This window comes from Rickettsia sp. Oklahoma-10 (assembly GCF_039954865.1).
GTDB lineage: Bacteria > Pseudomonadota > Alphaproteobacteria > Rickettsiales > Rickettsiaceae > Rickettsia > Rickettsia oklahomensis.
Genome location: NZ_CP157197.1, coordinates 882,573 through 997,915 on the forward strand (window position 1 = coordinate 882,573; position 115,343 = coordinate 997,915).

The window sequence follows — 115,343 nt, forward strand, 5'->3', positions numbered from 1 at the left end:
TTTAAAATATCACAACCTGATTCAATATAAAGACGTTTTACTTTTTGTCCTTTAGGTCCTGTTTGATGTGTTACTAAATTAATACCAAACATGTTATGGGCAATTTTCTTGGCTTCTTCTTTACTCTTAACAACCTTAACACCACCTGCTTTACCTCTACCGCCGGCATGTATTTGTGCCTTAATTACATATATTGCCGTATTTAACTTATCTATGGTTTCATTAATCATTTCGGTTTTTGTAACGACTAGTCCGTTGGAAGTAGGTACACCGTATTTTCTTAAAATCTCTTTTGCTTGATATTCATGAATGTTCATTTTAAATAATTTATTTAAATAATTAAAGCACAGTATAATAACTAATCTTTAAACTGTAAAGAAGAGAGTTATTGTTAATGAATAAGGGCATACCACGCCTTGAATACAGTATCTTGTGTCTCAGACTGTACCCTAAGATACTGCTACAAGTTCGCGGGATGACAATAAAAAATTGAACCATGTAATAAAGATTAATTACCAACTGCTGCATCTATAATCTTTTCTGCCTCTTCACCAGTAATTTTTTCTTTATCATTCAGAATGAGATTAGCATTCTTTAAGTCCTCTCCTATGCTTTCCGCTTTTCCTTTTAAAATCTTAGCCAGAAACTGCTCGGCAAGAGCATAATAAGATATTCTATTGCCAGGTTTTGCAAAGCCATGTCCTTCATCGTTATAAAGTGCATAAACTACCGGTATATGTTTCGTTTTCATGCTATTTACAATCTGATCGGACTCTGTTTGTTTTACACGAGGATCGTTAGCTCCTTGAGCAATAAAAAGTGGTTTTTTAATATTATCAACAAATGTTAAAGGAGAGCGTTCATTTAAAAATTCTATATCTTTTTCGTGGTCCCAAGATCCAATTCTTTTTTTAAATTCATTTAAGGTCGGTTCCCAATAGGGCGGTACACTTTTAATTAAGGTTAATAAATTTGAAGGACCTACAACATCAACACCGCAAGCAAATATGTCAGGTGTCATAGTAAGACCAACTAAAGTTGCATAACCACCGTAACTACCACCCATAATACAAACTTTATCAGGGTCAGTTATATTATTCTTAACTGCCCAGTTGACTCCATCAAGTAAATCATAATGCATCTTTCTGCCCCATTCGAGATTACTAGCATTAACAAAATCCTTACCAAAGCCTGTAGAACCACGGTAATTAATACTTAACACTGCATAGCCACGATTAGCAAGCCATTGATGCTCAGGATTATATCCCCAGCTATCACGTACCCACGGACCACCATGAACATTAATTATTAGCGGTACTTTTTTATCGGGGATATTATTTTCATCAAGTTTTATATCATTTGGAAAAGTGATATAGCTAACTAAATTAAGCCCGTCACGTGACTTGATAATTATCGGTATCATCTTAGCAAGATTATATTGCTCAAGTTCTTTACGGTTAGTAAATAAAAATTCAGCTTTTTTATTTTTCCTATCATATTTATAATATTTCAACGGTGCATTATCACTATCATAAGCGACAAGCCAAGTTTTATCATCTAACGTTCTACTATTGATAATTAAATCACCACGATCAAGTGCCTGCAAATATTTAATATCGCCTTCAATATCCTTATCTAATATCTTGTATGATACTCTATCATAGTTTACAGATACTACTTGTGGAGTTTGTGTGATAGGATGAACTGTAAATACACCAATATCAGCTTTTGAATCTTCAGCTAATATTTCATATTTACCGGTAGCTAAGTTTAAAGCTTTAAGTGCCGCAGTATTGCGATTACGCCCATCAACCATATAGAGAATTTTATCACTAGCATCAAAGCCTAAAATAGAAGTATTAGCAGAATCTTCCATTGATATTTTAGTAAATAATTCCCATTTATCATTTTTTAGCTCATAATACTCTGTTCCTCCGTCCTTATCAGGTGCAGCAGCATATTTTATGTGTAAATTATTATCTACTATGAAACCTGTAAATTTTTCGTTTTTTAGTACTAGCTCTTTTTCTAAAGTATCTAGATTTAATTTATAAACATCAAAATATTTAGGGTTACGCTCATTTAAATCTATTAATATTTCATTAGGATTTTTATAGCTTGCTGCAACTATACCTGCTCTAACATCACGTTCAGGAGTAAGTAATTTTGTTTCTTTTGTGTCTATATTATAACTATATAGTCTAAAATTCTCATCGCCCTTATGGTCCTTAGAATATATAATATTCTTATTATTATAAACTACCATATAGCCTCTTATCCCACGATCTTTATCATGAGTTATGGCTTCAGCTTTACTAATATTATCTGCAGGTGCTAGCCAAATATTTAAGACACCGTCTTTTGGTGCGATATATAGAATATACTTACCGTCGTGAGTTAAAGAAACTTTTGCTTTATCAGGATTACCGAATAAAACCTTTCTTGGGATTATCTGATTATTATTATTTGTTAACATGGTTTGATTTTGAAACATAAAAAGCACTCCTATTGTTAATATAGTAGTGATAATATAGAGAAATTTTGTCATTACTAATAGTTTATTATTTAATTTTGTGGTTCTTTTGATTTCATGCCCGTGAAAGCTAGAACCTCAGTTGTGAAAAAGTCGCTAGATTTTAAAATTAAAAGCTTGAGTTAGATCACTTTTTTAGATTTCCACTTTCGCGGGCATGACATTCAAGCCACAAATATAACAGCTACACTTTTTCAATATTGCTTAAGAACCAATCAACTTCTTTGGTATTAGCATTACGTGTAAATGTCCATTCTTCTTTTAAATCTTCAATTTTGTCAACGACATTTTTACCTTGGAATAATAATTTAATAAATATGTTGTTACCGAACAGATAAATTTCCAAATATTTTGCACTTAAAGCCGATGAATCAAAAAAATCACCATAAGATGGTATTATTTTTTCAAATTCTTCTAAGTATCTTTTATCTATCAGCTCAGATAATTCTTGAGTGTCTTTTTTATAAGCAGCTTCTATAATCATTTGAAAGGCAGTTTTAGCATTATTTATAAATTTAACCGGATCAAATGAATAAAGGCGTTTATGGATTTGTTCCATTCCATCTACGACTGCAGTTATATTTTGTTCCACTATTATATCTTTAAAAGCTTTAATATCTTGGGCTGTTGGAAAAATTTTTTCTTCTTTATGAGATTTAACTGCGCTATGGGTTACATCTTTAATAACAGGTTCGCCAAAATAAGATTTTTGCTTTGTTTGCTCCTCTTCTGAAGTAGCACCAAGAGTCGTAATTAATTTGTTGATAATAAAAAAGGTAATAACGGCAAAAATTAATAACTCTATTATTTGAGGAGACATTTTCTATTTATTTTTATTAAAAGATGATTCTTATATCTTAATATAAAAAAATAATCTTTTAAAGTGATTTAATAAAAATAAGAATTTATTTTTATCTGCATTAAACTTAAAGTTTAAAAAATAACTAAAATATCTTGATTTTTTAATTAATACGATATATTATTTATTTTGTAAATATTGTTTAAACGCTATCATTGCAAAACATTTATAGTATTTAGTCCGTTTATGTTAGGTGATTGTTATACTAAAGCTTAATTTTTAAGCATTTTAGTATAACAGATAATTGTTGTTTTCAATTATTGACTTTAGTTACTAGCACTTTTTTATTTATTCACTTATCTCGCCTTTTAGACTGATATTTTTTAATAGTTTTTCCACTTTTATAGCATTATCAAATCCATGATCGTAATGAAATCTTACATCAGGCGAGAATTTCATTTTTATTTTATTAGTAATCAAATTTCTGATAGCATTGTTAGAATTATTTAATGCATCCATAATTTCATCAACTGTTAGTTTAGTATTAAAAGGCAAGAAATAACAATTAGTGATTTTTAAGTCGGCAGTAACTATAACTTTCGTAATAGTGAGAGGACAGTCAAAAAGCCTGCTATCCAGCATTTTACCACGCCTTAGAATTGCTATTAATGCTTCATTTATAACACTTGCTAATTTTTGTTGTCTATAAGAATTGGTTTTAGTTAATTTTTTCATAAATTATATAATATAATGTTAGGGCATAATAACATATTTTAGCCACGCTACAAATACTTAAAAACTTTAAAAATTTGGTTTTTAAAAAACCAGAGGATAAAGAAATCAAGCTTCCCCAAAAAGGAAACACCATTAAGCAAAGTATAAATATCTCATATGTGTAATATAGTGTTGCTAAATTTTTATACCTTAAAATATTTTTTTCATTTTTAGAAGCATAAAAAATATTTAAAACTATTATTCCAAAAATATAATTGACTGCATTACTGCTAAGAGAAGCACTAGTAGCTACTAGTAGCATTATTAAACTATTATAACTCCCAAACATTTCCATAGAATGAAATATTAATTCATTCTGAAAACAAATCACAAGATTTGAGACAAAACTATCAATAAATAATAAACTATATGCTTCAAATTGTTCCATAAATATTATATAGTAAATTTTAATTAGTGGTGTTGTATTTTTCATTCCCGCGTAAGGCTGTAGGCCACGGAATCCAGAAAATCACCTTAAATATTTAGGGTATATAATATAAACATATAAAAACTTGTTTTTATATTGTTTTACTAGATCCTCATTTTCCGGGAATGATATTGAATGCTTTTTAAAAGTCATACAACAAAGCCATTCCAATTATATCACAAAAACTACAATAAAGTAACCGGCAATGAAAAAGCAAATTATTTATCCTGATTTTATAGCACGAATTTTTTCTACGGCACTTGATTTATCCTTATTTGCCTTTATAGCAATCCCAATATCACAATTCTGCTCTTTTAATTTATTATGGTTGTTCTTTAATGATTATTTTCTTAGCACTAACATTAGTCTTCATAATCCTGATGAAATGTTTAGTTCTATTATGAGTCAGGAATTTTATGAATATCTTAAAGCAGGAAATTTTAATAAGTATATTATGTTTAATATTTCAATTTTTTCTACTAATATATTAGTAATAGGCTCATATTTCATAACGCTTTGGTATTATAAAGGTGCAACACTTAGTAAGATGTTGTTACGTATGAAAATAGTAGATGCCGTAACATTAAATAGTCCGACTTTAAAGCAGTTAATAAAAAGATTTTTAGGGTATATGACTTTTCCTATTGGTATTTTTTTCATACTTTTTTCTTCTAAAAAACAAGCATTACATGATAAAATAGCCGGAACAGTCGTGATCAAGGCTTAAGTATTCCAATGACTGAAACAAATGATATAGATCAACTAATTTATCTTTTTTCAAAATTACCTGGTCTTGGTAGTAGGTCGGCAAGACGTATAGTACTATACCTACTACAAGACAAAGACGTAAGATTACAAAGTCTTATTAACAATCTGATAGATATAGACAAAAAAATAGTAAAATGTGAAATTTGCGGTAATATGGATACGCAAAATATTTGTCGTATTTGTTCTTCCGAATATAGAGACAAGTCAGTTATTGCTATTGTTGAAACTGTAGCTGAATTATGGGCAATGGAGCGTAGCGGTAATTTTAAAGGTTTGTATCACGTACTTGGTCATAATTTATCAGCAACTAGTAGACAAAATCCTAGCATACTTAGATTACCCGAACTACTTACAAGATGTTTTGCAGCAAATATTAAAGAGGTTATTATTGCTACGAATTCTACTTTAGAAGGGCAGACTACCGCTTATTTTATCGCCGAATATTTAAAAGAGCATCCTGCTAAAATTTCTCGCTTAGCTAGTGGCATACCTATCGGAGGTGAACTTGACTATTTAGACGAGGGTACATTATCTGCCGCTATTAACCTACGTCAACCTTTTGAATAAAGTATTAACAATTTTATTAAAATTATAGCAAATCTTGATTAAATTCTATATGATGTTCACTGGCAAATTTTATTATACTGTCTGTCATATTGATTCCCTTGATAATCAAACTTTATCAGTAATGTACCATCATGTTTGTTTAAATGTAATAATATATGTATGAATAAACGCTGGTCATCGTTAATTTTAATTTCAATTACTTTTTTACCGATAAATTTAATGTTGTTATTACCTCTATATTATGTATAGCTTTCTTTAAGGTGTACACAAATTTATCACATTAATAGCTATACACAGAAAAAATAGCAATTACTGCTGCCAACATGCTAAATAATAGGGTATTCTCTTCTGGTATGATCACAACAGTAAATTCCTGTACTGCAAACAAATGGTATTGGGAAAGATTTCATAAAACTATGAAGAATGTGTTTTTTTTGACATGGGCACGAGACAGAAGATCTATTCTTCTCTTGAATTGCTATAAAAAGATCTAAATGAGTGATTATTTAATTATAATTATATGAGACTACATTCTGGAAATATAGTAAGACTCATATGCAAACTTTTGAGAACAGTAAAAAGCTGGCTCTTGAAAAGAAATAATGAGATACTATCTTTTAAGTATTATGTTTAACAGTAACACTTAACTGACAAATATTCTAATAATTTATAGTGTATGTAAGATTAAATCTTGATTAGTTAAACTTATGCAGATTTATTTTAAACCATACTATAGCATCAGTAGCAAATTATAAAAGTAATTTGTGACTCACTGATTATCTAAGCTATACGCTATGTTATACTAAATCCTTAGCAATTTCTTGGGGAAACATATACTGTGCATAGAATAGTGCTTTAATGTGATCTCAAAGGAGAATATAGAGTTGCAATTATTTGTCAATCTCTAAAAAATATTACAAATTTGAAAATAACATGTGGATATGATGAGCATATAGTCAGTTTAAATTCATGATCAATTTTTATCTGTATATAGTTAGGATAAATCATCATTTTTTAAAGTATAATCCTATTTAACATAAGATTTGTTTTTCTGAGTAAAGCATATTACAGTTTAATTATATATTAATTAAGCTGTGGCATGAAATTAAAGCTCCACAGGCAAAACGAGATGTATATAAAGATACCAAAGAAAAAGGATTATTGCTAATTATATCATATGGTGGTAGTAAAATATTTTACTTGGGTACAGTACTGAGTAAAAAGTATCATAGAATCAAAATAGGTGTATTCCCTGATTTATCAATTCATGATGCTAGAGTAAAAGCATCTGAATTAAAAGGTGAGATCGCCAAAGGATATAATCCTGTAGAAGAAAAAGCTAGATTATCCAAAGAACTGACCTTTAAGGAGCTTTATGATAAATACCTTAATGAATATAGTAAAATTAATAATAAAAGATGGAAAGATTATGCCGCTTCTGTAGATAGATATGCAAAACATTTATATCCTAGAAAAATATCTACTATTCAAAAAACAGATATTCAAGAGTTATTCAATAACTTAACTCAAACTGGTAAATATGGAGCTAATAGATTTCTTGAAGTTTTAAGTCCTGTATTTAGTAAAGCAATAGAATGGGAATTGCTTACAATAAATCCAGTTATTGGCATAAAGAAGCACAAGGAACAATCCAGAGACAGGTATTTAACTAGGGAAGAAATACCACGATTTTTTACAGCAATAGCAGAAGAGAAAAATCAAGTAATGAAAGATTTTTTCTTAATAGCTTTGTATACATCAGTTCGTAAGGATAATTTACTTACTATGCATTGGGAACAGGTAAGTTTTGCTGATAAACAATTATATCTTTACCTTTATTAGATCAGGCAGTAGAAATATTAAAAGCCAGGAAAGAGCAATCTGATAGCATTTGGGTATTTCCAAGTGAGACAAGCAGTAGTGGTCATTTGCAAGAACCAAAGAAAGCATGGAAGAGGATTTGTAAAAAGGCAGGAATAGAAAATTTAAGAATCCATGATTTAAGAAGAACAATACCAAGCTGGATGGCAATGACTGAAGCAAATCAATATGTAATAGGACAGCTTCTAAATCATAGAGATCCAAGATCAACGGTAGGTTTATACTAGACTTGCCACTGATACTGCTCGAGAATATATGCAAAAAGCCATTAATGAAATGATCTCTACAGTTCAACAGTAATAAACATAGTAAAACTTATATAGCTAGGAGGGTACATATATGCCATATAAAACAATGATTGATAACTTAAAAGATAATCAAAGTTTATCTCTTAGTAATATAGGAGAAGGCGATGTTAAATCTCTAGCTCAAGCTCTAAAAGGTACTCAAATTACTAGACTTGATCTTAGTAATAATAACATAGGATGTAATGGTCTTAAGTATTTAACTCAAATTTTGAGAGACACTCAAATTACCACACTTAATCTTAAAAATAATAATATAATGGATGAAGGTGTAAAATATCTTACTGAATCTCTAAAAGAAACACAAATTACTGAACTTGATTTGAGTGAAAATAAAATTGGAAGCGATGCAGCACAATACTTAAATAAGATGCTGAGTAATACTAAAATGAGGTCTCTTTATCTTGATATCCATTACACAGAAGATGGTGATGTTAATAAGTATATATCTCAAAGATCATATTGTGATATTAAGAATATTCATATTACTATCCATAATAATAAAATAGGCATTAAGGGTGCTCAATATCTAAATAAAACCTTTCAAAATATTGCAATTGCTGAGCTTACACTTGATAGTCAAAACTTAGAAGCCGATGATGCTCAATATCTGGCCCAAGCTTTCAAAGATACTAAAATTAGTGAGCTTAAAATGTCTTACGATCATATTATGCAACTTAATGGTATTCAATATTTAGTTCAAGCATTTAAAGATAGTCAAATTGCCAAATTAAATGTACATGCAGAAAAAATAAGAACTACAGGTGCTCAATATTTAGCTGAATTTTTAAGAGAGGTTAAAGTTTTAGATCTTGATCTTCGTCTAAATTACATGGGAGATGAAGGTATGAAATATTTAGTACCAGTACTTAAAAATAGTGATATTATGTATATTGATCTTGCATGGAATGATATAGAAGCTGAAGGAGCTAGATATTTATCTGAAATCTTACAAAATTCTAAGATTCTTTTTATAGATTTGTGCAATAATAGTATAGGAACTGATGGTGCTAGGTATCTAGCAGATGGTTTGCCATATAGCCAAGTCACTGGTATTCATCTTCATGGAAATATGATTGAATATGCAGGATATCAATATCTTATTGATGTTGTTGATAATACTAATATATCTTGGGTTAATTTACATGGCAATAATATAGAAGCAGGATTAGAAGCAGGAACCAAACTATGGCCTTATAGCATACCAAGAAATACTACTCCTGTTGAATGTAAAATACGTCATGTATTTAAAGAATTAGTATCACTAAATCCTATGAGTAATGAGTTTGAATTTATTGTACCTAGAAAAAATACATACCCTCCTGTTGATATTGATCAATATGCTTTTTTGGTTAGAACTTTAAATGATAATCCAAATTCTAAGGTACATATTTTCGATATGATGTGTAAAAAGGATCATGGTAATGATTATGATTTTAATATAATGAACAATATTAATGAATTTATAGCAATAATGCCGAACAAATTTAATACATTTATTGATAGTAAATTACCGGACTTAGTAGAATCATTTGGCAGTTATAACTACGTAAATCTTGTAAAGCAATTTGAAGATATGAAACTGTATGATATTGTTCAAAATCTATTATTACATAGGGTATTATATTATGTAGATGAAAACCAGGAAATTTTACATCCATATATTTACAAGATGTTAGATAAATATAGTATGCCTTTATATAATGAACAGCTTGAACCGAATAAAAAAGAAGAAATAATTGCTTATTATCAAAGTCATCAAGAAATTGATGGTGTACAGGAAATTATAGATTTGTTAGGATCAGAATCTTTTAAGTAAAATTAATAATAAACCTAATTTAAACTTACTTTATTGATAGAAAATTGAATTGGTACATTTTCATTATTTTCTATAAGGAAACGATAATATTGTTTTGCAATATCCACAGCATCATAACTACAGCAAGACTGGATAGCAAGTTTTAAACATTCTAGTTTTAACTCTACATCATTTCTAAACATACACAACTCACCAATAATTTATTTCGTTAATATTAGCAAAATTACTGCTAGTTATCAACAAATTCATGGATAGAGCTATAGATTCTATCTCCAGATATCCACAGTTTTATATGGATTACAGTTTTTTTATGGCTTAAAACTCCACTGGCAATGTAAAAATTAGGATGTTAATGTCATGACTAGCAAAACTTGTCTATTAACGCCTCTATTAATGGAAATATCACTTAATTAATATGGATAATAATTGTGCTAATCAAAGATTATATTGGTCACTATCTACTTCCTTAAAATATATGGGACTGAGCTTAGATGAGTGGTTAGTTATCTTATTTGGTATAGTACCTGGGATAGTATTACTGAATAGTGGACATGCTAAGCTTGGAATAATATGCATTATAGCTGGTATTGTACTTTGTTATGCATTTAAAAAGTTTAAGAAACTATCAGAATATTTTGTACTTAAGAGTTATTTAGTCGCTAAGAAATGGCTATATGCTCCTACTTCTTACCTTACGAGTCTTCTTGGGATGATTAAAACAATATTAGATAAGTTTTTTAAAGAACATTTAGATTTTGTTAAGGGCTCTGGAATTTGCTCAGTATTTTTTCCTAAAAAAATAAAAGTCATTGCGGATGGAGTATTAATTAATGGAACATTTCGTTATTGGTTTGGAGAGAGTAAGCATATAGCAGCTGATAAAACTTATTTGTTAACCTACAAGCGAGGAGCAAATCATTTATTATTACTTACAGGTATTAAGGAAGAAGAGGCAAATAAGCAATGAAAAGTTTACAGTCAGAGTTACAGATATTAGTAGTTTTTGTTGGCATAATGCTTGCAAGCTTTAGTAGTAATACTTACGCTATAGGTTACATGCTGATTCTTTGTTAGAGCTGCAAATAGCTAAAGACGATCCTACTAGAATTAATATCGAAGGAGAAAAGATTAACGATATTTTTATTCATCCGGAGGAGGCTGCAGAAGTAGTAGTACATGATTCGGGCTGTTTATTTATTTTACCGCAGCAAGATAAAGTCAAGCTTTACTTAACTCTAATTGGGGAAAATGGCACGATCCAAGATTTAATGCTGAATTTTACTAAAAGCAAACCAGCACCGATTAGACTCATTAAGTTTGATTTAGAACAAGAAGTAACAAAGTTAACTAATAATAAGGAAGAGAAGCATCATGAATGTAAAAAACAAAGATGTAATAGAAAAAGAAAATAATAAACAGTATTTAAGGATAATATATCCTTTATTGCCAGTATTATTAATTTTTTGTGTAAATGTAACACTATCTGAAGTTGCTTTAGGAGAAACATTAGAAGGACAGTTAGATCGCATTGGTGGACTCTCTACTGGTAAACTTAAAACTATCGGGATATCAGGAGCAACGATTTTATCATCAATCTGGGCAGTGGTCAGGGGTAATTTAAGACTTGCCGGAGCAATTGTAGCTATTGGTATTATTTTAGGGTTTTATTTAGAGTGGGTCTCTAGTGGGATGAAAATCAGTTAGATAATTAAGATATTGATTAAAAGCAATGGATCAAGCTTTCAATAAGCAGGAAGAATTACAAACTACTACTGATTATTCGCAAAATAGCACAAATTATAGTAATTATCAAAATTATTCTGGGAATAAAGTGACAAGTTTTACTAGGCAAAAACTAAATTGCAAGAACGTTTTACTCCAGATAATGGGACTTATGAAATGACAGATATTGATTTGCAGTCAGAACAACAATATCCGGGTAATTTTTAATGATTGTAAGTTGATGCCATAGTACAGTAGAGGATTATAAATTACCATCTGCATTTAGTAAAAGATTATTAGGGCTTATAGAGATAATTAAAAACAGACCATTAGTAACTCTAACTTGCCTAGGAGTAATAATGGTTTTGGTATTTTATGGATTGTCGGAAAATGAGGTAAAAACTTCCCGAGGTTTACAAGAAGATAGACAATCAAGGGAAATATCTGGAATAGAGCGGGCAATAGATCCAAGGGCTAAATGGACTGCAGAAATATTAAATGAAGTTAAAAACATGCAGAACCATTTAGAGAAGTTAATCGAGAATAAATATTTAGAAACTAAAACTAAAATTGATGATTTTAGTCAAAAGTTAGAATCATTAGAGAATCCTCTTAAAGAAACTATATTATATGCTGGCAATGATTTTAACAATAATCAAAAAATAGAAGATTTACTAGATAATAACCTTGAGCAAAACATTGCTGCTGCTCCTACTGCTCCAGTAAAAAGATTACTTGGTTATGTAAAAAGAGCTGACTTAAGGATTAAAAAAGACTTTAAAGATTATATTACTACCGGCAGCTTTGCAAGAGGGGTGCTGCTTACTGGAGTAGTGGTTGGAACTGGCACTAATAATGCAGCTTCACCTGAGCCTATAATGGTAAGGCTTGTTGATACAGCTATTTTTTCTAAAGGGTATAAAACGGAGCAAATCAAAGAAGCAATTTTAATTGGTTCATGCACTGGGGATATTTCATCAGAGCGGGCTAAATGCCGGTTAGAGACGGTATCTTTACTAAATAGTAATGGAGAGATAATTGAAAAACCAGTAGAAGGGTGGTTAATAGGAGAAGATGGTAGGCCTGGAATTAAAGGGATAGTTGTTGATAGATCATCAGATGTTGCAAGAATGGCGGTACTTAACGGCGTACTTGGCGGGATAGCACAATTTTTCCAGAACCAGGCAAGCAATAGCATATTTCCGGTGTCACCGATTACCGGTCAGCAAAATGCCTTAAAAGCTCAGGATTCTCTAAAAGCCGGTGTTTATGCCGGCACTGGTAATGCTTTAGAAAAGCTTGCTGATTTTGCAATTAAACGGGCAGAAAGTATGAGTCCAGTGATTGTTGTCGCTTCAGGTAGAGTAATAGATGTAGTATTTAGAAAAGGTTTTGATTTAAGAGATAATAAAGAATCAGGTAAAGTAGATAGATTACTACCACCAATAGAAGCAATTTTGATTGCCCGCTGCCCCAAGGACTAAAATGTAAATCTTTATATGAAGTAAATAAAATGGCTGATCAGAATATGTTTAATCCAAATAATAATAATGATAAGCCTAATTTTAAATCGAGATGCTCTGGAAGGTATAATAATGACATCAGAAATTGATAAAGATTTTGCTCGGGAAAGACTAGCTAAACATTTTGTTTATGAATCATATGATGAGGAGAATAGCTTGTTTTTTAATAGAGCTTCAGTAGGATTTGTCCTGCTTGGCTGGCCACTGGTTGGGACAAGCTTGCAAGCTCAAGGAGAGATAGCTGAATTTTTAAAAAGTGATGAGAATTTACCGGTAGGCAGTAGTTTTGAAATATTGATGATTGGCTCTGATCATATAAGAGAATATCTAAATAACTGGCAATTACATAGAAAAGGTACAATTTTTACTGAGCTTAGTAGTAGAAGAGTAAAGTTTCTAGAGCAAAAAGCAAAGGAAAAGGGAAATATCAAAGATGTAGTTTTATTAATTTCAGTAACTATTCCGACGCTGACGATTGATATTAATGAGATGATACGAAGAAGAGAAATATTGCAAGATACATTTAAATCAATTGGCCTTACTACTTACAATGTTGAGGCAACATTGCTATTAAAATTTGTGCGTTTAATATTTGGCTGGAGGGAAGAAGAACATCCTGAACTTAACCCTTATGAAATATTATCTGAGCAGATTTTACCTAGTAATTTTTCTTTATATGAGAAGGAAGATTATGTAAGTCTTAATGACAATCAAATATTTATTGCTCTAGAGGCAGGAAAAAGACCTTCTGAGTGGCGATTATCAGCGATGGATTTATTCTTAGGCAATGAACTAAGACGTGATGAATATATTAGAGCAAATTTTTTAATTCATTTTGGTTTGCAGATTATACCAAATCAATTAGTTGCAAAAACAGCAGCAATTACCAAAAGAGAAGTTTGATCCAAAATGTGATAAGATACTTAATCCTTTGCAAGAGAATACTTCAGCATGGCTACCGTGGAATGATTGTCATGAAATTTGGGATTATTTTGTTAGGATCTTTAAAAACAGTGCAGTAGCCGGTATAATTAGTAGTAGTGCACCTGAGACTTCTTCAGGTATTCAAGCAACTATTAGTAAAAATATTGAAGTGTTGCAACATTTAAAGCCTAAAGGTAGTTTTAGTATTAGAAAGTGGTTTACTACGGATTTTAAATGGCTTTCTATTTTACCACTATACTGGACTTTACAAGCTTAAAAATTGTATCCAACATTGATCTGTTCAAGAAAAAATTTGCAGAATTTCTTAGCACTTATCATTATGCAGTTGACTTCCATAATTTATTGATGATTCATGATGATTATAACAATCAAAAATGCAAATTATCTATATGGATAATGTCATAAAACGTAGATTAAAATTAGAACAAAAAAAAGCTAAAATTATTACTGAAGAAGCAAGACTTAAAATTCAAGAACGAAAAGCTCGTACTTGTCGTTTAATTGAAATCGGTGGCTTAGTTGTTAAAGCTAAACTTGATGATTTACCCACTAACAGTTTACTAGGTGCTTTTGTTTCTTTAAAAGAAAAATTAATACAACATCCGAGTATCCAAGATCACTGGACTAAAATCGGCAAAAATATTTTTGATAATCACGAATTAAGATAATTTAATATTAATATCATATATAAAATTTTAAATATTTAAATTAAGGAGTAGATAAATTGTATATTATCTGATACCATTATATGGTATTTAAAACAGTCAAGTAATGATAGAATATATTAAACATAATGAAGGAACATTTACTTCATTAACAACAGAACAAAAGAAAGCTGTAGGATTATTATCAATTGGAACATTTTTAGAATATTTTGATTTGATGCTCTATGTTCACATGACAGTTTTACTTAATGAGTTATTTTTTCCTAAAGCAGACCCTCATACTCAAGCTATTTACTCTGCCTTTGCATTCTGTTCTACTTATGTGATGAGACCTGTTGGAGCCATAATTTTTGGCTTAGTTGGTGATATGATGGGTCGTAAAGCAACTATAATTATTACTACATTCTTAATGTCGTCTTCATGTCTTGCAATGGCTCTTGTCCCAACTTATGCTGAGAAAGGATTCATTGCTACTATAATAGTGATAACATGTCGTATTATTCAAGGTCTATCTTCTATGGGTGAAATAGTTGGAGCACAACTATACTTACTAGAAATCACAAAACCTCCTATACAATATCCTATTGTTTTAATGACATCAGTATTTGCTAACTTAGGAGGTATGATAGCCTTAGCTGTTGCATCTTTGGTTACCTCATTTGGATTTAACTGGCGTATAGCGTTTTTGATTGGAACTATAATAGCAATTGTTGGAGCAGTTGCTAGAACTGCTTTACGGGAAACTCCCGAATTTGCTGATGCGAAACGCCGTGTTAAGAAAAATATTACTTTAATACAAAAAACTACAGATAATCCATTAAAAGATAATCTTATTTACAATGAAAGTGTCAATCTAAAAACAGTCTTCTTTTTATTATTAATATCATGTGGTTGGCCAATATGTTTTTATTTTACTTATATTTATTGTGGTGAAATTTTAAAAAATTCTTTTAATTTTACAGCAGAAGCAGTTATTCATCATAATTTCATTGTCGCAATAGTAAATTTTTGTGCTTACTTAATATTAACTTATTTAAGTTATATTATATACCCATTAAAAATTCTTAAGGTTAAATTAGTAATATTTTTTATTTTTGCTCTAATTTGCCCTTATTTACTAAATAATATTACTACTTCTGTTCATTTGTTTTTAATTCAATCATTTGTAATGTTATTTTTTCTTAGTGCCAATCCAGCTATGCCAATTTTTCTAAAGCATTTTCCAGTTTTTAAACGATTTAGAACAGCAAGTATTATTTTTGCTTTATCGACTGTTTCTATGAATATTATTATATCTTTTGGTCTTGTATATTTAACAAAATATTTTGGCCATTGGGGAATACAAATGATACTATTTCCAATAATAATAGGATTTACACTTGGATTAAATTATTTCAATAATTTAGAAAAAAATAAAATATCATGTTTATTTTAGAAACAAAAATAGAAGAATTTATTTTAAATAATTCAGATCTAAAAGATGTTCATGCTGCGACCATATTTGCTTTTGATGATAAAAAATTAATAACATCATTTTTTGGTAAAACACGATCTGAATCAGGTAAGTCAGAAGAAAATAATAGCATTTGGATCAGTTTAGGATTTAAAAGTAATAATCATTATCAATGGACTACTCCAGAAAGAATCGTTTCACCGCAATATTTCTGTGATCATCATATCTCTCTAAAGCAAGATAATGGAATAATCAGTTGTGGAAATCCAGTAATTACTTTCTTTAATAATCAGTTACTCATTTTTAGTAAGATTGGACCTTATCCAAGAACATGGAGTGGAATATTATCTCGTTCTTATGATCAGGGATTAACATGGCAAAAACCAGAACTATTACATGGTATTTTAGGACCAGCACGTAATAAGCCACTAATTTATGAAAATAATATTTTATCTCCATGTTCTCGAGAAAGTTGTATTGATGATTTTTCATATATAGAATATTCATCAGATTTACATACATGGAATTTAAGTAATCCTATATTACCATCCAACCCTCAAATTTTTCAAAAAGGTTACAGAGGTCTTATACAGCCAACTTTAGTTAGTAGTAATTTACCAAATAAAATCATAATGTTAGTAAGACCTAGAAAAACTGATTCCTTAATGTCTACTTACATACACAGATCAATATCTATAAATAAAGGAATATATTGGAGTAATTTAGAACCAGTAAACTTATTAAACCCTGATAGTGCCATTGATGCCATTAATTTAGGTGATGATACATTACTACTCGCATATAATCGAGTAATCAATCATCACAAATCACGAAATATATTAAGCTTAGCTTTATCCAATGATGAAGGCTTTAATTGGCACCCTATTACTATTAGAAATTCTATCTATCCTGAAGGGGATATAGAATATAATAACATCCTGTCTGCAGAATATTCATATCCTGCTATTATTATGAGTCCTGATAACAATGAAATTCATGTAATATATACATTTAATAGAATTAACCTAAAGCATAAAGTATTTCAATTACTACCAAAATAATCTATTCTATAAATAATCAAGTAGTATGCTAAATTATATTTATAGCTTCAGTGTTGTGTTTAAAATAACTCCCAAACTTTCTAAGATTATTAGTGAGCAATGTATTTTCCTTTAATCTATTTTGATGTGTAGCATTGAAACATAATCGATAAAAGTGTTTTTCTAATGATGAAATTCCAAGGTAAGGCATCAAAACAATAAAATTTATTAAAGTTTCATTTATAATTTTTTTAGCTTTTTCAGGAGATTTAGCACCTATTGTCTGTATATTATGCAGTCTATCAAATAACTTTATCAGAAGTACATCATGTTTCTTCTCTTTGTATAACATCTCTACCATTTCAGCAGAACTAATCTTTATACCATTTTCCTTAATCCTCGTCAAATCCATTACTTGATTGGTTATATTCTCTCCAAATTCCTGTAATATTTTCTCTTTGGTAAGTTCTGTATCCTCTATAGTATCATGCAATATACTAGTTACTAGTATATCTGTTCTAAATAAGTAATCTGATATCATATATGCTACTTCTATCGGATGTGAATAAAATGGTTCTCCTGATTGACGCATCTGACTACCATGATATTTCTTAGCATAGTATATAGCTTTCTTTACCTCCAATACACCCACTGGTGGTACTTTTACTACACTATTTAAATATATTACTTTATCTAATAACTTCTTAGCATAAATACATATCTCAAAATTTGTTTGATAACCTTCTATCTTTTTCATTAATGCTTATTAATTATTTTTAATACTTTTTACCTAAATTTTCCAAATAATCCTATATCTTTTATTCTCTTATTCAGCTCTGATGGATCTACTAATAAGGTTATTATAGGAAGCATTTGAGTAATGTTTGTGTTTATAGTAGTTGATAAAAATTCCTTTTGACCATATTGTTCCAAAACAACTTTATTGTTTATGGTAGCCAATAATGTATTGTATGTTGTGTTAATTATATCTGTTTTTGGTGAGGGTGGCTTAAATATTGATCTGATATTGGAATCTTCATGTCTCTTTGTATAAGTTATAGTTGCCGGAAAAGCACATTCAGCTAATATTGATTTGTAAGTGATGTTAATAAAAACACTATTATGTTCGAATAATAGATTACTTGCCGGAATCTGTACTACTGCTAAAGGTACTAATTTATATTCTAAAATATTACGCAAATTGAGATTTATATTTAGAGAAAAGTTGTAAGGTATAGTATTATTGTCTTTTACCAGATAAATTATTATTATACGTTATATATTCTGGGATGGTGAGTCTACAACACAATCTAGTTTTGAATTAGCTGCAAGTAGATTAGGTTTTACAGGTTATAAAAAAGCAGATCAAAATATAAGTGCAGCAGAGCACCAAGAGGCTTTACTAAGGCAACTCCAAATTGCAGGTTATTTCCAACCGGAAAAGTTATGGGAAAGTATTAATCGTCTAGGGATAAAGAATCCTATAACAACTTTTAAACAAATATATCCTACCATAAGGAAATCCAAAGCAGATCAAAGTGATCCTAACAAATTTAATGCTAAGATACTACGCAAAAACCTAGGAAAAGGAACAGAATTAGATGAACAAGATGTCATGGATTTACTTTTTTATATTTCTCAAAGTGCTTTTGGTCGCAAACCTGGCCAGGAACGTAATGAACTATCTTCCCAAGACTGGATGAATAAATATGAGAAAGAATATTTAACAAATGCAAAAGTGCTACGTCTTATTGATCGTGAGATTCCAGAACATCAATACTATGACAGTGCTTGGATAGCTGGGGCATCTCGAATAGGTGTAATGGCTCGTATCATAGATTACTATAATACACTATCAACATATAATATTAAAGTAAGTGATGAAACATCAATATTAGCAGGAGAGCGGGAATTATGGGCTAATATTGATGGCATTACACCTATGGTACGTGACAAGTTGATTGAAGCTTATAAAACAAAAACTGACTTAGATAAACTGGATATTTCTCTACCAGTAGGAGAGGATCAAGCTCGTGTAGCAGAAGGTAAAGAATACATAGAAGGTTTAGCTGCACGGTATAATATCAGATTGAATAAATCATCACCATTTATTCAATACAAGACAAAAGAGGAATGTCCTCCAGGATATTTTCCTGCTAGAGTATATCCTAATTATTTAGAAGGAGAAAATCGTAAACTAACAGAAAGTTTAATGTCCCAAGATTTACTTACTACTTATCACTTAAATAATAGTAAGACTATTACTGTAATTAACACGTTAACAGAGCAACACCAGAGGCCTAATACTACTAGTACAGCTCGTGACGCTGCAAAAAAATTAGTGGAGTGTATTATTAACGGTGCGTATGAGGGTAAGAAAGAATTTGTCATCCTATTTGAAACAAACAATCCATATATTGAGCGTCAAACTATTGTCACCCAACGAGAAGTAAATAAAGCATTACAAGAGCATAAATTAAGCGACAATGGATATATTATAAAAGTCGAAGGTGTCGGCTTTAAGTGCAAACAAGATATTGCTACAATACATTCTGAGTTCGCCGCATTAATATCAGAAAAATGGAAAAATGCGATTGAATACCAAAAAGCAGATGGTATATCACCAAAACGGTCTATTGAAGATTTACAATTTCAAACTCGTGATAGTTCTGGAATTATCTCTTCTCAACCCGATATTTCTAAAGTCGATCTATCAGGACACTGGTTACAAGATCTGTTTGACGAGTACTTACCATAGAATATTAGTGTCCTACATTATATTGGTTCTAAGATTCCAGCTTAGAGTTGGTATCTTGTTCATTATTTGACATAGAATTTACAAGTTTGATTTTTCATATAATACTTCAGCTCTCCTAATTTTTACTATTTTATCATATTGCTCTGTTTGAATTTTAATTTGTTGATTTTTACTTGTAAATATTTCTTAGCTTCTACAAAATCAAAAATTTTTTCTCTTTGTAATAAGGTAAATAAGTCTTCCCTTTATTAAAATCGTACTATATACCAGCTTTACTGCCATCTATCTTCATCGCTATCTTACCATCTTTTTTCCAGCGTAGTACTTGACTATTTGATAAATGCTTATTTGAACTGCCTAGCAAATTTCTTCCTATAGCTTCTGCTTTAAATGATAATCTTTGCTTCAATTCCAGTGCTTCTTGTTTCTTAATAGAATTAATAATCTATTTTATTTTTTGCCATAACCTCCTCTTGTAACCTAACACTTATTGTTATATCTTGTTGATTACAACTTTTGAGGTTGTAAGAAGAGCGAAAACACTCTTCTTGACTTTTATGGTTTGTGACAAAATTTGTGCTAGTGCTTCTTAGGATTCCTGATACTTTAGCAGGTGGCTCTGACTTTACTCTTAAGCGATAGTAATTATCATTACTGTGTAATCTATTATCAATATCTTCTATTACTCCTTCCCGCTATCTGTTTTAGTAACAAACTAATCGTTACTTACTAAAGTTATCATTGAAAATTCACCATTTTCTATTTGTAAATCTTTGATTAATGCCATTTACTTCAGCATTACACATGGTTCTGATGCAACCTATAATATTTTGCCCATAATTGGTGGCAATTTTATAAGCCTCAGCAAGTACTTGAGAGTTTTGTTTTATCTTACCAGTTACTAGAGGATAGATTACTCAAGAAGGATAAAATTACCAACAAAATTATAGAAGATGATTGAATTTTGATCACCATGATCATGTGTTACACAATCATTAGTAAAATCCGAGCAGCATATAGTGTACATAAGCCCTCAACTTAAACATCAGTAAGAGGTATTTCAAGGCAGTTATAGTACTAATTTTTAAAACGTGATGAGCATATAAGCAGCATACGGGGCAGGGAGCTAAAAGTAGTAAATTATGAAAGGCTTGATTGGATGCTGGTGGGTGATGAGGGAATCGAACCCCCGACCTTTACGATGTCAATGTAACGGTTCGTTTTACCTTACTTTTTGCCTTTTTCTTATAAACCAATTTATACCTCACAACTCTTTATATGTTAAGGGTTTTTTCTTACTACCAATACTATGCTTTAACTTTAGTAGAGTTGCAATAATTTGTCAATCTTTAAAAAATATTAGAAATTTTAAAATAGGATATGGATATAATGAGCATATAGCGAGTCAAATTTTATGATCAATTTTTACCTTGCAATTTACTTGGACCTTTTGAATTTATGAATCAATAATTACAATTATTAGTTGTTTATATTGTAAAAGTAATAATCAAGTTCATTGTAATTATATTTGATATAGAATTTGCTATTACAATTAAAACATACTACAGTTTTAAATATATATTTCGGTTAAGCTATGGTAGGTAATATTATGCCAGTTAAATCATTACTTTTTACTAAAGAAATGCTTCAAGAAATAAAAGCTCCAGAAGCAAAGCGAGATATATATAAAGATACCAAAGAAAAAGGATTATTGCTAATCGTCTCATACGGTAGTAGTAAAATATTTTATTTAGGAGTGGTACTTAGTAAAAAGTATCATAGAATCAAAATAGGAGTATTTCCCTATCTATCTATTATTGATGCAAGACTCAAAGCATCTGAGTTAAAAGGGAAAATTGCTCAAGGATATAATCCTATAGAAGAAAAAGCTAGATTATCTAAAGAGCCTACCTTTAAAGAGTTTTATGATAGATACCTTGATGAATACAGTAAAATTAATAATAAAAGATGGAAAGATTATGCTGCTTCTGTAGATAGATATGCAAAACATTTATATAATAGAAAAATATCAACCATTCAAAAAGCAGATATTCAAGAATTATTTAATAAATTGACGAAAACTGGTAAATATGGAGCTAATAGATTTCTTGAAGTTTTAAGTCCTGTATTTAGTAAAGCAATAGAATGGGAATTATTAACAGTAAATCCAGTTATTGGCATAAAGAAGCACAAGGAACAATCTAGAGATCGATATTTAACTAGGGAAGAAATACCACGATTTTTTACAGCAATATCAGAAGAGCAAAACCAGGTAATGAAGGACTTTTTCTTAATAGCTTTGTATACATCAGTTCGTAAGGATAATGTACTTACTATGCGTTGGGAACAGATTAGTTTTGCTGATAAACAGTTATATCTTCCAGATACTAAGAATGGTGATCCTCACCGTTTACCTTTATTAGATCAGGCAGTAGAAATATTAAAAGCCAGGAAAGAGCAATCTGATAGCATTTGGGTATTTCCAAGTGAGACAAGCAGTAGTGGTCATTTGCAAGAACCAAAGAAAGCATGGAAGAGGATTTGTAAAAAGGCAGGAATAGAAAATTTAAGAATCCATGATTTAAGAAGAACAATACCAAGCTGGATGGCAATGACCGGAGCAAATCAATATGTAATAGGACAGCTTCTAAATCATAGAGATCCAAGATCAACGGCAGTTTATACTAGACTTGCCACTGATACTGCTCGAGAATATATGCAAAAAGCCATTAATGAAATGATCTCTACAGTTCAACAGTAATAAATATAGTAAAACTTATATAGCTAGGAGGGTACATATATGCCATATAAAACAATGATTGATAACTTAAAAGATAATCACAGTTTATCTCTTAGTAATATAGGAGAAGGCGATGTTAAATCTCTAGCTCAAGCTCTAAAAGGTACTCAAATTACTAGACTTGATCTTAGTAATAATAACATAGGATGTAATGGTCTTAAGTATTTAACTCAAATTTTGAGAGACACTCAAATTACCACACTTAATCTTAAAAATAATAATATAATGGATGAAGGTGTAAAATATCTTACTGAATCTCTAAAAGAAATACAAATTACTGAACTTGATTTGAGTGAAAATAAAATTGGAAGCGATGCAGCACAATACTTAAATAAGATGCTGAGTAATACTAAAATGAGGTCTCTTTATCTTGATATCCATTACACAGAAGATGGTGATGTTAATAAGTATATATCTCAAAGATCATATTGTGATATTAAGAATATTCATATTACTATCCATAATAATAAAATAGGCATTAAGGGTGCTCAATATCTAAATAAAACCTTTCAAAATATTGCAATTGCTGAGCTTACACTTGATAGTCAAAACTTAGAAGCCGATGATGCTCAATATCTGGCTCAAGCTTTCAAAGATACTAAAATTAGTGAGCTTAAAATGTCTTACAATCATATTATGCAACTTAATGGTATTCAATATTTAGTTCAAGCATTTAAAGATAGTCAAATTGCCAAGTTAAATGTACATGCAGAAAAAATAAGAACTACAGGTGTTAAGTATTTAGCTGAATTTTTAAAAGAGGTTAAAGTTTTAGATCTTGATCTTCGTCTAAATTACATAGGAGATGAAGGTATGAAATATTTAGCACCAGCACTTAAAAATAGTGACATTATGTATATTGATCTTGCTTGGGATGATATAGAAGCTGAAGGAGCTAGATATTTAGCTGAAATCTTACAAAATTCTAAAATTCTTTTTATAGATTTGTGCAATAATAGTATAGGAGCTGATGGTGCTAGATATCTAGCAGATGGTTTGCCATATAGCCAAGTCACTGGTATTCATCTTCATGGCAATATGATTGAATATGCAGGATATCAATATCTTATTGATGTTGTTGATAATACCAATATATCTTGGGTTAATTTACATTGCAATAATATAGAGACAGGATTAGAAGAAGGAACCAAACTATGGCCTTATAGCATACCAAGAAATACTACTTCTATTGCATATGAAATACGTAATGTATTTAAAGAATTAGTATCACTAGATCCTATGAGTAATGAGTTTGAATTTATTGTACCTAGAAAGAATACATACCCTCATGTTGATATTGATCAATATGCTTTTTTGGTTAGAATTTTAAATGATAATCCAAATTCTAAGGTACATATTTTCGATATGATGTGTAAAAAGGATCATGGTAATGATTATGATTTTAATATAATGAACAAGATTAATGAGTTTATAGCAATAATGCCGAACAAATTTAATACATTTATTGATAGTAAATTACCGGATTTAGTAGAATTATTTGACAATTATAACTATGTAAATCTTGTAAAGCAATTTGAAGATATGAAACTGTATGATATTGTTCAAAATCTATTATTACATAGGGTATTATATTATGTAGATGAAAACCAGGAAATTTTACATCCATATATTTACAAGATGTTAGATAAATATAGTATGCCTTTATATAATGAACAGCTTGAACCGAATAAAAAAGAAGAAATAATTGCTTATTATCAAAGTCATCAAGAAATTGATGGTGTACAGGAAATTATAGATTTGTTAGGATCAGAATCTTTTAAGTAAAATTAATAATAAACCTAATTTAAACTTACTTTATTGATAGAAAATTGAATTGGTACATTTTCATTATTTTCTATAAGGAAACGATAATATTGTTTTGCAATATCCACAGCATCATAACTACAGCAAGACTGGATAGCAAGTTTTAAACATTCTAGTTTTAACTCTACATCATTTCTAAACATACACAACTCACCAATAATTTATTTCGTTAATATTAGCAAAATTACTGCTAGTTATCAACAAATTCATGGATAGAGCTATAGATTCTATCTCCAGATATCCACAGTTTTATATGAATTACAGTTTTTTTTATTATGGCTTAAAACTCCACTGGCAATGTAAAAATTAGGATGTTAATGTCATGACTAGCAAAACTTATCTATTAATGGAAATATCACTTAATTAATATGAATAATAATTGTGCTAATCAAAGATTATATTGGTCACTCTCTACTCCCCTAAAATATATGGCCTTAAGCTTAGATGAGTGGTTAGTTATCTTACTTGGTATAGTACCTGGGATAGTGTTACTGAATAGCGGACATGCTAAGCTTGGGATGATATGCATTATAGCTGGAGTTGTACTTTGTTATGCATTTAAGAAGTTTAAAAAATTATCGGAATATTTTGTACTTAAGAGTTATTTAGTCGCTAAGAAATGGCTATATGCTCCTACTTCTTATCCTAATTTACTTGGTAAAAAGGTAGGTAAGTAATGGATCATTTATTTAAGCAAAGCGGGGTTCAGCAGCTAGTTAAATATAATAAGAGATTATTGCTTATTACATTGCTGCTTGCAGTTACGAGTCTTCTTGGGATGATTAAAACAATTAGCACGGAAGAAAAATGGTTATTAATTCCAGCAATAGAGCCAGATCGTCGGATGATAGTATCATCCAAAAGCTATCATGAGACTTATCTTAAAGAATGGGCAGTGTTTGTAATGAAGGAATTATTTACTACTTCGCCTGAGGAAGTAGAGAGGCAAATAGCAGATATGAAGGTGGTGTCTAGTAATACAGAGCAGCTGGATAAATTTTTTAAGGAACATTTAGATTTTGTTAAGGGCTCTGGAATTTGCTCAGTATTTTTTCCTAAAAAGGTAAAAGTCATTGAGGATGGAGTATTAATTAATGGAACATTTCGTTATTGGTTTTCTGAGAATAAGCATATAGCAACTGATAAAACTTATTTGTTAACCTATAAGCGAGGAGCAAATCATTTATTATTACTTACAGGAATTAAAGAAGAAGAGGTAAATAAGTAATGAAAAGTTTGAAGTCAGAGTTACAAATCTTAGTAGTGTTTATTGGAATAATGCTTGCAAGCTTTAGTAGTAATGCTTATGGGATAAGCTATATGTTACATGCTGATTCTTTGTTAGAGCTGCAAATAGCTAAAGATGCTCCAACTAGAATTAACATAGAAGGAGAAAAGATCAATGATATTTTTATTCATCCTCAAATCGCCGCAGAAGTAGCAGTGCATAATTCAGGTTGTTTATTTATTTTGCCACAGCAAGATAGCAGTAAACTGTATCTCACTCTAATTGGAGAAAATGGTACGGTCCAAGATTTAATGTTGAATTTTACTAAAATCAAACCAACACCAATTAGACTTATTAAGTTTGGTTTAGAACAAGAAGTAATAAAGTTAACTAATAACAAAGAAGAGAAGCATCATGAATGTAAAAAACAAAGATGTAATAGAAAAAGAAAATAAAAAACAGTGTTTAAGAATAATATATCCTTTATTGCCGGTATTATTAATTTTTTGTGTAAATGTGATACTATCTGAAGTAGCTTTAGGAGAAACATTAGAAGGACAGTTAGACCGCATTGGTGGACTCTCTACCGGTAAACTGAAAACTATCGGGATATCAGGAGCAACGATTTTGTCATCAATCTGGGCAGTGGTCAGGGGTAATTTAAGGCTTGCTGGAGCAATCGTTGCTATTGGTATTATTTTAGGGTTTTATTTAGAGTGGGTCTCTAGTGGTATGAAAATCAGTTAGATAATTAGGATATTGATTAAAAGCAATGGATCAAGAGTTCAATAAGCAGGAAGAATTACAAAGTACAGTAGAGGATCATAAATTACCATCTACATTTAGTAAAAGATTATCAGAACTCATAGAGATAATTAAAAACAGACCATTAGTAACTTTAGCTTGCATAGGCGTGATAATGGTTTTGGTATTTTATGAATTTGCCGAAAATGAGGTCAAAACTTCCCGAGGTTTACAAGAAGATAGACAATCAAGGGAAATATCAGGGATAGAGCAGGCAATAGATCCAAGGGCTAAATGGACTGCAGAAATATTAAATGAAGTCAAAAACATGCAGAATCATTTGGAAAAGCTAATAGAGAATAAATATTTAGAAACTAAAACTAAAATTGATGATTTTAGTCAAAAGTTAGAATCATTAGAGAAGCCTCTTAAAGAAACTATATTATATGATGGCAATGATTTTAATAATGATCAAAAGATAGAAGATTTATTAGATAATAACTTTGAGCAAAGCATTGCTGCTGCTCCTACTGCTCCAGTAAAAAGATTACTTGGTTACGTAAAAAGAGCTGATGTGGAACTCAAAAAAGATTTTAAAGATTATATTACTACTGGTAGCTTTGCACGGGGGGTGCTGCTTACTGGTGTGGTGGTTGGAACTGGCACTAATAATGCAGCTTCGCCTGAGCCCATAATGATAAGGCTTGTTGATACAGCTATTTTTTCTAAAGGCTATAAAACGGAGCAAATCAAAGAAGCAATTTTAATTGGTTCTTGCAGCGGGGATATATCATCGGAGCGGGCTAAATGCCGGTTAGAGACGGTATCTTTACTAAATAGTAATGGAGAGATCATTGAAAAACCGGTAGAAGGATGGTTAATAGGAGAAGATGGTAGACCTGGAATTAAAGGGATAGTTGTTGATAGATCATCAGATGTAGCAAGGATGGCGGTGCTTAACGGCGTACTTGGCGGGATAGCACAATTTTTTCAGAACCAGGCAAGCAATGGCATATTTCCGGTGTCACCGATTACCGGTCAGCAAAATGCCTTAAAAGCTGCTGACTCTCTTAAAGCCGGTGTTTATTCCGGTACCGGTAATGCTTTAGAAAAGCTTGCTGATTTTGCAATTAAACGAGCAGAAAGTATGAGTCCGGTAATTGTTGTCACTTCAGGTAGAGTAATAGATGTTGTATTTAGAAAAGGTTTTAATTTAAGAGAGAATAAAGAAGCTGCTAAAGTAGATAGAGTACTACCACCAACTACTACTGATTATTCGCAAAAGGAAGCAAATTATAGTAATTATCAAAATTATGCCGGGAATAAAGTGACAAGTTTTACTATTTTACTCGGGATAATGATGATTATGAGATGACGGATATTGATTTGCAGTCAGAACAACAACATCCGGGTAATTTTTAATGAATAATAAAATAATTAATCTGCTTTTGTTATCGATGTTAAGCTTTAGCGTTGCTAATTGTAAGTTGATGCCATATAGAAGCGATTTTGATTGCCCGCTGCCCCAAGGACTAAAATGTAAAGCTTTATATGAAGTAAATAAAATGGCTGATCAGAATATGTTTAATCCAAATAATAATAATGACAAGCCTAATTTTAAATCGATATGCTCTACTAGATGCTTTGGAAGGTATAATAATGATATCAGGAATTGATAAAGATTTTGCTCGGGAAAGACTAGCTAAACATTTTGTTTATGAATCATATGATGAGGAGAGTAGCTTGTTTTTTAATAGAGCTTCAGTAGGATTTGTCCTGCTTGGCTGGCTACTGGTTGGGACAAGCTTGCAAGCTCAAGGAGAGATAGCTGAATTTTTAAAAAGTGATGAGAATTTACCGGCAGGAAGTAGTTTTCAAATATTGATGATTGGCTCTGATCATATAAGAGAATATCTAGATAACTGGCAATTACATAGAAAAGGGACATATTAATGAGATGATACGAAGAAGAGAAGTATTGCAAGATACATTTAAATCAATTGGGCTTGCTACTTACAATGTTGAGGCAACATTGCTATTAAAATTTGTCCGTTTAATATTTGGTTGGAGGGAAGAAGAACATCCTGAACTTAATCCTTATGAAATATTATCTGAGCAGATTTTACCTGGTAATTTTTCTTTATATGAAAAGGAAGATTATGTAAGTCTTAATGATAATCAAATATTTATAAGCTTAGAGGCAGGAAAAAGACCGGCAGAGTGGCTTTTATCAGCCATGGATTTGTTTTTAGGTAATGAGCTAAGACGAGATGAATATATTAGATCAAATTTTCTGATTCATTTTGGTTTGCAAATAGTGCCTAATCAAGTGATAGCAAAAACAGCAGCAATTACTAAAAGAGAAGCTTTAGAGAGAAATATTAATGCTGGGATGGGTAAATTCTTTCCTAACTTAGCTAGTGAAGCACAAGATTTAGCAGGAGCAGTAGCGTGCTTGCAAAGTGGCGATAGAGTAGTAAATATCCACTTAAATGTCATTATGTGGGATAAGAAGAACAAAGCCAAAGGGGCAGCATCACAGTTTTGCTCACAGCTTCGTCGAAGTGGTTGGTATTTTGTCCCTTGTAAATATGATCATTTAGCGGTGGTACTTGCTAGTTTACCGATGCAGTTAGTTGAAGCAGCACCTAATTCTTTAGTGGGTAAATTTAATAGATTCAATAACATATTTAATAAAAAGACTCGGGGAGTTGGCATAGCATTATCAAATCTTGGTAGAGGCATAAAAACTATTGCTTCAGAAAGTAAGGTGTTACTTCCTATTATTGGTGAATGGAAAGGGGATTTAAGCTCTCCTGGAATGCTGCTTACTGGTAGAAGAGGACAGATAATGTATTGGTCTCCCTTTGGCTCAGCATTAATTGGCTCAAATTTATATAGCACAGCTGCAACTCCAAATGAAAATTTTAATCTTTGTATAGCAGGAGTGCCAGGCTCTGGTAAGTCAGTGTTTATGCAAGAACTAATGCTATCGGTCTTAGGCACTGGCGGCAAAGTGTTTGTTCTTGATTATGGTAGATCATTTAAAAGAACCTGTTTGCTACTGGGCGGTAATTATATTGAATTTGATGTAAAAAATCCTATTTCTATTAATCCATTTTCAGAAATTCCAGCAGACGGCAGCGAAGGCTCAATTGAAGCACAGGCAGATTTTTTAGCAAGTTTTCCATCGATTCTAGCTACTATGGCAGCTCCGCAATATGGAACTAATGATTTGCAACAACCAATGCTGCAAAAGGCGTTAATAGCTGTGTGGCAAGAAAAAGGCAATAAAGTTGAGATAACTGACATAGCAGATTGGTTGCTTAAAAGAGAAGAATCTTACGCACAGGAACTTGGTAATATGTTATTTCCGTTCACCAGAGATGGACAATATGGCAAGTTTTTTAGTGGTAAGGCAAAATTATCCTTAAACGCAGATATAGTAGTAATTGAAACTGATCATCTTCGTAGTAGCCCGGCACTACTTGCAGTAATTGTACAAATCATGATTGTTCATATTAACCAGAGCATGGTTAAAGGTGATAGGAAGCGTCCTTTTCTAATCATGATTGATGAAGCATGGAAATTACTATCTGGCAAAAGATCTGGAGAATTTATTGAAGAAGCAGGAAGAATTGCAAGAAAATATAACGGCTCAATTACTCTTGCTACTCAGCAATTAACTGATTACTTTAGAGAGGAAGGATCAGCAGCTGAAAAAGCTTTTGAGAACTCATCACATAAAGTTATTTTAAAGCAAAATCCTGAGAGCTTTAAAGCAATGAGAGCAAGCCCTAAGCTTGCAGGTTTTGTCGATGAGGACTGGAAGCTAAATTTACTACAATCAATTCATTCAAACCCGCCGCATTATAGTGAAGCAGCGATTTATGGACCAAGTGTTAACGGAGTTGTAGCAAGGTTAATGTTAGACCCATTTACTCTGATGCTAACATCTACTAATGCTAGGGATTACCAAGCCATAGAAGATAGAATGATCGCAGGAATGAGCGTTACAGATGCCATCAATAATATACTGGATGAGAGAGTTTTTTTTGTCAATACCGGCTGAAAAATGATACAGATTTCTAATATTACAATGGTTGAAAATTAATACAGCACACACTATGCTATGTTGAATAATTAATTGCTTAATATTGAGATATTATTACAGTTATTCCTTATCAAAATATACTTTTATAGGGGTTAAAATCATCTTGGAGCAACATAGCATAAATTTTGAATGATAATACTGTATCAATTTTTATCCGTTGTTCTGTATCATTTTACTTCCGTTGCTAACAGCTTAAAAACGTGGCAAAATATGACAGGGTATTTAGATCTAAAAATTATTATTATAAGTTCCTTTGTTTTATTTGTTATTATGTTGAAGGTAAGTTATGTAAATGCACACAATAATAATTTGGCTATAAGCATAGATAATAATTCTAAAATAGAAATTAGAGATTATGAAGTCCAAGGTCATGTATTTCCAATTATTGGAGAGTCATTACTAGAAGTCATTATGGCTAAACTTCAAATAGCAAAACAAAATGGCGTTTTAGAGAAAATGCAGGAAGAATTTAAAAATAAGGTACAGCAAAAAATATCAAGACCAACTCCGGTATTGGCTCTAGCAAAAGCAAGCATAAACCGAAATTGGCACTATGATCCGAGCTTTATACAAAAGACAGATGTAAAAGATCAAGCAGGAAACATCATAGTAAAAGTTGGCACAAATGTAAATCCTTTGGAGAAAATAAGCTGGGGAGAAGCTTTAATATTTATTGATGGTGATGATGAGCAGCAAGTTAAGTGGGCTAAATCAAAAATAGGAAAATTAGTACTCACGAGTGGCAATCCTATTAAGCTAGCACAAAAGTTAAATAAGCCAGTGTTTTTTGATCAAGGTGGCGTGCTTACTACTCGTTTTAAAATAAAAGCAGTACCGGCTATTGCCCGGCAGGAAGGTAAATTACTTAAAATTAGCGAAATCAAGATTAATTAAAATGTTATAGTATTTAAGTAAAAATTAAGGTGTGAATAAAAACTGATAAAATCCGGAGGTAATCTATGAAGAAGTGGCAATTATCAGAAGCAAAGCAAAATTTAGAAAAGATAATAGATCATGTATTACAAGGTAAGGTGCATGCAATAGTAAAATCTAGTGGAGAAGTAGTATATCTAATCGCAGGTGAGAAAAATAATATGATAGCAGAGCAAGCAAAGGTAGGTTGTCAAGCAAATACAGATTTAATAACTTCTGAAATATACAAGTAATAATGAAGTTAATAATGTTTATTATAATTATTTTGCTTGGTAATTATAGTTATGCATCGATTGGCTGCGTAGGAAGATTTGTAAATCCAATAACTGATATTTGCTGGAAATGTTTATTTCCAATTACTATCGGAGGAGTAAAAGTAGTGCCAAGCCCTATGGCTGATACTAATAACCCAAGGCAAATAATTTGTTTTTGCCCTAAAGCCGGCATTCCTATGCCAATTCCTGGTATTCCAATTGGATTCTGGGAACCGGTAAGACTTGTTGATGTAACGAAATCTCCTATGTGTATGGTAAGCCTTGGTGGTATTAACCTTGGTACTAGCATGCAAAAAGGAGTTAAGGATGATATAGAGGGAAGTAGCTTTTATCATGTACATTGGTATATATATCCGGTTATTTACTGGCTTGAGATATTACTTGATTTTGCTTGTTTAGAGATGTCACAAGTTGACGTAGCATATTTAACTGAATTTGATCTGTTATGGGGAGATGATGCTAAATCTGCAATATTAAATCCTGAGAGTTTATTATTTGGCAATATTGCAGCTCAAAGTGCATGTATAGCTGATTGCATGAGCTCTAGTTCTGGTAGTCTTTCTAATGATGGGATGTTTTGGTGTTCAGGCTGTCAAGGTTCTCTTTATCCCTTTACCGGTACAACTAGCTCTTATAATGGCGGAGTTGGAACTTCTGCATTAATAGTAGCTAAATTTATGGCTAAGTTACATAGAGAATTATTACTCTGGGGCTATATGGGAAGAGAAGGATTATGTGGTAAATATCCAATGCCAATAATCAAAAAGTGCCAATATAGACTGCAGATGACTTATCCTATAACGGAAATTCATTCTTGTAAAAAGATTGGTGAGACTGAAACTACCTGGCAGGGTGCACGCGAATTCCCAGTTAAAGGTGAGGATTTTGGTTATTTGATTTGGCGTAAACGCAGTTGCTGTCTCTTTTGATTTTATAATGATGATGTAGAAGCTAAATTTACAAATATAGAGATATGCAATTTAACTTAAAGGCAATAATTTTAACTTGTTTACTAATATTAGGTGGAACAAGTTCTTTGGCACAACCAGAAGTATTATTACATAATATACTACAACCTAAATTAGAGCCTAACACATATAATAATATCTATATTTTTGTTTCATTTTCAATGCCTGATTCAGCATTAAAGAGTTATTATATTGAAGCAGAACAAGAAGGAGCAAGACTTGTAATGCGAGGTCTAAAAAATAATTCTTTTTTAGAAACTAAAGCAAAAGCTAATGAAATTGGTATTAGCTTTGATATTGATCCAAATCTATTTGAGAAATATCAAATTACTTCTGTACCGATAGTAGTGATAGATAATAACCAAGGCAAAGTTAAAAAACTAGCAGGTCATATAGGATTAAATGATGCATTGCAGATAATGCAAGAGGAACAAATGTGAGACAAAGTATTAATATTATTATGTTAGTTACTTTAGTGATGAATGCGATCAGTTCTTACTCTGCTACTATGGAGGATAGTTATAATAGTGCCAGACAGTATGAACACAGTATTAAGCTTGGTAATCCTGATCAAATAGGCAATAAGATAATATTTGATAAAGAGGTAAATATATCAAATTTAAGTAAAATGAATGATCAAGACTTAACAAATCAAGGTAGTGTTATGTTAAATAACTCTGCACAAGGGCAATTACTGCAACAAAGTGAGCTGAAGAAAATAAATGCAATGCAAGAATATGACCTTAATCCTAACAATCCCGTAATTAGTAATTCAGCTAAGATTGAGGCAGAGCCATTAAGGCATACAGAAGGGACTGCACTTAATGTTAGTGAAAAAGTAATTAAAACCAAAATTAATAAGAGTTGCTGTGAAGGGGTAGAATTTGAAATAGATGTTATCAGGAATCTTATACTAGATGCTGAATTAATAGATAAATGGGGTGATTGGCAAGATAAAGCAATAGCATTTTCAGGTCTTGAGATAAGTAACAGTTATCGTCACTGGCTTTATCCTGTCTTTTGGAAGAAGAAAAGACGTTTAGGTAAGCGTAAAACAATATACAGCATGCATATGCATAATAATCAGATCATAATGGAAGAAGTGAGAGCAGCAATTGCCGGTAAGTTAAATATTTCTCTTGATCATATTGATACATATATCGGCATTTCTCCTCAAGGAGAAGGAGCATTAACTGAAGCCTGGGATGGTGATATAGTAAAATGGGATAGATATGTTTTTACTTATAAATATCGTGATAAGATTAAAGTATTTAGAGAAAAAGGTGAGTACTTCCAAATAGTAAATGAGCTTTCAGAAGCTTTAGTTGAGGAAAATGAATGCCATGAAATAAATCGCATATGTCTTGAAGCTGGTAATAAGTTGTTTTTTAATCAATATAATGTTAATCGTCCATGCTGGAGCGAGCAAATTAAATATCAATGTAGTAGTGAGCCAAAATATGGGTGTGATCATTTAAAGAAGCAAGGTTGTGAACTTGCAAGGAGCAATTGCATTAGGCAAGCTGCTAGTATCTGTTTGCAATGGCACAAAGATTACATATGCTCTAATGAGAAAAAAGAGCTTAGCTCCTCTATAGCAGGATCACAAATGTTTTGTTTAGGAGGGAATCGTCATACTGCAACTATTGTGCCAAATACTGATATGGGGAGTGTTGGGTATCTTGCAATGTTAAATGAAATGAAAAAAGATATGCAGACAAATCCGATTTCAGTATTTAAAGGTCATGCCAACAGTTGCCGCAAAACAAATATTGGCAATTTTCTTAATTGTTGCTCTGGATTCAAAGGTTGGGGTAAGGATTTAGGGCTGAGCCGGTGTAATGCAGAAGAAAAAGCCTTAGCCTTAAAAAGGGCAAAAGGTCAGTGTAACTATGTTGGGACATATTGTGCTAAGAAAGATAAAATATTTAAGACATGTATTACTAAAAAATCTACTTATTGTTGTTTTAATTCAAAACTTGCAAGAGTTTTTCAAGAGCAAGGAAAAAAACAATTAGCTATTAGTTTTGGCACAGGGCAGCAGGCTAATTGTCGTGGGTTTACAGTAGAAGAGCTGCAAAGAATAGATTTTTCTAAATTTGATTTAGAGGAGCTATTTAGTGATTTACTTGATCATGCTAAAAGTAAAATAAATAAGAACTTTCCGCAGCAACTAAAAAACCAGATGCCTATAATGCAACAACAAAAATTTAATAATAATCATACTGATTCAAATTTATCCTATTAAAATGATGAAGTGGCTAGTAAACACGATAACTAAATCATCACTAGCCATTACATCACTAGTAATTATTTTATTGTTACTAATCAATGATTGGTCAAATCACGCATTTGCTGGTACTATAGACTTAAATGCTAATAGTATAAATAAAATGATAGGATTAGATTTAGCAAGCAACAATGAAGTAAAAGATAGCACTCAACCAAAAGGTTTTCTTTGGTATAATGAGGATCATGCTTACAAGCCAGAAATATTAAAATTTTCTCAAGATCAAAAAAAGCAAGAGCCAGAACTTGAGCTTTATGATCAAAGGATAGAAGCTTTAAAGAAGGAATTTAATAGAGCTAAGCGTAAAGCCTTAGATGATCCTACTCTTGAAAATGTCATTATTGCTCAAAGGTTACACAAACAAATTTTAGAAAAATCATATAAATTTGCTACCATGTGGCAGCTTGCTACCTTACTTGATTATAGTCTTACAAACGAGAATATACCTGCAAATTCATTGCATAAAAAATTATACGAGATAAGACAAGATAAAGACAGCAGCCAAAAACTAAGATTTTTAGCTAAGAATTGGGGATTAATTCTGCAAGTAAATCAAGGATGTAATTACTGCCAGGCATTTATCCCTATTGTAAGAGAATTTGCAGATAAATATGGCTTTCAATTAATTTTTGTAAGTAATAGTGAAACTAGATTTCAAGGGATACCAACCATTAAAGATACTGGTTTGTTACAAACACTAAATCCTGCAAAGCTTGTACCGGTATTATATTTAATCGATAGCAGCGGCATACAAATATATCCAGTTGCAAGAGGAATTATTAGTGAAGATAAAATTGCTGAAAATATTTTATTGGTAATTCAGCACTATAATAGACTAAAGGTTAATGATTATGATCAGTAACAATAAGTTTAGAAGAGTAATCTACATAAAGCATGTGATGCATATTCTCATGATAATTTTATTGTTACAAACAACAACAACTTATGCTTGGGATTTACAGGATGTATTTCAAGGCATGAGCGTTAATGTCACTAAACCTGGTTCATATCAATCCCAAGCTGCCGGCTATTATTATGCAGCAGGAGGGTTATCTATTAGAACTAATAAAACATCTTTTAATCCGATTTCTATTACCCCTCCCTCGTTAAACATGAGCTGTAGTGGTATAGATTCTTATCTTGGTAGTTTTTCGATTATTTCAGGTGAAGAGCTAGTTCAGCTAATGAAAAATATTGGTACGCAAGCAAAAGCTTATGCATTTTCATTGGGTCTTAAAACTTTTGCTCCACAAATAGAAAATGCCTTAAAAGATTTAAGAAATCTTGCTATGGAAATGAATCAATTTGCTAAGGGCGATTGTGAAATGACTAAAGCTATTTTCGCTTCCATTTTGCCTAAAGATTCAGCCATGAGAGAATCAGTTTGCAGAGATTTACAATCCAGCTCTGGCTTTGATTATTTTGCTGCCGGCAAAAAATGTCGTAGTGATTTAGAGCAGAAACAAGCTTTAGCGAATATCCAAAATCAAGATCCAGAATTAATGCTGACAAATTATAATATTTTTATCAAGGCAGCAGAAAAAGCAGGAATCCCTGAAAATATGAGAAGTGCCATCATGTCCATGACTGGAACTATAATAGTTCGAGATAATAATGTATATTTCCTTGAGTCACTTGCTCAAGATGAAAAGAGCTGGATTGCTCATTTAAAAGGCGGAGAATCTGCCTCAATTTATACTTGTGATAATAGTAATTGTTTAAACCCAGATCTAAGACGTAATATTACTATTGTTCTAGATCAATCATATCAAGGCAAGGCTAAAACAAAACTAGATGAATTAAAGAGCAAACTTACAAGTAATAACGAGTTTAGTAATGCAGACATATCTTTCCTATCTTCAATAGGGGAAGCATTTCCAATATATGATTATATTACTTTAGAAGCAATATCAGGAGTTACTATTTTAGATAGTTCTTCAGAATTAGTTGCTAGTTACAGTTTACTGCAGCATTTAAAGGAAGTAACCTCAGAGGTAAGAAAAGCAGTTACTATGCTCAAATCAAAGCAAGTAGCAGATCATCATTTAACCGCTTACTTAAAAGCTTTAGATAGAGTGCAACTTTTTGCTCAAGAAAAATGGAGTAATATGCTAACAAGTAGTGATCAGATTGATAGAAGAGCAAGATTAATAGAACAACATTTAATCGCTAAAGAGAGGGCTTAAGTATAAATTAAAATTAGATGAGCAAGCAGATAAGCAGGTACAAAAATAAGCAAAGAAGATAAAAATATAAAAAGAACATGACAGATTACGTAATACATACATTTGGTGGAGGAGATATATTATGGCAAGTTTTTAATGGCATAGGAAGAGTCTTTGCCTCAAATAGTGAGTATTTTACACCAGTAGGTAAATTTGCTTTGACAATTGGTGGAATTTGGGCAGCAACTCGTGCTATTTTTAGAGGTAATATTGGTATTTTTGCTATGGAATGGTTTTTTCCATCCTTATTTATTTTTATCTTTTTATTTGCTCCAAAAGCAAATGTGTGGCTTAAAGATGAAATATCAATGCAGGCTCCTGTAAAAATTGATAATATCCCAGTAGGTATTGCTTTTTTTGCTTCTATATCATCAAAAATAAGTTACTCTTTATCAGAGACGCTCGAAAAGCATTTACTTCCACCTGATGAAGGGTTATCAAGCAGGAAGAATGGGATTATGTTTGGAGCAAAAGCTATTGGTAAAATCAAGGACATTCAAATAGAGGATCCGGTAACTTTGACCAATACAAAAGAATTTTTAAGACAATGTTTTATGAAACCTTATATAATTGGTAATATTTTAGGTAAAAAAGCAGAAGCACAAAGAGCAAGTGACATCATTGCTTTTATCGAACAAAATATGCCCAATAATTTTGGTATTTATTATAAGGATCCAAGTAATTCTGCTATTTCTTTTAAAACCTGCAGGCAAGTAACTCCCTTGATTAAGGCAGCTATTAATAAAGAATTAAATGATAGGTTATTAACTAAATTTGCAAATGGTATAGGCATTAGCTCTGATAGGCAAGAGATATTATCTAGCAGATTAAAAACTATGACCTCTGATACTCTAAAATATCTTAAAAAAGAACAAACAGATATTCATCAGTGGATGAGACAAGCAATGCTACTTAATGCTAATCGTGAAGCTTATGATGATTTAAGAGAAAAATTCTCACTTTCTAGAATATATCCTCAATTAGTTAGTATGAATGCGACCCGCGGGTTATTTCAGCAATCCTTTTCTTACCTGATTGCAGGAGAGATGGCAGCAAATATCATGCCTATCTTACAATCAGTATTTTTTGCTTTGGTAATTTGTCTCATTTTCGTAGTATTTCCAATGTCAATGTTGCCCGGTGGTTATACTATCTTTAAAACTTGGATAACATTAATCATTTGGGTAACCAGCTGGCCAGTATTTTTTACTGTGATTCATTGTTTAGGGATGATTAGCCTAGCTGGTAAAGGCACAAGTCACTTTACTGGTTTAAATATCTTATCGCAAGGGAGTTTTTCAGAAATTCTGTTGCATGAGTTTGCAACATTTCAGATGTTAGCAGCTTCAGTTCCGATGTTATCCTGGGCAGTATTAAAGGCTTGTGCTCATGCAACTACTACTTTGGCCAATCAATTTTCTCCAGTACCGGTTGCAAGTAATATTGGTGCTAATATTGCTGATAATAACCTTGCTATGGATAATTATAGCATCGGTAATCGAACAATTGCCCAGCAAAATCTTACCCCAACTTTACAATTGGCAGGAGGAATTATTGATGATGGAGGAATGAGAGTAACCAGTACTGATAGTGGTAGACAAGTACTGACTCAAGCAGTAGACTCACTTGTTAATAACTACCGCTCTTCTAAATTATTACAGGATAGTTATCAATCTCAGTTTATGAGCTCACAAAGTTATCTTGACTCATTAAATGATAGATATAGTAATTTAACTACTACAGGTAATTCTATGGCAACTGAGATAGGAAAAAGATTAAGCTATGAAGAAGCAAAATCTATAGGTATTACTGATAGCCAGTATCTAGCCTTGCAGCAGATGAATTCAGATAGCATCGCTGCTACTGATCATACTGGTAGCAGTAATAGAAAGGGAACTAGTACTAGTGCAAATATAGGTTTAAATGTACCTAGCATAGGAGGAGTAACAGTTCGAGCAGATAATGATCAAGGAAAAGAACGAGGAAAATCAGTAAATCAACAGCAATCATATAATGAAGCATTATCTAAGATTAAAAGTGCTACTAAAGATGGCAGATTAGGTCATACAAATAGTGATCTGCAATCACTTAGTAATAATCTTAATAGTAACTTCTCTGAGCAACAATCTGTAGGGCAAGAAATAACTAGAACTAAACAAAATATCGAGCAATTAAGCTATAACATGAACTATATAGCACAAAATTCTGCCTCTATTGATCGTAATTTAAATGAATCAGTATTAAATAGCATAATTGCCAAAAATATTCCTGGAGTAAGTAGCAAAGAGCAGGCTGCTATGTGGGCAAGTACTCACCAACAAGAAGCCGAACAAATCGCTTTAGATATAGCTAAAATCAATAATATTATACCGCAAGACTTAAGTTCTGTAAGTAGCATCAATATTCCATCTAAAGAAAACTTGCGATCAAGTTTTGATAAAAATACTAAACAGTTGAATGACCAAGCTGCTATTAGTAATATTGATGATAGAAGAAATGATGTTTATGATAAAAATGTAGAACAAATGCTAATTCAGAGTATAGATAATAATGAAATAGAAAAAGTAAAGATTCTTGAGCAGTTATCTGATAAAGTAAAAGATAAGAAGGCACAAATTGAAGATGAATTTAATAAAACTCCTGAATCAACGATTGTCAGAACTGGCCAGCAAATAGCAGATAATCTTGAAATAAGTAGCAAAGCGATCAAGAAAAGAAATATTAAATTACCAGGCCATAAAAATGAAAATAATTGAGAAAAAATTTATGCAAAACATCGAAAAATTAGCATTCATATTTATCTTATCATTAATATTTTTCAGTAGTGCTTTTGCAGAAAACTTGATCAATCCTACTAATGCAAAACAACAACAAATCGAGCAACAAAGCAAAATTCAGGATTCAAATATTTTAGCTGAAGAATATTTAAATATTGGTAAATCTTTTTATAAATTAGGAAAATATCAAGAAGCAATAAAAAATTTTGATCTTGCACTAAAATATAATTTGCATTTTGCGGTAGCATATAATAATAAAGGTAATTCTTTAAGTAATTTAGGAAAGCATCAAGAAGCAATAGAAAATTGTGATCTTGCCTTAAAATATAACCCAAGATATCCAGAAGCATATTATAATAAAGGAATATCCTTAATGTCTTTATGGCAACATCAAGAAGCAATAAAAAATTTTGATTTAGCTATTAAATATAAATCAGATTATGCAGATGCTTATAACAACAAGGGTGCAGCTTTAATAAACTTAGGAAAATATCAAGAAGCAATTGAAACCTGTGATATAGCTATAAAATATCAGCCCCATTGTGTAGAAGCATACTATAACAAGGCTATCTCTTTAAACATATTAAAAAAATATCATGAAGCAATAGAGAATTGTGATTTAGCAATCAAATATGATCCTACTTATACAGCATCATACTTAGAAAAAGGAATAGCTCTTAGAAAATTAGGTAAATATCAAGAAGCAATTAATAGCTATGATCTAGCTATTAAGTATAAATCTGATTATGCTGAAAGTTACTTAGAAAAAGGAATTACATTGATTAGCATGGGAAAAGAAAAAGAAGCTAAAGTAAATTTTCACTTAGCTCTTAAATATAAACCTAATCTTATGACAGAATATACAGAAATAATTAAAGCTTTAAGAAAACTAGGTAATGATCTTATGGCTGACGAGTTTGAAGAAAAATTAAAGATAATGCAAGATAATTTGTAATTTGATGCAACAAAATCAAAATAATTTTACTCGTGGTTCACAGATTTTTGCTCATCAGATGAGAATGCTTGGGCAAGGCAGTATTAATGCTTTAACTATTGGATTAATATTTACTGTAGTTTGGCTAATGTGGCGTACATATCAGAAATTGTCCTTAGTAAGCTTATATTATTTTATCATAGAGCGATACGCACAATTAAAACTTGCCATAGGAGAGTATTTTTACCCTATAAGCCAAATAGGTATTAAATTCTATTATTTAGAACAAAAAGCTTGGGTTTATCGTAATGCTGAAGAATTTGTGCATAAATTTTGGCATGTTACACCGCATTCGCATAATATCAATCAATTTGGGCAATTCTTATTGCATTCAGCTTGGCCAGAAGGTATTATTGTTTTTACTATTAGCATGTTTACTGCCATCATCTTTTTTATGTATCGAGGTAAAAAAGCTGTTATACAAGATAAGATCAGGGGAGCAGATTTGGTGGAAGCAAAAACTTTAGCGAGAATGCTTCATAAAAACAAACAAGCTGCTAATATTTGTTTTTCTGGATTGCCATTAGTTAAAAATATCGAAAGGAGGCATATTCTTATTACCGGTACTACTGGTAGTGGTAAAACTAATATGTTAAATGAGCTATTACCTCAGATTAGAAAAGAGCAAGGTAGAGCAATTATTGTTGATTTAACAGGTAGCTTTACTGATCGATTTTTTGATCCCAAATGTGATAAGCTACTTAATCCTTTGCAAGAGAATACAGAGCATTGGTTGCCTTGGAATGATTGTCATGAAATTTGGGATTATAATGATATGGCAAGTAACTTTAGTAACTATAATCCCAAATTAGATGATTTTTTTGCTAAAAGTGCTGAGTTGGTACTCGCTGAAGGATTAAGATTATATCAGGATAGTAAAGACATCAAAAAGCTAATAAATACTATTCTTTATGCAAATAATAAAGAATTTGCAAAAAGTTTTAAAAATAGTGCAGTATCTGGTATAATTAGCAGTAGTGCCCCTGAGACTTCTTCAGGTATTCAAGCAACTGTTAGTAAAAATATTGAAGTGTTGCAACATTTAAAGCCTAAAGGTGAGTTTAGTATTAGAAAGTGGTTTACTGCGGACAAAGGTTGGTTATTTATAACTAGTACTCCTAATCAAAGAGTAATGCTTCGACCACTTATTGCTGCATGGATTAGCATAGCGATAAAAGCATTAATGAATAGGAACATCAATAATACTCATAGTAATATGTGGTTTGTGATTGATGAGCTGCCAGCTTTACAAAAGATATCTTCACTCCCTATAGCTTTGGCTGAAAGCAGGAAATATGGTGGCTGCGTTGTTGCAGGTATGCAAAACATTCATCAATTAGAGGAGATATATGGTTCTGCTGGAACAGCTTCAATGCTTGATTTATTTGGTAGCAAATTTATTTTTCGGGTAAGTGATCAACAAACAGCACATAAATCAGCTTTAATGCTTGGTGAGCAAGAAATTATTGAAACTCAAGAGAATCTCTCTTATGGTGCTAACTCCATGCGTGATGGAGTAAATATGCATAGCTTAGAGAAAAGAAAATTATTAGTAATGCCATCTGAAATTATGAATCTAGAAGATCTTACCTGTTATGTAAAACTTGCGGGTAACATCCCAATTACTAAATTACAAATGAATTTACAAACTTGATTTAAATGCAAAAATATAGAAACCATTTTAATGGTATTTTTAAAAGATTTCAATTGTTTGATAGGGGATTACCTTATAAAGAAAAATCCTACTATAATGCCCCTTTAAATCGCTAATTTAGTCCGTCCGCCAAAACTCTACAGACCTTATAGATACTAGGTTTTAAGGCAAAAAGTAATAGTAAAATCCATAAGAAAATGAAAGGTTTTATATCAAAAGCTTATGGAAATACAAAAAAATGGCAACGAGAAAATTGAGTACGTTTTGGGACATAGTGTGTTTTTTGATACAAAAATTTAAAATTAGCCCTCAAAATCATAGTAATTTCAGAATTTTTTATAAATTATTTTTCAAACAGCAGAGTAAATTTTACAAGAAATATGTTTACTCTAAAGAACTAATAAAAGCTTCATCAAGACCGGTTACACTAGAAATTAAAGAAACATTACAACCTTGAGTTAACATTTTCTTTGCTACCTCTACTGCTTTATTATATTCCCCTTCAGCTTTACCTTCAGCTTTACCTTCAGCTTTTCCAATTTGGATACCTTCAGCTTTTCCAATTTGGATACCTTTAGCTTCACCAATTTGGATACCTTTAGCCTCACCAACTTGTAAGCCTTCAAGAATACCTATTTCTTTCCCTTCTTGTTGCCAATGCTCTGCTAAACTTCTCATAAGCCTTGTTCCTATTTCTGGATTCAACTTTGTTGATAATAAATTCTCTAGCTTTATTTTATCAGCTTGCTCTATCTTTGTCAAAGTATAATATAATATCATTTCTAGATAATCATAACCTATCGTTATTTTGGTTAATTCCGGCAATATATCTGATATTTCTTGCCATCTTTTTAATAATTCCCTCTCATGTATATGCTTGAGAAAAAATTCTAATATTCCCGACCATATTCTTTGTTTAAACTCTTCATCTGGTATTTCATGGACATTCACTAATTGGTAATCATTAATCCATAATTCTCTTGCTAATTTGTTATTGGCAAATAAATCCCACAAATTCCTTGCAACATTATATTTCTCCTGACCATTGAAAAATATCATCGGGTATACCAACGGTAAAGTCTTAGCTTTAGGATTTTGTATTAAATATCGCTCACAAATATTAATCATATATTTAAAAAGCCTAAAAGCCATAAAATGATCTGCTTTTGATTGATGTTCGACAAGCAAAAATAAGTAGCCGTCTTGTTTATCAAATTTGCATGAGAATAAAACATCAGAGATAGAATCTTTTAAAGAACTTTCTACAAATGTGGTGTTCTCCATTGCTAAACTAGGAAAATCTATTAAACTTTTAATATTTGGGGGCAAATGTGCATTAAAGAACTCATGGGCAACTAGAGGATTCTCAAGTGCCTTACGAAATATCTTATCATGCTTAGCTTTCTTCTTATCCTTATCTGGATCACCAAGCAGGTTTCCTTGTTCACTCATATATTTACATTTTTTGAATTGGTAAAATATTATTACACTACACTCTAAACTCTTATTCCTTGATTTAGCTTGATCTCAGATACTTGCTTTACCGCACTTCTTATTTCTTTACCTATTTCTGAGCTTGGACTTACATATTGCATTACTTGTTTATCTCTTCCTATGGCATTTAAGTAATCTTCAGGGACTAGATGGCTTTTGCCTTGAAAATCATATACTACTATATCAGAAAATTTCTTATCACCAAGATTATAATTAGGATTAAATTTATTCTTCATAATTTGTAAATCTTTCTGTATCTTCTGCTCTATTGCTGCTATGCAAATCTTGTTACTGTAGAGCAGACAAGAATCTATACCTTTTTCTCTGTAGATTTGTATTGCGGTATTGATATTCTCTGCTGTGCCAAACTTTGCTAAAGCTTGTATTTGCTGTTGCTGCAAATTATTTAGTCCGTTATTATCGTTATTTACCATTTTTGAAAATAGTAATTCTATAGACTGAAATTGTGATTTTCTATCATCACTTGCTTTTAAGGATGATTTAAGTTCAGCTACATTGCTAGCTACTGTTAATTTTGCTATTTCAGGCTCTAGAAGATTTCTAATAGATTCTGCTCCTTGAGATTTTAGCACATCATTAAAATCTCCTGTCTCGAGTGGTCGTATTATTGCTACTGCTGCTCCTTTGCTAATTAATTCGTCCTGAGCCTTAATTATGGTACGAACTGATACTGCGTCTTTGCCGTCATTATCGGCAGCAATTATTATTCTCTCTCCTTTGATAGGCTCATAGTTCCTGATGTTATTTACACCTAAACTACAAAGAATTTTGCCTTTAATACCAGCTTCCCCAATGCTTAAAGCCGTCTCTACCCCTTCTGCTATAATCGTTATATTACTAACTGAATTATTGCCATCTTTACTGCTTTGTACATTCCTGCTTTGTACGTTCTGCTGTTCGTTATTTTTATTAATTTCAACAAAAGAACCTCTGATTCTACCAAATGAACGTTTATTAACTTCTATACTCGCTTTTGCCCCTGTTTCTTTATTTAAATAAATAGCTTGACCTCCGGTAATATTGCCATCTTTATTTCTTACAAAAGCAATTAATGCAGGATAATATTGTTTGCTATTACTGTCCCACATCATATTGGTTCTAAGATCATTACTTAGTTGGTATCTTGTTAATACTTCTTTAATTCCACGATGTTCTGATAAATATCTTTTTGCTACATTATTTGGCATAACATATTTTATAGAATCTGATTTTTCATATAATCCTATAGCTCTCTTAATTTTTGCTATTTCAGCATATTGCTCTGTTTGAGTTTTAATTTGTTGATTTTTGTCTGCTGCTAAATTTGCTGCTAGATCTTTACCTCCGTTGGTTGACATACCAACCATATCTTGTAAATATTTCTTAGCTTCTACAAAATCACAATTTTTTTCTCTTTGTACTAAGGTAAATAGATCTCCTCCCTCGCCTTTACTAAAATCATACCATCTGCCGGCTTTACTGCCATGTATCTTCATCACTATTTTGCCATCTTTCTCCCAGCGGAGTAACTGGCTATTTGATAAATGCTTATTTGGACTACCTAGTAAATTTCTTCCTATTTCTTCTGCTTTAAATGATAATCTTTGCTTTAATTCTACAGCTTCTTGTTTATTAACAGAATTATAATCTATTTTTTTCTTGACCATAATATCCTCTTGTAACTTAACACTTATTGTTGTATCTTGTTTATTACAATTCGTAAGGTTATAAGAAGAGCTTTTTTGCTCTTCTTGGGCTTTATGGCTTGTGGCAAAATTTGAGCTAGTGCTTCTTAGGATTTCTAGTACTTTAGCCGGTGGCTCTGACTTTACTTTTGGTTGGTAATAGTTATCATTACTATGTAATCTATCCTTAATATCTTCTACTATCCCTTTAAACCAATTACCTACTTTATCTATAATATTAGGACTCTTATTTTCTTGATCTTGAATCGCTACTAATTCTTCTAAAGTTTTAAAGTTAATGCTAGATAGCCTATTATCTATTTTACTAAGTTGTGATATTAAACTTGCTATATTTCTTGTACTGTCCTTATTATAGTAGAGTTTTACCTCTTCTATATGTCTAGTCATGGCTACATAAGAATTTCTGCTATTTCCTGCTAAATTATGTAATACATAGACATTTTTAATTGAGGCTCCTTGTGCTTTATACACTGTAGAAGCATAGCCATGTTTAAAGCTTACATCTTGAGGATTAAATTCTATTTCTTTCCCGCTATCTGTTTTAGCAATAAATTTATCATTACTTACTGAAGTTATCGTTGCAAATTCACCATTTTCTATTTGTAAATCTTTATTTGTACTTTTAAACAAAATACGATCTCCTGCCATATAATCTTCATGCTTTTCAGATGATAGATAACGTCTATATTCTTTACCGGTAAGTAAGCCTCTAGCTTTTAGTAACTCCCTGATGCCTTGATTAATACTATCTACTTCAGCATTACGCATGGTAATTATTAAACGCTCATTTAGAGCAAATTTGCTGTTGCTCCAATCATTAATTAATCTTGCCATTGATTCTTCTAGCGTATGATCAATCTTTAAACCATCATGTTGTGCAAGTAAACGCAAGCCACCAGTAATATCTGATCTTGCAAAGCATGAAGCCATTTCTCTTGCCCATGCTTTACTCTGTCTTCTAATTCTACTTAACTCATATGAGCCAAATTTACTAGCCAATACTGCAAACATTCCTCCTCGCTCAACGGAAGTGAGTTGTCTCTCATCTCCAGCCAGTATTAGATTACAATTGTTACTCCTTGCTACTTTTAGTAATTCTAAATAATCACTATTACCTACCATCCCTGCTTCATCTACTACTAGCAGGCTATTTCTTGGTAGATCAGCTTTGCCATTATATAATTTAAATAAAAATCCTTTTACTGTATAACATTGCCGGTAACCTTTACTTTTAAGCTCTGATGCTGCTTTATGAGTAGGACTAAGCCCTATAATATTTTGCCCATGATTAGTGGCAATTTTATAAGCCTGCACAAGTACTTGTGACTTACCGGTACCGGCTCTACCTTGTAAAATCCTAATCCCTTGATTATTAATTAAAATATGCTGTAGACTTTCTCTTTGTGCTTCATTAACACTTGCAAGATTATCGATAGCACTTTTAAGCTTAATAATATTATTAAAATGAATCTGGTTATTTACCTTATATGCTATTCTAAGTAACCTTAATTCTTCATCCCTTATGTCTTTAGTAGTATAGTATTTAGTATCCGTGCCATCTTCATTATATAGTTTTACCAGCCTATCTGAATTTAATACCTCCCTTATTAGTTTTGACTTTTCTACTTCTTCTGGAATCTCTTTTATTGCTTTTTCTATATCCAATTTAGTAAAAATAGCTTGATGACGAATAATACGATTTAACACTCCATCACTATTTTTAATAATTTCCAGATGAGCTAATTTACATATTTTATTTTGCTCAGCTATTTCATTGATAATACTTCGCATTCTAGTAGGACCAACATGCTGCTGAGGCATAAAACTTATCGGGTCTACTTGGATTTCTAAACCTAACTTAGCAAAATATTTATTGATTACTTCTTTAACTCTCTTATGTATTATTTCCTCCTCTGGGATAATGAATGCTTTGCCCTTAACTTTGGCAAATTTAGGATTTAAATCTACTGCCTTAGCTCCTAAAGATTTACCATCTTCTGTGAATCTTCTGGTAGTAACAAGCAAATGGGCATGCCAATTCTTATCTCCATCATGTGGCTGATGAATATCAATTTGAACTCCTAGACCATTCTTTACCCACCCCATCTCTTCGATTATTTCATGAGTAATGGCTATCCTATCATTTAAATCTAGCTCTTTATCATCAGGCAGTGCTATAACTATATCTTTTAATAATTGACTATTTTTTCTTGTCTCTAGACGTTCTACTTCATTCATCAAGACCCTTGGGTCTTTAAATCTTTTATCTACATAATTAGGCAATAATACTGCATGGTAAACATTATCGCCTTTTTTGCTAAAATTATAAGTAACGTTAGTTCTCTCATCTTTAATAATCAGCCTGGCATTATAGGCAGCTTTCAGGCAAGCATTTCCTCCTGAACTCCTACTCACTATTTCTATTCTTGCAAACTGTATTGCCATGATTCTTCTTATGATTATTACAATCCTGCATTACATTAGCATGAATGTTTTTCATCATCCATTGAATCAGCACAAATAAGCAAATAATAAACCTTCAGGTTTATATATTGCGTTAACCTCGCTCTAAAGAGCTTTGTTAAACCAAAACTTACGCTATGTTTGATATAATGCCCATGAATTAAGGGATATTATGAAGTGCTTCACTATAAAACATTGCTGTGTAATAAGAGTTTTTAGCATATTTGCTATAACATAGCGTAAGTTTTGAAACCTTTGTTGCTTACGTTCCTTAACTAAATATTTGTCTTTATTGATCTTAGTTTTGCTGGTTCGGTTAGGTATGGGGATTATCTTGATCTTGAATGGCTTTTTTATTCCATCACTAATCTTAGACTATGCAATCTTAGAGTTGTATCCAACATTAGTCTGTTTTAGAAAAAAATTTGTAGAATTTCTGTAGCACTTATAATTATGAAGTTGACTTCCACAATTTATTGATGATTCATGATGATTATAACAATAAAAAATGAAAACTATCTATATGGATAATGTCATAAAACGTAGATTGAAATTAGAACAAAAAAAAACTCAAATTATTACTGAAGAAGCAAGACTTAAAATTCAAGAAAGAAAAGCTCGTACTCGTCGTTTAATTGAAATCGGCGGCTTAGTTGTTAAAGCTAAACTTGATGATTTACCCACTAACAGTTTACTAGGAGCTTTTGTTTCTTTAAAAGAAAAATTAATACAAAATCCTAATATCCAAGATCACTGGACTAAAATCGGCAAAAATATTTTTGATCAAAAATTAAATAATTAACGTCCATTATCTTAATGGGACTGTTGAAAAAGTTTTAAGTAATTTAAATACATTATAGTAAAATAAATTAAAAGTTATACTATATATGCTTATTTATCAAAACTACAGTGGTTTATACAAACAAAATGACTACAAAAATACTTTTTCAACAGTTCGCTGATATTAATACACATAACACTTTCAGGAGTTTCGCATTTAGCAAAATTGCGTATCAGCTAAAAGCCATCCGATGGATAGTCCACTTTTCGCTTTTCGCATGTTCCGTTACGGCAATCCAAATGATGACAAAGATTCTCAAGTATCTGCTCATATGCAAGGAGTTGTGACATAGTCCAATTAAATCGACTCAAAATATTATAGGCATTATTGATGTTAATATTAATATAAGCTGTATTAAACCTATAATTAGAGAGTAACTTTCTTAATCTTGTTTCCTGTGTCTTTTTATATTCATCGTGGTTTGCTGTACCAAATTCTGCTATATTATGCATCTCTCTGCTACGTATTTGTATTTCTATATTACGTTTATAGATATTAATTATGACATGTAAGGAACGGTAGCCATTATCCTTAGGATTAGTAATATAGTCTTTAAACTTCTTTACATCAACAGAATAAATATTGTAAATAATATCTAATACTTTATAACAGTCTTCTTTTTTATTAACTATAATCCTAAAAGCAATTAGGTCCTTCAATTCTTTCACAGTGGTAGCTTTTTTAAATATCTTCTTTAAAACAGAACAAGGAGATTTTAATCTGTAATGTATTTCAGCAGCTATATTAGCTTTATATAGTTTAGTGCTAATAGCAGCTATGATATTATGTAAATCATTAGTATTTATACCTTGCATAATTAACATTTATAATAAATTATAATACGTTTGTTATAAAATAATCAGCTTTTGATCCCTGTAATTAACTATTAACTCCACATTAGTACACTAAACTCCATAAAGAGATATAACTCTTGGAACTTTACTTTTAAATTTATGGAGGGAAAAAGCTGATTATTTTACAGTAACTTAAGTACAATATTTAACTCCCTGACCTTACTAATTTGGTAGAATGTATTAAAACTTAAATTAGAATTATTACAACTCTTAAAAAAACAGTAAGTATTATACATAAGTAAAAAACACGTAGATATTAATGTAAAAATTTATCTATTAAAGACCTCTGAAAATAACTGAATTAAGTAGTCAATAATAAGAAAGAGATATTAATGAAGAGATTATAATCATTAAGAATTATTAGAATGGATATATTTACAGTTGTTGGAAGAGACAGATTAAGTAAAGATAATGTACTTAAGTTAGAACAAATAATTAACTGGAATCAAGTAAGTAATTATTTAAAGAACAGTAAACTGAGATCTGACTTAGAACCTGTCTTGAAAGACTAATTATCTAATTACATAGTACTTCAACATGTTACTTTTTTAGTACTATTTTATGTCTAAAAAATTTACATGTTTTAGCAAAATTACTGTTTTTTATATAGATTTTAAACTGTTTGTTATGAATTAGTGTATTATTGTTGTTATCAATCCACTTTCAAGACAGCCTCTTAGGCAGGATTGGTTATAGCGAGTGATTGTTATTTAAATGTATCCTATTAGGACAATTATATAATTTAACGTGAATAGCGAATTAAAATAAGTCAAGAATTAAGGAAAGAGTCGATAGACGGTTTGTTAGGTAGTAACTGGTAATTGATAAGAGAAGCGATCATGTGAGAGAAGGCATTTTTGACTGATCCATATATGACGATGTCTTTTAACCTTATAGAATAATAATAGTTTAAATAAATTAGATTTTATGGAAGATAAAGACTATGTGTCCGCAAGAAATATATGAAAAACATTTACGTGTAATTAACAATATTAGATTTACATCAAGAGAAATAGATGTAATAGCATGCATTATGCATGGGAAGAACATAAAAGGAGTAGCTAATTTTTTATCAAATGAGGATAAACAGGTTGAGACAAGAACTATTGAAAGTCATATTTCTAACATCAAACGGAAAATAGGAACAAATGTTCGAGAGGGCATTATAAACTTTATGGAAAAGTCCGATAAATATAAACTAATACAAAGTTACTATTTAAGTTTATTAATTCAACAAGAATTTAAAAAAAACTTAAAGGAAATTTTAATATTAACAAAGCCTTATAATATATCTTTTTTTATTGTTTTGCAGATGCTAGGAAACAATGATTTAAACTGGATGATTTATAAGATACGTAGGGATTTACAACTTGTAGGCATAACAGTTTTTATAGAACTGCGAGAATATTCTGATAATGTTCCTATAGTTCTCATGCATAAGGGGACACATGGCGAAGATAAAAAGCAATGTACTATCTATGTTTTATCTGTAAATAAAACTAATATACCTAAACGACAATCTATTGTTATGTCTAATGATCAGGATATATCTAAAGTATTTTTCCTTACAACACAGGAAAAACAAGGTTTAGAATTTTTACCTAAGCGAACTAATTTTGAATATATTAATCTTTCTCTATCCAAACAATATCATTTTATTTTTTTAGAAATTATCACAAAAGTTTTTTCTAATACAAATGTAGAGAATATTATTGTTAAGTTCAGGGAAAGATATAATAATATTATGTCAAATCAGACTAGTTTAGTTGCCCCTCACTCCTATTTGACAGACAAAAATATTCAAGCTAAAGTTAGGAATATTTATTTACCAATAGTTGGTGTATTGGTTTTGATTATTTGTGGTACTTATCTTTTAATATTTGACCCAGCTGTTAGAACAACGGTTAAAAGTCAAAAAGCAGAAATGCCTTACCTTAAACCACAAGAATCAATAATATTTCCTAAGAATGTGACTACTTGGAATATACCTAGACAAGATAACGTTTTTGTTGGTAGAGAAAAATTATTGAATAATTTACACAATAAATTACGTCAGAATCATACACCAGAAGGAATAAGTAATGTGGCAATTAGTGCATGTGCTGGACTTGGAGGAATTGGAAAAACACAATTAACTTTGCAATATGTCACGCACACAAAACATCCGTATACATTTAAAGCTTGGTTTCCTGCAGAGAACATTGATGATTTGTATAATAAATATATTGAATTCGCTAAGCTATTAGGATATACAGAAAACATCTATACAAAAGAAAACATTATCGCTTATGTTAAACAATGGCTAGTTGATAATCCAGGATGGCTTTTAATTTATGATAACGTAAATAACTATCGTGAAATTGCACCATTTTTACCAGAAACTGGGGGACATGTAATTTTAACAACTCGTCAACGTCATTGGCCAACAAAATTTTCAATATTGCCCATTGACGTCATGACAGAAGAAGAATCTATTAAAACAATAAAGACTTTAATACAGCGAAATGTGGCATTAGAAGAAGAAAATGCTATAAGGGAATTAGTAGAAATTTTAGGATATTTACCCTTAGCACTAGTACAAGCTAGTGCTTATATTAAGCAAAAACATATTGCTATTCCAGAATATTTAGACCTTTACAAGAAGTATGAATCAGAATTATTATCAGATAATTCTTTTTTAGAAGAGACAAATAATTATAGTTACCCAGTGGCAGTAACCTGGAACATTACCTTAGATGAAATTGTTAGAGATACTAGAATTAACAATGAACCACCAATAGCTATTGAACTTTTAATAGTATGTGCTTACTTAGCACCAGACAAAATCTCTCGAAAACTATTGCTTACATGGCTGCAAACTGCTCATCCTGATTTATCATCGCCAGAATTAACATTAAATAAACATATTGCTCTATTATGGCAATATTCCATGATCAATTATGATAACGATAATAATATTTCCCTCCATCGTCTAGTACAAACAGTTTTACGTCATCAGTTCGATAAGATACTAAATAAAAACAATAATATGTATCCTACCTTAAATTTAAGGTGGTTTGAATCCCTATTACAATTTTTTATAGATAATGAGCAAGAATTTAAACTAACTAATTCTTTTCAACAAATTATTGAAACTAGTCAGCACTTTAAAACTCAATTTCAGGATAAATATAATGAAAATCTTATAAAAATGGATTTGATGGTTGCTACAATCTACTATTATCAAGAAAAGTATACAGATTTTCTAAAGATACTTGATCAGGTTAATGCATATTTGCAGAAAATTGACGGCTTAGAAATGTTAAAATGTGAAATGCTAGCCTTATATTCAGCATATTTTTATAAAATCGGTAATTATCATGAGGCTGAAGAAAAACTAAATAAAGCATTTGATGAGTACAATAATATAAAAATAAATAATTCAGAAAAAGACAATGATATGAAAATATTGAAGGCAAGATTAGTGTATCATAAAGCCAATCTTGTCTTAGAGAAAAGTAAAAAAACAGATAAAACTAATATAAATACACTAGAAATAGAGAATGCTATTAAATCAATTCAAGAATCAATGATTTTATTTAAGGCAGCTAATAGAACTAAAGGTTTTTTATTATCAATTAGATTGTATGGACAACTACTTATTTTAACTAACCAAGTGGATAAAGTAATAATAGAGTTTAATAAATACAATAACTTAATTGAGCAAACATCTGATTACATGATAAAAATGCTTTTTTATATAACTTATTCAGATGCTTATTTTAGCAAAGGCGATTTCAACAAAGCTTTGGAATATTGTGGTAAAGCTAAACAACAAGCAGAGAAATTACATCTTAACAATAAATTAAATTATCTTAACAATCAAGAGAAAACTATTAAAGCATCACTGCAATAAAATTGAATAGCATTCTATAGTTAAGTAAATTCAATTAGGTATAATAAAGAGTATTAAGTCCGTCCGCTAAAACTTAAGAAAATATCGCTTTAGGCACTAATTCCCAAAAATAGTGCGATTTTAGAGCAAATTACTATGATTTTGATGGCTGATTTCAAATTTTTGTATCAAAAAAACACCATATTTTCCAAAACGCACTCAATTTTCCCATTGCGATTTTTTCTTATTTCCATAAGCTTTTGATATAAAACCCTTCATTTTTTTATGGATTTTACTATTACTTTTTGCCTTACAACCCTATTGCCTACAAGGCTTGTAGAGTTTTGGCGGACGGACTATTAAAGATATTTATTGCATAATAACAATTTACCGTTATTGTGGAGTAAGAGGAGAGAATGGGACTGTGTTATTATATAAATTTAATTTTTTGTAATTTGTAGTTATATTTAAACAATGTGTGTGTAATTGTCTTGCAACTTTTGGTATTTTGAGATAAGTAGCAAGAGCTAAGAAGACCTGTAAAGTTTCTAAAATTGTTTTCTGTTCTTTTTTATGGGTTTTAGCTCCTATTGTTTGTACATTATGTAGCCGATCAAATAACTTAATTAATAGCAACTCTTTTTTCTTCTGCTGATATAATATTTTAACCACTTCTGCTGCACTAATTTTTTTATCCTTTTTAACTCGTGTTAAATCTTCAACTTGACCTGCGATTTTATAGCCAAACTCTTTTACTATCATTTCTTTAGTAAGTAATGTATCTTCAATACAATCGTGCAATATGCTAGTTACTATGATATCTGTTCTAAATAAATAATCAGAAACCATGTATGCTACTTCTAAAGGATGTGAGTAATAGAATTCTCCTGTTTCTCTCTTTTGCCTGCCATGATACTTTTTAGCAAAATAAATTGCTTTTTTAATTTTATTAAGATCAACCATGTTCTTAGACATCTTATTAATAAGCATGATCTTCGTTAATAGCCTTTTACTATATCGGCAATTTGATAGATCTGTAATTTTTATTTTGTCTAGCTCAAGATCTATACCTTTAGGTAAATTTAACTTTCCTGTAATAGGATCTATAGTTTTTTGATGATTTTCTTGACTTCTTGCCATATATCCTTCCTTACTATAATTTACTTAAGTGTAGCAAGTGAAGTACAATAATCAAGAAAATCATCATTATTAGTTAATACATAATCATCAAAACCTTATCAATATCAACATTATGTATCATAAATCAGATCATCAAGAAGAGGTAACTTAATTGGTATATTACAGACAATAGTAGTACTTTTACCTTTTTCACTTGTTACTTCAATCTCTCCATTTAGCTCACTAATTAGACGCTTTACAAAACTTAATCCTGATCCAAGTCCATTATATTGCATAGCAACATCAAATTTATCAATCTTTTCATGAAGATGTTGCCTGATTTCTTTAGACAAACCAACACCACTATCATGCACCATAAATTGGAATACCATTTCTCTGTTTTGTTGTTCTGATTCTGAAACGGCTGGACTAATAGCAAACATGTTCACTGTTACCACAACTTTACCTTCTTTAGTAAAGTTAATAGAATTATCTATTAACTGCTCTAATATTGCCCCTATTCGATAAGTATCACTAATTATAGCATTTGTTAAATCATACTGAAAATTACAAGATAAATTTAATCCCTTACGTTGAGCTATTGGCATCGCTTTATCAATAATCTTATTTACCAACTGTTTTGGATCAAACTTATTAAAAACTATAGGAGGTAATCCTGAATTATTCTGTAAATAACTAAGTATATTGTTATAATAATCCAGTAATTCTTCAGCACAATTTACCACACTAGCTAAATAATCCTTTTTTTCAGGATGATCCTCTATTTCATAAAGGGCTGTTACTAATGAAAAAATCCCATTACATGGAATCTTTAATCCATGTACCATATTTTGCACCACATCTCTTTTAAATAACTCAGATTCTTTCAATTTATTATTTGCTTCTTGTAACTCTAATTTATATTTAATTATATCAGTATAATTTGTGATCGTCGAGTTAATGATATTCTCTTCTTGCTGATATGGTATTAATGTGACAGATATGGGAGATAATTGAAGATTCCAATTTGTTTTAGTAATATTATGATTATCTTTTGGTTGATTTTGATTATTAATTGTCATAGCATCTCCTTGCTGTTAAAGTTCAGAAAACAGCTCAGAGGTTAAAGTGCTAAAATTTTGTAGTTTTTAATTTAACCTCTGAACTAGAACTGCACCACGGCTGCTCTTAACAAGGACAGATATCCTAACTATTCCATGAAGTACAGAGGATTTAAGAGCTTTTTTGACAGATTTCTACACAATTTAATAAAGAGCTGCATAAATGAGACACAGCTAAATTACTATTATTTGTTAGCTCAGATCTTTGTCTATTACATACAAATCAAAACTAGTATTAATGATGTTACAGAAAACATCAAGAATTCCTTGAAAATCCCTTGTAATACAGTATTTTGCTGGCATTTAAACCTATTTTATACTATAATTTAGTATAAATATTTTAATAATAATTTCATGTCAGTAAAGAACTCAGATAAATCACAACCATTCCTACAATGGGTTGGTGGTAAAAGAAAAATTGCCGATCAATTAATTAAGTTTCTTCCATCAACACTGAATAACTACTATGAACCATTCCTTGGTGGTGGGGCTTTATTTTTTCAAATTAGAGATAAATTTAAACAATGCTATTTATCTGATATTAATCTAGAGCTAGTAACTAGCTATAACGCAATAAAGAAGAATCCAGATAAGGTCAGTAAACTATTAGACTCTCATAAAGAAAAACATTCCAAAGAGCATTATTACCAAGTTAGAAGTAATAATGATAGTAATGACCCAGCAAAAATTACTGCAAGATTTATCTATCTTAATAGATATTCATTTAAAGGCATTTACCGGATTAATATTGATGGGAAGCCAGCTCAAACTTTCTCTGGTAGAAACTATAGTAAATCTGATATTGCTTCTCGATTAAAACAGTGTAGTCAGCTTTTAGCTGACACATCTATTTGTGCTATGGATTTTTCTTTCATTGAACCACAACAAGATGATTTTGTTTATTTTGATCCTCCTTATCATAAATCAGGTGAGAAGTTTTATACCAGATTACCCTTTGATGAAAATGAGCAAACGAGACTTAAAGATTTTGCTACAGAACTCAATGATAAAAATGTTAAAATAATGGTTTCTAATAGTAATACTCCCTTTATTAGAAACTTATACAAAAATTTTAATATTAGTACTATTAAGGTTAAATATTCTATGCCTGAGCACAATAAAATATCTGATGAAGTAGTTATTACAAATTATCAATTACCACAATAGCTTAGTTATATTCAAACTTGATTAATTCAAAGCAATAATCTTGAGTCTTAAAAGCTTCTTCTAGATCTTGCATATGACGATTTCTAACATAGTAATCATTAAAAGCCGTTGTTGATTTAAGGATTACCTTGTTGTTGACTATATCTTCCTCTACCACTACTAATTTACTTAATACCCCAAAATCAATATATTGGTTATAACGTTCAATAAGAAATTTCCGTGCCCTGTACCATATTGAATTAGGATTTAATTGCTTGCTAAGCTGCAATAGGTAATTTTGTTTTTCATCTTCAGTATTATTATGCTTAGCTTCAAGCTCAGCAAATGGTATGATTTGTAATTGCCCAATATTACTGCCATAGATCATTCGTACTTGCTGTAGTATTTTATCTTGGCTATGTTCTGAAAGCGTAATGTTTTTAAGCAATTTTATTTGATAGCTATTACCTACTACCCCAATAAAGTAGCAAGAACTTAGTAATTCATAAGCTGTATCAGGATCAAAACTACCAACAATTTTACGTTTTAGCTGAGCTTGCTTGCTAGTATCAAGGCTACTTTCTATCTTATCTAGATGTCGGTCTTTGGCTTTGTTTACATCGCTAGATTTAAACTGAAATGTAGTGCTGTTGGCTTTAGTAGTTTCTCTGAGCTCATGAGCTAAAGCTTTAGCCATATAGTTCAGTAGGACTTTCTTATGACCAAAATGATATTCTGGATATTGTTCTGCTAGCTTCAATAAGAGCTTATTGATGAAATTAAGATTAAATTCTCGATTTGATTTTACCTGTAATAAATCGGCCTCTTCTTGAGTTAAGGGATGGAAATCTATTAATTTTTTTCTTTTGAACCAGCCTTTATTCTTTACAGATTCTACTGCTGAATCATTATTAGCTGGTGATGCTATTTGCTTACATCTTGCCTTATCCACCTTATCAAGCACTGCTTGCAATGCCTTATTAATCTGTAATGGACCAACGATAAAATCACTTTTGGCTGTTTTGGTATTTTCACTCTCTTGCTGATTATTAGCCGATCTTGTTGTTGCGAATTTTAACTCTTGTGCAAGCTTTTGTTGTTGTGAATATTGTAGTAATTGTTGATTTTGAACAGTTTCATTTTGTTCATTTTGAAAAATTATAGATTTGCTATATCTAGATTTATTAGATATATTTTTATTATTATCTATATATATGTACTGGTCCAAACTTTTTTGGGGTTGAGGCAAAATTTCTTTGGGTTTCACCCCAAATTTATTTTGAGTTAAGCCCAAATTTTTTTCATTTTCATTGAGAATTTTTTGAGAAAATGGCTGGAAATTTCTAGCCAGCTTAATACAAGGAGTATTGCGGCATTTAATACCATATTTAATAATAGTTGCTTTATAAAACTTAATGAAACCACTCTTTTCTAATTCAATTAGGCACTGTCTGACACGTTCTTGACAAACTCCTAAGTGTTCTTCAAAGAAATGATAGGTTTCCTGAAGTTCGTCGATACTATTGTTATAGTAGATTTGCAAGCGGAAGACTATTAGAGATAGGAGTTGTCTTGAGGTTTTACTTAAAATTTTACCATTACTAGAGGATAGGTTACTCCATTCAGGAGGAATAAAATTACCAACAAAATTGTAGAAAATGATTGAATTTTGATTACCATGATCATGTGTTACACAATCATTAGTAAAATGTGATGAGCATATAGTGTGCATAAGACCTCAACTTAAACATCAGGTTTAGTCAAGGTAGTAAGAGAATTAGAGTACCATTTTTAAAAACGCGATGAGCATATAGTGAGCATATGGAGTAGGGAGGTAAAATTAGTAGATTACAAAAAGCTTGACTGTATGCTGGTGGGTGATAGTGGACTCGAACCACCGACCTTTACGATGTCAACGTAATACTCTAAACCAACTGAGCTAATCACCCTTATAATTTTTAAGTTCTAAATTTATTGCATAATGTACTAGATTTCAAGCTTTATTTCTATTATTTATAATATTTTTTATTATTTTGAAATCGTGGTAAAGACTAGAATCAAAACCCGATTTCTATCATTATAGTCTATAATTTTATGATAAATTTAAAAACTAAAGCCTTTGATTTTTCTAAAAATTTTACTATTGCTCTTGACGGTCCTGCTGCTTCAGGTAAAGGGACTATCGGTTTAATGCTTGCAAAGAAATTTTCTCTTAAATATTTTCAGTCAAGTATTGTTTATAGGCAGCTTGCTTTTAACTGTATTAGTCAAAAAATAGATATAGTTGATATAAATGCAGTAATTGTTTTATCCAAAAGATTAAAAATCGATAATAATCTTGATTTAGAGAATGAAAATATAGGAGATATAGCATCGCAAATTGCCGTAATAAGTGAAGTTAGAAATAATCTAAACAAATTTTTGATTAATCTAGTAAAAACAACACCAAGAATTATTATTGAGGGTAGGGATATAGGAACCGTTGTTGCACCTGATGCTGATTTTAAAATTTTCATAACTGCAAATCCGTACGTCAGGGCTGAAAGACGATATAAGCAGTTGCAAGCAAACGGAAAAGCATGTATACTCGATGAGATTTTACGGCAAATAATTTTGCGAGATAAAAGAGATAAAGAGCGAAAAGCAGCGCCATTATTACCCGCTTCAGATGCTTTAATTATCGATACTTCAAAGCTTTCAGCTATAGAAGTCGTAGAAGAAATAACACATTATATAGCAAAGAATAAAATAGCTTAATAAAGTGCTAGGTTATTTTATTCAATTTTATTGGTATTGCCAAATAAGAAATAATAAGGATTGCTTAGTCAATTACTTCATAATTTTCCTTGCAATGACGTAGTTTTTTAAAACCTTCAATATTTATTTTACAATATCATTTTATTAACCTTTTTAAAAATTTTTATTAGTTTAGCACTTTAGCTAATATTACGAGAAAAATATGTCAATAAAACTAAAACAACGATTTGTTCCACAACTTGCAACAATTAAACACAAACTTGAAGAAGATTTTTCTAAAATGCTTGAAACCGTTGATACAAGTCATATAAAAGAAAAAACGGTAGTTAAAGGTCAAGTAATTGAAATAAAAAACGATATGGTTATTGTTGACGTTGGATTAAAAAATGAAGGTAGAATACCTAAGTATGAATTTTTATCTTTACCTGAAGTTGGGGACGTAGTTGAAGTTTACATCGAGAAAATTGAGGGACGTAACGGTAAAACAATATTGAGCCGTGAAAAAGCAGTTAAAGAAGAATTATGGGGACAACTAGAAATTATGTGTTCTAAGGGCGAATTTGTCGACGGCACGATTTTCGGTCGCGTAAAAGGAGGGTTTACAGTAGATTTATCAGGTGTAGTAGCATTTTTACCGGGAAGCCAAGTTGACGTTAGACCTATTAAAGATCCTATTTCTATAATGAATATCAAGCAACCGTTTAAAATTTTAAGCATGGATAAAAAGCTTGGTAATATAGTAGTTTCCAGAAGAGCCATCTTAGAAGAGTCACGTTCTGAAGCTAGAGACGAGATGTTATCTAAAATTAAAGAAGGAATGATTTTAGAAGGCAGCGTAAAAAATATTACTGATTATGGTGCATTTATCGATCTTGGAAGCGTTGATGGTTTATTGCATTTAACCGATATTTCTTGGGGAAGAGTTAACCATCCTTCAGAAGTGTTAGAATTTAACCAAAAGGTTAAAGTAATGGTTATTAAGTTTGATGAAAAAACTAAAAGGATCTCACTCGGTATAAAACAACTTGATTCTAACCCATGGGCAGCAATTAAAGAAGAATTTCCTGTCGGTAAAAAAATGACTGGTAAAGTTACAAATTTTGCTGATTACGGTGTATTTATAGAATTAAAGGATGGACTTGAAGGGCTTGTACATTCAAGCGAAATTAGTTGGTTAAAATCTAATCAAAATCCTAGAAAAACGCTTACTATAGGACAAGAAGTAGAATTCGTAGTTTTAGAGGTTGATACCGAAAAGCATCGTGTTTCTTTAAGTATTAAACAATGCCATGAAAATCCTTTAATACAATTTGCTAAAAATAATCCTGTCGGTACTGTCATTAAAGCACCTATTAGAAATATTACAGATTTTGGTATTTTTGTTGCACTCGGTAATAATATGGACGGTATGATTCATGAAGGTGATATTAGCTGGGAAGATAAGGGAACTAACCTGCTAAAATCATATAATAAAGGCGATGAAATAGAATGTAAAGTTTTAGCTATTAATATTGAAAAAGAACAAGTTAGTTTAGGTATAAAACAATTGTCACAAAATCCATATCAAGAAATCAATGATGAATATAAGAAAGGTACAATAGTTAAAGCTCTTATAACAGAAATTAAACATGATGGACTCGAAGTACTATTAAACAATAAAATAGCAGGTTTTATTAAAAGAACTGAATTGTCAGATGAAAAAGATGAGCAGAAACCTGAAATGTTTAAAGTCGATGAAGAAATAGATGCAAAAGTTACTTCTATCGAGAAATCAACTGGTAGAATTTTATTATCAGTAAAAGCCTATAAAATAGCAGAATGTCAAAAAGCTCTCAAAGAATATGGTTCTAGTGATAATACTACCAATATGGGAGATATACTTGTGAATGTTTTAGAAGATAAGAAGTAAAATTTAATCTTTCTTAGGTCCTGTCCTATACTTGGCCCCGCCCCGTAGTAAATAAATCACGGGATGACAAATACTATAATAATTTAATTAATTTCAGGAGCAAATATTAATGTCGTATGTACCGATAGTAATTGAACAAACATCACGCGGTGAGCGTGCTTATGATATATATTCAAGATTGTTAAAAGAGCGCATAATCTTTGTATGTAGTACTGTTGAAGATCATATGGCAAACTTAATTGTTGCGCAATTATTGTTTCTTGAAGCAGAAAATCCTAAAAAGGATATATATATGTATATCAACTCCCCTGGGGGTGTTGTAACTGCAGGTCTTGCTATTTACGATACAATGCAATATATAAAACCTAAAGTGGCTACACTATGCATAGGTCAAGCTTGTTCTATGGGTTCATTTTTACTTTGCGGGGGCGAAAAGGGAATGCGTTATAGTTTACCTCACAGCCGTATTATGATCCATCAACCGTCAGGAGGTTATAAAGGACAAGCTACCGACATAGAAATTCATGCTCAAGAAACTATAAAAATCAAAAGGTTACTGAACGAATTATATAGCAAACATACTGAACAAGATATAAAATATATTGAAAAAAGCATGGAACGCGATAATTTCATGTCACCGAAAGAAGCAAAAAAATTTGGGATAATAGATAATATAATTTCTTCTAGAGATTCTATGAAAGTATGAAAGATTTTAATAGATTTAATTTGATTCTTATAGTATAAGAAATTCATTGGGGTCATAGCTCAGTTGGTAGAGTATTTGAATGGCATTCAAGAGGTCGGGGGTTCGATTCCCCCTGGCTCCACCATATAAAGCGGTAAAATCTAGAGGAACCGAGTTTGATCCATCATAAAAAGCTCTATAATATATATTATGGAAAATAACACTTGGTGCATTCGATTGGATTTGAACCAACGACCTTTGCCTTCGGAGGGCAACACTCTATCCAACTGAGCTACGAATGCCGAAATGACATTTGCCGAAATGACATTAATAAGAACGATCCAAAATAAATCTAATAATCGAAAATAAATAATCTTTATAAATATTCCGAACCGGAATTTTATTTAACAACTTATTTGTTTCACTTTCTAAATTACTCAAATAATTAACTGTGTCATTATAAATTTCATGCTTAATCATCACATTACGTACTTTAATAAACTCTTCATTAGTACGCTTATCACATTTAATTACATTTTTAAGCCAAAGCTGCTTATCTTGTTCTAACTTATTATATAAAAAGATCAACGGTAACGTAACTTTTCCTTCTAAGAAATCATCACCGATATTTTTACCTACATGTTTATCATCACCCAAATAATCAAGTAAATCATCTATAATCTGAAATATCGTTCCGAGTAATTGGCCAAAATCCTGCATATCTTTAGCAACATGGTCCACCTGCTCTGCTATAATTGCCCCGACTGCACAAGAAGCTCCAAATAGTTCAGCAGTTTTAGATTTAACTATTTGCTGATATTCGTCTATAGTTATAATACGTCGCTCATTTAACTTAACTAGTTGTACTACCTCTCCTTCGGAAATAATTGCCGCAGCTTTAGCTAAAATATTCATAGCTTTAATAGAGCCGGAAGCTACCATCAACTTGAAAGACTGACTAAATAGGAAATCACCAACTAAAATACTTGTCTTACTTCCCCAAATAATGTTAGCTGTAGGTTTGAATCGTCTTAAAGTACTGTCGTCTACTACATCATCATGAAGCAATGTAGCAGTATGAATGAATTCAACTGCACTTGCAAGCTTTATATGATTATCACCTTTATAATCAAACATTTTAGCGGTTATTATAGTTAAAAGCGGACGGATTCTTTTACCTCCTGCTTCCAGTAAATATTTACCAACTATTTCTATTAATTCTGCATCACTTTTTAAACAGCTAATAATCAGATTATTTAACTTAGTTACTTCATCTTTTAAATCTTGCTGTATTTTTACTATAATATTCATGGTATCTTCTAATTGCTATTGTCATCCCGTAACGTGATCAAGCCACGGTAGGATACCGAAAACCGAAAAATTATTTTTAAATTTCATCAAGTATACATTGTTCTAACATTTTATGATTAGCATTAGGAATTAATTCCATAATTTTTTCTTTTATGTTTTCTCCCGGTTTCACTTTTTTTGCTGCCACTTGATATAAAGACAAATAATACAAAGGTATAAGTTTATTTATATCATCTATAGTACCTATTTTAGTTTTGTTTAAGTTCGAAAAATCAAATATATACTCAATACTAGCGTCAATTAAATTAGATGAATTCGGGTGATCGGAAATAGTTTTTAAAAATGACTTTAAAGTATCTCTATATACTTCCTTGCTCTCTTCCGAAAAGTTTTTAAAATCCCCTACCCCATATATATATGGGCTTACAACATCTATTATTTTAGAGTAGTTATTAATTATTACTACACCTTTACTATAAGAATCTTTAAGAGCATTTACTATAGTTTCATTTGTTATATTAAACCCTGATGCATTTGAATATAAACTTAAATTATTTATCTGTGTTCTAGTCAATTTATTGAATTCAGTAACTAAATTAATATTTAAATTAAAATTATATTGTCTCTCTTCAAAAATACTAAAATTATATTGTTTATTATTATTCAAAATATAGTTTAGTTCATTACTAAAATCTTTATATATCTTATTATCGGAAAGTTTAAATAAATAGTCCCGCTTATCATAATATTTCTTTATAACCTCTAATAAGCCAATTATAAAACCATGTTTTAGCTTAAATTGTGAATCTACTAAAAGATCAACACTATTATTGCCGGAATCGTTTAACTTACCTTTATATAATAAATTAATATTGTTTTCAAAAACATTACTATTTATTTTTGCATTAGTCACTTCAATTGTTAAATCTTTAGCAATATCTTTAAAATGCAAACTACTAGTACTAATTAAAAAATTACCAGAAAATTTGAAATTATTATTCCAGGCAAGCCTATATAATAACAATCCAGCAGGTATTATTCTATCTTCAAGGTTGCTTTGTATTATTTCGGTTTCATAGTAAATTTCTAATTTTTGCGGTATGTTATCAAGGAAATCCTGTTTATTTGTATAATATTTACTCTTGTTAAATAACATAGTAAATATAGTGTGATCTTCTTCATATAATTTTTGATTATTGACTAAGTCAAAAATTTCTGTTTTACCGGAATTAAATTTGATATCTTCAATAAAATTTATGATTTCAAATAAATCTTTTTTTGACCACAATATTTCAAATAACTTAAAATTTAACGGCATTTTTGCTGATAATATGCAATTATCATTATAAAATCTTACTCCAAATCCTCTTTGAACTGGCTTAAATCGTCCAAATGCTTCTCCAGAAAATTTTATAAATAAATTCTGCTTAAGTAAATCATAACCGATATTTATCGGGGAGGTAAATTCAATTGCTCTATTAATACTCTCCTCTTGCCAATTAATTACTGCAATACCCCATTTAAAAGGAAAACCATAGGGTTGAACTTTGGAAAATTTAATAAGATATTGCTGATTAGAATTATTATCAGCCTCTTCTATATTAATGTCGGTACCGGCATATTTTTGGTTTATAGAGTGTGATAAAGAAAGCATAATAGTAAACCACAATCCACTATATGCAAGTATAATAAAGATAGTTATAAATAATATTATTATAAGAGTTTTTTTCATTTTAAAATCAACATTGTTGCAAGCAACTAAAAGGAGTGTGACAATCCAGCAAAACAAATGCTAAAGATTAGCATTTTTTACTAGATTGCTTCATCAATTACTCAAGTAATTTCATTGCAATGATACAATTCTATATACTCCTTATTCAATTTTATAACATTCCAAATCCATAAACTCATCATAACTATAAAAATTACTAATAAATATATTGTAATAGAATCAAAGGTAGCAGTCGGAATAATAATAAATATAAAAGACTGGATAAATGCTCCAAGCGATTTACCGAATTTAGTACCTATTACCTCTACTGCAACTTTGCCCTTAGTTCTAAGCTCTAAAGATAAAGGAATATAAGCTATTTCTTTTGTTGAATCGAATAATGAATATTTTGATGACTTACTAAGTATATTCTGAATCGATCCAGCGATAATCGCTGCATATAGAATATTAAAATCACTGAAATATGATCCTATTTCTTTAATAAAAATTATAAAGATAAAAAATATTAAGCTGGTAATAGACAACATAATAGGAGTTAATAATGCAGAAATAAGCCAACCGAGTCTTCTAAGAATGTTGCTGCCTATTACCATGAAAGTAACACATGATATTCCCATCCAAATATTAAACCTGCCCATAAAATTAACATAGTCTACAGTATTTGGGTATAACGCTTTTATTTTTGCTTTCCACGGTCCTTCGACTATATTTATTAATAATCCATAACAAATTATTAATAAAGCAATACGACCTATATATTTTGAGTGAATTACTAATTTGATACTTTCAATTACTGAAAGTTTTGTTTTTGTTTTAGCCATAACTTTTTTTGCATCTAAAACATTTATGGAACCTGTTAAAATAAATCTATTTATTATCCTAAAGAGAAGCATAGCAATTATTCCTGCAGTAACAATAATTGACATGATCGGCTGAAGCATTATTGTAGTTTGATAAGATGAATTAAAAGAATCCGATAGTAATTCGGGATCAATGATGCCCTGCCCCTGCCCGCTTGAGAAAAAGACAAGTATACTACCTGCTATTATAAGACCGATATTGCCAACCATACCAAGAACAGGATAGAACCTTTTAGCTTTAGACGTATCAAAAATATGATTGGCAAATTGCCAAAACATTAAGTTTATAACTACTGCACTCCATAATTCTGAGAAAATATACATCAGTGCATAACTCCATTTACTACCTATCTTAATGAACCACTGAAAATTAGGGTATGAAGCAATTAAATTATTTATCATTTCATCATTAGGATGATAAATACCTTGATTTGGATAAATAATATAGGCAAATAATAAGAAAAATAGTAAAAAACTGCCGACTATAATGTAGAAAATATATTCAAAATTTAATTTATTACTAAGCTTAACATAAAGTATGGTAAAAATTACGCACGAGGGTAACACTAACCATAATTTTAAGAAGCTAATAATTTCAGCACCCATAGAGGGTACTACCAAACTATCTTTGATAGATCTTAAAGCCCCAAAATTAAAAAGAATACATAACATCATTAAAGCCATAGGTATAAATAGCTTTAATTCTTTCCTTTCTATAGGCCAAATTACCTCTTTAACTTTTTCAAAAAAGATTTTAGGCGGCAACATTTTTATTGTAACCTTAACATAAAAATTAAATTAGATTTTTAAATCGCTTAAGTACTAAAGTCAATTAAAATAATTATTTTATACTGCTCCAAGGCGTTATTTCTCTATATCGCCAGTAATATTTTGTGATGTTTATCTAACTTGTCCTGTTTTGTCTCCCATAATTCCTGCTTATCGGTAGTACATGGCTTAAGGTCCTGCATAATCTAAAATGAAATAAGAAAAATAAGGGCTTTGGTCCTCAAAATACGTCAAAAAGTTCCATCTCATGGATAAAGGATGTATATAGTTATGAAAAGCAACATTCAATAAATCTTGATCAATAAAAAGAAATTTACATTCTGAATTTTTCATAGCTTCTAATATATTCACTTTTTGTTATATTTTTTAACATAAAAAATATAACACCACTCTTTTTATAAGAACTAATCAGATTCCTATTACATTCATTTATTACTTTATTACTACAATATGTAACACCTATATTCATACTACCAGCAGCAATATAATAACTCATATCTATTTTTTAAAGAGAATTCAAATCACGTAGCACTAAAATATCTGCATCAAGTATATTAATATAAATCTAGATGAGGAAAGATTTGATTAAAATATAACCTATACATTACGAAACTAGGCCAATTATCCGAAAATCGCATTTTTTTATTTCTAATATTTCTTTTACTTGCCCTTCATGACCTAAAATAATGAGTTTAACTAAATTAACTGCAGTTTTTTTAGTATATAAAGTATCTAAACCGTAACTACCGTTTTTAATTGCTTTATATTGCTGAATTAAAGTAGCATTTTTTCGGCATAAAGATGTAGTAAGCAATCATAACCCTTTGCTACCTCTAAACGTACCATTCCATATTCTACTTGAAAAGAACAAAATTTTTCTAACCTTGCTTTATCTTTATGGGTTTAAAAAAGTAGCAATAACTAATTATCATTAGAAAAATAAAAAAGGATAGTATTAAATTTGTACGAGACATTTACATTTACAAAAAACTAATATTATGTGTTTTTAAAAATTAATAAATAATTATATTAGATTATTTATTTATCTTCAGTTATTATAACCTTTATGTTAAATAATTCTCATTTGTGTATTATTTGGTTGTTTGGACTTATTAGCGGTTTTAATCTAATGATTACCGGTAATACTTTAAATTATTGGCTTGCTAAAGAAAATATAGCCCTGCAAACAATTGGTATATTATCGTTTATAACGCTTCCCTACTCTATTAATTTCTTATTAGCACCGGTTTTTGATGCTCTACAAATTAAATATTTGAATAAACGATTCGGTCATAGATTATCTTGGATTTGCGTAACTAGTAGTGCATTAGTGCTTCTTGTGTATATTTTTAGCTTTTTAGATCCTAGTACTAATCTATTAGTATTTGCTTTCACGGCTTTAATTATCTCATTTTTTAGCGCCATACAAGATACTATATTAAGTGCTTTAAGAACGGAAATAGTACCTAAAGAATCGCTTGTGTTTACTTCAGGAATATATATATGCGGTTATCGGGTTGGTATGCTTCTTGCAGGTTCCGGAGCTATTTATTTATCTATTTACTTAACATTTAGTGCAATATATAAAATCTTTGCTGGTTTAATATTTATTTATTTAATTTTATTGATTATAGGAATTAAGTTAAATAATACTATACATATACAGATAATTAAAAATGATATAAAAAATAATCAAAATAAAAAAAATATCACAAATGTTATACTTAATGTGTTAAAACCTATAGGTTCTGTTTATTTCATTATTCTTATATTAATTTTCCTAGTATTATATAGATTACCGGATAACTTAATTAATGTTATGATTAATCCGTTTTTGCTTCATCTTGGATATGATACTTTTGAAATAGCAAGCGTTGGAAAGTTTTGGGGTGTTGTAGGAGCTATAATCGGCGGATTAGTCGGCGGTATTATTATGAAACATAAAAATATATTAAATAGTATGTTTTTATTTGGTATAATTCACGCCTTAGGACATATTTCATTTATTTTTCTTGAAATCAACGGTAAAAGTTCTTTATTATTATTTATTACGATAGGAATAGAAAGTATTACCGGCGGTATGACGATGACTACTTATATTGCTTTTATTTCCTCACTTTGCCAAGGTAAGTTTCGAGCTACCCAATATTCTTTCCTTTCATCAATGATGGGGATTTCGCGCTCAGTTTTTCCCGTAATTTCAGGCTATATGGTAGTCAATTTCGGCTGGCAAAATTTCTTTTTATTTACTATAATTATTACTATCCCCTCTTTGCTCATATTATTAAAAATAAAAACTAAATTACAATGCAATGCATGATGTATTAAACTACTTTTTATAATAATCATTTTTCTATATTTATTAATATATTCATAGGTATATGCTTTTATCATTGGCAATAAGTTATAATATTAGAAAATTGAATAAAAATATAATATTAAAAAATAATTAATAAAATAGGAGCCATGATAATTTGGGATATAATGAATAACGATATATTAAGTGCTTTTTTACATGGCGTCGTTTTAGCTCTTGTTTTAATAGCGCCCCTCGGAGTACAAAATATTTTTATATTTAATCAAGGAGCAAAACAGCCAAAGTTTAGCAAGGCTTTACCTAGCATAATTGTGGCCTCACTATGTGATACTATTCTTATATGTACGGCAGTTCTTGGGATATCCTTGTTAATTCTTGAAATGTCTTGGTTAAAATTATCTATATTTATTGTTGGATTTATTTTTTTAATTTATATAGGATATAGTACTTGGAATCAACCGCCTATTGATCTTACAACGAATTCTCAAGCTTTTTCAGCTAAAAAACAAATTTTATTTGCTATATCGGTGTCAATATTAAATCCGCATGCAATTATGGATACAATTGTCGTAATAGGTACTAGTGCTTTAAAGTATAACGGTAGTGCAAAAATTATATTTACCTTAACTTGCATACTTATATCTTGGATATGGTTTTTTTCTTTAGCAATTGCAGGTTATAATATTAGAAAATTAAATAAAAGTAGTACAATTTTAACTATTATTAATAAAATAGCCGCTGTTATTATTTGGGTAGTTGCTTTTTACATAGGAGTGCAGTTATTGTATGAAATCGGTTTTATTAACTAGAAGTCTAGAAGAAAATAGAAAAATTATTAAAGAAATGAGTAAATATAATTTAGATTTAAATTATATTCATTGTACTTTAATTAAATATAAAATATTAGATTTTAATATTAATATTTTAGATAATTACTCAAATATAATAATCACTAGTAAATATGCTGCTATAATTATTACAAAATATTGCATCAATCAAAATATTTGGGTAGTAGGCAACACATCAAAAAAATTGCTGGAAAATAAAGGTTTAAAAGTAGCTTATACTGCTAAAAACGTAGAAGATTTGATTAAACATTTTCCACCTAATTTATATGAGCAGACTATATATTTATCTTCAAATGAAATTACTAAAGATTTACCTAATAAAATAGCTAGACATATCATTTATAATGTAGAATATTTAAATGAGCTGCCCATATCTATTATAAAAGAATTTGAAAAAAATATTGATTTCATATTATTTTATTCTCAGAATAGTGCTAAAACTTTAGTAAAATTATTACTTCAGAATAATTTACTCCAATATTTACAAGATAGTTTAGTTGTAGCTATAAGTTTGAAAGTTGCAAATATAGTTAGACCTTTTATAAAAAATGTGGTTTATTGTGATGATCAGAACCCTAACTATATAATCAAATTATTATCTGAAAATGCAAAAATTTGATAGTTTATTTAAAAGTAAAAATATCTTTTTTATAGCAATAGTAATATTTGTCTTATCTTCTTTTACTCTTTATCATAATAGAGCCGATATTTTAAAATTGTTTAAAAGTGATACAAAAGATTTAAACCAAACATTTAATACGTTAGAAGAAAATAAACCAAATATTATTGAAGACAAAAATGAAACGCTACTATTATCTACTAAATCACTTTTAAATTATGTAAGTTCTTTAAAACTCCCTGAAACACCGCATGAACAGAAACTAGACACTATAGTTAATTCAGACTCATTCAGATACAAGGAACAAGGAGAAAAACCTATAACTAATAAAGTGATGAATGACACAGTAGGTAAGTTCAAATCAATTGACTATACAATAAATCCTCCAAAAATCTCTACTCTAGATTATATTCATTACTTATTAAGCGTAAATTTATTAGTATATAATTTCATGCAAGATAAGAATTATAGTAAAGAACTAAGAATAGTAAAATCCCGCCTACTACCTCAAGATATAAGGAATATTCTAAATAACTTAGAAGCATATAATAATAATTATCTTTTTTCTAAACCAAATAGTACGGAAGTAATTTTCCCTACAAATCATAAATGGCTGGAAAAATTTATCAAAATTGAGAAAAAACCTTCTGTTATGATAATAAAAGAACAAGATAAAAAGCTCATTTTAGAGAAATTAAACTATCTCATCGATTTTCTTTATTCAGAAAAATTTATGCAGGAGTTTGTAAATAAAGATGTTTAGGTTATTATTAATATGTACTACTTTTTTACTATTGTATTTTGGGTTTACTTTAATAGAGAGTTTTAATTCAAAAGTGTTTATTAGTTTGTACAATTATAATATTGAAACTACTTTGTTCTTTAATCTTATTTTAGGGGTTTTATTACTAATTTTTTGTTTTATTGTCATTAGATGTCTAATATTAATTATCGATTTACCATCTAAAATACATAACATTCTTTATAAACGAAAAATTAATCATGATAAATATACTTTAATTTTAGCCTTTTCAGAATATATTATGAGTAATAAAGCTAAAGCCGCTTCTATTGCCCGCAAAAATTTATCTTCTAAAGATCTAAAAGACACACAAGAATTCCATAATTTAATCTTAGCCATAACCGAAGAGGATATAGATACAAAAATTGCTTATTTTCAAAAACTTATTAAATCTAAAGAATTTGCTTTTTACGGTAGCAAAAACCTAGCAAAACTTTATTATGATAAATCTTTGTATGAGAAAGCAGAAAATTATGCAATAAAGGCTTATAATTTAAATGAACTTGATAGTGAAAATTTAATTACTTTAATGCGTTGTTACGGCAAGTTTTCTCTATGGACACAATTCACTTTTATAACGAATAAACTAATAAAGTTTCATAAACATGACTCTATAAACCACATGCAGGAAATTGCGGAGTATTACTTACTTGCAGCGAAACAAGAAGTAGAAAGTAGTAACACAACTCATGCTATAGATTATTTGGAAACAGCTATAGATCTAAATTTTTATAGTGGCAAATTGTTAGAATTTTACTTTACTTTAAATGATAAGCTTAATATTAATAAAAAGACCAAAATATTAAAAGATGCTTTTCGTATTGCCCCCTCTTTACAGTTAGTACAGCTATTTAAAAAATTTACATCTTTATCAGATAGACAAATTTACGAAGAATTAACTCAAGAGTTAGAGGCTCAAAAAGATGAAATATTCATTTTTGCAATAGAAGCTTATTTAAAATTGTAGGCGTTGTTGTATCATGTCATTCCCGCAAAATCGGCAATCAAGTAAGATATATAAAACAAGTTTTTTATATGTTTATGTTATCAAATATGTAATTTGACCTATATTAAGGTTATTTTTTTCGATTACTACGACAGCCCTTTTCCAAATTATGCAACAAAAACTAATATAAAAATAGTTTTTTTTGACTCTTACTAATTGCTTCATTCAAATTATTATTATGATAATTAGATTGGATTGTTATTAAATAATCATTTATTGCTTTAGAAAATTCTTCAGTTTTATAACGAAAGAAATGGTCAGCACCAGTGATAATTTTATAATCAACTTTAATGTGTGATTGTTGCTTGGATAATCTATTTGCTAAATTTTTTACATCATCTGCCGATACTATACTATCATTATCTCCCTGTAATATAAACCCTGGGATAGGACAAGGTGAAAGGAATGAAAAGTCATATTTATGAATTGTATTAACCGGTGGTGAAATAGCAATAAAGTGATTTATTTCAGGACGTCGCATTACAAGCTGCATAGCTATCCATGCTCCAAACGAAAATCCTAATATTAGATTAGACTGAGAACTTGGGTTATTCTGCTGTAACCAATCGAGAGCAGCCCCAGCATCAACAACTTCACCAACTCCATTATCAAATTTACCTTGTGATCCTCCTACTCCTCTAAAATTAATACGTAAGACGGTATAACCGTTATCTGCTAAAATTTTATAGGCATTATAAACTACTTTATTATGCATATTACCCTCATATAAAGGATGAGGATGAAGCACTAATGCAATAGGGGCATTAGGCGAGATAGCTTTTGCATATCTTCCTTCAATTCGTCCTTCCGGACCATTAAAATAAATTTGCGGCATAATTATTCATAATATTTAATTTATACGATATGATATTTTACCACTTTTTCTTATTAGTGCAACTATTCTTATATTTTAAGCCACTATAATTAAAATATGATTTGAGGTACGCCGCTATATATACAAAATAGTGGACATAGCTAAATAGAGCTATATTATGAATACGTATAGGTATTAGATTATGTGTTTCGTAAGAATAAAGTTAGAAGCAGAAACAATATTTAAATAAATTGGTATTACTATGTTGGAAACTAAGATACAAATCAGCAAAGTGGCTTAGCCATCTCAAATAATACAGAAGAAATATTTGATAAGTTAGATATCTAAAGCGGTGATATATACAAATTCTTTTAAGGAAGATATAAAAATCGTAATTGAAAAGATTAAAGATTTAAGAAAGCTAAAAAAGCTTATCGAATTATTATTTATCTACCAAAAGCCCTTTATCTGTAATATAGAGATCATAACTTAATTGGCAAATTTTATTGGTAAAAGTGCATGCCATATAGAACCTGATTCGCTCTTAATTTATAAAATTGATGAAGATTTAATTATTTTTGAGCATACCGGAACTTAATTTAGTGATACTGAATTAATTTATGTATAATTAAATTAAGCAAGTCAACAATAAGATGGCGGATAGGGTGGGATTCGAACCCACGGTACAGTCACCTGTACGCCAGTTTTCAAGACTAGTGCCTTAAACCACTCGGCCACCTACCCAAGAAGATTCATAGCAAATAATCTTGTATATTTCAAGGAAAATCTTAAAAGATATAATTAGAAAATGAAACATTTAAATTATAAAACCAAATTGTTCTTTCAATTCATTTACCGTTTCAGAGGCTCTAATTCTTGCCTTTTCTGCTCCCTTGTGAAGTATTTTTAATAAATACTCTTGGTTATTTATTAATTCTAAATATTTATCACGTATCGGTTGTAGATTTGTAATAATAATTTCTGCTAAATCTTTTTTAAATTTTGCAAATCCTTGATCTTGATAATGATCGATTATTTTTTCCAAACTTTCTTCAGATAAACTTCTATAAATATCTAATAAATTACTAATTTCAGGTCTTGTCTCTTTATCATAGCTAACAAAGCTTAAATGATCGGTTTTGGCTTTTTTTATTTTTTGATGAATAAGATCATTATCATCTGTCAAATTTATACGAGAAAAATCTGAAACATCAGATTTACTCATTTTCTTTAACCCGTTCTGCAAACTCATAATCCTTGTGCCTGAGCAGTTAATTAGCGGTTCAGGTACTTTTAGCACTTCTTTTTTAAATTTTCTATTTATCACACCTGCAATATCTCTTGTTATCTCTAGATGCTGTTTTTGATCTTCACCGACAGGCACTATATCGGCTTTATATATTAAAATATCCGCTGCCATAAGTACCGGATAGGAAAATAATCCAAGGTAAGCTTTTTCTTGCTCGCTACTTGCTTTATCTTTAAATTGCGTCATTCGCTTTAACCAACCAAGTGGTGTAACGCAGTTTAGTAGCCAAGCAAGCTCGCTATGCTCTTTTACCATACTTTGTACAAAAATTGTTACTTTGTCAGACTCTAACCCTGCTGCTATATAGATTGCAAGAACTTCCATAATTGAATTATTAAGTTCTGACGGTTTAATATCAACCGTGATAGCATGCAAATCTGCTAAGAAGAAAAAACAATTATATTCTTCCTGCATTTTAACCCAGTTTCTAATTGACCCTAAGTAGTTACCAAGATGTAAAGAACCAGTGGTTTGCATACCAGAAAGAACAGTTTTTTTCATTTAATACCTTTTTATTTTACTCATTGTAAAATTATGTTATAAATACCATTTTAATTAATATAATTTATATTAATAATTATGCTTTGGCGTTTAAGAATTTTATCATTTTACGGGTTATTATCGTTATTTACATTTATTTTCTTTCTTATGTGTTACATACCAGTAACATTTTGCAATGTCAACTATCAAATAAGATATAAGATTGCCCTTATCTTCTCTTATGCTTTCGTATGGTTTGCAAAAATTTGTTGCGGTCTTAAATATGAAGTAGAGGGACTTGAGAAATTACCAAAAACAATCTCAATAGTTGTGTCTAATCACCAATCATTTTGGGATCAAATGTTTATGCAGTTGATTATTCCTAAACATTCTTGGGTATTAAAGCGTGAATTATTTAATATACCCTTACTTGGTTGGGGACTTCGTATGGTTAAACCAATTGCAGTAGATCGAGGTACTAATAGCTCAGTTGCTCAGATTTTAAGAGAAGGTCAGGAAAAAATAAAAGAAGGATTATGGTTAATAATATTTCCAGAATCCACCAAAGTCCCACCTGATAGAACAGTAAAATTTAAACCAAGCGCTGTAAAGCTTGCTTCAATTACTAAAGTTCCAATCGTGATGATAGCACATAATGCCGGTTTATTTTGGCCTAGAGGTTTTTGGTTTAAGCAACCTGGAACCATAAAGATAAAAATTATTGGAGTAATAGAAAAAGAAGAGGTAGAGCAAACAGATGTACGTATACTTAATGATAAGGTTGAACAAATAATTAATAGTGAAAAACAAAAATTATTAGGTTTTAAAAATAACTAGTATTATAATAAAATTACTAACTTAATTTTTATTGAGATATGGGTAAATACAGCACCGTATAGTAAGCAAATGATGCTTTACGATGCTCACGGAGTTAAAGAGAAAAACGACAAAGCTTTTACCAACATAAATCTACACCAGGATCATTTTAGAAAAAATAGCAGGGAATGATCAAAATAAATATAAAGAATGGATTATTGTAGCAGAACCGTCAAATACTTAGTTCTTGAGAATATGGAGATAACATGTTATTTTCATAAATTAATGGCTTATTACGTTGTTTTAATTAATTATACATTTGGATTTTAGATTGACAGTTTATTATGTTTATAATAATTTTACAGTATTACCTATTTTAAATTAATCTAAGAGGTTATGTTATGAGTAAAATTTTAAATAACAATAGACTTTATTTATCATTAACTTTCGTATTATTTGTATTAACATTATTACTTAACTTTTACAGCAAGATATCGTACTGTTCTTTAATATTTACTTTTTTAGCGTTTACTGTAAACAGTATATCAGAATTACAAGGTTATAAAAAAGCAATCAAAAGCGTAATAATATGTACTATTGCCAGCTTTGCTATACTATTCAACATGAAATACTACATTTACGGTGAGCCATTAAAGGGCTTAATATTAGCGTCTCTATTATCAGTATTGATATCTTCATGTATTAGCTTAATTTTTTTTCTAAAGCACAAATCACAACATAGTTTCTTAACAAGGAATTTCAAAAGCTTGGTATCACATGCTTTTATTGATGGTTTAGTAATGTCAATATTTTTCACAAGTAAGTTTCCTATGCATAGAGTACTTGCTATTTTTTATAAAGAAACAGCGTATAAATTGGTTTATTCATTCTTATTGCATATGTTTATACTCACAACATTTTACTTACTCAAGCAAGTTAAAGTGTCTAAGAATATCTTAGGGGTAAAATACAATCATTTATAAGTGCAAGCTTTGCACTTATATTCATAATTTCTGATAATTCTCAAAATGGCACTTAATGCTTTGATATAGAAAGTTAACTTAGAAAACATGAAGTTACAGTGTCATCTTGATCACTTGATCAGGTGAATTTTTCGAGACAAGCCTGTGCTCACGTGCTTCTGTACGTTGTGCACCTTGCCATTTAATTCATCTTGTCTGACACGACCGAGATTTAGCAGTAGGCCTATCTTAAGATAAGAGCTAACGACTCAAAATTAAGAGTTTAGCAAAAGCAATAATAACAAACATTCCTATCTAACTAGAGTACTTGGAAGCTGTGAAGTAGTATTAGCAATATTTCTATTAGTATTATCTATTTTTTTTAGAATTGCATAGTTTGGATCACCGTCAGGTGCTACTACTTCTTTTGAGTTAGTAGTTTTTTGACAAGTACAGCTAATTAAAGTTATAGAAGCAAATAAAACTATTAAATATCTTATCATAAAATACCCTATTTTAATTTTATACTTAAGATAGTTGTCTATTAGTATAATGTCAAGTGAGAGAAAATTTTTATTATCCTATAACCTCTAAGTAATAATCTAAAGACTCTTTATCCAAATTCAATGCAGCATAATTTAAAGATCTTTTTTCTAAAATATCTTCTTTATTAAAAATGTATAATACCATGTTTTGTTCCAATTCTCTATAGTACTGATAATATTTAGACCATAACTTATTTACTCTTTAAATAAATTTAAAGGCATTCAGTAATAAACCGTATTATAGAATTTTTCCCTTTTAGGGAATTTGCGTTTGCGTATGGAGAAATTACCAAAATTTCTGATTTCGATACGTTTTTGATCTTTAAGAGATTCACTTAAATAATTTAAAATTGAATCCACCGAATCTTGAACATCTTCTTTGGAAAGATAATGCAGTTTATCATGTACTTTATCGATTAAATAACTTTTTGTGACCATTATTGAAAAATTGGTTTGATTAAGTTAAATAGTGTTAAATTTTCCTGTAGCCACGTTAAGTTTTAACGTTTTTTTACTGCTTCTATAGGAAGGTTACATCTTTCTGAAACAAGTGCAAGGAAAAAATCATATATATCTTCAATATTGTCTATAATAGCTATTTGTACTGCTTCCGTCAGATACCGTCGCTTGTTGCCATTATCCCATAACTATATTACTACCAGTTTTGTCAAATATTTTACACAGAATATTATAAATTTGTTCAAAGCCTACTACTGTTGTCCCACACCAGGAGAATGTATGTTAACTATTAACGCTTTAATATAAGAATTATCTTATTTGTTGAGTTTTTAGTTATTTTTTCACTTCTAAGCAGTAAGGATACAATAGCAATAAAATAATAGAAATTAACTTCCAAATATTAAATAATCAGAATAACTAAAAATACTAATAATTTTAGTATTTTTATTGGATCATGTGATCAAATTGCGGGAATGATGGTCAGGAAACTGATCCACGCAAGTATTAATTGATTATAAACCATTTTTAGGACGTTCAGGGCTCTTCATCATCTCAAAAAACTCACCATTAGTTTTAGTATTTTCAAGTTTTTTGAGTAAAAATTCTATTGCTTCACTGCTACTCATTGGATCGATAATACGACGCAAAACCCACATTTTATTTAATATTATTTTATCTACTAGTAAATCTTCTTTTCTAGTGCCTGATCTAGTTATATCAATTGCCGGATAAATACGCTTGTCGGCAATCTTACGATCTAGAACTATCTCAGAATTCCCTGTACCTTTAAACTCTTCAAAAATTACCTCATCCATACGAGAACCAGTTTCAATTAGAGCTGTGCCGATTATAGTAAGCGAGCCGCCGTTTTCAATATTTCTTGCTGCTCCGAAAAATCTTTTCGGTCTTTGTAGTGCATTAGCATCAACGCCACCTGTTAATACTTTGCCGGACGATGGCACTACGGTATTATAAGCACGAGCAAGACGTGTTATTGCATCTACTAAAATTACCACGTCTTTTTTATGTTCTACTAAACGTTTAGCTTTTTCAATAACCATTTCAGCAAGTTGTACATGCCTACTTGCTGGTTCATCAAAAGTAGAGCTAACAACCTCACCGCGTACTGAACGCTGCATATCTGTTACTTCTTCAGGTCTTTCATCTATTAGCAGCACTATTAAAAATACTTCCGGATTATTAGTAGTAATAGCGTGTGCGATATTCTGTAATAATACAGTTTTACCTGTACGAGGAGGTGCTACTATTAGTGCACGCTGCCCTTTACCCATAGGTGCAACGAGTTCAATAACCCTTGTACTAAAATCCTTACCCTCTTTACTATTATTTTCAAGTTCTAATCCTAATTTTTTATCAGGATATAAGGGAGTTAAATTATCAAAATGAACACGATGATATGCTTTAGCAGGGTCTTCAAAATTTACTCTATTGACTTTTAGTAAAGCAAAATAACGCTCTCCAGATTTCGGGGCTCTGATCTGACCTTCTACCGTATCACCGGTACGTAGACCAAAACGACGAATCTGACTAGGAGAAATATAAATATCGTCAGGACCTGCTAGATAGTTTACTTCCGGCGAACGTAAAAAACCAAATCCGTCAGGTAATACCTCAAGTACCCCTTCTCCAACTATCAAACCACCCTGCTCTACAGATTTTTTTAAAATTGCAAAAACTAATTCTTGTTTAAGTAATGAATTAATATTTTCAATTTTCAACTCCTCTGCTTGAGTTTGTAGTTCCTCTGGTAATTTACGTTTTAATTGCTTTAAATTAATAATATTACTGTTTTCTGCAAAATGACTCCAATTGTTATTGGATTCAGAATTATTAAGTTCTTCTGTGGATTTTTTGTTAGTTGTGTTCATTATTTTATTATTAATAGATTATAATTGAAAGAGCTGAGTTAGCAAAACTTTAATTACCTTAAGTTTAAAGTAATATACTTATTTAAATTAGGAATCAAATTAGATTTTTAGAAAATTTTATTTATTCTTGCGGTTTGAAGAATTATTTATTCTGTTAGTTTTAAAAGTCTGGGTTTTGTAAAAATTGCTATTTGATTTGCTATTTTTAAAATTAAACCTTTTAGGAAAATTTACAGACCCTATAAGGGCATGAAAAGCATATTAACAATGTAATAGCCCTTTGTCAAGCTATTTGAACATAATAGTTTGTTTCTGTATGCTAGGAAACTTATGTTAGTAAAGCAATATAGTTCAGAAATACCGATTAAATCTTAGTATAATAAAGTTTACACATCCTTTGATTTTAATAATAACACATTTGTATTAAGTAATGGAGTGAATACGTTTTTAACTTCGCTTAATAATACTTCATTGCTGATTGTTTGATTTAATTCATTGCGTACTGCATCAAATATTTCTCTTAAACTTTTCCCTTCTGCTATATATTTGAAAATATATTTAGTACTGCTAAATATCGACATTGAGATATTAATATTATTTAACACTCCGCTATTAATAGTAAAATTAATAGCACCGTTTACTGTTGAAGGATTTGCTTCTAAATGTTCATAAATTTGTTTAGCAAAATTAGCGATATTGTGAAAATAAGGTATATTATCAAGATCATCAAGCGAGGCTATACTATCTTTTTGGTTTGATACATAAAATGAATGTTTAATAATATTACCGGTAAGTATTTCAGAAATTGCTTCCCTAGTTACTTTATCCATCTTTTTAACTTTTTGTAGAAGTGAAAAATCTTTTATGTAATTTTCCGGTCTTAATAAAATTTTTTCTAAAGGATCAAAATAATCAACAAAATTTAAGTCTGCTTTTTTTACGAATTCATATAACTCAGGAACGGAATATGCCCTATCCTGTTTGTGCAGGAACATATCATAAACTCCAACATCACCGAAATTTTGGTAATCAGAAAATAACTCGCAACCTCTTTTATACCAGTTAGTAGCAGGCAGGTTATCTAGTATTAATTTTCCATTCATTACTTCTTCGACACGGCTTTTAGTATCTTTATTTATCATTTTCATTAAATCCTGAATTTGATAAATACCAGTACGTCCGTATTTAGCATATACCATTAAACCCATACCACCACCAGCTGGTTTCAAAGAGTCTTTTAGATTTTTTAAACCTTTATCAGGATTTGCTAAATGATGCAGTACACCGGTACAATTTATATAATCAAATTTTCCAAGTTTTAGATTAGGTATATTTAATATAGAATCATTAATCCATTTAATATTTTTAAGACCTCGTATTTCTGCACGTTTTTGTGCTACTTCCATACTAGGTTTACTAAAATCTAGATATATTATTTCAGCATTCTTATCTTTTAACTGCTCAGCAAGGTAAATAGTTGAATCACCTGTGCCACCACCGGCTATTAAGCATCTAAAATTATTATTAAAATTTTCTTTTCCTTTATATAAAAAATGATTTAATTCTCCTAGAAATTCACCGCAAGTAGCAAGTAAACGTTCTTTTTCGTGATTAGGATCCCTAAACGGATATGGATAATCTTGATAATGTTCTTGTACTTCTGTTAAATCTTTAGAAATTGTGGTATTTTTTGTTTTCTTTGAATTGTTCATAAATTTTTTAAGTTGTTATTATATCTTTTATAATTAATTGAATAGTATAATTATTTTGCCAGTTATTTGTTCTTAACGTTCCTATTGCAGCAATATTTTTTGCTTTAGGACTTAATAATACTTCTTCAAACGAAGTTCCTACCGAATTAAACGCGATAGCAGATAAAGCTTTAATACCAGAACCTTGTTTATTTTGAGCAAGCAAGGCTTTAATATGTTTACTTCCGACGATATCTGCTTTTAATATAAATAAATTATCAAATTTAAATATAGGCTCATGGTTACCTTGTCCAAAAGGTTCTAGACTACTTAATTCTTCCATTAAAGGTAAATTAATACTATTGAGGCTCAAGTCAAGATCATATTCTACTTGCTTATAATTTTTTAGCTTATTTATACTAATTCTAAAGGAATTACTAAAAAATTCCTGTAATTCTTGTAATTTTTCAGCAATTACAGTAAAACCTGCTGCCATAGCATGCCCACCTCCTGCTATTAGTAAACCACGGGTTTTAGCGTTGATAATTTCAACTCCAAAATCAATACCTATAATAGAACGGCATGAAGCTTTGCCAATCCCATCATTTAAAGCCACAACTGCTACCGGCTTATCAAATTTCTCTTTGAGTCTACCGGCAACTATTCCTATAACACCTGGATGCCACCCTTCTTTTACAATAAATAATAAACTACTATCTTGTTGTGTCAAAGCAATTTCCATCGCTTCTTCTATCATTAATAACTCAATTACTTTACGCTCATTATTATGTTTTTCAAGTTCTTCAGCTAATTTGCTTGCTTCATTAGAACAGCTAGTAGATAAGAGATTAGCACCTAAACTTGACTTCCCTACTCTGCCGCCTGCATTAATACGCGGACCTAAAATAAAACCTAAATGATAACATTTCGGTATTTCATTAAGTCCTAACATATCATATAATGTTTTAATCCCTATGTTTTGCTTTTGTTGCATTACTTTCAATCCGCTTGCTACAAAAGCACGATTTATCCCTGTTAGTTTTACCATATCACAAACAGTACCAAGAGCTACTAAATCTAAATAGTTTATTAAGTTAGGTTGAGGAGTTTTTGTAAAATAATTCTGCTTTTTTAAGTTCGATAATATGGCAGTCGCAAATAAGAAAGCAACTCCTACTGCTGCCAAATGTTTATATTCGCTTTTTTCATCAATACGATTTGGATTTACTATAGCTACTGCATCTGGTAATATTTCCGTAGCTATATGATGATCGATTACTATAACATCAAGGCTAATGCCTTTTGCATATTTTAGGGCTTCATGTGCCATAGCACCGCAATCAACCGTAATTAATAATTCAGTGCTGTTATCTTTAATTTTTTGCATAGCAAAAGGAGTTGGGCCGTATCCTTCAGCTATACGATCGGGAACATAAATATCACATAGTATATTTAAATCTCTAAAGATATTTTTAAGTAAAGCAGCTGAAGTAGCACCGTCCACATCATAATCAGCAAAGATACATATTTTTTGGCTATTTAAAATCGCTTTAACAGTTCTATCTACTGCTTTAGTCATATCAAGTAGATGAAAAGGATCAGGTAGTAAATTTTTGATTTTCGGTATCAAAAAATTTTCTACTTCTTCTAGATTATTTACTCTTAATGATAATATTCTAGCAAGTACATCACTAATTTTAAAACTCCGACATAATTCCATGACTATATCTTCGTTAATCAGTTTTTGCTGCCAGATTTTACCGTTTATAGATGCTTGTGTTTTCATGTTACATTGTTATACCGTGGCTTAACCATGGTACCCATCTTTTGATAATAAAAAATATCTCGGTGTCATCTAGTTTGCGTGACCACAGGGTTCAGAAATATAACTTATAATTAATATTTGTCTGTTTTTTCTGGATACCGCGGTCAAACTCAAGCTGTGGTATGAAACATCGAGCTAAACTTATATTTCCAAAAGTTTCTTAGCTTCATCATCTGCAATTAAAGCTTCAACAAACTCATCTAATTGTCCATTTTTAACTACTTCGTCTATTTTATAAAGCGTTAAGTTTATTCTATGGTCGGATACTCTTCCTTGCGGAAAATTATAAGTACGTATTCGCTCCGAACGATCCCCCGAACCTACCTGCCCTCGTCTACTATCAGCTCTTTCTTGTTGCTTTTTACGTCGTTCTTCTTCATAAATTCTAGCACGCAGAATTTTTAATGCCTTAGCTTTATTTTTATGCTGCGACTTCTCATCTTGCAAAGCTACGGTAATACCGGTAGGGATATGGGTTATGCGCACAGCAGAATCGGTAGTATTAACGTGCTGTCCACCGGCGCCTGAAGCTCTATAAGTATCGATTCTTAAATCCTTATCTTCAAGCTTAATATCAACCTCTTCTACCTCAGGAAGGACTGCAACAGTCGCAGCTGAAGTATGGATGCGTCCATTCGATTCAGTTTCAGGTATTCGTTGTACTCTATGCACACCGGACTCAAATTTGAGCTTAGAGAATACATCCTTGCCTTTTATTGACGCTGACGCTTCTTTATAACCGCCTATACCTGTATCTGCGATTGCTAATATCTCAAAACGCCATCCTTTTAACTCTGCATATCTTTGATACATATTAAAAAGTGTGGCAGCAAAAAGTGCTGCTTCTTCTCCGCCACTGCCTGCTCTCACTTCAATAATAGCACTTTTACTATCTGCCTCGTCTTTCGGTAATAAAGCAATTTTTACAGCTCTTTCAAGTTTTGGTAATGAATTTTCAAGAGTGTGTATTTCGTCTTCAATCATTTCTAAAGTTATATTATCAAGTCCCAATTCTAGCTTTAAATTATTGGCTTCTTCAAGCTCAGATTTAGCCTTATTATATTCTTTAATTTTTTCTACCACCTCTTCAAGCTCAGCATATTCTTTAGATGCTTTAACAAATTCATCTCCCATAATACCGGAAGATAGTTTTTGGCCTAAATTTTCATATTTATCTACAATTTTTGCTAAGTTATCTGAAAAACTCATATTACTTTTATATATTATTATGATTTATTTAGAGTGAGAATATTTATTGTTGTATGACTCACAAAAGTACTTAGTGTCCATGCTGTGGCCCCTACACAGTATCTATAAAAAAATTTAAAAAGACTTGATACCGTGATCGAGTCGGCTTTATTTTGTTGTATGGACCGATTTCCCTTTATTACCCCCCTATGGCTTGATCACGGGCCCTATCTTATAATACTAATATTGTGAGTATTATAAATTGTTTTTTTGGATACTTTAGTCAAGCCACAGGTGATACCTAAGACTTGATTATAACAACATCAAAGCGGGACTTTCTATAAACTTCTTAAATGCTGCCAAGAACTTGGCACTGACTGCTCCATCTATTACCCGGTGATCGACAGAAAGAGTTACATCCATAATTGTTGCTATACTTATTTGATCATTCTTGACTATAGCACGTTTTGAGCTGCTACCGACCCCCATTATGCAACTTTGCGGTGGATTTATTATAGCATTAAAATTCTTAATACCGTACATACCGAGGTTAGAAATGGTAAATCCTCCGCCTTGAAACTCTTCAGGGGTTAATTTATTATCTCTTGCTTTCTTTATTAATTCTTTCATTTCACGAGATAGTGCAATAATATTTTTTTGATCAGCATTTTTAACTATCGGCGTAATAAGCCCATTCTCAATCGCTACTGCCACCGCAATATCAACATTATTGTAATATCTAGTTGCATCTTCCCCCCAGCTAGCATTAGCATTTGGTACTTCTTGCAAAGCTTTGGCCACTGCTAAAATAATAAAATCATTAACTGATATCCTGGTTGATTGATCTTCAGAAAAAGATTTATTAATGTCCTCCCTTATCTCTAATAATTTATCAACGTTACATTCTATTGATAAATAGAAATGTGGAACTGTGTGTTTAGATTCAAGTAGACGTTTAGATATAATCTTGCGAATATTATTATTTGGTACTAAACGATATTCTTTGGGATTTCTACTCACTATTTTATTATGAACAGTGCTAGGAGCATATGATAAAATATCTTGTTTGATTATTCTACCCTGTGGACCGCTACCTTTGACATTCTCAAGTCTAATATTTTGAATTTTTGCAAGTCTTTTCGCAAGGGGTGAGGCAAATATTTTACTTTTGTCATGATTTGTAACTGCTACCTGCTCTATATTAGAATGTTGCGCAGCTATATTTTCATTGGATTTTGGAAGATTAGAGCCTGCTTTCGGCGATGGTGATACACTACTATTTTTTGCAATAAATCCATTAATATCGTCTATGTCTTCGCCCTCTTCACTTAACACAGCAATTAAAGAGTGAACAGGTACATTTTGACTATTTTGTGGGATAATTATTTTAGCCAGTATACCCTCGTCTACTGCTTCTACTTCCATCGTTGCTTTATCGGTTTCAATTTCAGCAATTACTTCTCCAGGATTAACTTTTTCCCCTTCTTTTTTTAACCACCTAGCTAGATTTCCTTCCGTCATAGTTGGAGATAAAGCAGGCATTAAAATTTTAATCGGCATAATTTATTTAGATTTGATTTATTATTATAATTTATTTAATTGCAATTGATGTCATTACCTCAGAGGCGTAAATCCAGTAACCTATTGTCACCACATCCCCATGTGGCTTGACCACGTATACTAAATAATCAACCCCCAAATTGTGATACATGCATAGAATTTTAATCTATGCAATAACACCATAACTTCCTCGCAATGAGGACTTGAGTATCTATTGCACCTTAATATCAGGGCTAACTATCATTATCATCTGCTTACCTTCCATTTTAGCATGCTGATCGATTTTAATGAGTCCCTCTAATCCTACTTCTATACGTTTAAATAGTTCTTGACCGACTTCCTTATGCAGAATCTCTCGTCCCTTAAACCATAAAGAAATTTTTACTTTATCCCCATTTTTTAAAAACTCTTTTATTTTTCTTAGTTTAGTTTCAAAATCACCTATACTAATATTAGGTTTAAATTTCATTTCTTTAAGTACGACGATTTTTTGCTTTTTGCGTGCTTCATGTAAACGCTTTTTGCTTTCATACTTAAACTTACCGAAATCTAAAATCTTACATACGGGAGGTTTAGCATTTGGTGATATTTCAACTAAATCAAGACCAGCTTTGTCAGCCATATCTAACGCTTCACTGATATTTACGATGCCGTGCATTTCGCCGTTTTCACCTACTAGACGCACTTCTCTAACTTTGATTTCTCTATTAGCCTTAGGAAAATTATTTTTAGAAATACAACTTCTCCGTATTATGTTTATAAATATATATTATTGCATTTAACTTATTTTATTTAAAATTACAAGTAAATAAAACATTTTATCTTTAATTTTATATAGAAAGTTCTAAAAAAATATTGAAACTACTAGGCAAATTCCAAATATTAATAAGCAGATTCGTGTTAATGAGGCAACTCTTTCCTGCATTTTCAAGTTTTTTAGATCTATAGCATGCTTATGAGATTGTTCTTTTTGTGCCATATGCATTAATTCTTGTAAAGTACCAGGATAAATATTCTCATACTCACTAATTAAATCAATTGGTGGTAATATATGTTCAAATTTTTTATGGTAAAAATTATTATCCGGCTCGTTTACACTCAAAGTCTTAGCATAACCTTTATTTAATCTATTATTTTTGTTAAAAAAACTTTTAGTCTCTTTCATATTCCTTTTTTATTTTCTGAAATGTATATAATATATTACTTTCAACCATTTTAAAATAATCCATTAATTGTGTTTCTTTTTTTTGCTGTTGTTTGGAACTTTTCTTATTTGTTATATTCTTTAGCTCTGCATATATTAGTTTTATAAAATTCTTTTTCATTGATTATACTAATTATAAGATCTTTTTCGGGTATTAGTGGTTTACCTCTAAAATTTATAGTATTATTAAACTTATTGCAACAGGTTATAAAAAATTTATTGCATCCACCAGTAATTTTTACTTCCTTGGCATCTTTAACCTTATATTTTACCGTTTTGGTTTTTAAATAGCTAAAATCTTTTATATAAAGTGCAATAATTATGTAATAAAATGCTTAAAAACACTTTTAGCATATATTTTTATAATAATAGCATTATTTATATTTATGCTCTTATGCATTTTTACTATTTTTTTGTTGACATGTTTTAAGCTTCTAAGTGAGCGATAACACTTGGTTCAAAAAATTTTTCATTAATATTTGATAATCAGAAAATATTTATACATCCTCAAGTTCTATTCTGCCTACTAAAACCATAATATCTCTAAATTGTTTTATACTTATATTTATCAGTGCATCAATTAGGTATTTTTTCTATTAATTCGTCATATAGTTCTATTAAATATTACCAGTAAATCATGCACATTTAAAAGTTTTTTCAATTTTATTAAAATCTTCCATTGATATACGAGAATATTATAATAAGAAAGCTTTTGAAATTCGTTTAATTGCTCATATGTTTTTTTACGTTTGTGACATTATAACTTGGGTTGTTATTCTCCTTGTTAATTTTAGAACTTAAGTGATAGTGAACAATAGTTAAACCAATAATTAAAATTTAGTAATAGTTTTGCTAAAAGGAAAATTCGGCAGTGGAAAAAGAGATTATTTTTTTGGAAGGTAGTTGCAATATTATTCTACCAGTACTATCGATTTCTTTAAAAATACCTGTTACTATATCATTTTGCTGTTTAACGCTAACATTCTCATGTAATTTATAGGCATGTTCTAACCATTTTTTTCTAATAAAAGAAAAACTGTTATTATCCCAAATTTGATAATATTTTTCAAAATTCTTTATTAAAATCTTAAGTAACGTGTGCAGCTCTATAGGCGGTAAATTTTCGTTTATTAAACTAGTAGTAGGTTGGTCGATATCTATAGGATGATAAGTAATATTAATTCCTATACCGATAATAATATAATAATTATCCTTTACTTTAATTGATTCAAGAAGTATACCTGCGATTTTTCGACCGTTCATCAAAACATCGTTGGGCCATTTTAGTTTTACACTGTCATACCGTGGCTTGACCACTATATCCATATAATTACTGGATCCTGCGATCAAGTCACGGTATGACATGCTATCATAAACGGCGAGTGCTGTAACAAAAGATAATTGTGGTAATAATTCTAGATCTTTACCAGGTTTTATTATTAAACTTACATGTAAGTTACCTGATCTAGACTGCCAATTGTTACTACTTCTACCTCGTCCTTTAGTTTGAGATTTGGCAAGTACTGCATAATTTGAATCAACTTTGTGACTCTTAACAATTCTCATAGCCTCAGAATTTGTACTATCTATTTCATCAAAGACAATTAGTTTGAATTTACCTATGTACATTTTTAGCATTAATGTTGTTGAAACCAATGTAATTCCGACGTAAGCTAGAATCCAGTAACCTTATTGTCACCTAATCCGTTTAACCACACGGTCCAAATAAAAATATTATTTTTGGATACTGCGGTTAAGGGTTAAGCCACATATAACACTGAAAAAATTTAGATTCTCGCTTTTAATGGAATTACATAAGAACACCTAACTTATACCCTACTTGCATAAGCTCTAGTTATAATATGTTTGTTGTGAATTTTTAGTGCTTCGCTTTTACTTATGAAGCTTTCTAAAGCTTGCTTAGTAAACTTAAACTTAGCAATATTGTCATCAAATGTTTTAATTTGGTTAAATCTTGCATCTTTTTGTTTATCTATTCCAAATACCTTAATAAAAATATCTTTTACTTGACTTGAAGCGGTAGGATCATTTAATGTATGCAGCAAAGCTTTTAATATATTATTACTACTATTAGCTGCAATAATTACATATTCTTTAAGGTTATCTTTTAATTTTGTTTCACTTAATGCTCTGGCTTTACAAAAAAGTATATTTTACCATCCTTTTAGTTATATCTTTCTCTCAATTCATCAAGAGTCTTATCACCTTTAACATTTATATCCGATCTCTATAAAAAATTTTCTATATTTTCTTTAATCACAAGTTCTAATAGATCATATAAAGGTTTACCATCTTTATTTAACTGTACTATACCAGCAGAAAATCCTTGCTTTCCAAGTAATGTTTGTAAATTTGTATTTTTAGAAATTTCTTTAAATTGCTTAGTAGGTGTCCAAGTGCTACCAATGCTGCCGTTATAGCACCTACGTAAGAACCTGCTACCGCCTTGACATTATCCAAAACACCAGTTTTTTTGCTACCTCATAAGCGCCGGACTATATTACTCCCTTAACTCCACCTCCACTAAAAGCTATATATTCTATAGGATTTTCTGTGCCTGCTCTAACTTCTGTAATGTTTTTATTTAATTGTTAACAATAAGATCTTGCTGAATTTGTGTTATTTCTTCTAACCTTTCTAATATATTAGGTTTCTTATTAACTACAGGCGTTTTCAATTCTTTTTTTAGATTATTGTTAATAGAATTTTTTATTATCTTTTTAGCTACAAGATTATTTTATTAAGTTATCTTCTACAAACTTCCAGTTAATCATATGCTGAATAAATATTTCAACATAATCAGATCGTTTATTATAATAATCAATATAATAAGCATGTTCCCACACATCACATGCAAGAATCGGCTTCATACCGTTTGCTATAGGCGTGCCAGCATTATCAGTTTTGATAATTTGCAACCTATTATCGTGATATACAAGCCATGCCCAGCCGCTACCGAATTGCCCTACTGCATTTTGCTTAAATTGCTCACAAAATTCTTTAAAACTGCCAAAATCTTTATTAATTTGTTCTAATATTTTACTACTTGGCTTACCTCCGCCCTGCGGTTTTATTGAATGCCAAAAAAAGGTATGATTCCATATTTGGGCTGCATTATTAAAAATAGCTGCATTTGAGTTTTGAGATGACCATTTTATTATTTCTTCTAAATCTTTCTTTTGTAATTCTTCTTTATCTTTAAGTAAATTATTTAGATTTTGTACATATGCATTATGATGCTTACCATGATGATAATCAAAAGTTTCGTGAGTGAAATACGGTTTAAAACTCTCTTTATCATAAGGTAAATCAGGTAATATGAAAGGATATGAAGTTTGATTAGACTTGTCGCAATAAGCCATATTTATTTTCTCCTATGTTAGTTTTTATACTGGGTTATACTACGGTTTGAACACTATATTAAAAAATACCACTCACAAGATAACACATTCAGGATGTGGTATGACATAATCCACCCAACAACTCATAAAAATCAGAAGCTAAAAGAAGTGATCCGGTTATTATAATATTCGCTTTAATATTGCCGTTTATTTTCTTTATATCACTAATCGCTTCTTCAATAGAATCACTTGCACTAAAATCAATACCGCTCTTTTTACCTTCAGAATCTATTCTTTCTGCACTATGACTTAGAGGTTCAGAGAGAACTTTAACACCATACCCTTTAATTATCAAACCCCTAAAATAAGAACAAAATTCTTCGATATTTCTATTTTTAGTCATACCGAGTATTAAATATATAGGCGATGTTAAATTATCGCAAATCCAACTAGCTAGAACCTGTGCTCCACTATTATTATGGGCTCCGTCTAACCAAATTTGAACATTATCACCTATTAATTTGGAATATTTTTTTGGTTCTATTTTTTCGATTCTTGCAGACCAAACAGTATTTTGCAATCCTTTAGAAATCATTTTGTTGCTAATATTAAATTTTTTATTTATCAAACTAATTAAAGCAATAACGCTTGCTGCATTTATTAATTGATGATCACCAAGCAGTGAAGGAATCGGAAATTCATAAGTAAAATTTTGTGACGAATAAATAAATCCGTTGTTAGTCTTTTTAATACCGAAATCATATTCATAACAGAAAATCGGTACTTCTATCTCTTCAGCCTTTATAAATAATATTTCATACACTTCCAAAGTTTGCATACTTATAACGCAAGGAATGCACTGTTTCATAATACCTGCTTTTTCAACTGCTATTAAGGGTAATGTATTACCCAGCACATTCATATGATCATATGAAATAGGTGTAATTAAAGTAATTAATGGTTGTGCTACTATATTTGTTGCATCTAACCGTCCGCCAAGCCCAGTCTCTAAAATTAATATATCGGCTCTAGTTCCTGCAAACGCTAGAAATGCTGCTGCCGTAGTACCTTCAAAAAAGCTAGGTTCAATATTAAATTTTTCGCTTGCTACCCTCACCTGCTCACAAATCTGCCATAATTCATTATCCGAGATTTTCTCGCCCGCTAATATGATTCGTTCATTAAATTCTAATAAATGAGGAGAAGTATAGCAATGTACCTTATAATTGGTAAGCGTAAAGATGCTTTTGAGCATAGCAGCACTTGAACCTTTACCATTTGTACCTGCTATATGTATAATGGGAGGAAGCATTAAATGAGGGTCACCTAATGCTTTTAGAAGGCTTGCTATATTCTCAAGATTATATTTAATGTTATTTTTCCAAATTGGCACCGGGAAATGTGGCATTAACATTTTATTTATTGCTATTACTTACTACTTTATTTGGTTTTACTAAGTTAATAAGTCCAATTAATAAGAATGATTTTATTATACCAGGTATAATAAAAGGTAATACACCACCATAAAATGCGCCGCTGACTCCTAAGAATTTAAAGAGCCACATCCAACCAGAACTCATAATAATTATATTACCGATTAAACATAAAGATATCTGATTTAACCATTTATTAGAAGTAAATATTTTATCTTTTAAGCTAGCCATAACATAACCGGCAATTAAAAAACCTGCTAGATATCCTCCGGTAGGACCTAATAATACTCGTAAACCACTTGAAAACCCTCCGAATACAGGGATTCCCATTACTCCAAGAGTTATAAAAGATAATATTGTTAAAGGTCCGGTAGTTTTATTATATGTAAGTCCGATGAACATCACTGCAACGGTTTGCAATGAAATAAATATAGGCTTTATAGGTATTATTATTTGTGAACAAATAGCGAGTAATGCCACTCCTAAAACTATTTCCATTGCTTGCCTTTTAATTAAAGGTAGTGAGATTAAATTAAGTTGCATAAAATTACCTCATAATTTATTTTTTAAATAACTAAAATAATAGAATTATATAAATGTTCTTGTCAAGAATATAAAAATGAAAATAAAAATTTATAATGATCTAGGAGTGTCAAAAGAAAGTGTTAAGCATTGCGAATATACCCTAAAACTTTACGCTTTAAATTATAAAGTAGAATATATTTCTGCACAAGAAATTATAGATGGGATGTGGATTCAAAATACCTTATTACTTATTTTACTTGGAGGAAGAGACTTGTATTATGTACAAAAATTACAAGGAAAAGGTAATCTTATAATACAAAATTATTTAAAAAATGGAGGGCATTTTCTTGGAATATGTGCCGGTAGTTATTATAGCGGTAATTATTTGGCATTTGCTAAAGGAACAAATATAGAGGTGATAGGTGAAAGAGAATTAAAGATTTTCAATGGAGTGATTAGAGGACCGTTGCTTGCTCATTATTATTACAATTCATATAAAGGAGCAAGAGCTGCTTATTTAAAAATAAACCCTAAACTTAAATTAAATATAAAAGACTGTTATATTTTTTATAACGGTGGAGGATATTTTGTTGACGTAGAAAATACCAAAGATACTGAAATAATAGCAAGTTATGAGGATTCTAAGGCTGCAATAATAAAATGTGCATATGGTAATGGAACAGCTATTCTAAGCGGCGTTCATCTTGAATATGATCCTGCACTTATAAAAAATCAACCTCTTAATAAGATTTGTAAAATACTAAAAGCTCATGATACGAAAAGAATAAAATTATTAAATAATATATTCAAAAATCTAAATTTGTATAATAGTTCGGAGGTGTAAAACCCGGGATTCTATCTTGTAATAATAACCTAAAAGCGGGTCTTGATTTGATGAGAGAGTACCAATGTTTGATAAGCGTCCATTTACCCCAAAAAATCTCACCAAAATAATCGAGTGCCGATAAGTGACAACTTGCGGCAATATCGGCAATCGTGAGTGAATCCGATACGATATAGCTTCTTTTTTCTAGCAAAGAAGTTATATATTCTAAATGATAGTTTAGATTATTTTTTGCAGCACGTAAAAACTCGGTTCGCGGACTGCTCATTTTAGCAATTGATCTTATAACTTTTTCGTCAATAATAATTTTAGTAACTTCACGATAAAACTTATCGTTAAACCAAAAAAATAATCGTCTAATTTCGGTACAAATATCAATATCTTCATCTAAAAAATTAAAATTTGGATATTTGCTATTAAGATATTCAACAAAAGGATAAATTCCTATTACGCATAAGCCATATGATTCTTCTAAAACGGGTAAAGTTCCAGATGGGTTTATTTTTAAGAAACCTTTATTAAATTGCCAATAATCTTCTTTAATTGTAGTAAATTCTATATCTAATTCTTTTAAGAAGACTCGAGCTTGTCTTGAAAGAGGACAAATAGGATAATGATATAACTTTTTCATTAAAATTTATGTTATAGTAAGTTCGATGTTATCCTGTGGTTTAACCCTGTGGTCCTTAGGATTTTTATAAGGTCTATAAGCCGGATTCTGTATGAATATACATTCATTGCAGTTATTTATCTAGGATAAACGTTACCGTTTACCTCAAGCGATCTACCCGCATTACAAGCCGGTTAGAGATAACCCGGGAACTTAAAATACAAGTTCTGTAAAGCCTATTTGATCTTGCTCTTGGTGGGGTTTACCATGCGTAACTTGTTACCAACTTACCGGTACGCTCTTACCGCACCTTTTCACCCTTACCGAAATATTTCGGCAGTATATTTTCTGTGGCACTTTCCCTAAAGTAATAATACTCCGCCGGAGATTAGCCGGCACCATACCTCTATAGAGTCCGGACTTTCCTCGTGATCTATAGCTTTGCTATATCATCCACGCAACTGCATGACCACTTAGAATTATGGTCAATTTTCTTAAATTAGTCAATAACATTTAGAAGAAATTAACTATCTGGGGGATGGTTAATTCTATTTCATGGAATAACTATGTATAGGACTATAAGAAAAAACATATAGTATATTATCATAGTTATCCATTATAGTATGGATAATAAAAAACCGTTATAAAGTACTAACTAAAGTAATATAAGAGTAATACTAATCTGATCATTTGTACATTTTTGTATCAATTCCGCCTCATATAGCAGTAAATGAGTTTGTACAAAAAGCAAAGAGAAGAAGAACATCAGAAATCATATAACAAGAATTTCCTAAGTTGAAGAAAATATATTAGGAAAAACATTTTTGGGTAGGAGGCTATTTTAGTACAACAAGTGGTCATATTACAAATTTAGGTAATTAATGAGTACATAAATAACCATACAGAAGCTTATCAGCCATCTTCAATTTCTAATTATTTAGATTGAAGTAGCTTTAGCGTAATTCTATAGCACTTCTAGTGCTGCTATCCCAACCTATCGGCTCCTCCAGCCTATAGTAGTTGAGTTATTAGACTCTATAAGATTTATTTCTTATCAAGATATTTAACTTTTGTACACAGAACCTAATTAAATTAATAAGTATAATAATAAATTTATTAATAAATTTAAAATTTCAACTATTTTATTATAATTTAACGTTGCTACTATTTTTTTCATACTGTATAAATATGATTTAATGTTCCTAAATACATAAGTTGTTTAGCAAATTTTAATATATGATATGAAAAAATTAATTTATCATTTTGGCAGTAATGGTAGTGATGGAAACGCTAGCATGAAAAATATACTTGGTAACAAAGGTGCTGGTCTTGCCGAAATGTCTAACCTAAAATTACCTATTCCAGATGGTTTTACAATAACTACGGAGCTATGTAATTACTTTTATACCCACAATAATAACTTTCCTCAAAATTTTCAAAGTGACTTAAAAAATGCTATCACCGAACTTGAAATAACTACCGGTAAAATTTTTGGCAGCACAAGCAATCCTTTGTTATTATCGGTGCGATCAGGTTCTACAGTTTCAATGCCCGGAATGATGGATACTATCCTTAATCTTGGAATGAATAACGAAGTGTGTAATGCTCTTGCAGATTCCTGCGGTGATAAACGATTTGCTCTTGATAGTTACAAAAGATTTTTAGAAATGTACGGCTCAACGGTATTATCTATACCTAGTGATCTATTTGAACAAATTTACGAAAAACACAAGATTCAAGCTAATCTTTATAAAGATAGTGAAATTACCATAGAATTATTAGAAAAAATTATTGACGATTTTAAACGATTGCATATTAAGTATACTAAGCAACTAATTAATGACCCTTATGAGCAATTAGAATCGGCAATTAAAGCGGTACTACACTCTTGGATGAGTAATAGAGCAGTTATATACAGAAAAATCAATAATATTTCGGGGGACTTCGGTACGGCTATTAATATCCAAGCAATGGTTTTCGGTAATTTAGGCAAGACTTCAGCTACGGGAGTTGCTTTTACTAGATCACCTTCTACAGGAGAAAAAAAGCTCTTTGGAGAATTTTTAATAAATGCTCAAGGTGAAGACATAGTGTCGGGAACTAGAACACCTATGCCTATTATAGCAGACGATTCAAATTCTATGCAAGCAATGATGCCAAAAGTGTTTAATGAGCTATCACAAATTGCGAAAAAGCTTGAAGAACATTACTTAGATATGCAGGATATAGAATTCACGATAGAAAATAATAAGTTATATATCTTGCAAACACGTACTGCAAAAAGAACCGCCATTGCTGCTATTAATATTGCCGTACAAATGGTAGAAGAAAAGCTGATTTCTAAAGAACAAGCTTTAATGCGAATAGATCCGGAATCATTAAATCAATTATTACATACAAGAATTGATTACAGTAAGGGTTTTTCTTCTATTGCCGAAGGGCTGCCTGCTTCTCCAGGTGCTGCAACGGGTATTGTAGTATTCTCACCTTATGATGCTGAAAAATTATCTCATCATCATAAAGTAATTTTAGTACGCCATGATACCAGTCCAGAAGATATTAACGGAATGTATGTTTCTGCAGGTATTTTAACTATTAGAGGGGGAATGACTTCGCATGCAGCAGTTGTGGCAAGAGGTATGGGGAAACCTTGCGTTTGCGGCACAAGTAATTTATCTATAGATGAGAAAAAGCAAATACTAACGGCAGGCAACATAGTTATTAAACAAGGTGATACTATAACGATTGATGGCAGTAGCGGTAAAGTCTTTTTAGGTGAAATGCCGTTAATCCAGCCTACTTTCAGTGAGGCATCAAAGTTAATTTTAGATTGGGCAGACGAAATTAGCAGTTTAAAAGTTCGCGCAAATGCTGAAACGGTTAGTGATGCTTTAATATCCATAAAGTTCGGGGCACAAGGTATAGGTTTGTGTCGTAGCGAACATATGTTTTTCGATAAAAATAAAATTCCTTTAGTAAGAGAAATGATTATTGCTCCTGATATAGAACATAGAAAGCTTGCTGTGCAGAAATTATTACCTCTACAAACTGAGGATTTTAAGGCCTTGTTTAGAGTAATGAATGGAAAACCAGTCAATATTAGATTACTTGATCCGCCATTGCATGAGTTTTTACCTACCACTGAAGAAGAAAAAAAGAATTTGGCAAATAGCTTAAATTTACCTTTAGCCATGATTAATCAACGTCTTCATGCTATGCATGAAATAAATCCTATGCTTGGTCATCGTGGGTGTAGACTTGGTATATGTTCACCGGAAATTTACCAAATGCAAATAGAAGCAATTTTTACAGCTATTTTTGAGCTACATACAAAAGAACATATAGAATGTAATTTAGAGTTAATGATTCCTTTAATTAGCAATGTAGGTGAAGTAAAAAAGCTTAAAATGGATATTTATGAGGTAATAGAGGAATTAGAGCAACGTTATAGGTATAAGTTTTTCTTTATGCTTGGTACTATGATAGAACTACCAAGAGCAGCACTTGGCAGTAAGAAAATAGCTAAGGAAGTTAACTACTTCAGTTTTGGTACTAATGATTTAACTCAAACAACATACGGGATTTCTAGAGATGATATTGCTTCTTTCCTTCCATATTATTTACAAGAAAAGATTTTTGAATCTGATCCATTTACTATCATCGATGAAGAAGGAGTAGGAGAACTAATTGAAATTGCTATAAAACGAGGAAAAAGCAGTAATGCTAATTTAAAACTTGGAGCTTGTGGAGAACATGCAGGAAACCCTGTCTCTATAGAATTTTTCCATAGGATGCATTTAAACTATGTGTCTTGCTCTCCATATCGAATCCCTATAGCACGAATCGCTGCAGCACAAGCTAAAATTAAATATGGGTAATAAAGTATAATACAGGAATTTTAGATTCCTGTATTATACTTTATTACTCTTCAAATGTTGATGATTTACCTGTAAGGTTACTATAACCTATCCGCTTAAATTGTGTCGCCTTTGTTTAAAAATTGATAATTACCTCCTTACCTCCATTAGGGAAATATTCTTTTTTCAAATCTCATTTTAGTATTTCTATAAAATATTTTAGTGGATCTACTCTATAATTCGCTACAATAAATTCACAATGCTTTGTTACTTGCTTGTACGTACAGTTACTTTAACGCTGTTTTAAGAAAATAATTTAAAAATGTGCAAATCTTTAACTATTTATCACTACTGCAATTAAGTTACTTTTACTAGTGGAATTATTTATTAAAGATTGTATCTCTTCTTTTAAAAGTTTTCCATTAGCTTGAATTGACACTTACTAACACACTAAATATTATTGGTATTTACTACCTTTTGAACTTGTTTCTTTCCATATATTTACTAAATCAATTATTAAAAAACTAGACATTATAATCTTTTTTTGAGAAATCGTAAGGTTTACATTTTTATATTTGTTGGGTAGAATATTTAGGTTCTGTGAAGATTCCTCAAACATCCATAATGAGATTATTTTAGCAATTTTCACAGAACCTAGATTTATTATTTTAAAACGTATATGATCATAATACCTATACTAAGTATCTTTGGGTTTTCATCTTTTTTTGCACAATATTTTAAAACAAAATTGACTTTTGCTATTCCTGTAACAATCAGCATACTAGTACCAATTTTATATTGCTTTGCTATGTTAAAGCTATTGTCGACTGTAACATATATAAGTTATTTCCTCGGTATATTTTTAGCTCTTAGAAATTTGCATATTCCATCTAAAGAATTTATTGTTCTCGCTTTACTAATTTTCATATTTTTTCTTTATACAAGAGATGCATCACTGCATTCTTATGATGATTTTTCTCATTGGGGGATATTCACCAAAGAATTGCTATATTTTGGTTTTTTTGAAAATCAAAGCTCATTAACTTCTATAATTACTACGCATGCTCATTATCCAAGAGGTGCTGCAGTTTATCATTATTTTATGCTTTTACTTTCAGGTTATTCTGATGGTAACGTATTATTTGCACATTGCTTATTACATTTAGCATTTCTAGCTCCTTTAGCCGTAAATGAGAAATTTTGGCAAACTGGTGTATTGTTTTCACTTTTACTGTGTAGCGTAGTGTTATATACGACAGGGATTCGCTCTATATATAACGATAGTACTATTGGTTTAATGTTTGGAGCTATTTTTGCAATCTATATACTTGAGGAAAATAAACAAAAAGCGTTACTGATTATTTTACCTATTACGATATTGCTTGCTTTATTTCGAGAAATTGGAACATGGCTTGCTAGTTTTGCTTCAATAATTCTTATATTTCATTATACACTTTTTTATAAAAAACCTAAAAAAATAAGTGATTATATTATATATCTAATTCTAATTACTTTACCTATTCTATTTAGTTTTATTTGGATTAGTTATTTTAAAAACACTCATGATTTTTTTGACAGAGTTGACCATAGCTTTAGCAATTTAGTATATATCGCTGAAAATTTTAATGCACAACATAAGTTATTATTACTAAATTACGGTAAATTTTTTCTATTATTCTTAGTAAAAGAGGGAAGTCTGGTTGTATATACTATTTGTATGGCAGTATGGTATGGAATTCATAAATATAAACCGGATTTGTTGAAAGAATATAGATTTTTTCTGATAAGTACATTTATTTGCTTTATCATGTTTGCCTTATGGCGATTATATTTATATTTCTTTAACTTTAGTTATGAGGAGGCAATTAGAGGAGCATCGTTACTTAGATATCTAGGATGTTATGTTATCGGTATTGGAATGATTGCGGCTTCATATGTTAAAATTAGTATTTTCTTAAATAAGCAAAGCAATAAAGAATTATTTATATTTCTTTTGCTCCTTGCTGTTTCTACGTTTTCCTTAGTAAAAAACATACTAAGAATCAAACACTTAAGCTTAGAACAAAAGGCTTTTATTCAGCAAATCACAGAAGTTAAAAAGCTATTAGAGCAAGGAAATAAAATTGAATTTAATTTTAGTGGTAAGAAAGATAATTTACAATGTTATATATTAAATTATACTCTAGCACCGTATTTAGATAAAAAATATTTACAAGAATGTATAACAAGCCCTAAAGAAATGATGAGAGAGATAAAAAAAGAAGCAGTATATATGCCTTTTAGATAACTGTTATATCGTTCCCCGCTAAAGGGTATTTGTTGTGTCCGACCTACTTCATGGATAACATTGATTAGATTTTTTAATCCATACGATAATGTCATTCCAAATACAAAACCAATATAGATTTTAACACGAATGGATATAAAATATAATTTAGCTGCTGCTTACCAAATAATGGCGTATTTATCGCTAGATGATCATACTTATACGCATCTATCCGCAAGACCCAAAGAGGCTGATTTTGACTATATTTATCCTTTTGGACTAAGATTTGAATAGGTAACTACTGATAAACTTTTAAAAGTTAGTTTGGACGGAAAAATTTTAGAAGGGGAAGAATACCAATATAATAAAACTGGTTACTTTATTCATGGTAGTATTTATAAAACACGTCCTGATGTTTCTGCTATTTTTCATTATCATACTCCTGCATGTATTGCAGTTTCTGCTTTAAAATGTGGTCTTCTACCAATCAGCCAGTGGGATTTGCATTTTTACGAGAGAATATCATATCATGATTATAATTCTCTAGTGCTAGATGCTGAAAAACAAAGCAATAGACTTGTTAATGATATTAAGCAAAATTACTTCGTAATCATGGTGCCATTACCTGCGGCAAAACTATTCATGAAGCTATGTTTTATACTTATCATTTAGAGCAGACCTGTAAAACGCAATCCCTATTAAATTCTGTAACACAACAAGAGCTTATGATGCCTTCCGTAGAAATATGTAAACAAACAGTGCAAGATTTGCTATTGTTTGAAGAAGATTTGGGTAAACGTGACTGGGAGACTTGGCTATGGCTTGTAAAAATGTGATCTTATACTGTAAATTCATCAGAGTTGTTACATGGATCACAATTTTACATTGAGCTAGGGGAAATTATGGAGTAAATTGATAAGAACAAAAAAAACAATGCTAAAATTTCCTTTGATTATTTTTGGCCATGTAATAGATGCTGCAATTCCGGAAAGGATAAAGAACGCTCAATAAAAGTCTGTTGTTCTACAGATAAATAAGTGATTGCCAGATTAATAAACACTATAGGAGATGATTTTATCATTAGCAACAAGTTCAGGTGTACCTTCTATGGCAAAGTCTGAAGCATTTTATATAATACGAATACTATCCGTCAACAACGCATATTAATAGCCTGTGTGAAATAATGAGTTGATATATGAAGTGCATCGGGTATTATTTTATCACGATTGCTGATAATATATGCTCATTATAAGGTTCTTGCAAGTGAAATGAGCGCCTTCTGCTTGGATATTTTAATGGATTTGTATAAGTATCTTCACCAATATTTTTTATGTTTTTAACACCTGCTTCTTTAAGCTTGAACTCTACAAAAGCTGGTAAATCAAACATATAATTGTTTTCTTTTTTTGAATTTATAAAAAATTGTCTATTGTTAATATCCTTACTTAAGAAAGTATTATAATATTCATCATCAACTTCATATGAACTTTGAGCTATAGCGGGACCTATCACTGCTATTAAATTCTTTGCTCCTTTTTCTATCATTTTAGTAACTATATTACTAATAATATTATTTATACTTCCTTTCCAACCCGCATGTGTTGCTCCTATTATTTTACCGTCGCCGCTTGCAATTAGTACTGGTACACAATCTGCTGATTGTACAGCTAATACTAAATTTTTCTTAGTTGTAATGCTTCCATCTGCTTCAGGTATGGCAATTATGGGACCATCAGCATTAACAATTTGGTTTCCATGCACTTGATTTAAAATTAAAATATCTTGTGCTTTAAAATAAGTAGTAATAGATTTTTTATTTTTAACTATTTCTGTTTCATTTATCGAGTTATTTTTTTTTATATATCTATGAGTAGAATTATTGAATGTTTTATCAAAAATTTTATAATAAACTGATCCGTTTATTATTAATCTTTCCATGAAAATACCCTATATTAATTATAATAGTTTTATTACTGCTTTATCGTGCCGTTTACAAAAAAACAAACAGTTAGAAAAAATAATAGCACAATTTCGCCAAGATTATGATCTAATTCCTATCATAGGCGTAGAAATAGAGTTTTATTTAAGTCACAATATTGATATAGCTAAATTTGAAATCCTTTTAAGAAAGTACTTAGCTAGATTTAAAATTCCTAAAATAAAACAAGAAAAAGGTAATAATCAATTTGAAATAGACCTACCTCCTTCTACAAACTTAATACAATATATAAAAAATATATTAGAGGTTAAAACTATCTTAAAAGAAATTGCACAGCAGTTAAACGGTGATATAGATTTTTCTCCTAAACCATTTTTGGATGATTATGGTAATAGTATGCACTTTCATATTAATTTTAATTCTAAGTTTAATGATTATTACATAATTTTAGCAGCACAAGGGCTGTGTCACTATATGTTAGATACCCTACTCGCTTTTATGCCAAGCACTATAGATTATTCACGGATAAATAAAAAATTTATGGCTCCTACTCATATATCATACGGTGGAAATAATAGAAGCGTAGCCGTACGAATTCCAGATTCTTTTCCTAAACGTATAGAACATCGCTTATCTTCTCCCGAAACTGATCCGTATATAGCAATTTTCACTATTTTAAAATCAATATTATTGGCTTTAAAATCTCCAAATTCACTCCAAAAAATAGAAAAAATTTATGGCAATGCTTTCGACCATCAATATAATTTAACTCCATTACCGACATCATCTTATGAGAGCTTTATGTTATTTAAACCAGAATTTTTTAAGTAATTTTACTACAAAAAAATAATTGTTTTTTACAACTAAAATTTAAATTGATTTAAAGTTTAAAATATAAAACGACTTAAATTGTTTTAATTAATTATTTTTTGTAAAACAAAATACTTATGAAGTGCTTTAATACACATTTCACTCTATATTTTCATAATTTTTCATTAGATAATTAAATTCTGCACCATAGATGAATATCATATTTATAATATAGAAGAATATTAATGTAACTATTATACTACCAAGGGAACCGTACATTAAATTTAATTGATTATAGTAGACTATATAAGTTGAAAGCAAATAGCCACTTATTATCCATAATATCACAGTTAATACAGCTCCTGGAAATACATCAACAAAATTTAGTTTTACATTAGGTAATATATAATACAAAGACGAAGCTCCTAAGAATAATAAAATTAAAATAAAAGAATATCTTATAAAATTTAAAATGATCTTATATTTTTCAATAGCCTCTAATATTATTGGAATTTTCATAAAAATTATTGGAATCACTACTAAAAGAAACATAGTAAATGTAATCAAAGCACTAATTATAAGAAACTGTATAATACTAAGTAATCTTCTTCTTATATAAGGGGGCGGAGATTTTATTTGATATACACGATTTAAAATAGTTCTTAAACATTCTACAAAAGAAGAAGCAGTCCAAACACTACCTACAATTGCAAGATTCATTAAACTTTGAGGAGGCGCGCTTAGTAATTCTCGAATTCTTTTTTCTATTGATTCCGTTGCTTGTTCCGGAAGACTCTCTAGAAAAATCTGTATAAAATTTTGACCAAGTTCTGAAGCTCCTAAAAAACTTGTCAAAGCTAATAAAAATACTAGGAAAGGGAAAATAGATAAAAGTATCATAAATGACATATATCCGGAATGTTCCACACCATCATCTTCTATTGTTCTAAATAAGGCTACATAAAGACAATTAAAAATTTTTCTCATTATAAGCTTAAGTTTTTTTATTATTAATTAATTATATATGTTATTTTTTTAGTAAAACTTATAATTTTTATTAAAAATAATAACATATGTGTTCTGAAAACGGATTGAAGAACTGCTGCAAATTCCGATTTCTACAACTTTTTAATCAATAGTAAAAATTACTTTTGTAATTTACTATTGGTAATAATTATGATGCTTTTTTGCTGCAAATAATAAGATTATCTTAGATAGGTTATACTATTTCTACAAAAACCTTATTAATTCCTGCTACAAAATAACTCAAAATATAAATTAATTAGTAATCTTTACAGAACCTAATGTTATATTTAATCTTAAATAAGTGTGCTGTAAATAATTAATTTACAATTTAAATGAAATTATCCTTGATTTGAAATATCAACTTAGAAATGAAATTTTCCCTTGCATTAATTTTATATTTTTCTACAATACACAAAAATTTTATTTTTTATATAATTGTAATTTATGCTTCAGGTAAATAAGTTTTTAAAAGATAAAATATTTATATTGTATCTTTAAATAATATTTAAAGTTCTTATGATATTTTTTATTTGATAAGGAATAATTTTGTACGATTCTTTAATAATTATTTACCAAATGATTACAAAAAACTTAAAAAATGTTATTTTATAGTTGCTTATAATGTTAATTTATGGTACCATTTCTACTTGTAATTGTAGAACTTTAGTGGTATAAAATTATTAATAACTACGTATGTTATAATTAATATTGTTCAAAGAAAATTTTTAAATTATAGATATAATTAGTAATTAAGGAGAAGATAATGGGTAGAAAAAACGATATTATACAAAAAATCGATAGTTTTATCGGCAAGAAAATTTATTCTTTAAGACTCGCTAAGGGGTTATCTCGTCAACAGCTTGCTGAAGTCATTGATGTAACTCATCAACAATTACAAAAATACGAAAAAGCAATTAATAGAATTTCTGTAGGAAGGCTAGTACTAATCGCAGAAGCTTTAGATAGAAATATTGATTATTTTTTTGAAGGTTTAGAAGAAGCTAATAAACCTCAACCTGTACATACTCAACATCAACGCATGTGCATTGAAGTTTCAAGAAATTTTATGAAAATTAATAGTACAGAAGAACAACAAGCTGTTAATAATTTAGTAAAATGTTTAGCTGGAAAAGAAAAGATAAAAACTAATACATAAACACATATTTTGTGAACATCATTAAGCTTTATTTAATATAGTATCCTAAACAGTTTTTTTTGTCATTGTGAAAAAAGTTATAAGGTAATTGCTTCAGTAAAGAAGAAAAAACGCTAAAGAATTAGCATTTTTGTATTATTTTTCTAGGTTGTCATGCAAGTACTACAACTGCTCGCAATGACAATTTAGTATCCATGTAACAAGTTTTTAGCTAGAATGACATTTTATGGTACTCTTCCTATATTCTTGCGTGGTTTTAGTGTAGTATCATAACCTACTTTAGATTTATCTTGAATTGCAACTTTTGCTTCAAGCTTTGTACGGTTTTTTGTTAACATTTTTATATTATTAATGCTACCTTTTTTCTTATTTTCTGACTCATTTTGAATTAAGGTACTAATTAATTTTATTTTTTCTTTATCATCTAATTTTAGATTTTCAATAAATGATTTTTTCTCTTCTAACTCTTTAGTGCTATTATAACTTCCTTGTTGTTGTTCATATTGTAGTTTATATTTCTCATCTATAGCTTTATAATCATTAACTATTTTACTAATGTTTTGCTCTGATTCCGCTCTTGTTTCTTTAATAGTATTAAGATTAGCATTTGGAGAAAGCATAACGCGCAAATTATTGACTTTCTCAACTGCAAGCTTAGAGATATCACTTAATATACTAGAAGTTTTTGTCACAACTTTTTCTTCTGAGACTTTAAGTTTTTCCGGATGGAATGTTAAAATATCAGCTACATCTTGGACTTTATTAAAATCATCACGAGGCTTAGTTTGTTCTACACTTTGAGATAAATCTTTATTTAAATTTTGAGTTTCTCTATCTAAAACTGCTCCACTCACTGCATCTTTAAGTATTTGTTTATCTTCAGCAGTACTCTTATCAATTCCGTTAGAAACAGCTTTAATCATTTCAGAAGTTATTTCAGGATCTGCTTTGCTTTCATAAACACCTTCTACTAACCCTTTAGTCATTAAATCTCTAACAGGTAAATCAGTCTTACCTTCTGCAATACCTTTTTCTGCCAATTCCATAATAGTTACTTTATCTGCTAAGCATGTATTACTATGGCTAATTATAGCCTTACCTACCCCTTTAACAATATCTGCTTTATCTTTAGTATCAAGTGCGCTTTCTGCAACTGTTTTAGTAATTCCCTCAATTATTTCACCTTTTAACTCTGCTTGAACTGGAGCATCTAAAACCTTTGTAGTCACATCTTGTATTTCTTTCATTTTAGCAATAGTATTAAATACAGGATTAGCTAAAATGCTTAGCACTTCTGATATTTTACTTTCTTTCTCTTGTTCCACTGTAATCTTATCTAAATTCTGCCTCATCAATTGTTGTTGTTCTTCACTAAGAACTCCGGCCTTTACCCCTTTTTTTAATATAGAACCTAATAATTTTTGTTTTTCTGCGTTACTTAGTTGAGAAGTATTAACTTTATCACCTACTGCTATAAGCAGTATCCCTTTATCTTCAGTAGAAAGGTTACTTTTTATTACAGCATCTATAGTAATACCGTCAGAATCTATTGCCTTTTCTACTATTTGTTGCTTATATTTGGGCTCAAGATTCTCTGAATTTAAAGCAATAGCTAGTTTGGCTTCAAGCATTTTTGATTTTTCGCGATCTGATAAAGCACTATCACTTTTTATGTTTTCTAATATACTACCTACACCCGATACTTTTGCGTCCGGTGCAAGATCTTTATTATTGATTATATTTCCAGCTAAAACAATTATATTAGCCTGCTTTTCAATTATATCACTTTTTTCATTATTAAGAATTGCCTTGGCTGCTTCTTTAATGAATTCAATTTGTTTATTACAGTCCGTTTCTTTTGTTAAACCTGCATTGACATAATTTAATAAATCTTGCATGCTGCCTGACAAAGCTGTAACTGCATTAAGTATCAGATTTGGAATTTCTGAAGACTCAGCTTGTTGCATTTGTAGTATTTGTGTAGCAGTATGAATAGATGACTTTAATCCTTGATTTGGAGTTATTATTGGTTGTGGAGTTTTCTGAGATCGATCTTGTGCCTTTGTTAAATCTTCAGCTATAGTTTGTGATAAATCAATCGATTGACCTTTGTTTAGCTCTACCTCTTTCATCATTTCTTGATATTTACTGCGTGTTACTGCAAGTGTATAAATTTCTCCCCCATGCTCAATATAAGCTACCGCATCTGGTCCGTCTCCAGCAAATTTTAAAGGCTGCGGCGAGCTTATTTCTTTAAGTAGAGGTTTACCGTTTGGTCCTTCTTCGTAGTGAGCAGTGAAATATACTGCTTTATTTTTAGAGGGTTTTGTACCATCAGCTTTTAATGCTACCATTGATAGATGCATCGACCCATCGGCTTTATCAAGTTTTATAGGAAAATCTATTTCTCTATATGTACTGACCTGAATCTGAGTACCGTCTTGTTTAGATACAGTAAAAGGTTTAGTTTTATAGGTCATTTCATTTAAGGTACAAAGTTCATCACCTGCATCATTTTTAACTACTATTGATCTAAGATCACTGGCACTTACTTGATATTCCCACTGTATTGGTTTGAATCCACCTTTATAATGTTCAGCACTATATGTTGCAAGAACATTTCTATAACCTGTTATTTCTGCTGCTTCTAACTTCTTTTTAGTCTCTAAATCTTCAAAAGCTTGATCAAGCAATACTCGATTATCCGGATTACTTAAAAAAACACGGAATTTTTTATCTTCTTCCTCCTTTATTTGTTCAGCTAATTCTGGATTTGTATTGGTAAAATATTCTCTTAATATATCTCTTTGTTTTTCTAGGATTTCTTTTCTGATTGCTTCAGTTATTGGGTCTAATGTTTGACCATCAGCTAGTATCCTTTCCGATAAAGCACTAATTGAAGAGGTAGATTGAGTAGAAGATGCAGGAGTAACAATAAAACCATCATCAGCGGCCTCCAGTGTAGTTTGAGAAAAAAGGTCTTGCTTTACTTGTTGTTGTTTTTCTGCTTCTATAAATTCTCTATTTGCTAAAGGATCAAATTCACTTGTATCTGGGTTACCGTCATTACTCATAAAACCTCTAATTTAATCAAAAATTAATTATCACAAATTGCAAATAATGCAGATTCTACATTGATACCGCTACCATTCCAACAACGGTATGAATCCAGTTTTGCTTTCTTAGCATACTGTGGCCTCATGGTATCTAGTGTTTTTGATTTTTTTTGGGATCCTGCGATCAAATCGCGAGATGACACCGCCAAAAATTTATTCCTCACTTTTACGGGAATAATATAAAAACCCCATCTTTGTTGCAGTTTGTCTTATACTGTCAAAGATATATATACGGATTTTAGGAATATCAAGAAAAAACTGATATTCTTATTGAGAAATTTTAATAGAATTTTTATATTCTTTATTGAGTTCTTTAGTCGCCCAAAGCCAGGTTAAGCAAGTAATTATAAATATAATCATTAAACAGATGGCAATAGATTGATAACTAGCGGAAGGCAACATTATAAATACTAATGATTGTAAAAATGCACTACCTGATTTACCGAGTTTTGTACCAATTACATCAGCAGCAGCTTTACCTTTTATTTTTATTTCTGGATCTAAAGGCACATAAGCCATTTCTTTTGTCGCATCAAATAAAGTATATTTGCTTGATTTACTAAGCACATTTTGAATAGCACCGATTGTTATGGCAATTAAAGCAGGGTCGGTTAGAATAAAGTTTGCTATTATGAGAACTGCAAATCCTTCAAAATTATTAACGGTGAAAAATAATATACCGGTAATAAAAACTATTAAAGGTGTGATAACTGCCGCCGTAAACCAGCCAAGTCTTCTAACTATATTTGAACCAAGTACGACAAATAAAATAGTAAATACACCCGTATAACTTAAATAACTTCCTATAAAAGCAGCATATTCTGTTGGAGTTTTATAAATTTTAGTAGCTGCTGCTTTCCAAGGACCTTCTACTAAATTTATTGCAATGCCATAGCAAATTAGTAAAGTTGCGATCAATCTGATATGTCTTGAAGAGAGAATCATCTGAAAACTTTCGGCAATTGTCATTGATTTTTTCTTTACTTTAAACTTGAGTAATACCATATGCTCTTTATCTAGTATTTTATGATTAAGCAGCCAAAAAGTTTTAATAGCTATTATGCCTAAAATTAATACTATGCTGAGTATAATTTGTATAGAAAGCATATGAAAAGATGATTGTAATGCAAATTTATTAGTTATATACTCGTTAATATTACTCAGATTTTCTAAAAATTGTCCTGCAAAATAAATGCCTGTTTGACTAAGTAAACCAAACAATGGATAAAATCTTTTAGATTCTTCAACTGTAGTAATATTATTAACAAACTGCCAAAAAAGTAATGCAAAAACTACATTTGGCCATAATTCAGCTATTATGTAAAATAAAGAAAAACTCCACTTTGATAAAAGCAATATAAACCATTTTAAATTAGGTAAACTGACTGTTAAATTTTGAATGGTTACAGGGCTTAAATGTAATATTTCATGATTCGGGAAAATAATATAAGCAAATAAAGCAAAAAATGCCAAAAAAATTGATATAATAAGATAAAATATATTTTCTGCTTTTATCCTATTAACAAGCTTTACATAGATAGCAGTCATTAAGAAAGCAGATGGCATTACTCCCCAAAATTTTAAAAATGAGATAGTCTCGGCACCGATCATAGTGGTAACAATACTATCTTTTAAAGCTCTTATTAAATTTTGGATAAATAAAATGCAGAACATTAATAGGGTGATGAATAAAAATTTAGAAACTTCATAGCGTTTTATAGGCCAGATATAATCGGTAAGTTTGAAAAGATGGCTATTGATTTTAGAGGAAGAATTTTCTATATTATTGGGGTTAATCGTCATTATTTGGGCTAACCTAATCTTGTTATTGGCTAGAATTATATATTAAAGATTTTCTAAATTTACGTCAAGTTAAAATCAAATTAAAATGGGTAATTATTGGTTAAATTTTTATAAACCAAGAGGTATAAGTTCTTCTAAACTTGTTGGCATAATAAAAAAAATACTCGGTAAAGTTAAGGTAGGACATGCCGGTACTTTAGACGTAGAAGCAGAAGGGATATTACCGCTTGCCGTAGGCGAAGCAACAAAATTAGTTCAAATTCTTATTCATGCTAGAAAAACCTATATTTTTACCGTTCAATTTGGCAAGCAAACTGATAGTGGTGATTATGCAGGCAAAGTAATAGCAACACAAGATTATGTGCCATCTAAAGATGCAGCTTATAATGTATGTTCTAAATTTATTGGTAATGTAACCCAAATACCTCCTACTTTTTCTGCTCTAAAAGTTAACGGCGTAAGAACTTATAAGCTAGCAAGAGTTGGAAAAGAAGTAGAGTTAAAACCACGAAATATAAATATCTATGATCTAAAATGTTTAAATTTTGATGAGAAAAATGCTACCGCTACCTACTATACGGAATGCTCAAAAGGTACTTATATAAGGACTTTGGCAAAAGATTTGGCATTATCCTTGCAAAGTTTAGGATTTGTGATAGAATTACGCCGTACTCAGGTTGGAATATTTAAAGAAGAAAATGCTATCCGCATTAAATCGTCTGACAAAATTACCAAAAATTTCCTAGAGGAAAAAGGTATGAAGATAGAAGCAATACTGGACGACATCCTGGTTCTTGATGCAACAGATCAGCAAGCACAGCAAATTAAATATGGACAGAAATGTTTATTTAATTATGAAAAAGACGTTAATCTTTTATGGGTTCGCTATAAAGGTGTTGTACTTGCAATAGGTAGCTTAAACAAGAATTGCTTTAATTCTTTACGAGTATTTAATTTAACACAATAGACTTCTTACCTAACTTGTTTCTAAAGGTAATTTGCACGTCAATCCGATGCTCGCATCCTCACTGACTATAGTGTACTCTGTAGTTCTGCGCTTCGTGTTCAAGTTCCTCTTTATTAACTGTATGCAAGAAGTATAATAAATTAAGGAGAAATTATCGATGTCGATTACTACAGAACGTAAACAACAATTAATTAAAGAATATGCTATAACGGAAAATGATACTGGTTCAAGTGCAGTACAATGTGCTATCTTAACTGAAAGAATCAATAATTTAACTGATCATTTTAAATCTAACTATAAAGATCATGCTTCAAGGCGTGGATTATTAATTTTAGTCGGGCGTCGCCGCAGATTACTTAATTATATAAAAAAGAACAATATTAGTGCATATTTAGAGTTAATAAGTAAACTCGGTATTAGGAAAGTAAAGTAATATACTTAGATCAACTTCAAAAATTGGCTACATAGTTTTATAAGTTCTGTGGGGCTCACTTAATTTAAGTATACGTTCCACTCCTTGAATTATAGAGACTCATTACTCTTTATTGAAGTTGATCTTCGTATACCAATGTTGCCTTTACTTGAAGTAATATCTTACATCATGACCTAAATCGTTATTGTAAATAATTATAAAGAGCATGGTATCCACAACAAGTAATTAAGAATATCAAAAATATAAATTATGAAATGAGATAAATAAATGTTTAACGAAATAACTAAGAGTATTACATGGAATGGAAAAATTCTGGAGCTTAGTACAGGTAAAATAGCACGGCAGGCTGATGGCAGCGTTACGGTAAAAATGGGTGATTCCGTTTTATTATGTACGGTAGTAGTAGCTAACAAAGCAAAAGAGGGTATCGGGTTTTTTCCTTTAACAATTAATTATAGAGAAATGTCATATGCTGCTGGTAAAATACCTGGTGGTTTTTTTAAGCGTGAGGGAAAAGCATCAGATAGAGAAGTTTTAGTATCTCGTTTAATAGATAGACCGATTAGACCATTATTTCATCCAGCTTTTGTTAATGAAACACATATAACTTGTACAGTACTTTCATATGACCCTGAAACTCCGGTAGATATACTTGCCATTATCGGTGCATCAGCTGCACTTGCGCTATCTCCTGCCCCTTATCTAGAAATAGTTGCTGCAAGTAAAGTTGGTTTAATCAACGGTGAATTTGTTTTAAATCCAACACTTGAATTATTAAAAACAAGTCAGCTTGATTTAGTAGTTGCAGGAACAGCAGATTCAGTAATGATGGTGGAATCGGAAGCTCATTTACTCTCTGAAGCACAAATGCTAGAAGCTATAAAGTTTGGATTTGAAAGCTTCCAGCCGGTAGTAAAGATAATTAAAGCACTAGAACAAGAAGCTAAAAGACCGAAGTTTGAAATGCAAGATTTATACCCTGCTGCATTAAAGAAAGAAATTGAGCAGTTATTTGCAAAAGAAATTGAACAAGCTTTTGCTATAAAATCTAAACGGGAACGTAACAGTAGTTTAGACTTAATTCCTGAAAAGGTTCTTACACATTTTATAAGCGACATAGAAAATAAAAAATATAATAATTATCAAATAGAATCAGCTTTAAAATCTGTTGAATCAGATATATTACGCAAAGAAATTTTAGAAAAGAATAAACGTATCGATGGAAGAAGTACCACGGATATAAGACAAATTGCTTGTGAAGTAGGTTTATTACCTTCTGCACACGGTTCAGCTTTATTTACTAGAGGCGAAACGCAAAGCTTAGTCAGTATCACACTTGGAACTAGTTTAGATGAACAAATAGTTGATAGTTTAGAAGGTGAATATAAAGAGCGTTTTATGCTTAATTATATCTTTCCGCCTTACTCCGTAAATGAGGCAATTCCTATGAAAGCACCTAGCCGTCGTGAAGTCGGACATGGTAAACTTGCATGGCGTGCTATTCATCCAATATTACCTAATAAAGTACAATTCCCCTACTCTATAAGAGTTGTAGCTGAAACTACGGAATCTAATGGTTCTTCTTCAATGGCAACCGTATGTGGTAGTTCTCTTGCTTTAATGCACACCGGTGTTCCAATAAAAGCACCGGTTGCAGGCATTGCTATGGGGCTTGTTAAAGAAGGCAAGAAACTTGCCGTATTATCGGATATTCTTGGAGATGAGGATTATTTCGGTGATATGGATTTCAAGGTTGCAGGCACTAGTGAAGGAATTACTGCATTACAGATGGATATTAAAATATCCGGAGTAGATTTTAAAATAATGAAAGTAGCTTTAGAGCAAGCACGACTTGGTCGTTTGCATATACTTGAGCAAATGAATAAAGTTATTAGTAAACCAAATAGCGAACTAAGTAAAAATGCTCCTTCTACTACTAATATAAAAATAGATAAAGATAAAATTAGAGATATTATAGGGCCAGGTGGTAAAGTAATAAAGGAAATTTGTGAAACTAGTGGTGCTAAAATAGATATAAGAGATGACGGTACAGTTTCCGTTTATGCTTCAGATAGAGATAAGCTAAAAATTGCCTTAGATAAAATTAAAGCTATTGTCGTCGAACCTGAGATTGGTGAAATATTTAACGGTACGGTAATGAAAATATTAGATTCCGGTGCTTTTATTAATTATTTAGGTAATAAAGACGGATTTGTTCATATTAGTGAAATTTCAGAAGAAAGAATAGAAACGGTTAGCAGTGTTGTTAAACAAGGCGATATAGTAAAAGTTAAGCTAATAGGTTTTGATAATAAAGGTAAAGCAAAACTAACTATTAAAAATGCTAAGGAAAATTCAGAACCTGAGCAACATGATTCTATTAAAAAACGCGCTTGGCATGAAGATAATAATGCAGGAACAGTTGAAGTAATTACAGAACGTAAGTATTTTAATTAAATGTTATTCCCGCCTTTGCGGGAATAACATAAATACAGAACCAATAATAACAATGACCAACACAAATAATTACCGCACCATTGCAAAGAGGGTTATTTCTAGTGAAGCAAGTGCTTTAGAAAAATTATCTAAAAATATTCCTGAAGACTTTAACAAAATTATAGAATTTTTATTATCTTTTAAAGGACGGGTAATTTTAACGGGTATAGGTAAAAGTGGTTATATTGCAAGAAAAATAGCTTCTAGCTTTTCTTCTACCGGTATGCCTGCTTTTTATTTACATCCGGCAGAAGCAAGTCACGGTGATTTGGGTATGGTGACGAGAGATGATCTAGTAATTATGATATCTAATTCCGGTGAAACTAAAGAATTATTTAATATAATTGAATATTGTAAGGACTTTTTTATAAAAATTGCTGCAATGACAATGAATAAAAATTCCACTTTAGCTAAAAAAAGTGATTTTTTATTAATAGTACCTAAATATTCAGAAGCGTCCGTAATCGGTGCTCCTACTATATCATCTTTAATAATGTTATCACTCGGTGATGCTTTAATGACTGTTATACATGAAAAACGAGGTTTTACTAAAGACGATTTTAAGGTTTATCATCCGGGAGGTACCATTGGTGCTAATTTAACAAAAATTAAAAACCTAATGCGTAGTGGCGCTGAAATACCTTTAGTATATGAAGATACTTCCTTTGCCGAAACTATAATTGTTATGAATAAAAAACGTTTAGGTTGTACTCTTGTCACAGATAAAAACCAAAATTTAGTAGGCATTATAACTGATGGGGATTTACGTCGTCATATTAACGCTCAGATCCACTTAAAAACAGCATCAAACATTATGACTAAAAATCCTATTCATATCTCATCGGAAATATTTGCAAAAGAGGCTCTAAATTTAATGAAAGTCAAGAATATCACTAATGT

General features: G+C 30.5%; 90 protein-coding genes, 4 tRNA genes, 1 other RNA gene and 14 pseudogenes (2 of these 109 cut by a window edge). 58 read left to right on the plus strand and 51 right to left on the minus strand.

The features are described from left to right. The 5 genes from sucC to AAGW17_RS03975 form a co-directional block, all read right to left on the minus strand. Positions 1-317, minus strand: partial view of an ADP-forming succinate--CoA ligase subunit beta gene (gene sucC, locus AAGW17_RS03955; RefSeq protein ID WP_347938753.1) — the start only. 889 nt of this gene lie to the left of the window's left edge; only the first 317 of its 1,206 coding nucleotides appear in the window; the start codon lies at positions 315-317; its stop codon lies beyond the left edge, outside the window. A 191-nt stretch (positions 318-508) separates the two neighbouring features. Further along, the gene (locus AAGW17_RS03960; protein ID WP_347938754.1) at positions 509-2,548 is read right to left on the minus strand and encodes a S9 family peptidase; all 2,040 of its coding nucleotides are present in this window, start codon (positions 2,546-2,548) and stop codon (positions 509-511) included. A 169-nt stretch (positions 2,549-2,717) separates the two neighbouring features. Continuing rightward, on the minus strand, positions 2,718-3,353 hold the full coding sequence (locus AAGW17_RS03965) for a Tim44 domain-containing protein (protein WP_347938755.1): 636 nt from the start codon (positions 3,351-3,353) through the stop codon (positions 2,718-2,720). A gap of 327 nt (positions 3,354-3,680) precedes the next feature. Continuing rightward, on the minus strand, positions 3,681-4,067 hold the full coding sequence (gene rbfA, locus AAGW17_RS03970; protein ID WP_347938756.1) for a 30S ribosome-binding factor RbfA: 387 nt from the start codon (positions 4,065-4,067) through the stop codon (positions 3,681-3,683). After that, entirely contained in the window at positions 4,051-4,494 is a 444-nt protein-coding gene (locus AAGW17_RS03975; protein ID WP_347938757.1) for a YqaA family protein, read from the minus strand. Before AAGW17_RS03975 ends, rbfA begins: the two co-directional genes overlap by 17 nt. A gap of 244 nt (positions 4,495-4,738) precedes the next feature. Between AAGW17_RS03975 and AAGW17_RS03980 the strand changes: the two genes are divergently transcribed. The 4 genes and pseudogenes from AAGW17_RS03980 to AAGW17_RS03995 all read left to right on the plus strand — a co-directional run bounded on the left by AAGW17_RS03980 (position 4,739) and on the right by AAGW17_RS03995 (position 9,873). Continuing rightward, positions 4,739-5,260 (plus strand): RDD family protein, encoded by a 522-nt coding sequence (locus tag AAGW17_RS03980; RefSeq protein ID WP_347938758.1) that lies wholly within the window; start codon positions 4,739-4,741, stop codon positions 5,258-5,260. An 8-nt stretch (positions 5,261-5,268) separates the two neighbouring features. After that, the gene (recR, locus tag AAGW17_RS03985) at positions 5,269-5,868 is read left to right on the plus strand and encodes a recombination mediator RecR (RefSeq protein ID WP_347938759.1); all 600 of its coding nucleotides are present in this window, start codon (positions 5,269-5,271) and stop codon (positions 5,866-5,868) included. A gap of 1,062 nt (positions 5,869-6,930) precedes the next feature. Further along, positions 6,931-8,049, plus strand: a pseudogene (locus AAGW17_RS03990) (tyrosine-type recombinase/integrase). 39 nt (positions 8,050-8,088) lie between these two features. After that, a complete protein-coding gene (locus tag AAGW17_RS03995) occupies positions 8,089-9,873 on the plus strand; it encodes a hypothetical protein (RefSeq protein ID WP_347938760.1) in 1,785 nt (594 codons plus the stop codon). 14 nt (positions 9,874-9,887) lie between these two features. Here the strand turns inward: AAGW17_RS03995 and AAGW17_RS04000 are convergent, their stop codons facing one another. After that, complete coding sequence (locus tag AAGW17_RS04000; protein ID WP_008579907.1) at positions 9,888-10,055, minus strand: hypothetical protein; 168 nt, start codon at positions 10,053-10,055, stop codon at positions 9,888-9,890. A gap of 233 nt (positions 10,056-10,288) precedes the next feature. Between AAGW17_RS04000 and AAGW17_RS04005 the strand changes: the two genes are divergently transcribed. The 10 genes and pseudogenes from AAGW17_RS04005 (at position 10,289) to AAGW17_RS04050 (ending at position 17,242) form a co-directional block, all read left to right on the plus strand. Beyond that, positions 10,289-10,840, plus strand: a complete 552-nt coding sequence (locus tag AAGW17_RS04005) for a hypothetical protein (protein WP_347938761.1) — start codon at positions 10,289-10,291, stop codon at positions 10,838-10,840. Further along, positions 10,837-11,285 (plus strand): annotated as a pseudogene (locus AAGW17_RS04010) (hypothetical protein). Before AAGW17_RS04005 ends, AAGW17_RS04010 begins: the two are co-directional and overlap by 4 nt. After that, positions 11,245-11,577 carry a hypothetical protein gene (locus tag AAGW17_RS04015; protein WP_347938763.1) on the plus strand — a complete coding sequence of 111 codons (333 nt, stop codon included), beginning with the start codon at positions 11,245-11,247 and terminating at the stop codon, positions 11,575-11,577. Before AAGW17_RS04010 ends, AAGW17_RS04015 begins: the two are co-directional and overlap by 41 nt. A 377-nt stretch (positions 11,578-11,954) precedes the next feature. Then, positions 11,955-13,079 carry a TraB/VirB10 family protein gene (locus AAGW17_RS04020; RefSeq protein ID WP_347938765.1) on the plus strand — a complete coding sequence of 375 codons (1,125 nt, stop codon included), beginning with the start codon at positions 11,955-11,957 and terminating at the stop codon, positions 13,077-13,079. After that, a pseudogene (locus AAGW17_RS04025) lies at positions 13,043-13,207 on the plus strand (conjugal transfer protein TraV); the annotation flags it as partial. The gene AAGW17_RS04020 and the pseudogene AAGW17_RS04025, both read left to right, overlap by 37 nt. Then, a pseudogene (locus tag AAGW17_RS04030) lies at positions 13,191-14,015 on the plus strand (TraC family protein); the annotation flags it as partial. The pseudogenes AAGW17_RS04025 and AAGW17_RS04030, both read left to right, overlap by 17 nt. A gap of 1 nt (position 14,016) precedes the next feature. After that, positions 14,017-14,289, plus strand: a pseudogene (locus AAGW17_RS04035) (type IV secretion system DNA-binding domain-containing protein); the annotation flags it as partial. 148 nt (positions 14,290-14,437) lie between these two features. Further along, positions 14,438-14,731 (plus strand): conjugal transfer protein TraD, encoded by a 294-nt coding sequence (locus tag AAGW17_RS04040; RefSeq protein WP_347938766.1) that lies wholly within the window; start codon positions 14,438-14,440, stop codon positions 14,729-14,731. Between the two features lie 103 nt (positions 14,732-14,834). Continuing rightward, positions 14,835-16,163, plus strand: a complete 1,329-nt coding sequence (locus AAGW17_RS04045) for an MFS transporter (protein WP_347938767.1) — start codon at positions 14,835-14,837, stop codon at positions 16,161-16,163. Continuing rightward, complete coding sequence (locus tag AAGW17_RS04050; RefSeq protein WP_347938768.1) at positions 16,151-17,242, plus strand: exo-alpha-sialidase; 1,092 nt, start codon at positions 16,151-16,153, stop codon at positions 17,240-17,242. The genes AAGW17_RS04045 and AAGW17_RS04050 overlap by 13 nt, the downstream gene beginning before the upstream one ends. A 28-nt stretch (positions 17,243-17,270) precedes the next feature. Here AAGW17_RS04050 and AAGW17_RS04055 read toward each other — a convergent pair whose 3' ends face one another. Both AAGW17_RS04055 and AAGW17_RS04060 read right to left on the minus strand, forming a co-directional pair. Further along, on the minus strand, positions 17,271-17,978 hold the full coding sequence (locus AAGW17_RS04055) for an HD domain-containing protein (protein ID WP_347938769.1): 708 nt from the start codon (positions 17,976-17,978) through the stop codon (positions 17,271-17,273). Positions 17,979-18,007: 29 nt separating this feature from the next. After that, positions 18,008-18,421, minus strand: a complete 414-nt coding sequence (locus AAGW17_RS04060; protein WP_347938770.1) for a hypothetical protein — start codon at positions 18,419-18,421, stop codon at positions 18,008-18,010. Positions 18,422-18,920: 499 nt separating this feature from the next. Between AAGW17_RS04060 and AAGW17_RS04065 the strand changes: the two genes are divergently transcribed. Beyond that, entirely contained in the window at positions 18,921-19,979 is a 1,059-nt protein-coding gene (locus AAGW17_RS04065; protein WP_347938771.1) for a hypothetical protein, read from the plus strand. A gap of 84 nt (positions 19,980-20,063) precedes the next feature. Here AAGW17_RS04065 and AAGW17_RS04070 read toward each other — a convergent pair. Continuing rightward, a pseudogene (locus AAGW17_RS04070) lies at positions 20,064-20,671 on the minus strand (hypothetical protein); the annotation flags it as partial. Between the two features lie 902 nt (positions 20,672-21,573). Here AAGW17_RS04070 and AAGW17_RS04075 point away from each other — a divergent pair. Both AAGW17_RS04075 and AAGW17_RS04080 read left to right on the plus strand, forming a co-directional pair. Next, entirely contained in the window at positions 21,574-22,740 is a 1,167-nt protein-coding gene (locus tag AAGW17_RS04075; RefSeq protein ID WP_347938772.1) for a tyrosine-type recombinase/integrase, read from the plus strand. A gap of 39 nt (positions 22,741-22,779) precedes the next feature. Continuing rightward, positions 22,780-24,564 carry a hypothetical protein gene (locus AAGW17_RS04080; protein ID WP_008579905.1) on the plus strand — a complete coding sequence of 595 codons (1,785 nt, stop codon included), beginning with the start codon at positions 22,780-22,782 and terminating at the stop codon, positions 24,562-24,564. 14 nt (positions 24,565-24,578) lie between these two features. On the opposite strand, the gene AAGW17_RS04085 is transcribed toward AAGW17_RS04080, so the two are convergent. Further along, on the minus strand, positions 24,579-24,746 hold the full coding sequence (locus tag AAGW17_RS04085) for a hypothetical protein (protein ID WP_008579907.1): 168 nt from the start codon (positions 24,744-24,746) through the stop codon (positions 24,579-24,581). A 225-nt stretch (positions 24,747-24,971) separates the two neighbouring features. Between AAGW17_RS04085 and AAGW17_RS04090 the strand changes: the two genes are divergently transcribed. The 16 genes and pseudogenes from AAGW17_RS04090 to AAGW17_RS04165 all read left to right on the plus strand — a co-directional run bounded on the left by AAGW17_RS04090 (position 24,972) and on the right by AAGW17_RS04165 (position 42,805). Beyond that, positions 24,972-25,280, plus strand: coding sequence for a hypothetical protein (locus AAGW17_RS04090; protein ID WP_008579908.1), 309 nt, complete (start codon positions 24,972-24,974; stop codon positions 25,278-25,280). Continuing rightward, a complete protein-coding gene (locus AAGW17_RS04095) occupies positions 25,280-25,831 on the plus strand; it encodes a TraE/TraK family type IV conjugative transfer system protein (RefSeq protein ID WP_008579909.1) in 552 nt (183 codons plus the stop codon). The genes AAGW17_RS04090 and AAGW17_RS04095 overlap by 1 nt, the downstream gene beginning before the upstream one ends. Beyond that, complete coding sequence (locus tag AAGW17_RS04100; protein ID WP_011477114.1) at positions 25,831-26,286, plus strand: hypothetical protein; 456 nt, start codon at positions 25,831-25,833, stop codon at positions 26,284-26,286. Before AAGW17_RS04095 ends, AAGW17_RS04100 begins: the two co-directional genes overlap by 1 nt. Then, the gene (locus tag AAGW17_RS04105; protein WP_008579911.1) at positions 26,246-26,578 is read left to right on the plus strand and encodes a hypothetical protein; all 333 of its coding nucleotides are present in this window, start codon (positions 26,246-26,248) and stop codon (positions 26,576-26,578) included. The genes AAGW17_RS04100 and AAGW17_RS04105 overlap by 41 nt, the downstream gene beginning before the upstream one ends. 25 nt (positions 26,579-26,603) lie before the next feature. Continuing rightward, a pseudogene (locus tag AAGW17_RS04110) lies at positions 26,604-27,997 on the plus strand (TraB/VirB10 family protein). Positions 27,998-28,234: 237 nt separating this feature from the next. Then, a pseudogene (locus tag AAGW17_RS04115) lies at positions 28,235-30,647 on the plus strand (TraC family protein). A gap of 252 nt (positions 30,648-30,899) precedes the next feature. Continuing rightward, the gene (gene traW, locus AAGW17_RS04120) at positions 30,900-31,583 is read left to right on the plus strand and encodes a type-F conjugative transfer system protein TraW (protein ID WP_347939415.1); all 684 of its coding nucleotides are present in this window, start codon (positions 30,900-30,902) and stop codon (positions 31,581-31,583) included. A gap of 65 nt (positions 31,584-31,648) precedes the next feature. Then, positions 31,649-31,855, plus strand: a complete 207-nt coding sequence (locus AAGW17_RS04125; protein WP_008579916.1) for a type II toxin-antitoxin system prevent-host-death family antitoxin — start codon at positions 31,649-31,651, stop codon at positions 31,853-31,855. Positions 31,856-31,857: 2 nt separating this feature from the next. Beyond that, entirely contained in the window at positions 31,858-32,826 is a 969-nt protein-coding gene (gene traU, locus AAGW17_RS04130; protein ID WP_008579917.1) for a conjugal transfer pilus assembly protein TraU, read from the plus strand. Positions 32,827-32,870: 44 nt separating this feature from the next. After that, positions 32,871-33,305 (plus strand): type-F conjugative transfer system pilin assembly protein TrbC, encoded by a 435-nt coding sequence (gene trbC / locus AAGW17_RS04135; protein WP_008579918.1) that lies wholly within the window; start codon positions 32,871-32,873, stop codon positions 33,303-33,305. A 20-nt stretch (positions 33,306-33,325) separates the two neighbouring features. Then, positions 33,326-35,113 carry a conjugal transfer protein TraN gene (gene traN, locus AAGW17_RS04140; protein ID WP_186788014.1) on the plus strand — a complete coding sequence of 596 codons (1,788 nt, stop codon included), beginning with the start codon at positions 33,326-33,328 and terminating at the stop codon, positions 35,111-35,113. A 1-nt stretch (position 35,114) separates the two neighbouring features. Further along, a complete protein-coding gene (locus AAGW17_RS04145; protein WP_011477109.1) occupies positions 35,115-36,017 on the plus strand; it encodes a conjugal transfer protein TraF in 903 nt (300 codons plus the stop codon). Then, positions 36,007-37,341: a conjugal transfer protein TraH gene (locus tag AAGW17_RS04150; RefSeq protein WP_008579921.1), complete on the plus strand. Its 1,335-nt coding sequence runs from the start codon at positions 36,007-36,009 to the stop codon at positions 37,339-37,341. Before AAGW17_RS04145 ends, AAGW17_RS04150 begins: the two co-directional genes overlap by 11 nt. Positions 37,342-37,418: 77 nt before the next feature. After that, positions 37,419-40,136 carry a conjugal transfer protein TraG N-terminal domain-containing protein gene (locus AAGW17_RS04155; RefSeq protein ID WP_008579923.1) on the plus strand — a complete coding sequence of 906 codons (2,718 nt, stop codon included), beginning with the start codon at positions 37,419-37,421 and terminating at the stop codon, positions 40,134-40,136. Then, positions 40,123-41,112 (plus strand): tetratricopeptide repeat protein, encoded by a 990-nt coding sequence (locus AAGW17_RS04160; RefSeq protein WP_347938773.1) that lies wholly within the window; start codon positions 40,123-40,125, stop codon positions 41,110-41,112. The genes AAGW17_RS04155 and AAGW17_RS04160 overlap by 14 nt, the downstream gene beginning before the upstream one ends. 4 nt (positions 41,113-41,116) lie before the next feature. Then, positions 41,117-42,805, plus strand: coding sequence for a type IV secretion system DNA-binding domain-containing protein (locus AAGW17_RS04165; protein ID WP_347939416.1), 1,689 nt, complete (start codon positions 41,117-41,119; stop codon positions 42,803-42,805). A gap of 384 nt (positions 42,806-43,189) precedes the next feature. On the opposite strand, the gene AAGW17_RS04170 is transcribed toward AAGW17_RS04165, so the two are convergent. Both AAGW17_RS04170 and AAGW17_RS04175 read right to left on the minus strand, forming a co-directional pair. After that, positions 43,190-44,257, minus strand: a complete 1,068-nt coding sequence (locus AAGW17_RS04170; protein ID WP_008579927.1) for an Rpn family recombination-promoting nuclease/putative transposase — start codon at positions 44,255-44,257, stop codon at positions 43,190-43,192. A 44-nt stretch (positions 44,258-44,301) separates the two neighbouring features. Further along, on the minus strand, positions 44,302-48,450 hold the full coding sequence (locus tag AAGW17_RS04175) for an AAA family ATPase (protein ID WP_037214301.1): 4,149 nt from the start codon (positions 48,448-48,450) through the stop codon (positions 44,302-44,304). 526 nt (positions 48,451-48,976) lie between these two features. Between AAGW17_RS04175 and AAGW17_RS04180 the strand changes: the two genes are divergently transcribed. Beyond that, complete coding sequence (locus tag AAGW17_RS04180; protein WP_008579929.1) at positions 48,977-49,270, plus strand: conjugal transfer protein TraD; 294 nt, start codon at positions 48,977-48,979, stop codon at positions 49,268-49,270. A gap of 215 nt (positions 49,271-49,485) precedes the next feature. Here AAGW17_RS04180 and AAGW17_RS04185 read toward each other — a convergent pair whose 3' ends face one another. Next, positions 49,486-50,133, minus strand: coding sequence for a bifunctional (p)ppGpp synthetase/guanosine-3',5'-bis(diphosphate) 3'-pyrophosphohydrolase (locus AAGW17_RS04185; protein ID WP_008579930.1), 648 nt, complete (start codon positions 50,131-50,133; stop codon positions 49,486-49,488). Positions 50,134-50,528: 395 nt separating this feature from the next. Here AAGW17_RS04185 and AAGW17_RS04190 point away from each other — a divergent pair, with 395 nt between their 5' ends. Further along, the gene (locus AAGW17_RS04190; protein WP_008579931.1) at positions 50,529-50,675 is read left to right on the plus strand and encodes a hypothetical protein; all 147 of its coding nucleotides are present in this window, start codon (positions 50,529-50,531) and stop codon (positions 50,673-50,675) included. A gap of 257 nt (positions 50,676-50,932) precedes the next feature. Here the strand turns inward: AAGW17_RS04190 and AAGW17_RS05305 are convergent. Continuing rightward, positions 50,933-51,028: pseudogene (locus AAGW17_RS05305) on the minus strand (IS982 family transposase); the annotation flags it as partial. A 78-nt stretch (positions 51,029-51,106) separates the two neighbouring features. Here AAGW17_RS05305 and AAGW17_RS04195 point away from each other — a divergent pair. Next, the gene (locus AAGW17_RS04195) at positions 51,107-54,058 is read left to right on the plus strand and encodes an NB-ARC domain-containing protein (RefSeq protein ID WP_008579932.1); all 2,952 of its coding nucleotides are present in this window, start codon (positions 51,107-51,109) and stop codon (positions 54,056-54,058) included. Between the two features lie 372 nt (positions 54,059-54,430). On the opposite strand, the gene AAGW17_RS04200 is transcribed toward AAGW17_RS04195, so the two are convergent. Both AAGW17_RS04200 and AAGW17_RS04205 read right to left on the minus strand, forming a co-directional pair. Next, positions 54,431-55,177 (minus strand): HD domain-containing protein, encoded by a 747-nt coding sequence (locus AAGW17_RS04200; RefSeq protein WP_008579933.1) that lies wholly within the window; start codon positions 55,175-55,177, stop codon positions 54,431-54,433. Positions 55,178-55,287: 110 nt separating this feature from the next. After that, the gene (locus AAGW17_RS04205; RefSeq protein ID WP_008579934.1) at positions 55,288-56,238 is read right to left on the minus strand and encodes a sensor histidine kinase; all 951 of its coding nucleotides are present in this window, start codon (positions 56,236-56,238) and stop codon (positions 55,288-55,290) included. Between the two features lie 393 nt (positions 56,239-56,631). Between AAGW17_RS04205 and AAGW17_RS04210 the strand changes: the two genes are divergently transcribed. After that, complete coding sequence (locus AAGW17_RS04210) at positions 56,632-57,444, plus strand: DNA adenine methylase (protein ID WP_011477104.1); 813 nt, start codon at positions 56,632-56,634, stop codon at positions 57,442-57,444. Between the two features lies 1 nt (position 57,445). Here the strand turns inward: AAGW17_RS04210 and AAGW17_RS04215 are convergent, their stop codons facing one another. Further along, entirely contained in the window at positions 57,446-59,155 is a 1,710-nt protein-coding gene (locus tag AAGW17_RS04215) for a hypothetical protein (protein ID WP_008579937.1), read from the minus strand. A gap of 139 nt (positions 59,156-59,294) precedes the next feature. After that, a tRNA-Val gene (locus tag AAGW17_RS04220) sits at positions 59,295-59,372 on the minus strand. 145 nt (positions 59,373-59,517) lie between these two features. Between AAGW17_RS04220 and cmk the strand changes: the two genes are divergently transcribed. From cmk to AAGW17_RS04240, 4 genes are all read left to right on the plus strand, one after another. After that, a complete protein-coding gene (gene cmk / locus AAGW17_RS04225; RefSeq protein WP_347938774.1) occupies positions 59,518-60,180 on the plus strand; it encodes a (d)CMP kinase in 663 nt (220 codons plus the stop codon). Between the two features lie 202 nt (positions 60,181-60,382). Then, positions 60,383-62,089, plus strand: a complete 1,707-nt coding sequence (locus AAGW17_RS04230; RefSeq protein WP_347938775.1) for a 30S ribosomal protein S1 — start codon at positions 60,383-60,385, stop codon at positions 62,087-62,089. A gap of 109 nt (positions 62,090-62,198) precedes the next feature. Continuing rightward, complete coding sequence (gene clpP / locus AAGW17_RS04235; RefSeq protein WP_347938776.1) at positions 62,199-62,795, plus strand: ATP-dependent Clp endopeptidase proteolytic subunit ClpP; 597 nt, start codon at positions 62,199-62,201, stop codon at positions 62,793-62,795. Between the two features lie 48 nt (positions 62,796-62,843). Continuing rightward, a tRNA-Ala gene (locus AAGW17_RS04240) sits at positions 62,844-62,919 on the plus strand. Between the two features lie 80 nt (positions 62,920-62,999). Here the strand turns inward: AAGW17_RS04240 and AAGW17_RS04245 are convergent. The 6 genes from AAGW17_RS04245 to AAGW17_RS04270 all read right to left on the minus strand — a co-directional run bounded on the left by AAGW17_RS04245 (position 63,000) and on the right by AAGW17_RS04270 (position 68,280). After that, a tRNA-Arg gene (locus AAGW17_RS04245) sits at positions 63,000-63,076 on the minus strand. Between the two features lie 25 nt (positions 63,077-63,101). Then, on the minus strand, positions 63,102-64,085 hold the full coding sequence (locus AAGW17_RS04250) for a polyprenyl synthetase family protein (protein ID WP_347938777.1): 984 nt from the start codon (positions 64,083-64,085) through the stop codon (positions 63,102-63,104). 76 nt (positions 64,086-64,161) lie between these two features. Then, the gene (locus tag AAGW17_RS04255; RefSeq protein ID WP_347938779.1) at positions 64,162-65,817 is read right to left on the minus strand and encodes a hypothetical protein; all 1,656 of its coding nucleotides are present in this window, start codon (positions 65,815-65,817) and stop codon (positions 64,162-64,164) included. A gap of 101 nt (positions 65,818-65,918) precedes the next feature. Continuing rightward, the gene (tlc3, locus tag AAGW17_RS04260) at positions 65,919-67,445 is read right to left on the minus strand and encodes a nucleotide exchange transporter Tlc3 (protein ID WP_347938780.1); all 1,527 of its coding nucleotides are present in this window, start codon (positions 67,443-67,445) and stop codon (positions 65,919-65,921) included. Positions 67,446-67,779: 334 nt separating this feature from the next. Next, entirely contained in the window at positions 67,780-67,962 is a 183-nt protein-coding gene (locus AAGW17_RS04265; protein WP_347938781.1) for a hypothetical protein, read from the minus strand. Between the two features lie 108 nt (positions 67,963-68,070). Next, a complete protein-coding gene (locus tag AAGW17_RS04270; RefSeq protein ID WP_347938782.1) occupies positions 68,071-68,280 on the minus strand; it encodes a hypothetical protein in 210 nt (69 codons plus the stop codon). A 252-nt stretch (positions 68,281-68,532) separates the two neighbouring features. On the opposite strand from AAGW17_RS04270, the gene AAGW17_RS04275 reads away from it, so the two are divergent. The 5 genes from AAGW17_RS04275 (at position 68,533) to AAGW17_RS04295 (ending at position 73,019) form a co-directional block, all read left to right on the plus strand. Next, the gene (locus tag AAGW17_RS04275) at positions 68,533-69,786 is read left to right on the plus strand and encodes an AmpG family muropeptide MFS transporter (RefSeq protein ID WP_347938783.1); all 1,254 of its coding nucleotides are present in this window, start codon (positions 68,533-68,535) and stop codon (positions 69,784-69,786) included. A 164-nt stretch (positions 69,787-69,950) separates the two neighbouring features. Continuing rightward, on the plus strand, positions 69,951-70,592 hold the full coding sequence (locus AAGW17_RS04280) for a LysE/ArgO family amino acid transporter (protein ID WP_347939417.1): 642 nt from the start codon (positions 69,951-69,953) through the stop codon (positions 70,590-70,592). Beyond that, entirely contained in the window at positions 70,570-71,250 is a 681-nt protein-coding gene (locus AAGW17_RS04285) for a uroporphyrinogen-III synthase (RefSeq protein ID WP_347938784.1), read from the plus strand. Before AAGW17_RS04280 ends, AAGW17_RS04285 begins: the two co-directional genes overlap by 23 nt. Next, the gene (locus tag AAGW17_RS04290) at positions 71,237-72,013 is read left to right on the plus strand and encodes a palindromic element RPE2 domain-containing protein (protein ID WP_347938785.1); all 777 of its coding nucleotides are present in this window, start codon (positions 71,237-71,239) and stop codon (positions 72,011-72,013) included. The genes AAGW17_RS04285 and AAGW17_RS04290 overlap by 14 nt, the downstream gene beginning before the upstream one ends. Further along, complete coding sequence (locus tag AAGW17_RS04295) at positions 72,006-73,019, plus strand: tetratricopeptide repeat protein (RefSeq protein ID WP_347938786.1); 1,014 nt, start codon at positions 72,006-72,008, stop codon at positions 73,017-73,019. Before AAGW17_RS04290 ends, AAGW17_RS04295 begins: the two co-directional genes overlap by 8 nt. 160 nt (positions 73,020-73,179) lie before the next feature. Here the strand turns inward: AAGW17_RS04295 and AAGW17_RS04300 are convergent, their stop codons facing one another. Continuing rightward, positions 73,180-73,893 carry an alpha/beta hydrolase gene (locus tag AAGW17_RS04300; protein WP_347938787.1) on the minus strand — a complete coding sequence of 238 codons (714 nt, stop codon included), beginning with the start codon at positions 73,891-73,893 and terminating at the stop codon, positions 73,180-73,182. Between the two features lie 472 nt (positions 73,894-74,365). Between AAGW17_RS04300 and AAGW17_RS04305 the strand changes: the two genes are divergently transcribed. After that, positions 74,366-74,470, plus strand: coding sequence for a type II toxin-antitoxin system YafQ family toxin (locus tag AAGW17_RS04305; RefSeq protein WP_347938788.1), 105 nt, complete (start codon positions 74,366-74,368; stop codon positions 74,468-74,470). Between the two features lie 56 nt (positions 74,471-74,526). Here the strand turns inward: AAGW17_RS04305 and AAGW17_RS04310 are convergent. Further along, a tRNA-Ser gene (locus tag AAGW17_RS04310) sits at positions 74,527-74,616 on the minus strand. Between the two features lie 73 nt (positions 74,617-74,689). Beyond that, on the minus strand, positions 74,690-75,682 hold the full coding sequence (trpS, locus tag AAGW17_RS04315; RefSeq protein WP_347938789.1) for a tryptophan--tRNA ligase: 993 nt from the start codon (positions 75,680-75,682) through the stop codon (positions 74,690-74,692). A 78-nt stretch (positions 75,683-75,760) separates the two neighbouring features. Between trpS and AAGW17_RS04320 the strand changes: the two genes are divergently transcribed. Continuing rightward, positions 75,761-76,498 (plus strand): lysophospholipid acyltransferase family protein, encoded by a 738-nt coding sequence (locus AAGW17_RS04320; protein ID WP_347938790.1) that lies wholly within the window; start codon positions 75,761-75,763, stop codon positions 76,496-76,498. 1,252 nt (positions 76,499-77,750) lie between these two features. Here the strand turns inward: AAGW17_RS04320 and AAGW17_RS04325 are convergent. The 17 genes and pseudogenes from AAGW17_RS04325 to AAGW17_RS04400 form a co-directional block, all read right to left on the minus strand. Next, the gene (locus tag AAGW17_RS04325; protein ID WP_347938791.1) at positions 77,751-77,942 is read right to left on the minus strand and encodes a hypothetical protein; all 192 of its coding nucleotides are present in this window, start codon (positions 77,940-77,942) and stop codon (positions 77,751-77,753) included. A 264-nt stretch (positions 77,943-78,206) separates the two neighbouring features. Further along, on the minus strand, positions 78,207-78,422 hold the full coding sequence (locus tag AAGW17_RS04330) for an HU family DNA-binding protein (RefSeq protein WP_347938792.1): 216 nt from the start codon (positions 78,420-78,422) through the stop codon (positions 78,207-78,209). A gap of 68 nt (positions 78,423-78,490) precedes the next feature. After that, positions 78,491-78,757, minus strand: a pseudogene (locus AAGW17_RS04335) (signal peptide peptidase SppA); the annotation flags it as partial. A gap of 198 nt (positions 78,758-78,955) precedes the next feature. Beyond that, positions 78,956-80,332 (minus strand): transcription termination factor Rho, encoded by a 1,377-nt coding sequence (gene rho, locus AAGW17_RS04340; RefSeq protein ID WP_347938793.1) that lies wholly within the window; start codon positions 80,330-80,332, stop codon positions 78,956-78,958. A gap of 386 nt (positions 80,333-80,718) precedes the next feature. Next, positions 80,719-82,044 (minus strand): class I SAM-dependent methyltransferase, encoded by a 1,326-nt coding sequence (locus AAGW17_RS04345; protein ID WP_347938794.1) that lies wholly within the window; start codon positions 82,042-82,044, stop codon positions 80,719-80,721. Positions 82,045-82,051: 7 nt separating this feature from the next. Continuing rightward, positions 82,052-83,809 carry a single-stranded-DNA-specific exonuclease RecJ gene (recJ, locus tag AAGW17_RS04350; protein WP_347938795.1) on the minus strand — a complete coding sequence of 586 codons (1,758 nt, stop codon included), beginning with the start codon at positions 83,807-83,809 and terminating at the stop codon, positions 82,052-82,054. A gap of 180 nt (positions 83,810-83,989) precedes the next feature. Further along, on the minus strand, positions 83,990-85,057 hold the full coding sequence (gene prfA, locus AAGW17_RS04355; RefSeq protein ID WP_347938796.1) for a peptide chain release factor 1: 1,068 nt from the start codon (positions 85,055-85,057) through the stop codon (positions 83,990-83,992). Between the two features lie 291 nt (positions 85,058-85,348). Further along, positions 85,349-86,596: a pyruvate dehydrogenase complex dihydrolipoamide acetyltransferase gene (locus AAGW17_RS04360; protein ID WP_347938797.1), complete on the minus strand. Its 1,248-nt coding sequence runs from the start codon at positions 86,594-86,596 to the stop codon at positions 85,349-85,351. 211 nt (positions 86,597-86,807) lie between these two features. Then, a complete protein-coding gene (gene infC, locus AAGW17_RS04365; protein WP_432213639.1) occupies positions 86,808-87,281 on the minus strand; it encodes a translation initiation factor IF-3 in 474 nt (157 codons plus the stop codon). Positions 87,282-87,440: 159 nt separating this feature from the next. After that, a complete protein-coding gene (locus AAGW17_RS04370) occupies positions 87,441-87,761 on the minus strand; it encodes a DUF2335 domain-containing protein (protein ID WP_347938798.1) in 321 nt (106 codons plus the stop codon). Positions 87,762-87,934: 173 nt separating this feature from the next. Beyond that, positions 87,935-88,123: pseudogene (locus AAGW17_RS04375) on the minus strand (phage BR0599 family protein); the annotation flags it as partial. A 529-nt stretch (positions 88,124-88,652) separates the two neighbouring features. Then, positions 88,653-89,429: a biotin--[acetyl-CoA-carboxylase] ligase gene (locus AAGW17_RS04380; RefSeq protein ID WP_347939420.1), complete on the minus strand. Its 777-nt coding sequence runs from the start codon at positions 89,427-89,429 to the stop codon at positions 88,653-88,655. A 200-nt stretch (positions 89,430-89,629) separates the two neighbouring features. Beyond that, positions 89,630-89,866: a hypothetical protein gene (locus AAGW17_RS04385; RefSeq protein ID WP_347938799.1), complete on the minus strand. Its 237-nt coding sequence runs from the start codon at positions 89,864-89,866 to the stop codon at positions 89,630-89,632. Between the two features lie 122 nt (positions 89,867-89,988). Beyond that, positions 89,989-90,537 (minus strand): annotated as a pseudogene (locus AAGW17_RS05275) (patatin-like phospholipase family protein); the annotation flags it as partial. A 16-nt stretch (positions 90,538-90,553) separates the two neighbouring features. Then, complete coding sequence (locus AAGW17_RS04390; protein ID WP_347938800.1) at positions 90,554-91,183, minus strand: superoxide dismutase; 630 nt, start codon at positions 91,181-91,183, stop codon at positions 90,554-90,556. 88 nt (positions 91,184-91,271) lie between these two features. Beyond that, the gene (locus tag AAGW17_RS04395; RefSeq protein WP_347938801.1) at positions 91,272-92,576 is read right to left on the minus strand and encodes a folylpolyglutamate synthase/dihydrofolate synthase family protein; all 1,305 of its coding nucleotides are present in this window, start codon (positions 92,574-92,576) and stop codon (positions 91,272-91,274) included. Between the two features lies 1 nt (position 92,577). Beyond that, positions 92,578-93,138, minus strand: a complete 561-nt coding sequence (locus AAGW17_RS04400; protein WP_347938802.1) for a biotin transporter BioY — start codon at positions 93,136-93,138, stop codon at positions 92,578-92,580. Positions 93,139-93,214: 76 nt separating this feature from the next. Between AAGW17_RS04400 and AAGW17_RS04405 the strand changes: the two genes are divergently transcribed. Next, the gene (locus AAGW17_RS04405) at positions 93,215-93,964 is read left to right on the plus strand and encodes a BPL-N domain-containing protein (RefSeq protein WP_347938803.1); all 750 of its coding nucleotides are present in this window, start codon (positions 93,215-93,217) and stop codon (positions 93,962-93,964) included. On the opposite strand, the gene AAGW17_RS04410 is transcribed toward AAGW17_RS04405, so the two are convergent. Together AAGW17_RS04410 and rnpB are read right to left on the minus strand one after the other, a co-directional pair. Beyond that, a complete protein-coding gene (locus AAGW17_RS04410) occupies positions 93,927-94,595 on the minus strand; it encodes a glutathione S-transferase family protein (RefSeq protein ID WP_347938804.1) in 669 nt (222 codons plus the stop codon). The genes AAGW17_RS04405 and AAGW17_RS04410 overlap by 38 nt on opposite strands. A 60-nt stretch (positions 94,596-94,655) precedes the next feature. Further along, positions 94,656-95,051, minus strand: an RNA gene (gene rnpB / locus AAGW17_RS04415) — RNase P RNA component class A. A gap of 764 nt (positions 95,052-95,815) precedes the next feature. Between rnpB and ppdK the strand changes: the two genes are divergently transcribed. The 3 genes and pseudogenes from ppdK (at position 95,816) to AAGW17_RS04430 (ending at position 101,533) form a co-directional block, all read left to right on the plus strand. Continuing rightward, positions 95,816-98,452, plus strand: a complete 2,637-nt coding sequence (ppdK, locus tag AAGW17_RS04420) for a pyruvate, phosphate dikinase (RefSeq protein ID WP_347938805.1) — start codon at positions 95,816-95,818, stop codon at positions 98,450-98,452. 658 nt (positions 98,453-99,110) lie between these two features. Then, complete coding sequence (locus AAGW17_RS04425) at positions 99,111-100,718, plus strand: hypothetical protein (RefSeq protein ID WP_347938806.1); 1,608 nt, start codon at positions 99,111-99,113, stop codon at positions 100,716-100,718. A gap of 129 nt (positions 100,719-100,847) precedes the next feature. Further along, positions 100,848-101,533: pseudogene (locus AAGW17_RS04430) on the plus strand (class II aldolase/adducin family protein). Between the two features lie 111 nt (positions 101,534-101,644). Here AAGW17_RS04430 and AAGW17_RS04435 read toward each other — a convergent pair. Both AAGW17_RS04435 and pgeF read right to left on the minus strand, forming a co-directional pair. After that, positions 101,645-101,772: pseudogene (locus AAGW17_RS04435) on the minus strand (peptide deformylase); the annotation flags it as partial. Positions 101,773-101,909: 137 nt separating this feature from the next. Further along, positions 101,910-102,635 (minus strand): peptidoglycan editing factor PgeF, encoded by a 726-nt coding sequence (pgeF, locus tag AAGW17_RS04440; protein ID WP_347938807.1) that lies wholly within the window; start codon positions 102,633-102,635, stop codon positions 101,910-101,912. Between pgeF and AAGW17_RS04445 the strand changes: the two genes are divergently transcribed. Further along, positions 102,634-103,467, plus strand: a complete 834-nt coding sequence (locus AAGW17_RS04445) for a glutamine synthetase family protein (RefSeq protein WP_347938808.1) — start codon at positions 102,634-102,636, stop codon at positions 103,465-103,467. The genes pgeF and AAGW17_RS04445 overlap by 2 nt on opposite strands. A gap of 138 nt (positions 103,468-103,605) precedes the next feature. Here the strand turns inward: AAGW17_RS04445 and AAGW17_RS04450 are convergent, their stop codons facing one another. Further along, positions 103,606-104,433 (minus strand): YihY/virulence factor BrkB family protein, encoded by an 828-nt coding sequence (locus AAGW17_RS04450; RefSeq protein ID WP_347938809.1) that lies wholly within the window; start codon positions 104,431-104,433, stop codon positions 103,606-103,608. Positions 104,434-105,235: 802 nt separating this feature from the next. Here AAGW17_RS04450 and AAGW17_RS04455 point away from each other — a divergent pair. Continuing rightward, a complete protein-coding gene (locus AAGW17_RS04455) occupies positions 105,236-105,628 on the plus strand; it encodes a helix-turn-helix domain-containing protein (RefSeq protein WP_347938810.1) in 393 nt (130 codons plus the stop codon). A gap of 224 nt (positions 105,629-105,852) precedes the next feature. On the opposite strand, the gene AAGW17_RS04460 is transcribed toward AAGW17_RS04455, so the two are convergent. Both AAGW17_RS04460 and tlc4 read right to left on the minus strand, forming a co-directional pair. After that, on the minus strand, positions 105,853-108,702 hold the full coding sequence (locus AAGW17_RS04460; RefSeq protein WP_347938811.1) for a Sca4 family spreading effector: 2,850 nt from the start codon (positions 108,700-108,702) through the stop codon (positions 105,853-105,855). Positions 108,703-109,011: 309 nt separating this feature from the next. Beyond that, positions 109,012-110,547: an NTP/NDP exchange transporter Tlc4 gene (tlc4, locus tag AAGW17_RS04465; RefSeq protein ID WP_347938812.1), complete on the minus strand. Its 1,536-nt coding sequence runs from the start codon at positions 110,545-110,547 to the stop codon at positions 109,012-109,014. Positions 110,548-110,632: 85 nt separating this feature from the next. Here tlc4 and truB point away from each other — a divergent pair, with 85 nt between their 5' ends. The 4 genes from truB to AAGW17_RS04490 form a co-directional block, all read left to right on the plus strand. Further along, complete coding sequence (truB, locus tag AAGW17_RS04470) at positions 110,633-111,514, plus strand: tRNA pseudouridine(55) synthase TruB (protein ID WP_347938813.1); 882 nt, start codon at positions 110,633-110,635, stop codon at positions 111,512-111,514. Positions 111,515-111,671: 157 nt separating this feature from the next. Beyond that, entirely contained in the window at positions 111,672-111,947 is a 276-nt protein-coding gene (gene rpsO / locus AAGW17_RS04480) for a 30S ribosomal protein S15 (protein ID WP_347938815.1), read from the plus strand. A 267-nt stretch (positions 111,948-112,214) separates the two neighbouring features. Then, entirely contained in the window at positions 112,215-114,404 is a 2,190-nt protein-coding gene (gene pnp, locus AAGW17_RS04485) for a polyribonucleotide nucleotidyltransferase (protein ID WP_347938816.1), read from the plus strand. Positions 114,405-114,456: 52 nt separating this feature from the next. Then, on the plus strand, positions 114,457-115,343 hold the 5' portion of the coding sequence (locus AAGW17_RS04490) for a KpsF/GutQ family sugar-phosphate isomerase (protein ID WP_347938817.1). It continues 73 nt past the right edge of the window; 887 of the gene's 960 nt are visible here — the first part of the coding sequence; the start codon lies at positions 114,457-114,459; the stop codon falls past the right edge of the window.

What these genes read in the sequence shown, in the direction of transcription:
- pnp (WP_347938816.1), top strand. Translation starts at nt 112,215, where the DNA reads ATGTTTAACGAAATAACTAAGAGTATTACATGGAATGGAAAAATTCTG.
- AAGW17_RS04150 (WP_008579921.1), top strand. Translation starts at nt 36,007, where the DNA reads ATGATCAGTAACAATAAGTTTAGAAGAGTAATCTACATAAAGCATGTG.
- AAGW17_RS04145 (WP_011477109.1), top strand. Translation starts at nt 35,115, where the DNA reads ATGATGAAGTGGCTAGTAAACACGATAACTAAATCATCACTAGCCATT.
- AAGW17_RS04285 (WP_347938784.1), top strand. Translation starts at nt 70,570, where the DNA reads ATGAAATCGGTTTTATTAACTAGAAGTCTAGAAGAAAATAGAAAAATT.
- pgeF (WP_347938807.1), bottom strand. Translation starts at nt 102,635, where the DNA reads ATGGAAAGATTAATAATAAACGGATCAGTTTATTATAAAATTTTTGAT.
- AAGW17_RS04155 (WP_008579923.1), top strand. Translation starts at nt 37,419, where the DNA reads ATGACAGATTACGTAATACATACATTTGGTGGAGGAGATATATTATGG.
- trbC (WP_008579918.1), top strand. Translation starts at nt 32,871, where the DNA reads ATGCAATTTAACTTAAAGGCAATAATTTTAACTTGTTTACTAATATTA.
- AAGW17_RS03975 (WP_347938757.1), bottom strand. Translation starts at nt 4,494, where the DNA reads ATGGAACAATTTGAAGCATATAGTTTATTATTTATTGATAGTTTTGTC.
- AAGW17_RS04020 (WP_347938765.1), top strand. Translation starts at nt 11,955, where the DNA reads ATGGTTTTGGTATTTTATGGATTGTCGGAAAATGAGGTAAAAACTTCC.
- AAGW17_RS04050 (WP_347938768.1), top strand. Translation starts at nt 16,151, where the DNA reads ATGTTTATTTTAGAAACAAAAATAGAAGAATTTATTTTAAATAATTCA.
- AAGW17_RS04210 (WP_011477104.1), top strand. Translation starts at nt 56,632, where the DNA reads ATGTCAGTAAAGAACTCAGATAAATCACAACCATTCCTACAATGGGTT.
- recR (WP_347938759.1), top strand. Translation starts at nt 5,269, where the DNA reads ATGACTGAAACAAATGATATAGATCAACTAATTTATCTTTTTTCAAAA.
- cmk (WP_347938774.1), top strand. Translation starts at nt 59,518, where the DNA reads ATGATAAATTTAAAAACTAAAGCCTTTGATTTTTCTAAAAATTTTACT.
- AAGW17_RS04005 (WP_347938761.1), top strand. Translation starts at nt 10,289, where the DNA reads ATGGATAATAATTGTGCTAATCAAAGATTATATTGGTCACTATCTACT.
- truB (WP_347938813.1), top strand. Translation starts at nt 110,633, where the DNA reads ATGGGTAATTATTGGTTAAATTTTTATAAACCAAGAGGTATAAGTTCT.
- recJ (WP_347938795.1), bottom strand. Translation starts at nt 83,809, where the DNA reads ATGAAAACACAAGCATCTATAAACGGTAAAATCTGGCAGCAAAAACTG.
- AAGW17_RS04230 (WP_347938775.1), top strand. Translation starts at nt 60,383, where the DNA reads ATGTCAATAAAACTAAAACAACGATTTGTTCCACAACTTGCAACAATT.
- AAGW17_RS04175 (WP_037214301.1), bottom strand. Translation starts at nt 48,450, where the DNA reads ATGGCAATACAGTTTGCAAGAATAGAAATAGTGAGTAGGAGTTCAGGA.
- AAGW17_RS04250 (WP_347938777.1), bottom strand. Translation starts at nt 64,085, where the DNA reads ATGAATATTATAGTAAAAATACAGCAAGATTTAAAAGATGAAGTAACT.
- rbfA (WP_347938756.1), bottom strand. Translation starts at nt 4,067, where the DNA reads ATGAAAAAATTAACTAAAACCAATTCTTATAGACAACAAAAATTAGCA.
- traN (WP_186788014.1), top strand. Translation starts at nt 33,326, where the DNA reads ATGTTAGTTACTTTAGTGATGAATGCGATCAGTTCTTACTCTGCTACT.
- AAGW17_RS04215 (WP_008579937.1), bottom strand. Translation starts at nt 59,155, where the DNA reads ATGCACACTATATGCTCATCACATTTTACTAATGATTGTGTAACACAT.
- AAGW17_RS04080 (WP_008579905.1), top strand. Translation starts at nt 22,780, where the DNA reads ATGCCATATAAAACAATGATTGATAACTTAAAAGATAATCACAGTTTA.
- AAGW17_RS04055 (WP_347938769.1), bottom strand. Translation starts at nt 17,978, where the DNA reads ATGAAAAAGATAGAAGGTTATCAAACAAATTTTGAGATATGTATTTAT.
- tlc3 (WP_347938780.1), bottom strand. Translation starts at nt 67,445, where the DNA reads ATGTTGCCGCCTAAAATCTTTTTTGAAAAAGTTAAAGAGGTAATTTGG.
- ppdK (WP_347938805.1), top strand. Translation starts at nt 95,816, where the DNA reads ATGAAAAAATTAATTTATCATTTTGGCAGTAATGGTAGTGATGGAAAC.
- AAGW17_RS04360 (WP_347938797.1), bottom strand. Translation starts at nt 86,596, where the DNA reads ATGCCGATTAAAATTTTAATGCCTGCTTTATCTCCAACTATGACGGAA.
- AAGW17_RS04095 (WP_008579909.1), top strand. Translation starts at nt 25,280, where the DNA reads ATGGATCATTTATTTAAGCAAAGCGGGGTTCAGCAGCTAGTTAAATAT.
- rpsO (WP_347938815.1), top strand. Translation starts at nt 111,672, where the DNA reads ATGTCGATTACTACAGAACGTAAACAACAATTAATTAAAGAATATGCT.
- AAGW17_RS04105 (WP_008579911.1), top strand. Translation starts at nt 26,246, where the DNA reads ATGAATGTAAAAAACAAAGATGTAATAGAAAAAGAAAATAAAAAACAG.
- AAGW17_RS04045 (WP_347938767.1), top strand. Translation starts at nt 14,835, where the DNA reads ATGATAGAATATATTAAACATAATGAAGGAACATTTACTTCATTAACA.
- rho (WP_347938793.1), bottom strand. Translation starts at nt 80,332, where the DNA reads ATGAACACAACTAACAAAAAATCCACAGAAGAACTTAATAATTCTGAA.
- AAGW17_RS04185 (WP_008579930.1), bottom strand. Translation starts at nt 50,133, where the DNA reads ATGTTAATTATGCAAGGTATAAATACTAATGATTTACATAATATCATA.
- AAGW17_RS04390 (WP_347938800.1), bottom strand. Translation starts at nt 91,183, where the DNA reads ATGGCTTATTGCGACAAGTCTAATCAAACTTCATATCCTTTCATATTA.
- AAGW17_RS04085 (WP_008579907.1), bottom strand. Translation starts at nt 24,746, where the DNA reads ATGTTTAGAAATGATGTAGAGTTAAAACTAGAATGTTTAAAACTTGCT.
- AAGW17_RS04180 (WP_008579929.1), top strand. Translation starts at nt 48,977, where the DNA reads ATGAAAACTATCTATATGGATAATGTCATAAAACGTAGATTGAAATTA.
- AAGW17_RS04330 (WP_347938792.1), bottom strand. Translation starts at nt 78,422, where the DNA reads ATGGTCACAAAAAGTTATTTAATCGATAAAGTACATGATAAACTGCAT.
- clpP (WP_347938776.1), top strand. Translation starts at nt 62,199, where the DNA reads ATGTCGTATGTACCGATAGTAATTGAACAAACATCACGCGGTGAGCGT.
- AAGW17_RS04100 (WP_011477114.1), top strand. Translation starts at nt 25,831, where the DNA reads ATGAAAAGTTTGAAGTCAGAGTTACAAATCTTAGTAGTGTTTATTGGA.
- AAGW17_RS04065 (WP_347938771.1), top strand. Translation starts at nt 18,921, where the DNA reads ATGAATAAATATGAGAAAGAATATTTAACAAATGCAAAAGTGCTACGT.
- AAGW17_RS04015 (WP_347938763.1), top strand. Translation starts at nt 11,245, where the DNA reads ATGAATGTAAAAAACAAAGATGTAATAGAAAAAGAAAATAATAAACAG.
- AAGW17_RS04160 (WP_347938773.1), top strand. Translation starts at nt 40,123, where the DNA reads ATGAAAATAATTGAGAAAAAATTTATGCAAAACATCGAAAAATTAGCA.
- AAGW17_RS04325 (WP_347938791.1), bottom strand. Translation starts at nt 77,942, where the DNA reads ATGATAAGATATTTAATAGTTTTATTTGCTTCTATAACTTTAATTAGC.
- AAGW17_RS04410 (WP_347938804.1), bottom strand. Translation starts at nt 94,595, where the DNA reads ATGAAAAAGTTATATCATTATCCTATTTGTCCTCTTTCAAGACAAGCT.
- trpS (WP_347938789.1), bottom strand. Translation starts at nt 75,682, where the DNA reads ATGAAAAAAACTGTTCTTTCTGGTATGCAAACCACTGGTTCTTTACAT.
- AAGW17_RS04265 (WP_347938781.1), bottom strand. Translation starts at nt 67,962, where the DNA reads ATGAGTTATTATATTGCTGCTGGTAGTATGAATATAGGTGTTACATAT.
- AAGW17_RS04300 (WP_347938787.1), bottom strand. Translation starts at nt 73,893, where the DNA reads ATGCCGCAAATTTATTTTAATGGTCCGGAAGGACGAATTGAAGGAAGA.
- AAGW17_RS03960 (WP_347938754.1), bottom strand. Translation starts at nt 2,548, where the DNA reads ATGACAAAATTTCTCTATATTATCACTACTATATTAACAATAGGAGTG.
- AAGW17_RS04255 (WP_347938779.1), bottom strand. Translation starts at nt 65,817, where the DNA reads ATGAAAAAAACTCTTATAATAATATTATTTATAACTATCTTTATTATA.
- AAGW17_RS04040 (WP_347938766.1), top strand. Translation starts at nt 14,438, where the DNA reads ATGCAAATTATCTATATGGATAATGTCATAAAACGTAGATTAAAATTA.
- AAGW17_RS04395 (WP_347938801.1), bottom strand. Translation starts at nt 92,576, where the DNA reads ATGTTAATGCCACATTTCCCGGTGCCAATTTGGAAAAATAACATTAAA.
- AAGW17_RS04380 (WP_347939420.1), bottom strand. Translation starts at nt 89,429, where the DNA reads ATGTACATAGGTAAATTCAAACTAATTGTCTTTGATGAAATAGATAGT.
- AAGW17_RS04450 (WP_347938809.1), bottom strand. Translation starts at nt 104,433, where the DNA reads ATGAGAAAAATTTTTAATTGTCTTTATGTAGCCTTATTTAGAACAATA.
- AAGW17_RS04295 (WP_347938786.1), top strand. Translation starts at nt 72,006, where the DNA reads ATGTTTAGGTTATTATTAATATGTACTACTTTTTTACTATTGTATTTT.
- AAGW17_RS04205 (WP_008579934.1), bottom strand. Translation starts at nt 56,238, where the DNA reads ATGACAATTAATAATCAAAATCAACCAAAAGATAATCATAATATTACT.
- AAGW17_RS03995 (WP_347938760.1), top strand. Translation starts at nt 8,089, where the DNA reads ATGCCATATAAAACAATGATTGATAACTTAAAAGATAATCAAAGTTTA.
- AAGW17_RS04400 (WP_347938802.1), bottom strand. Translation starts at nt 93,138, where the DNA reads ATGCAACTTAATTTAATCTCACTACCTTTAATTAAAAGGCAAGCAATG.
- tlc4 (WP_347938812.1), bottom strand. Translation starts at nt 110,547, where the DNA reads ATGACGATTAACCCCAATAATATAGAAAATTCTTCCTCTAAAATCAAT.
- AAGW17_RS04165 (WP_347939416.1), top strand. Translation starts at nt 41,117, where the DNA reads ATGCAACAAAATCAAAATAATTTTACTCGTGGTTCACAGATTTTTGCT.
- AAGW17_RS04190 (WP_008579931.1), top strand. Translation starts at nt 50,529, where the DNA reads ATGGATATATTTACAGTTGTTGGAAGAGACAGATTAAGTAAAGATAAT.
- traW (WP_347939415.1), top strand. Translation starts at nt 30,900, where the DNA reads ATGACAGGGTATTTAGATCTAAAAATTATTATTATAAGTTCCTTTGTT.
- AAGW17_RS04000 (WP_008579907.1), bottom strand. Translation starts at nt 10,055, where the DNA reads ATGTTTAGAAATGATGTAGAGTTAAAACTAGAATGTTTAAAACTTGCT.
- AAGW17_RS04460 (WP_347938811.1), bottom strand. Translation starts at nt 108,702, where the DNA reads ATGAGTAATGACGGTAACCCAGATACAAGTGAATTTGATCCTTTAGCA.
- AAGW17_RS04320 (WP_347938790.1), top strand. Translation starts at nt 75,761, where the DNA reads ATGCTTTGGCGTTTAAGAATTTTATCATTTTACGGGTTATTATCGTTA.
- AAGW17_RS04425 (WP_347938806.1), top strand. Translation starts at nt 99,111, where the DNA reads ATGATCATAATACCTATACTAAGTATCTTTGGGTTTTCATCTTTTTTT.
- AAGW17_RS04280 (WP_347939417.1), top strand. Translation starts at nt 69,951, where the DNA reads ATGAATAACGATATATTAAGTGCTTTTTTACATGGCGTCGTTTTAGCT.
- AAGW17_RS03980 (WP_347938758.1), top strand. Translation starts at nt 4,739, where the DNA reads ATGAAAAAGCAAATTATTTATCCTGATTTTATAGCACGAATTTTTTCT.
- AAGW17_RS04275 (WP_347938783.1), top strand. Translation starts at nt 68,533, where the DNA reads ATGTTAAATAATTCTCATTTGTGTATTATTTGGTTGTTTGGACTTATT.
- AAGW17_RS04345 (WP_347938794.1), bottom strand. Translation starts at nt 82,044, where the DNA reads ATGAACAATTCAAAGAAAACAAAAAATACCACAATTTCTAAAGATTTA.
- AAGW17_RS04090 (WP_008579908.1), top strand. Translation starts at nt 24,972, where the DNA reads ATGAATAATAATTGTGCTAATCAAAGATTATATTGGTCACTCTCTACT.
- AAGW17_RS04195 (WP_008579932.1), top strand. Translation starts at nt 51,107, where the DNA reads ATGTGTCCGCAAGAAATATATGAAAAACATTTACGTGTAATTAACAAT.
- AAGW17_RS04370 (WP_347938798.1), bottom strand. Translation starts at nt 87,761, where the DNA reads ATGAAAGAGACTAAAAGTTTTTTTAACAAAAATAATAGATTAAATAAA.
- traU (WP_008579917.1), top strand. Translation starts at nt 31,858, where the DNA reads ATGAAGTTAATAATGTTTATTATAATTATTTTGCTTGGTAATTATAGT.
- AAGW17_RS04170 (WP_008579927.1), bottom strand. Translation starts at nt 44,257, where the DNA reads ATGAGTGAACAAGGAAACCTGCTTGGTGATCCAGATAAGGATAAGAAG.
- AAGW17_RS04290 (WP_347938785.1), top strand. Translation starts at nt 71,237, where the DNA reads ATGCAAAAATTTGATAGTTTATTTAAAAGTAAAAATATCTTTTTTATA.
- AAGW17_RS04075 (WP_347938772.1), top strand. Translation starts at nt 21,574, where the DNA reads ATGGTAGGTAATATTATGCCAGTTAAATCATTACTTTTTACTAAAGAA.
- AAGW17_RS04445 (WP_347938808.1), top strand. Translation starts at nt 102,634, where the DNA reads ATGAAAATACCCTATATTAATTATAATAGTTTTATTACTGCTTTATCG.
- AAGW17_RS04125 (WP_008579916.1), top strand. Translation starts at nt 31,649, where the DNA reads ATGAAGAAGTGGCAATTATCAGAAGCAAAGCAAAATTTAGAAAAGATA.
- AAGW17_RS04455 (WP_347938810.1), top strand. Translation starts at nt 105,236, where the DNA reads ATGGGTAGAAAAAACGATATTATACAAAAAATCGATAGTTTTATCGGC.
- AAGW17_RS04405 (WP_347938803.1), top strand. Translation starts at nt 93,215, where the DNA reads ATGAAAATAAAAATTTATAATGATCTAGGAGTGTCAAAAGAAAGTGTT.
- AAGW17_RS03965 (WP_347938755.1), bottom strand. Translation starts at nt 3,353, where the DNA reads ATGTCTCCTCAAATAATAGAGTTATTAATTTTTGCCGTTATTACCTTT.
- prfA (WP_347938796.1), bottom strand. Translation starts at nt 85,057, where the DNA reads ATGAGTTTTTCAGATAACTTAGCAAAAATTGTAGATAAATATGAAAAT.
- AAGW17_RS04200 (WP_008579933.1), bottom strand. Translation starts at nt 55,177, where the DNA reads ATGGCAAGAAGTCAAGAAAATCATCAAAAAACTATAGATCCTATTACA.